The organism is Marinobacter sp. (assembly GCF_965229985.1).
Taxonomy (GTDB): Bacteria; Pseudomonadota; Gammaproteobacteria; order Pseudomonadales; family Oleiphilaceae; genus Marinobacter.
The window spans coordinates 2,927,703-3,043,045 of the sequence record NZ_OZ245935.1; the positions used below are offsets into that span (position 1 = coordinate 2,927,703).

The window sequence follows — 115,343 nt, forward strand, 5'->3', positions numbered from 1 at the left end:
CGGGCTGTCGGTCAATCTCGGCGGCGTGCCCCTGCCAGAGTGGCTGCTGGAAACCCTGAATATGCTCGGCGGTGTGTGCATCCCGCTGATGCTCTTCGCCCTTGGCGTGCGCATGCTGGATATCGATTTCAGTGATTGGAAACTGGGCATGCTGGGCGCCATTGCCTGCCCCGCCAGTGGCCTGATCCTGGCGTGGCCGATGATTGCGGTGCTCGATCTTCCCGGAATGCAGATAGCGGCGCTGTGGGTATTTGCAGCCTTACCTCCAGCCGTGCTCAATTACATGGTGGCGGAACAATATCGGCAGGAGCCACACAAGGTCGCCTCGCTGGTATTATTAAGCAATCTGGGCAGTCTTGTGGTTATGCCGGTTGTGCTCGGTCTGGTGTTTGCCGCCGGCTACGTCTGAGCATCTGCTCCAGTGCCCGCTCTGTTAGCCGAGGAAGGACCCGATGTCTGAAACCGTTGCGGTGGTGCGCGCCTCCCGACCCAATTTTCTGGTACTCGCACCACTGTGTGCCGGGCTTGGCGTGGCTGTCGCCTGGCACCAGGGCGAGCCTCCGGCCCTGCTCAATACCCTGCTCGTTCTGATCGGGGCCCTGCTCGCACACGCTGCCGTCAATCTGCTCAACGAATACGAGGACTTTGCCTCCGGGCTGGACCTGATTACCCACCGTACGCCGTTCTCCGGCGGCAGTGGCGCCTTGCCGGAGGTGCCCTCGGCCGCCCGGCAGGTTTTGCTGGCCGCCTTTGGCACCCTTGGACTGGTTGTCGCGATTGGCCTCTACTTTCTCTGGCTCCGGGGCCTGCCCATGTTGGTACTTGGCGCCGCCGGCGTGGTGCTGGTGGTCACCTACACCCGCTGGATTACCCGTTCGCCGCTGATTTGCCTGCTGGCTCCAGGGCTGGGGTTCGGACCGGTGATGATTCTGGGCAGCCTGATTGCCCTGGGGGCACGTCTGGATGCAACAGCCCTAACCGTTTCCACCATCGGCCTGCTGCTGGTCAGCGAATTGCTGCTGATCAATCAGATACCAGATGCCGAAGCAGACCGGAAAGTCGGGCGCCGACACCTGGTCATTACCCTGGGCCAGCCGGCCGCAGCCCGACTGGTAGGACTGCTGTTACTGGGCAGCTACGGCATTCTTGAGGTGGCGATCTGGATCGGCTGGTTGCCGTTGTGGACCGCTCTCGCGTTTGCGCCTCTGCCGGCAGCGATCTGGATAAGCGTCAAGCTGCCAGGCGCTCTCAACCGCCCCGAACAACTCAACACACTCCTCGGCATCAACGTCGCGGTGCTGCTGGCAACCCTGGCGCTATTGATCTGCGGACTCAGCCTTTAAACCGGAACACACTGACCCTGGAACGCAGCTGGCCGGCAAGTACGGCTAGATCACGGCTGGCCCCGGCCACCTGCTCGGAGCCGGCGGAGGTCTCCACCGTGGCGTCATGGATGCGGCTGATATTGCGGTTAACTTCTTCTGCAACGGAACTCTGCTCTTCCGAGGCGCTGGCGATCTGGGCATTCATGTCGTTGATGGCACCCACTTCATTCCGGATTCGGGCCAGGGCAGCCTCCGCCTCACTGGTCTTGTCCACCGTGGTGCGCGCCAGCTCCCGGCTGCTTTCCATGACCTCGGTCGCCTGCCCGGCGCCAGCCTGCAGGTTGCCAATCATCTCCTGAATTTCCCGGGTGGAGTCCTGGGTTCTTGATGCCAGAGAACGCACTTCGTCGGCCACCACGGCGAAGCCCCGGCCATGGGTGCCCGCGCGGGCTGCCTCGATCGCGGCATTCAGGGCCAGCAGGTTGGTCTGCTCGGCAATGGCATTGATCACCTCAATGATCTTTTCGATATTGGCGCTGTCCTCGGACACCCGGTGTACAGTCTGGGTTGCCTGTTCCAAGGTTTCCGCCAGCTCCCCGATGGAGGCCGCGGTTTCCTGGACCACGCGATTGCCGCTCTCCACTTCGGTGTCGGCTTTCTGGGTTGCAGTTGCGGCGCTGGCCGCAAAACCGGCCACTTCGTTCACCGTGGCAGCCATCTGGTTCACAGCGGTGGCCATTTGCTCCGCCTCGGTAGCCTGGAGACGTATCTGTCGGCTGTTATTGTCCGAGGTGCTTTCAAGCTCGGAAGAAGCATTGGAAAGCTCTTCAGCGGCAGACCCTACTTCCCGGATAATGCCGCCCAATCGCTCCACAGTATCCTGCAACGCCCCCATCACGCTGTCCGGATAGCGGGTGTGAATATCCTGGTCCAGCTCACCGTCGGCAAGTTGGCGAATGGCGCTGGCAACGTCTTCGGGCTCAGCGCCAAGAATCTTCTTCAACCGGCGAATGATGACCAGAGCCACCAGGGCACCCAGAATCACCGCCAGACCGGTGACAGCCAGGTTCAACGCATTGAATGTACTCGCCGCCTCGCGAACTTCATCCACGCCGCTTGTAACCACCTCTTCCTGGTAATCAATAAAGGCGTTTACCCGTTTCAACCACTCCGAATAGGCGCCGGAGACATCGCTGAGCAGAAATGCCCGGGCCTGATCTATCTCTCCCGCCAGGCGAAGCTCAAGGAGGTCGTCAGTCAACGTCAGGGCCCGGAGTTCTATCTCTTTTATGGCGGCCAACAGTTGCTTTTCCCGAGTGGTAGCGCCTTCTTTCCGGAACATCGCATCCATCGGGCCGGCGGAATCCCGGTAAAATTCCTTCAGACGCTCAATATCCGCGAGGTGTCGTTGCAGATCCCGGTCGTTTTCCACCAGCACCGCATCGCGAATGGCTATGGCACGATCGTGGACGCTGCCGCGGAAGTTAATGGCGTAGCGCTGCTTCACGGCGGCGCCGTCACCGACGTCGGTCAGTGTCCGGTCGATAAAACCGACGCGCTGGTTGCCAATCAGGCTGACCGCAATTACCAGGGACAGGATCAGACCAAAGCCGAGGGCTAGGCGTTTCGCAACGGTGAGCTGGCCAAACATGAGTACACTCCGGACACTTTTTATTGAATGAAGCTATGTGTTCTCTGAAATTGGCAGCCTGGATCAATCAATGGAGAGGAACTTGCGTGTTTTTGACAATGCTTTTCATTACTGCAATCAATCTTTACATCCAGCCCCCGCGGCCCTTGCAACTGGTCAGGCTTTGACCGATGGTAAAGGTCAGTTTCTCGCTGATTGCATTCACGATACGGAGGTCTCCCCATGAGTGTTCTATTTCTCCTGATCAGTGCCCTGGTACTGATCTATCTGGGTATTGGCGGCACCACGGCGGCTGCCATCATGTCCATTGCGACCGTTGTGGGCCTGTTCCAGGATGAATGGCACCTGATCAGCATCCTTTGTGGCGGTGTTCTGCTGGCGCTGGCGTTAATCCTTGTTATCCCCGGTGACTTGCGCCTCGACAAGCTCAGCCGCCCCCTGCTTGGCTGGGTGCGTAGCCGACTGCCCAAACTCTCTGACACCGAAGCGGAAGCCCTGAAATCCGGATCGGTTGACTGGGACGGTGAGCTATTTTCCGGCAAGCCAAAGTGGAGCAAGCTGCTGGACGCCAAGCCGGCGCACCTCACCAGCGAGGAACAGGCCTTCCTGGACGGCCCAGTGGAAGAGCTGTGCGCCATGCTCGACGACTGGAAGATCACCCACGAGCAGTACGACCTGCCGGACAAGGTCTGGAAGTTTATCCGTGAGAACGGCTTTTTCGGGCTGGTCATTCCCAAAGAGGACGGCGGCCTGGGCTTCTCCAACACCGCCCATTCCGAAATCGTGATGAAGATTTCCACCCGCAGCGTGTCGGCCGCCGTGACCGTGATGGTGCCCAACTCCCTCGGGCCCGGCGAGCTGCTGATGCACTACGGAACCGATGAGCAGAAACAGCACTATCTGCCCAGACTGGCCGGCGGCGACGAGATTCCCTGTTTTGCCCTCACCTCCCCCGTTGCCGGCTCGGACGCTGGCGCCATTCCGGATAAAGGTATCGTCTGCAAGGGCCAGTGGAACGGCAAGGAAGTGCTGGGCCTGAAAGTCACCTGGAACAAGCGTTACATCACGCTCGCACCGGTGGCGACACTGATCGGCCTGGCCATCAAGGTCTATGATCCGGACAAGCTGCTGGGCGATGCCGATGAGATCGGTGTGACCTGTGTGCTGGTACCGAAGGACACCGACGGCGTCAACGCCGGTGCCCGCCACCTGCCCATGAACACCGTCTTCATGAATGGCCCGACCTGGGGCAACGATGTCTTTATCCCCATGGAACAGGTCATTGGCGGCCAGGATATGCTCGGCAAGGGCTGGACCATGCTGCTGGAATGCCTGTCCATTGGCCGTTCCATCTCGCTGCCGGCTCTGGGCACCGGCGCCGGCAAGGTGGCCAGCCTGGCTACCGGCTCCTACGCCTACACGCGGGAACAGTTCGGCCGCACCATCAGCCAGTTTGAAGGCGTACAGGAAGCCCTGGAGCCCATCGCCGGCTACACCTACATGATGGACGCAGCCCGATTGCTCACCTCCGGCATGCTGGACCGGGGCGTGCGGCCCTCGGTGCCATCTGCCGTGCTGAAATACCGCAACACCGATCTGATGCGGGAAGTCATCAACCACGCCATGGACGTGGTGGCAGGCCGCGGCGTTATCACCGGTCCCCGCAACTTCCTGGCCCGGGCCTACCAGGCGGTGCCCATTGGGATTACCGTGGAAGGCGCCAACATCCTCACCCGGAGCCTGATGATCTTCGGCCAGGGTTCCATCCGCTGCCATCCGTTCATTGTTGAGGAAATCGAAGCCGCGGGCATGGAAGATGAAGACAAAGCCGCGAAAAAATTCGACGGCATCTTCTATCGCCATCTGGCCCACACTACCCGCAACGCGCTTCGGGCGCTTCTTCTGGGTTTGACCCGTGGCTGGATTGAATCTGTGCCACGGCAGGGCGATATCAAGCCCTGTTACCGTCAGCTGGCCCGCTTCTCCGCAGCTTTCGCCCTGATGACCGATGTCACCCTGCTAACGGTCGGTGGCGGCCTCAAGGCCCGCCAGCGGCTTTCCGGCCGGATGGCTGACTGCCTGGTGCAGCTTTACTACGCCACCGCCGTGATCAAGCAATGGCATGAAGAAGGTTACCCGGATGACCAGCGGCCGTTGGTGGAATGGTGCCTGAAAACCTGCCTCCGGGATCTCCAGAGCTCCATGCGCGAGGCAATCATCAACTTCCCGGTGCCGGCCCTGCGCTGGCCCTTGCGTCTGCTGGTGTTCCCGCTGGGTGCCACCGGTCTTAATGGTCCGGACGACAAGCTGGGCGCGAAGGTCGCGGAATCCATCGTCAAGGACACCCCGGTGCGCCAACGCATCAGTCGCGGTGCCTACACCACCATGGACCCGGAAGACCCACTCGGACGGGTCCTCAATGCCTACAAACTCGCCAACGAGACCGCGGACATGCGCAATCGGCTGCATGAGGCCATGCGTAACCGCGATGAAGACGAACTGGGCGGCATTGACCTGCTGATGGGTCATCAACGCAAGGAACTCGTGGACTGGGCCTGTGCCCAGGGCGTGGTCAAGGCAGACGAGTGCGACAAACTGCTGGAAGCACTTGAAGCGCTTTACGATGTGATTCGCGTGGATGCCTTCGATGCCGATGGCCTGAAAGCGCTGTCACGCTGCGCCAAAGGCAAGCGCAAGGTGGTCGAACGTCCGCCAAGAGAAGAAAAATAGGGCGCAGATGAACCTATGACCGACCCTGGCGATTTGCGCCCCAACGAGGAGGCCGTCGAACTCGAACCGGCTTCTGACGCCACGTTGCGTTTCATCGGTACCATCCGGACCCCCTGGCGCGATCGCAAGGATTGCCCGCGCCAGGGTGACCTGGACGGCCCGGAATGCCAACTCGCTCTGGATCCTGTCTGGCACGACGCGCTGAAGGGGCTCGAAGACTACGACACCATCGAGGTGCTCTACTGGCTGGACCAGAGCCGACGCGATCTGGTCCGGCAAAGCCCCAGAAGCGACGGCCAGACCTTCGGCACCTTTGCCCTGCGCTCCCCGGTTCGGCCCAATCCAATTGGCACTTCCATGGTCAAACTCGTTCGTATAGAAAACGGGATCCTGATCGTGCGCGGCCTGGACTGTCTCGACGGAACGCCATTGCTCGACATAAAACCAGACCGCTGCGCCTTCAGCCCGAAGGCGCCGCCAAAAGCCGGCTCCTGATGGCCTCATCCACCAGCCAGCGCCGAAGCGTCTGGATCCCCCGCTCCTGCCGCCGGCTGGTCTTCCAGGCAAAATAGAAGGTGTCACCGGTTGCCACCGAATGGGCCGGCAGACGCACAAAATCTTCCGAATCCCGTCGCGTACTCAGCATGTAATCGTTGGTCAGCGCCACCCCCTGATGGAAGCGCGCCGCCTCAAGCGCCAACAGCATATGACTGAAATGCTGCACCCGCGCGGCACCGGGTAGGCGCTCACCCACCGCCGCATACCACGCCTGCCAGTCTCCGCCCGCACGGTCGAAAATACTATGGGTCGACAACAACGGAAACCGCGCCAGCTCCTCCGGCGACAATGGCGGCTCATCCCGCTGCTCCGGCAGATCATCCCGCCCCAGCTCCCGCCGTATACGCTTCCAGTAATCCTGACTACACACCGGAAACAGCCGCTCCTCATAGAGCTTGTCATAGCTGAACGCCGACGCATCCGTGCGAATGGTAATAAAACAATCCGCCACCCGGTCCGACAACACCGGATTCCCACTGCTCATCTCAAGCGCCAGATCCAGCTGCGGATGCAGCCGCTGCAAGTAAGGCAACCGCGGCACCAGCCAGCGCACAGCAAACGAACTAAACACCGACAATCGAAGCCGGGCCTCCTCATGCCCCACTAACTGCTCACTGGCCCGCTCAATCTGCAACAACGCTGAGCTGACCGCATCCAGATACTGACGCCCCTGATCAGTCAACGACAGCGTCCGGCCACTGCGCCAGAACAGCTGCTCCCCCAGGTATTTTTCCAGCTGTTTGATCTGGTGGCTAACCGCACTCTGGCTCACCGCCAGCTCATCGGCAGCAAGGGAAAAGCTGTTGAGACGGGCAACAGCTTCGAAGACAGGCAGAGCTTTCAAGGGTGGCAGTTTCATTATCTAATTTTCTAATGGCTATCGAATAAAGATCATTTTATCGGATATTAAAACCCAAATAGAATTCCTGAGCCAGTTAGGGGAGTCCGGGCAGGTAATGGCTTCCGAAAATACTCGGAGCCAGGGAAGGCGGAGAGCAAGCGTACATGGATGTACTCGCAGCGGTTTTCGGAAGCCATTTGCTGACCGGGCTCATGCACCCAAAGTTGAAGAATTGAGGAGAAAAACATGTCAGGAAAAACCGTAAACAGCGCCATCCTGCTGCTGGTGATCGGCAACGCCATGGCGTTGATCTCTGACGTGTTCATCAAACTCCTCGAGCCCGGCGCGCCGGTTTTCCAGTTCGCCTTCCTGCGTTGCCTGATCACCCTGGCCTTTCTGCTGCCACTGGCAAAACAGCTGGACCGGAAAAACCTGTTCGCCGGCCTGAAAATCCACACCTTCCGGGCCCACATCCACCTGGCCGGCATCCTGTGCATGGTGATAGCCCTGGGTAACCTGCCGCTGGCGACCGCCAACGCCGTCTTCTATGCCGCGCCCATCCTGGTGATGGTGCTCTCGGTATTCCTGTTCCGGGAAAAACTGACACCACTAAGCGTAACCGCGGTCTTCAGCGGCTTTGCCGGCATTGTGCTCATTCTACGGCCGGTGGAATTCAACTGGGCGGCCGTGGCCGCGCTTGGCTCGGCGTTTGCCCTGGCCATCAACGCCGTCCTGGTCCGGAAACTGCCGAAACAGCAGAGCACCGTCCACAAACTGTTCCTGAATTACCTGCTGATTCTGCCAGCGGCCGGGGCCCTGGCCTGGTGGGAAGGCGCACAATGGGATTCGGGCATCCTGATCGGCGCCATGGGCTCGGCCCTGTTCATTCTGGGCTACAACATCACCGTACTGCTGGCCTACCGCCAGGTGGACGCCAACCAGGTCACCAGCGCCGAATACACCGGTCTGATCTGGGCCGTGGGGATTGGCTGGATATGGTTCGGAGAGGTGCCCGACCTGTGGTTCCTGGCCGGCAGCCTGATGATTGTCGTGCCCCTGCTACTCATCGGTTTGCAGCACCGGCGCAAGGAGCCTGCAAGAGGATTCAATCCCGCCCCGGAGCAACAGCAGCTCCGGAGCCAGGAAGCTTCACTCAGTGCCGGGAAGATTCAATTAGCACGTGAGTGTCGTGAATGATCCGACCAATCCTGGCCTCCGGCGGCAATCCGTCACCGTAGCCCAGTTTGATGCGGTAATGGCCTGAATGTTGGCGATGCCAGTCACGCCGGCGGTCGTGCCTGTCGCGGTAGACATCGCGCTTATGCTTCTTGCCCCAATGGCGCTTGTCGCCATGGTAGCGATGGCGATCGTGGTGTTTTCGATCCCATTTATGCTGCTTGTAGTGCCGGGGCTTGTGATGGTGTCGATTATAACGGTCGTCGCGGTAATGGGCCTGCAGGAACTTTTTCTGGTGGCCCGGAGGTACGGCTTTGCCGCGTTCATGGTGTTTTTGCCAACCCTGACCCCGGCGGTCATCATCGGCCATCACCGGAGCAGACGCCATCAGGAATGCCGTTATCAGGCTTCCGATCAACAATCGCTTCATGATGATTCTCCCGTTCTGTTCACAGACAGATCTCGCATCCGGACCCAGTGCCGGATGCCTCTGAACCCAGATTATCGAACCGGGAGGGAATGTCAGCGCCCCGAAGCGGGCTTTGCAGGATCTTTACGAAACGCCCGGTCTGCTTGACGTTCTATTGTCCCTGCGTGTCGTTTTTAGCGGCAGACTTCAGGTGGGATTCAATGGCAAAGGTGTGGGGGCAGTCAGCACCAAGCGCACGGAGGGATTCCGCCAGCCTCAGCAGATACTCGGCATTGGGACCGCTGGGGCCCGAGGCAGAGGCAATCTGGCGGGCAATATCGGCATCCGGCGCGTGGCCGAGGAAGGCTTCGTTGTCTTCGGTGGCAATGTATACCAGACCCTCGGCATGGCTGCCATCGTCAAAGGTAAGCGTGGTGCTCAGACGCAGATAACCGTTCTTTTCCCGGACATCCAGGTGTTCGAACACATTGGGCGACACCCGGAACGCCATGCCCTTGCAGACAGCATTCGGCTTTTCCACCAGGGTTACCACCCGGCCCGGCGACTCGGGGGTTCCCCGGTGATCATGGGACCCTTGCCAGAACCGCCGCTCCCATCCACGAATCGACGCCGGGCGCTGCTCCAGGAAGGGAAAATCGACCTTGTAGATCAGGGAGCCATAACCAAACAGCCAGACCGACTCGACGCCGGAGAAATCGTATCGTTGGCGATTGTACTCAATAGTATTGGCAGACATCAGACACCCTGCTGCGAGAACGGAACGGGGAATACTCTAGGTGGACGCAATAAAACCCGCAATGCCCGTCAGCACGATTTCAGCGGCCATGGCAGAAAGGATCAGACCACTGATCTTGGACATTATGTTCAGGCCAGTCTTGCCCAGCACCTTCTCAAGGTAGCCTGACAGATGCAGCAGCACAGCCAGGATCAACAGGCTCGATACCAGCCCCAGGAGCCCGCCGGCCACCTCAGATACCCGGTTGAGTTCGGCACCGTACACCATGATCGCACCAATGGTGGCCGGGCCAATCATCACCGGAATAGCCAGTGGCACAACGGCAATGTCATCCCGATCCTCATCGGGCAGTCCGGTGGCGTGATTGCGGGTGCCACTGGTTACCAGGCTGATGGCGGTCAGGAACAGCAGACTGCCGGCACCGATCCGGAAAGAGTTTAGGGTAATGCCGATGGCACTGAACAGCAGCGGGCCGGCAAAGAACAGAATCACGCCCATCAAAAATGCCGAAACGCAGGCACGGCGGATAATCGATGTCTTCTCGGTTGCCGGCAGGCCCCGGGTCAGCGCCAGGAACATGGTCACCACGAAAAACGGCGCCAGCAGGAACAGAAAGCGAATGGTGCTGCTGATGTAGGTGGAGAAAAAGGTTTCAAGCATTCCGGGTATTCCAGCGGTCAATGAAAGCGGGCAAGCATAGCTTGCTACCACGTTTTCTGCCGTAAGGAAGTGGACGTATGACGGCTGTTCGAATCACACGGCCATCGGTGTCACATAGCTGAAGCGCTTACGATACTGCTCCATGGTGCAGCCCACCGTTCGCTTGAATAAACGCCGGAACGAGCTGGCATCCTCATAGCCCACGCTCCAGATAATGCGGGCGGTCTGCTCACGACTGGATTCCAGCTTGTGTTTGGCGGCTTCAATTCGCAGATGCTGGAGATAGCCAATGGGCGTTTCCCCGGTCGCCTCCTTGAATCGGCGCTTGAAGGTGCGCGTACCCAATCCGGCGACATCGGCAACATCATCAATGCTGACAGGGTCGGAGTAATGATGCTCCAGCCAGGTTTGAGCCTTGCGGATGGCATCGTCCTGATGGGCCTTCCGGCTGTAGAAGGCCATATACGGTGTCTGTTCAACCCGGCGACCATCCAGAACCAGCATCTTGCTACAGGCCAGGGCGACTGAGGGAGAGGCAAAACGTTCCACCAGGTAGAGGCAAAGATCCACAAACGCCGTCGCACCGCCGGCACAGATAATCTGGCCGTTATCCACCAGCAGTTGATCTTCATCCAACCGAATATCCGGGTAACGGCCGCGAAAGAGCGGTGCTGCCCGCCAGTGTGTGGTGGCCACCTGATCGCCCAGCAAGCCGGCCTCCGCGAGTACAAAACTGCCCGTGCACACACTTGCCACCACAACACCCTGCTCAAAGGCCTCCCTCAGCCAGCCATAAAGGGGTATGGCTGGTGCCAGGGTTCGTTCCAGCAGCTCCGCGCTGACAGCAGCTTCAATAGACGAGCCAACAACAATCAGGTCTGGCCGGAAGCTTTCACGACACACCGTTGGTGTGACCAGAGCACCGCTGTAACCACGGACCGGCTGATTATCCACGGTCACCACCTGACAGTTGAACAGGGGATCACTGCGGACGCCTGGCACGCGGGCGCAATAGTTCGCCACAGTGAAGAAATCCATCACCCCGTGTACACCGGAAGCATGGCAGTTAGGCAAGGCAACGATAGCAATATTCATCATGGGAAAATGGCCCTTTCCGCACTTTATATGTCAAATATGACACTCCTGCTGACAGCCGGCAAGCCCTAACCTGAAACTGTCATCCACCACAGCACGAAGAAGGACTTTCTCCATGACCTCACAACTGAATACACAGACACAGATCCCACGCCACTCAAGCCAAGCCGGGAAACCCGCCACTGCGGGGCTTTCCGCGACTCGTCTGGCGCTGCAACTCTATGCCCGGGTATCGCCGCAAAAAGCCGGAAAACTGGTGAACCGTATGGCCTTCAGACCCTCCCGTCTGTCTCTGCCCGTTCGCTACGAGCACTGGCTGGATAACACCGACAGCTATACCCAGCTTCAACACGGCGCCCGAACCATTCCAGTCTATTCCTGGGGAGAAGGCCCGGTGATTCTGGGGGTCCATGGCTGGGGAGGTGCGGGCGTTCAGTTCGGCGCCTGGATTGAACCGCTGGTTGAAGCCGGTTATCGGGTGGTTCTCTTCGATGCCCCGGCCCATGGCCGGGCCCAGGGGGAGAGCACAGATCTGCTCGAAATGGCAGACGTGACAGCTCACGTGTCTGCCAGCGTGGGCGGTGTCCGAGGTGTACTGGCGCATTCCCTCGGATGTATCGCAGCAGCGCGGGCTATCACCAACGGGCTTCATACCGACTACCTGGCTATGCTAGCACCACCAGTCAGCCTGAAGGCCGCGATGGAGAACCTTGGCAGGCAGCTGGTCCTCAGCCCCGAAGTGCTGGCCGTTCACCTTGAACTCATGGAAGACCGGTTCGGCCCTTCCGTTTGGGAGAAGTTGAATCTTGAGGCGCTGTGCCGCGGGCTGAACCAGCCCGGCCTGGTTGTCATTGACGACACCGACACGTCCATTTCACCGGATGAGAGCCAACGCGTGGCTGAAACCTGGGCCAAGGCAGATCTTTTGCGCACCAGTGGTCTTGGCCATCATCGGATTCTCTCAAGTCCCATGGTCATGGAAACAGTGCTGAAAAGTCTGGGCCGGGGGTGATGCCGTGCCAGAAAGCCGCGGTCATCCTGGTGACAGTTCTTCCAGGTAGGTTTCGCCATCGGAGTACAGCGAGGCGAACTCCTCCTCGGGCACCACGGTGACCGCAATCTCCGGTTCATGGTCGCCACCGCCGAGCAGCACGCCCCGCATCGGCGTGATATCGGAAAAGTCCCGGCCCCAGCCCAGGGTGATGTGCTCCAGATCCGGCCTCAGGGCATTGGTGGGGTCCAGCTCCAGCCAGCCGAAATCCGGCACGAACACAGCCACCCAGGCATGGGTGGCATCGGCTCCGACCAGACGCTCCTTGCCCTCGGGCGGATGGGTGAGGATATAACCGCTCATGTAACGGGCCGCCAGGCCAACCGAGCGCAGGCAGGCAATCATGATGTGGGAAAAATCCTGACAGACCCCGCGACGGGCCTTGAACGCCTGCTCCACCGGGGTGAAGGTTTCCGTTGCCGTCGCATCGAAGCGAAAGTCGCGATGAATCATCCGCATCAAGGCCTCCGCCGCCTCCACCAGGGGCCGGCCCGGAAGAAACGCCTCGCGGGCGTAAGCGGCGTACTGGGAATCAATGGGCACATTGGTGGACACAAACCGGAAGGCCGTAGCCTGAAGATGGTCCGGCGGAAACTTCCTGTCGGCGCGATAACGCAAGCTATCGCGCACGGTTTCCCAGGGAACTTTTGCAGCGGATGCCGACGGTTTCGGCCGGTCGCGCAGCTCCACCCAGAACTCACTGATGATCTCCAGGTACTCGTGGTCGGCCGTGAAATGAATCTTGGTAATGCGGTTGCCAAAGCAGTCCAGGAAGGAACGCCTTGCGGAGGGTTCCGGTGAGATCGCCAGATGATGCTCCAGATTCCTCTGCCAGGGCAGCGCCCGTGGCGTAAGCCTCAGCAAATGGTGGGACTCCCCCACCACCTGATCGTACTGGTAGAGGGTCTCATGACGCACATGGTAACGGACAAATGTCATGACAGACGCCTCAATCCGGTGTCACAGGCCGGTCGGAATACCGGGTGTGAATAAAACACTGCCGCTGGATTTCATCCGATACACGATAGACCTCGGAACGGATATCGCACAACAGCTCTGCCAGGGCTTCGCAGGCTTTGTCCGGGCGCTTGCGCTCAAACGGGTGCAGATCAAGGGCCTGAAGCCGCTGCAGGGATTCGCCCAGATCCGGGGGAAACAGTTGCCCGGTTTTCCGGCCCATCTCCGGCAGATCCTTTTGCAGTTGCCGCAGCTGGAACATCACCGAATGGGGGTTGCTCGCGTCGATCACAAGGGTATGGACTACGCCCAGAAGCTCCGGTGTCCGGCGGTATCGGGTCCGGTAGGTGACTTCCGAGTTGGCCACTTCCAGCAGCCACTCAAGCATGGCGTGGCGGCTGAATCGGTCGCTGAACAGTGGCACGCAGATCAGGGTACAGAGATTTGCAAGTCGCTCCAGACGCCGACCGATGACCAGAAAAACCCAGCTGGCATCCCGGGTGATGTCATCCATGGCAAAGCCGGCCAGTGAGATGCAGTCCAACAACACCAGGTTCAACGCCCGGATCGACTGGTCCGGCGTGGTTGGCGCCGGGCTCAGGGGCTTGCCCACCCGATTGAGCGTGTGCCAGTTGTCGGAAGACAGCCGGTCCCGGACCTGACTGGCGTTGAACAACAAGGCCTGAAGAATGGACGCTATCGAGCCCGGAAACTTGAGATCGCTGACCGCCCTGAGCAACATTCCGGGAAGCGGCTCCGGCACCGCATCTTCTTCCAGTTCCGGAAGCGTCCCGAACTGCTCGGCGGCCTGTTGCAGCCCGAGCAGGGCTTCCTCACTGGCCTGATCGTGGCCCGACAGGCGGTTGAACGCCGCCCGCAATAACCGGGCGGTCCCCTCGGCCCGCTCCGAGTGCCGGCCCATCCAGAACAGGTTTTCCCCCACCCGGGAGGGCGTGTCCCGCTCGCCGTCGAGCAGGTCAGACACCTGCAGCCGTTTCTTGATCAGTGACTTGGAGGGAGCCGTGTAACGGGCCTGGACCCAGGTATCTTTCGACAAGCCACCGCGCTGCATGGAAATCACCTCCACGCCCTCGTCCATGGCGACCCGGGTCAGGCCACCGGGCATAACCCGCCAGCCGGAAGGCGTGGCCGCAGCGAACAGCCGCAGACCGATGGACCGCGTTGCCAGCGGCTGGTCCCGCTCGCCCTTCCAGACTGGCGCCTGGGAAAGGTGCACCAGCTCCTGCCCGACAAAGGCATGGGGGTGGGCATGCATCTTCTTAATCAGGGCGTCCCGCTCTGCGCCCCTCACCTGATAACCGAACACCGGCTCCATTCGCATGCTCGCGAACGCCGGCTTGATCACCAGCTCGTCCAGGTGCTCGATGACATAGTCCAGGGCCGGCTTCTCGCCACACCACCAGGACGCCACCGACGGCATGGCCAGAGGCGAGCCCAGCAACTTCTTGGAAATCTCCGGCAAAAAGCCGAATAACGCAGCACTTTCAAGAACACCTGAACCCAGGGCATTTGCCATGAGAACCTTGCCTGCCCGCACCGCCCCCAGCAGCCCGGGAATACCGAGCACGGAATCGGCGCGAAGCTCCAGCGGATCACAGAAGCCATCATCCAGCCGGCGATAAATGGCGTGTACCCGCCGCAGACCCTGGAGCGTTTTCAGGTACACCGTGTCATCACGCACGGTCAGATCCTGACCTTCAACCAGGGGCAAGCCCAGGTAGCGGGCAAGGAACACATGTTCGAAATAGGTTTCGTTGAAACGGCCGGGGGTCAGAAGCACACACAGCGGCGACTCGGTTCCCGCTGGCGACATGCCCGCCAGGCTGTTCTGGAAACCCTGGAAGAATTCCGAAAGGTTGGTCACCGGCAGGTTGTGGAATGGCGCCGGGAAGGCCCGGGAAATCACCAGCCGGTTCTGAAGGGCGTAACCGGCGCCGGACGGCGCCTGGGTACGGTCGGCCATCACCCACCAGCCGCCGTCCGGCGCCCGAGCCAGATCCACAGCGTACAGGTGCAGGAATCGGCCACCGGCGGGCTCAATCCCCTGACAGGGCCACTGGAAACCGGCCTGGCCATAAACCAGGGCCGGGGGCATGAAACCTTCTTTTAACAGCGACTGCTCGCCGTACAGATCGGCCAGAACGCTGTCCAGAAGCTCTGCGCGCTGGGCGACGGCTTTCGACAGCCACTGCCACTCATCAGCACCCAGGACCAGGGGCAGCAGATCCACTTCCCAGGGCCGGGTATCTCCGCGGGGATCTTCGTAGACGTTGTAGGTTACGCCGTCTTCGGCAATTGCATTGGAAACAGCCTGGGCCCGGATGTTGAGACTGTCGACCGACTCAAGGTTGAGCTGCTGCAGCAATGGCCGCCAGTGCGACTTCGGTCCGGAGCCCATGGAGCCAAGCTCATCGAACCGATCCGGCACCGGGTGGTACTGGCGGAGGATGTCAGTTACTGCGTGCTGCTTCGCCACCTTGAATACAGGCTCCGTTAGTCAGTGAGCTGGAAGCATAGCCGCTTTCTGCTCTCCGGAGCCAGCATCAAACCACACGTCCAGGCATCTTATTTGTGATATCGCAGATCCAGGGTAAACGGAAACTCCCGATGCTCCGGAACCGGCCGCAGGGGTTGTTGTCCTGAGCTGTGACCCATCCGGAAGAAACGCGCCATACGCCGGCCTTCGGCCTCGAACGAATTCACCGGCAGAGTCTCGAAATTCCGGCCACCGGGGTGGGTTACGTGGTACTCGCAACCCCCGAGGCTGCGTTCGTTCCAGGTATCCACGATATCGAACACCAGCGGGCCATCCACACCAATGGTTGGATGCATGCACTGGGACGGCTGCCAGGCCCGGTAGCGCACACCCGCAACGAATTCTCCCACCATGCCGGTGGCCTGCAGCGGCAATGGCACCTGATTGCAGGTGATCTGATAACGATCCGGCGCAGCGCCACGAACCTTCACCTGCAAGCGCTCCAACGAGGAGTCTACGTACCGGGCCGTGCCGCCAATAGCGCCATGCTCGCCCGTGACATGCCAGGGCTCCAGAGCCGAGCGCAGTTCAAGGGTAATGCCCTTGACCTTGTAGTCGCCGATCCGGGGGAACCGGAATTCGAAATGGGGCGCGAACCATTCGCTCTCAAGCGGGTAGCCCTGCGCTTTCATGTCGTCGATGACGTCCTCGAAATCCTGCCAGACATAGTGCGGCAGCAGGAACCGGTCGTGCAGCTCGGTGCCCCAGCGAACCAGTCCGGAAGGCTTGTAGGGTTGCTCCCAGAATCGGGCCACCAGCGCCCGCAACAGCAGTTGCTGGGTCAGGCTCATTCGGGCATGGGGCGGCATCTCGAAGGCCCGCAATTCCAGCAACCCGTGGCGCCCACCCGGGCCGTCCGGGGAATAGAGCTTGTCGATACAAAATTCCGCCCGATGGGTATTGCCGGTCACATCCGTGAGCAAATCACGGAGCAGACGGTCCACCACCCAGGGCGCGACTTTTTTGCCCATCGGGCATAACCGCTCCATCTCCCTGAAGGCCAGTTCCATTTCGAACACGTGATCATTGCGGGCTTCATCGATTCTCGGCGCCTGGGAGCTGGGACCGATAAACAAGCCGGAGAACAGGTAGGACAGGCTGGGGTGGTTATGCCAGTAACTGATGAGGCTGCGTAACAGGTCCGGACGTCGCAGGAAGGGCGAATCCTCTGCCTTCTGGGCGCCCAGGACGAAATGGTTGCCGCCACCGGTACCGGTATGACGGCCGTCCATCATGAATTTCTCGGAGGTGAGCCGGCACTGGTAGGCGTCGGCGTACAGAGATTCGGTCTGCTCCACCATTTCATCCCAGGTCCGGACCGGCTGCACATTCACTTCGATCACCCCCGGGTCCGGGGTGATCCGAAAATGGGTGATCCGGTGATCCGAGGGTGGCTCGTAGCCCTCCAGCAAGACCGGCTGCTTGAGAGTGGCAGCGGTTTTCTCGATGGCTGACACCAACGCCAGGTAGGGCTCAAGCTCCTCCAGCGGCGGCATGAAAATACGGAGAATGCCATCCCGGGGCTCCACACAAAGGGCAGTTCGGACAATCTCCGGCGCCGACTTGCCTTTTTTCGGCGGCTCCAGTTCCGGCGATGCCTGCCCGGTCTGTCCCCGGCTGTTCCATTGCCGGATCTCCTCGCTGGCAGGCAACGGACCACGGGGCGCAAAGGGGTCCTGCTCGTGTATCCAGGGGTAATCGGCTTCTTCCACCCAGGGCTGGCTATCCAGGGGCAGACGGTGGCCCATGGGAGAGCCGCCCGGAATCAGGTAACAGCGCTCGCTGCGCAGGAACCAGGGGCCCGTCTCCCACGCCTGTTCCTTTTCAGAGATGCGCAGAGGGAGCACGTAGCCAACGGGCTCATCCAGGCCCCGGCTGAAAATCTGCTGGAGCTGCTTCCGCTCCAGGGCATTCTCGAGTTTGGCGTCGAAAGGATCGACGTTGACCGGCAGCCGGCGTTCCCGCCACAAGTAATAAAAGGCATCCTCGAACCCTGGGAACAGCTGTTTTCCATCAACACCAAGCTCCTTCGCCAACGCCGACAAAAACCTGTGAGCATCTTCCGGGCTTGCGTTGCCTTCGATGCGTTCATCCGCCAGCCAGCGCTCATCGTGCCATATCGGCTCGCCATCCTTGCGCCAGAAACAGTTCAGGGACCAACGGGGCAGCGGCTCTCCCGGATACCACTTGCCCTGGCCGAAGTGCACCAGCCCGCCAGCACCATACCGTTCCCGCATCCGGTGATAGAGCTCAATGGCCTTCTTGCGCTTGGTGGGGCCCATCGCTTCGGTGTTCCACTCCGGCTCGTCGCGGTCGTGATTTGCCACAAAGGTGGGTTCACCGCCCTGGGTCAGACGCACATCCAGCTCTGTCAAACGCTGGTCCACGTCATGGCCCAGTCCAACGATGCGTTGCCACTGGTCCTCGGTGTAGGGTTTGGTCACCCTTGGTGCTTCCCAGATACGCTGGACGCTCATCTGGTGCTCGAACTCGACCCCACACTCCTCCACCATGCCGGTAATCGGGGCCGCGGAGGACGGATCGGGGCTGCAGGCCAGCGGAATGTGCCCTTCCCCGGCAAACAGGCCAGAGGTCGGATCCAGACCGACCCAACCCGCACCTGGTAGAAAGACTTCGCACCAGGCGTGCAGATCGGTAAAGTCCTCCTCCGCGCCAGACGGACCGTCCAGCGCCTTCTGATCCGCTTTCAGCTGAATCAGGTAACCGGATACGAACCGCGCCGCCAGCCCCAGATGCCGAAGCGTCTGCACCAGCAACCAGGTGGAATCGCGACAGGAGCCGGAGCCTTTTTTCAGGGTTTCTTCCGGGGTCTGTACACCCGGCTCCATCCGGATCAGGTAATCAATACGATCAGCAAGGCTCTGGTTCACAGCCACCAGGAAATCCACGCTGGGGGTTTCCTTGCGGTCTATGGTGGCCATCCACTTACGGAACTCCGGCGTCTCCGGCAGTTTCTGCAAATAGGGTGCAAGCTCTGCGGTCTGCCATTCCTCGTAATCAAAGGGAATAGTCTCCGCCCGGGGTTCCAGGAAGAAATCGAACGGGTTGATCACGGCCATCTCGGCAACCAGATCCACCGTGATCTTCAGCTCGCCCGTTTTTTCCGGGAACACCAGACGGGCCAGATAATTGGCCTGCGGGTCCTGTTGCCAGTTAAGGAAGTAACCTTCTGGTTCCACCTTCAGGGAGTAGGAGAGGATGCGGGTTCGCGCGTGCGGACAGGGGCGAAGACGAACTATCTGGGGCCCCAGGGTGATCGGGCGCTCATAGCGATAGTGGGTGGTATGGCTCAGGGCAACATGAATCGACATGGAACCTATCTCGCAGGCGTATGAAATGGGGAGTTTCAGGCTGTCTCGTAGACAGGAAACCAGGTCTCTGCAATGTCTTCGTGAAGCTCGCCGATCTCCAGTTGCAGGTTTTCCAGGAACAGGATCACGTCTTCCTTGCGGATCAGGGCATCCACGTCGCCCTCCCGGGTGTGACGGACTGCCTGCAATGCCGTGCGTAACGGGATCTCGTTCCTCGGTAAGCGGCCCAGTGCGCCGGCCACCTCGCTGAGGCTGTGCAGCACCGACCGCGGGAACGGCTCGTTCTGCAGCAGGAAGCGAATCACCAGAGGCCCGCTGACCTTGCGCCGGACATTGTGACGGTACATCTGGAACGCACTCTGGTAACGCAGCACGCTGGTCCACAAGAGCCCGCCATAGGTTTCGGTGCCATCCCAGCCATCCAGGAACTGCAACGCTCCTACTTCAATCTGCCGCGTGGCCATGTCCGCCCGCTCAAGGTTGCGTCCAACCCGGATAAAGTCATACCCCGTATCGTGACTCATACAGCCCGCCAGCAAGCCATTGAGCATCTGGCAGCGACCCACAATCTCGTTCAGAAATTCGTATCTCGCCCGTTTACCCACCCCCTGGTCTATATGCTCCTGAATATACCGGTAAAGCTCGTTGATCACCTCCCAGGCGTCGGTGGGAATCTGGTCCCGGGTGGTGCGCACGTTCTCCCGGGCGGCCTTGATACAGGAGGCGATGGAACTCGGGTTGTAACCATCAGCCATCAGAAACTTCACACAATTGCGTTCATCGGCCTTCTGATGGTGCTGATCAAACAACGCGCCCATGCCGGTAACCGCCACCAGTCCCTTCCAGGACAGCTGGGTTTCCCGGGGCATGTCCAGCGCCAGGGAATTAAAGGCCATGATCATCCGGGCGTTGTTCTCGGCCCGCTCAAGGTATCTGGCCATCCAGTAAAGTCGTTCCGCTACACGTGACAGCACATCAGTTCTCCTCGTCCACGATCCAGGTATCCTTGCTTCCACCGCCCTGGGAAGAATTCACCACCAGGGAACCTTTGCGCATCGCCACCCGTGTAAGCCCACCGGCTGTTACGTAGGTTCTGACGCCCTGCAGCACGAAGGGCCGCAGGTCCAGGTGACGGGGCGCCAGGCCCTCGTCGCACAGGGTGGGTGCCACGGACAGGTTCAGGGTCGGTTGGGCGATGTAGTTGCGCGGGTTCTTCTTGATCAAGCGGGCAAACTCGGTGCGCTGCTTCTTGGTGGAATGCGGCCCCACCAGCATGCCGTAGCCCCCGGACTCGTTCGCCGGTTTGACCACCAGTTCATCAAGGTGTTCGAGCACATACTCCTGGTCCTGCTTGTTCACACACATCCAGGTGGGCACGTTCGGGATGATGGGCTCTTCATCGAGGTAATAGCGAATCATGTCCGGAACGAACGCGTAGATGACCTTGTCGTCGGCCACGCCGGCACCGGGCGCATTGGCCAGGCCAACCTTGCCATTGCGCCAGGCCCGCATGAGGCCCGGCACGCCCAGGGTGGAATCGGAACGGAACTCCTCCGGGTCCAGGAAGTCGTCATCAATGCGCCGGTAGATCACATCCACCCGCTCAAGCCCTTCAACTGTGCGCATGTAGACACAGTCATCCTCGCCAACCACCAGGTCAGCCCCTTCCACCAGTTCCGCGCCCATGCGTTGGGCCAGGAAGGAATGCTCAAAATAGGCGGAGTTGAAAATACCCGGCGTCAGCACCGCAATCTTCGGGTGATCCTGGGGCCGGGGCGAGATTGACGCCAGCATGTCGAACAGCTGGTTGGTGTAGTCATCCACCGGCAGAATGCTGGTGTTGTCGAACAGCTCCGGGAACACTCGCTTGGTCAGCTGGCGGTTCTCCAGCATGTAGGAAACGCCCGAGGGAACCCGCAGATTGTCCTCCAGCACATACACGGTACCGTCCTTGTCCCGCACCAGGTCCGATCCGCAGATGTGCGCCCAGACCCCCAGTGGCGGCGTGAACCCCCGGCACTGCTCGCGGAAGTTCTTGGAGTTGGCGAACACGTACTTGGGAATGACCTTGTCCTTGACGATGTTCTGGTCGTTGTAGATGTCGTTGATAAACATGTTGAGAGCCGTCAGGCGCTGGGCCAGACCCTGCTCGATGGTTTCCCACTCCCGAAGCGAGATCACTCGGGGAATGATGTCGAAAGGCCAGGCCCGGTCGATGTTCTCGCCCTCGCTGTAGATGGTAAAGCTGATACCCATCTCCAGTATTGCCAGTTCAGCCGCCTGCTGGCGCGCCTGGATCTCCTCGGAATCAAGATTGCCAAGGTAGTCGGTAATCGCCGTGGCCGCAGGCCGGGGCTTGCCCTTGGCGGCAATCAGCTCATCGAAGAAGTCATTGGGATCGTAGTTTTTCCAGTCTATCGATTTGTTCTTTTTCATTTGGGGTCCTTTCGTTAACCACCGTGAGCTATTCGGTGTACCAGGCGGAGCTTCTCCACCACCGGAGCCGCCAGCACGAAGGGGTAGGCGTCCTCATGCCCCATGCTTCGGTTCAGGCTGTTGAGCGCAAGCGTCAGGGGTAACCAGTGCTTGATCAGTGCATCGAAATCGTCGGCCTGGTAGGGATCAAACGCAGGGTCTGGTTCGCTGTTCATCATCGGGCTCTGCAGAGCGTTGACTCGCATCCCGAACTGCCAGGCGGTTTCCAATGTATCCACCATATGCAGGTAATGTGCCCAGGTCTCAGCCCAGTCTTCCCAGGCATGGCTACTGGCATAGGCGCTGATGTACCAGCTCTGCCAGTCACCGGGCGGGCCGTACTGGTAATGCTGGTCCATCGCCTGCCTGTAGTCTCTGGTGTCGTCACCAAACATCTCCCGAACCGACCCAAGCCATGGCCCGGACCGCACCAGGAGATCCCAGTAATAATGACCGGATTCGTGACGGAAATGCCCCAAAACAGTGCGATAGGGCTCGGCCATCTGGCTGCGCATGCGCTCCCGTTCCACCGGGTCGGCCTCGGCAATATTCATGGTGATCACGCCATTTGCGTGGCCGGTTTTTACCTTCGACCGCTCGTCAAACATTGCCGGCTGGTCGGCGAGAAAATCGAAGTTCAGGCCATATTGGTCTTCCTGCCGGGGCTCGCAAGGCAGCTTCAGGCGCAGCAGTGAATAGACCAGGCGACGTTTCTCTTTTTCCAGCCGCACCCACAGATCGTGGTTCCGGAAGGTGCTCAGGTCGGGAATGGTGCGATTAAGACGGCAGGCAACGCAGAAGGCGTGGGAATCAGAGACAGGCACCAGCCAGTTGCAGGCACCCTGGTTCTGGTAGTTGCCACATAGACGGTATGGATCGCCGGCGGTGACCTCTTCCCAGGTATCGTTACCCTTCGGGTCGATCGCCACCAGATCCATCACATCCGGCGCGAAGCCAAGGCTTGCTCCGCACCTGGTACAGCAGCTGTTTTCGAAATAAAGCAGGTTGGCGCATCGGCCGCAGTGAAACAGCTTCATTGGGGGACATCCTTGGCCGATACCGGCAAGACCGTTGCTTCAAGTATTGGCCATCCGGGCCAAAACGCAACTTATCCACCGTTAAAACCCGGCTGAAATGCCCCCGCTGCTCCGATGCTAGATGGCCATGGCAGGATCAACCCCGGGAACGCTGTCACTGGTACCTTTACACAGGTACTGTTCTGCGTCGAAACGCCGCGTCTGGTTCCGGAACTGCCAGGTAAAACCCGGCCACAGGGTCGTGTTCCTGCCGTTTTCGTTGACGTACCAGCTCTTGCAACCGGTTTGCCATACCGAGTCACCCAGCTTCGCGTGAATGGCCGCGTTGTAGCGGCTCTGGGCGTCTGGCTTCACTTCCATGCTGCTCCATTGCTGCTGGCGCATCTGTTGGAGGGCATCCAGCACATACTGGATCTGACTCTCAATCATATACACCATGGAACTGTGGCCGAGACCGGTGTTCGGTCCCATCAGCATGAAGAAGTTCGGAAAGCCACTGACGGTGGTGCCTTTATAGGCCTCGGCGCCGTCCTTCCAGGCGTCCAGCAGGTCCTGGCCATTTCGCCCAAAGATCATGCCGGCAGGGATCGGGTCCTGGGCCCGGAAACCGGTGCCGTAGATGATGCAATCCACCTGCCGCTCGTTGCCCTGACCGTCGATCACGGTGTTGCCCTGCACCTCACGGATACCCTCAGTCACAACGTCCACATGATCCTGCGCCAGCGCCGGATAGTAGTTGTTGGAGATCAGTACCCGCTTGCAGCCAAAGTGGAAATCCGGGGTGACCTTCCTGCGCAGCGCCTTGTCCGGAATCTGGTTGCGAATATGCCGGCGGGCCTGCAGTTCGCCAAGCTTCAGAATGCGGGGGTTACCCACAAAGCCCAGTACCCGGGCCTCGAGTGACCAGTAAATACTCTGACGGAAGGCATTGAGTGTTTGCGGGAACACCCGGAACAGCCGCTTTTCCAGAGGCCTGATAGCCCGATCCGGCTTGGGCATGATCCAGGGTGGCGTGCGCTGGTAAAGGTCCACCCTCGCAGCCTGCTTCGCCACCTCCGGAACAAACTGGATGGCCGAAGCACCGGTGCCGATCACCGCCACGCGTTTGCCACGCAAATCGTAGTCGTGGTCCCAGTCCTGGGAATGAAAACGCTTGCCAGTAAAGGATTCGATCCCCTTTATCTCCGGATAGGCCGGGGTGCTCAGTCCCCCCATCCCGGAAACAAGGATATCCGCCCTCAACGTGCTGAATTCCGGCAGGCCCTTATCGGAGCGATCCAACCGGTCTCCCGGCTTCACGCCCTTGCCCTGCATGTATGCCCACAGCGCCGGACTATCACAGGTTTCCAGGGTCCACCGCTGGCGGTTCTCGTCAAATCGCGCCCCGGTCACATGGGTGTTCAGCCGGATATGCTTCATCAGCCCGTACTTCTCGACGCAATGCTTCAGGTAGGCCTTGATCTCATGCTGTTGGGCATACATCCGGCTCCAGTTCGGGTTCTGTTCGAAGGAAAAGGAATAGAGTGCAGACTGCACATCACAGGCACACCCCGGGTAGTGGTTCTGGTGCCAGGTGCCGCCGATGTCGTCACTCTGCTCCAGGATCACGAAGTCGTTGTAGCCGGCTTCCTTGAGTTTGATGGCCATGCCAAGGCCGGAGAAGCCGGTGCCGATAATGGCGATCTGTGTGTTCTGTGTCATTGCTGCACTCCTGCGTTGGCCTGCCTGGCCTTGTCTGTTGTTGTCCGGCGGGTCATCATGGCCGGTAGACACATGTATACACAGATTGGTATACAACCGTATACTCTTGGTTGGGTGATTGGCCTCAGGTGACTGATCGTTGGCCTCCGCGGCGGGCTCTGGCTGGGGGGCTGGTCATTTGTGGGAAGGGCTTCCAAAACACGCTCCTTGCGGCACATCCCTGTGACGCTTGGCTCTCGCCATCCATGGCGAGAGACAGTTTTGGAAGCCCTTCCCACAAACGACCGTCAGACTCATCCAGGCCCGCCCTTAAACATTGGTTTGGACTCTGGCAGGCCTATACCATTGCCCGGGGACCGTGTTGGCGGGCGTTCCGAAAATGCTCGGAGCCATGGATGGCGGAGAGCAAGCGTACAGGGACGTATTCACAGCGGTTTTCGGAACGCCCGCCAACGCGGCCCTTGCCCCGGAAATAGAGGACAACGTGAAAACAATAGCCGGCGGAAAACTCAAACTCATTCAGGCCGCGCTTCGGCTGATTACCGAAACCCGGGGCCTGACGTCGCTGGGACTGCGGGAGCTTGCCCGGGAAGCGGGGCTGAACCCGAATACCTTTTACCGACACTTCAAGAGCCTGGATGAATTCGGCCTGCAGGTACTGGGTTACATTGCCGAGGAAATGAAAGCCGGGGTCCGGGATCTGCGGCAGATGGCGGATTCTTCCGAACAGGCATCGCGGGACACGGTGGCGTTTGTGTACCACTATTTCCTGGCCAATCCGGCGGCCACCACCGTGGCCGTGCGGGAACTCCACGGCCCCTCCCCGATACTGCGCCGGGCCCTTGAATCACAGCTTGAAGCCAGCGCCCGGGAAATGGCCGAAGACATTATCGAGCGGCAACTGGTGAGCGCCGTGCCGCCCGAGACCATTCATGAAATCTCCCGCATGACCATCCGCTACATCCTTTTCCGGGCCATGGATTACATCGAGAAACCTGCCCAGCGGGAAACCATCCAGACCGAAACCGAACACTTCATCAATCGGCAGTTCCGGGGTGCGATGCTTGATCACCTGTCGCAAACGGAAGTCGAACGCCTCGCCCTGAGGCAGAGCTGATATACCTCCGATAACTCCGCTTTCCGGGCAGATCTGGCAACCTGCACTAGTATGTAGATAACCAGAACAAGTGATTGATCGGGAAATCCGGAGGCACGCCAATAATGAAAATCGGTATCCCCAAGGAAATCTTTGAGGACGAGCGACGAGTGGCCGCGACGCCACCCTCTGTTCACAAGTTAATCGGACTTGGTTACGACGTGATCGTGGAAGGCGGCGCCGGCGAGGCGGCGAACTACTCCGATGCCGCCTATGAAAAAGTGGGCGCAGCCATCGCAGCCGACACCAGCTCGCTGTGGAAAGAAGCGGACTTTATTCTGAAGGTCCGGGCGCCCATGGAGAATCCCGCTCTGGGCAAACACGAAGCGGATTTGATGAAGGAGGGGGCGTTTCTGGTCAGCTACATCTGGCCGGCCCAGAGTCCGGAATTGCTGGAAAAGCTGGCCGCCAGAAAGATCACGTCTTTCGCCATCGACAGCCTGCCCCGCATCAGCCGCGCCCAGAAGATGGACGCCCTCAGCGCCATGGCCAACATCGCCGGCTATCGGGCGGTGATCGAGGCGGCGAACCACTTCGGGCGTTTCTTTACCGGGCAGGTTACCGCTGCTGGCAAGGTGCCGCCCGCGAAAGTCATGGTCATCGGTGCAGGGGTGGCTGGCCTGGCAGCCATTGGCGCGGCCAACAGCATGGGCGCTATCGTTCGGGCCTTCGATACCCGCCTGGAAGTGAAGGAACAGGTCGAGAGCATGGGGGCCGAGTTCCTGGAACTGGATTTCGGTGACGAGGAAGGCAGCGGCAGCGGTGGTTACGCCAAGCAGATGAGTGACGAGTTCATCAAGGCTGAAATGGCGCTGTTCGCAGAGCAGGCGGAAGAGGTGGATATCATCATCACCACCGCCCTGATTCCCGGCAAGCCAGCGCCGAAACTGATCACCGCCGACATGGTGAAATCCATGAAGCCCGGCAGCGTGATCGTGGATCTGGCCTCCGAGCGGGGCGGTAACTGTGAGCTGACCGAACCGGGCAAAGTCGCCCATCAACACGGCGTTACCCTGATCGGCTACACCGACCTGCCCAGCCGCATGGCCAAGGTGGCCAGTGACCTGTACGCCACCAACCTGGTGCATCTGCTCACCGAGCTGACACCGGAAAAGGACGGTCAGCCACTGGTGAACATGGAGGACGAAGTCATCCGTGGCCTGACAGTGGTGCACGAGGACGACATCACCTGGCCACCCCCAAAACCGGAATCGCCGGTCAGCCCCAAACCCGCACCGGGCACCGAGGAGCCTTCAGCCGAAGCAAAAGCGGCCGCCAAGAAGGACGCAGACCGCCGCAGCCTGATCGGCAAGGGCGTTCTTCTGGTGGTAACGGCCCTGGCGCTCTACGGAGTGGGCGCCCACGCGCCGGAAAGCTTCCTGCAACACTTCACTGTGTTCGTACTGGCCTGCTTTATTGGCTGGCAGGTGATCTGGAACGTAACCCCTTCGCTGCATACCCCCCTGATGAGCGTTACCAACGCCATCAGCGGCATTATCGTGATCGGTGCGATTCTGCACTTGGCACAGGCGGAGAACGTTGCCGTCGGGATCATGGCCTTTGTGGCGGTGCTGATTGCCAGCATCAACGTGGGCGGTGGCTTCCGGGTCACCCATCGCATGCTCAAAATGTTCCGGAAGTAGGAGGCGCCCGATATGAGCACAGGACTGGTGAGCGTGGCCTACGTGGTCGCAAGTATCTTGTTTATTCTGAGCCTGGGTGGCCTCAGCCACCAGGAATCGGCCCGGCGCGGTAATCTCTACGGCGTCGCCGGCATTATCGTCGCGGTAGGGGCTACCCTGGCCAGCGTAGATGGAGGCATCACCGCCATCATCATTGCCGTGTTGCTCGGTGTCGGCATTGGCATTCCCATCGCCAACAAAGTGGAAATGACCCAGATGCCGCAGTTGGTGGCCCTGCTCCACAGTTTTGTGGGTCTGGCGGCGGTATTGGTGGGGTTTTCCGGTTATATCGAGCCGTTGATTACCACATCCGGTACCGAGCACACCATCAAACTGGTGGAGGTGTTTGTCGGCATCTTCATAGGCGCCATTACCTTCACCGGTTCACTGGTGGCCTGCGGCAAACTGGATGGCCGAATCGACAGCAAGGCGCTCACCCTGCCCGGCCGGCACCTGATGAATCTGGCAGCGATCATTGTCTGCGTCTTGCTGGGGGCCTGGTTCCTGGGTACTGAAAACATGGCCCTGGGTATTGTTGCCCTGATCCTGATGACCGCCATTGCCTCAGTCCTCGGCATTCACCTGATCATGGCCATCGGCGGCGCCGACATGCCGGTGGTGGTGTCGATGCTTAACAGTTACTCCGGGTGGGCAGCCGCTTCCATCGGTTTCATGCTAGGCAATGATCTGCTGATTGTTGTTGGTGCCCTGGTGGGCAGCAGCGGTGCCATTCTCAGCTACATCATGTGCAAGGCCATGAACCGCTCGTTCATCAGCGTGATTCTCGGTGGCTTCGGCCAGACCAGCAGCAGTTCGGCGGCCGCGGATGCTGACCAGACGGTGCACGAATCCAGTGTCGATGACGTCTGTGAAGAACTGCGCAACGCCCAGTCGGTGATCATCGTGCCCGGTTATGGCATGGCTGTCGCCCAGGCACAGAACGGCGTCAGCGAAATGACCAAGATCCTTCGGGACCGTGGCGTAAACGTGCGCTTTGGCATCCATCCGGTGGCCGGCCGTCTGCCAGGACACATGAACGTGCTATTGGCGGAAGCCCACGTACCTTATGACATCGTGCTGGAAATGGACGAGATTAACGACGACTTCCCGAATACTGACGTGGTGCTGGTCATCGGCGCCAACGACACCGTGAACCCGGCCGCCGCCGAGGATCCGGGCAGCCCGATTGCCGGCATGCCGGTGCTGGAGGTCTGGAAGGCCCACCAGGTGGTTATCCTCAAGCGGGGCATGGCCACCGGCTATTCCGGGGTGGAGAATCCGCTGTTCTTCAAGGACAACGCCCGTATGCTGTTCGGGGATGCCAAGGACAGCATCGATAAGCTGGTAGGAGGCTTGCGGGGCTGAGGGCAGCCCCGCGCCAGTTTACTTCGGGAGTTATTCGGTGGTGTTGTACACGTAGGACGACACGGTGCCGTCCTGGTTGAATCGCACCACCAGATCAGTGGTTTCCGCATCACCGAAGGCAGACCACTTGTACTTGCCATAGGTCCAGGTGCGTTTGCCGTCTTCGATCCCGGTGCGCCACGGCTCGCCGAACATCTCCTGAATATCGGCCCGGGTGGTTTCACCAATCTGGATCTGGTCCACATTGTGGGTGGCGAAGTCTTTGCCGACAGTCGCACAGCCCACCATGGCCGCCATCATCAAGGCCACGCCCAGCGTTTTAACCGAACCAATCATCGACATACCAATCCCTCATTTTCGGGTGAGTTTCACCCATCATAACGTGTCTCTGTTCAGACGCGATTACGAAGACGACAGGATTCGGGAGCAAAAAAAGCCGCAGGCCCGGAGGCGCTGCGGCAGGATTCGATCGTCCGATCGAAGGGGATAATCAATACAGCTTGGCGAGGGACTTCTTGGCGAAGGATTCCACTTCGTTCAGGCGGCCTTCTTTCACCTTGATCAGCCACTCGGGATCCTGCAGAAGTGCCCGACCAACCGCAATCAGCTCGAACTCGTGGTTGTTCATGCGCTCCACCAGTTCATCGATTCCGGCTTTCTCAACCGCTTCCTGCTTGCTGGCAAAGGTGCCGCTGATGAAATCTTCGGTCAGCCCGACACTGCCCACGGACATAGTCGGCTTGCCGGAGAGCTTCTGGGTCCAGCCTGCGAGATTCAGATCCGAGCCTTCAAATTCCGGCTCCCAGAAACGGCGGGTGGAGGCGTGGAAAATATCTACACCGGCTTCCACCAGTGGCTTCAGGAACCGTTCCAGTTCCTCAGGGCTATCAACCAGTTTGGCTTCGTAATCCTGCTGCTTCCACTGGGAGAACCGCAGCATGATCGGGAAATCAGGCCCGACGCGGTGGCGCACTGCCTCAACAATCTCGACAACAAAACGCAGGCGGTTTTCCATAGAGCCGCCGTATTCATCGTCCCGCTGGTTGGTGCCTTCCCACAGGAACTGGTCCAGCAGGTAGCCATGGGCACCGTGAATCTCGACACCATCAAAACCGAGGGCTTTGGCATCCTGGGCGGCATCGGCAAACGCGGTGATGACGTCCTCGATGTCCTCTTTGCTCATGGCCTTGCCGTTGGGCTTGCCTGGCGCAAACAGCCCAGACGGGCTGTAACCGGGAACAAAGGGATCCGGAGGCGTACCCTCCTTCCTGACGGCGCCCACGTGCCAAAGCTGCGGGAAAATCGTGCCACCGGCCTCGTGCACGGCGTCGACGACGTTCTTCCAGCCTTCAAGAGCGTCGGTGCCATGAAACGCCGGTACGTTCGGATACCCACTGGCAGCGGGGTGGTTCACCGTGGTGCCTTCGGTGATGACCAGGCCAACGCCGGCTTCGGCACGGCGACGGTAGTAGGCCACCACGTCCTTACCCGGAACACCGTTGGGCGAGAAGTTGCGGGTCATCGGGGCCATGGCCACACGGTTACGCAGCTTGAGGTTGTGGAGTTCAAACGGTTCGAAAAGCGGGCCAAGATTCATGGTCATGATAGTGTGCAACCTCACTAATTTGGTTTCGTAAAGCAACCCTATTAAATCTGGTTTTAAAATGCAACCCTATTCGGTACACTCCCGACATGGCCAGAAAACGTTTTGATGACTCCAGCTGTTCCGTCGCCCGCGCCCTCAATGAAGTGGGTGACTGGTGGTCCCTCCTGATTGTACTGCATGCCATGTATGGCACCCGCCGGTTTGTGGATTTCCAACAGGAACTCGGCATTGCCAAGAATATCCTCTGCGACCGCCTGGCGCGGCTGGTGGACAATGAAGTTCTGCGCAAGGTCGATGTGGGCGAACACGGATCACGCTTCGAATACCGCCTGACCGAAAAAGGCCGGGATCTTTTCCCGGTGGTGATCGCGCTTCGCCAGTGGGGAGATAAATGGAACCCCGCCCCGGATGAGGCTCCGCTGGACCTGCGCGACCGCGCCACCGGTCGCCCGATACACACGGTGGAAGTACAGGACGCCGATGGCCAGGCCCTGTCCATTCGCGATGTGTTTGTGCCGGAAGAAAGCCTGCCAGTCCGAAAAAAGAACTCGGCCTGACCATCCGCAAAAGCCGCAGTCGGCGCACCACCGTCCATTTTTTTGAGTTGTATCAATCCGCTGATCAAACTCACCCCCCTGCCCGGGCATTCTTGCGCTAAATCAAGTTTCCATTTCCCGATGTCATTAATCTGCAGTCATCAACGATTCAGGTTAAGGAGATGGATATGTCCCGTACATTCAAACTTGGTGTTCTGGCTGCAGCGGTTATGGCTGCTGCTCCCGCTGTTCAGGCGTACGAAGCTGGTGATTTCATTGGCCGCGTTGGTGTGGCAACGGTTGATCCGGATTCTTCCAGCAGCAACTTGAACTCCAACGCTCTCGGCGAAATTGATGGCGCCAAGGTCAGCGTCGATTCCAACAGCCAGCTGGGACTGACCGCCAGCTACATGCTGACCAACCAGTTCGCCGTTGGCGTACTCGCTGCAACCCCGTTCAAACACGACATCAATGGTGACGGAGCAGCCCTAGGTGGTACTGGCAAACTGGCAGAAACCAAGCACTTGCCGCCCACCATCACGCTGCAATACTTCCCGATGCCCAGTGGTAGCAAATTCCAGCCCTATGTTGGCGCCGGCGTAAACTACACCAACTTCTTTGAAGAGAAGACCACCCAGACACTAACCACTACCTATGATGCTGTGGCCGGCAACCCGGGTATTGATGGCACCGACATTGAGCTGGATGACAGCTTTGGTCTGGCCGCCGAAATTGGTCTTGATTACATGATTACCGAAAACGTTGGCATCAACGCAGCGGTCTGGTGGATCGACATCGACACCGAAGCCACCATCAATGCCTACGCGGGTAATGCAGTCGCCGATACCAGCACTATCGACGTGGATATCGACCCCTGGGTCTATATGGTAGGCGTGTCCTACAAGTTCTGATCCCCGTGCCTCCGCCGGTCGCCACGGTCTGTTGGCTGGCGGAAGGTGCGTTTTCCTATGCGGGGCTTCTCCGGCCCCGCCTTTTTTTGCCTACCTGAAAACAGAAAAACGGAGCCGAAGCTCCGTTTTTATTAACTGCCAATCAGCCCTCAGGCGCTCTGGCGCTGAGCCGGACGACTCCGCTGGCCACCGCCATTCTGGCTACGGCCACCGCTGCGACCACCTGGCTTGGCACCGAAGCTTTTGGGCTTTCCGCCGGGACGACCATTACCACCGCCGTTACCATTACGGTTACGGGCGCGGCTGGGATCGGCCTTCGCCTTGGGTTTCAGCGGCAGGTTGTTGGTCGGCTCAAAGCCTTCCACTTCCGTACGCGGCAGCTGCTTCTTGATCAGCCTTTCGATACCGGCAAGCATCTTGCCTTCATCGGCACTGACCAGCGACAGGGCGTGACCACTTTCACCGGCACGGCCAGTACGGCCGATACGGTGCACGTAATCTTCCGGCACGTTGGGCAGTTCAAAGTTCACCACCTGGGGCAGCTGCTTGATGTCCAGACCACGAGCAGCGATATCCGTTGCCACCAGCACGCGAATCTCACCAGCCTTGAAGTCCGCCAGCGCGCGGGTACGGGCACCCTGGGACTTGTTGCCATGGATGGCGGCGGCAGTGATGCCGTCCTTCTCCAGTTTCTGGGTCAGGCGGTTGGCACCATGCTTGGTGCGGGTAAACACCAGCACCTGATCCCAACTGTTGTCACGCACCAGCTTGCTCAGCAGGGCGGTTTTCTGGCTCTGATCCACCGGGTAGACAGACTGCTTGATGTTTTCGGCAGAGGTATTTCGGGCCGCGACTTCAACCTGAACCGGGTTATCCAGCAGACCTTCTGCCAGGGTACGAATCTCGTTCGAGAAGGTGGCGGAGAACAGCAGGTTCTGGCGCTTGGCCGGCAACAGCGAAAGGATCTTGCGGATGTCGCGGATAAAGCCCATGTCCAGCATGCGGTCGGCTTCGTCCAGAACCAGGATTTCCACCTCGTTGAAGCGCACAGCGTTCTGCTGATACAGGTCCATCAGACGGCCCGGTGTTGCTACCAGCACGTCCAGGCCTTTTCGCAGCTTCATCATCTGCGGATTGATTTTCACACCGCCGAAGACCACCGCGGCCTTGGTGGGAATGTATTTGCTGTAAAGATTCACGCTGTCATGAACCTGCGCCGCCAGTTCACGGGTGGGCGTCAGGATCAGGGCGCGGGGGCCTTTGCCGGTGCGCGGGTTTTCACCCAGACGCTGCAGCAAGGGCAAGGTAAAACCGGCGGTTTTGCCGGTACCGGTCTGGGCAGCAGCCATAACGTCCCGGCCAGAAAGCACGGCGGGAATGGCCTGGGCCTGAATGGGAGACGGGGTTTCATAACCCTGGTCAGACGTGGCACGAACCAGCTGCTCGGACAAACCGAGTGAAGAAAAACTCATATTGGATCAACTCTTGATTATTCTGCCTCCACGACCACCGTTCTCGGTGAATGCGGGCAGATGCCATGAACATTCATGGAATAAAAGACGACTACGGTCACGCGCCGTTATCGGGGTGACGTCCTCTGACAGGTCGTATGGAAAGGTCGCACGGGCCTAAAGCCTTAAACTGCGGAATCCCTAGAGGCAGGATGCAGGCACAGTAACAGAGGTCCGGGCAATTAGCCATAGGTGATTATAATAAGCATCCGAAGGAACCTGGCGGTAACCCTCCCGTATTCAAGCGGCTCAGGGGCAGCTGATATGTGCTTATCTATTGAGTGGCCGCTTTGGCAAAATTCCCCAATGCGCCACTCACTTTATCGAGCACCTCATCGCATCCTTCAATGCCATGGCGGCTCTTCAAGTATTGCGGATCGTTGTACCCCAGCCATACCTCACCGTTGGCATCCTCCCAGATCAGGGCTTTCTGGGGCAGGTCGATGGCAACACTCTGGGCGCACTGCATCAGTGGCGTACCGACTTTGGGATTGCCGAAAATAACCACTTCGGTCGGACGCAACGCCAGACCGGCTTTTTCGGCGCCCTGCTGATGATTAACTCGGGCCATGACCGTCATGCCCTTCTCCTTCAGCACAGACTCGAGTTTGTCCGCCGTCGCTTTGACATCGTGACTGCTTTTCACCGCGATCAGCCCATCTGCGGCATGAGTGAGCGTGGCGAACAACAGGGTTGATGCCACGAGAACCAGTCTGAGAATGCAGCGCATGGGATTCTCCTGAACATTTGCTGAAGTCTTGAGCATAGAACAGCGTAAAGCGTTACGCATAAAAGGTCTTCAGTAGATCGCTGCCGCACCTTCCGGCCTGCTCTTGAAGCGCTTGTGCAGCCAGAGGTACTGATCGGGCTGCTCACGAACGGTGGCTTCAATGAAACGGTTCCAGACTTTGGCGTCCTGTTCCGGATGTTCGCCGAAGGACTCCTGAATCGGAGAGAAAACCACCCGGTAACTGCCATCGGGCATTCGCAGATGACTCACGCAGATGACGGCGGCACCGGACTCCCTGGCAATGAAGCTTGGCGACGTGATGCAGCCGGCACTAACCCCGAAGAAGGGCACAAACACCTCCGACTTGTTGCCGAAATCCTGGTCACAGGCGAACCAGACCTGCCCCCCTTCTTTGAGGAAAGACAACATCGGTCTGATCTGGCGCTTGGTAAATGGCCGGATACCAAAATGGCGTCGGCGGCCGCGTTCGATCATACGGTCGATCACCGGGTTGTTGTTGGGGCGATACATGTAACCGGGCTTCTCGAGCTTGCAGGCAATCAAGGGCAGTGCGAAATCAAAAATACTGTAATGCCCACCAATCAGCAGCACCCCCTTGCCGCGTCGTTTCGCTTCTTCAAGGTGCTCGGTGCCATACACCGAGGCGCTCTCGCAATAGGGCGTCATGTTCCGCCACCAGGCATGAACGCTTTCAAGAACACCCCGTGCAGAGGCCACGAAGGCGTCCTCAACCAGTTGGCTGCGGGTTGCTTCATCCAGTTCCGGCATGCAAGCCGCCAGATTGGCGTCCGCAACCCTGGCACGGGATCGCATTTTTCTGGAAAGCAGCCTGCCCAGCCAGCGACCGAATCGCTGCTTCAGTCCCATTGGCAAAAATGACAACAGCCAGAGCAAGAAGACCAGAGCCCAGGCCCCCCAGAAAGTGGGATGCCAGAGAGAGCGTTTTCTACTTTTTCTACCGGAGGCCATACAACGGTCGCCTGTGATCTGTAGTAAAGAAGGGGTGTTCAGCCTGACACATTCTCTGCTGGCGGGATACTTGAGATCCTCATTGGTTCTGTTGGCCAAGAAGAGGATCCAATTCCGGAATCCAGGAGTATGGTCTAAAGGAGATACGTGTTAATACGTAGAAGCCATCCTACAAAAACAGGAAACTCCCCGCCATGCCCCGATGGAAGTTCGCCCCAGGCATTCTGATCCTGCCGCTCGTATTCGCCGGCTGCAGTGAAAATAACAGCCAACAGACGACAACACAGCCGACAGCAGAGCTCAGACCACCGTCGGAAACCGGGACACTCAAAGTCGCCACCCGCAACGGCTCCACCACCTATTATCTGGATCGCCACGAAAATCCCGTCGGTCCCGAGCATGCGCTGATCAGCGCCTATGCCGAACAGCGTGGCTGGCAGGTGGAATGGAACATGCTGGAATCCACCAGCGAGGTTCTGGCTGCGCTGGAGTCCGGCGACACCCATCTGGCGGCAGCCGGGCTGACTCACCTGGCCTCCCGGGATGAGCGTTTCGCCCGGGGCCCGGCCCACACCGAGATTACCGAGCAACTGGTCTGCCATCGCGATGCGCGCCCCATGCCCCGGAAACCCGAGGACATCCCGGGCACCGATATTGTGGTGACCGCCGGCTCCAGCTATGTTGAAACCCTGAACAAGCTCAATGAGCAACACCCGGGCATCGGCTTTCAGGAAGATGCAGACCGCACGACAGAAGTAATTCTCTCGGATGTTGCCGAGCAGGACGTCGGCTGTACCGTCGCCGATTCCAACATTGTTCAGGTGATGCGCCGGCACTTCCCGCATCTGGAAGTGGCAATGACGCTCACAGAGGGCCGCAATCTGGGCTGGTACCTGCCCAAGGGTTCAGAAGATCTGGGCTCGGATGCCCACGAGTGGATGAACAGCGTCGATGGCGATGAAGCCATAGGCCTGATGGAAAACCGCTACTATTCCTATATCGGTGATTTCGATTTTGTCGATCTGCGGGCACTGAACCGTCGGATTGAGGATCGGCTACCCGAATTCATTGATCAATTCCGGGAAGCCGAGGCCAAAACCGGGATGCCCGCAGACCTGCTGGCCGCCCTCGCTTACCAGGAGTCCCACTGGGACCCTGCAGCAAAATCCCCCACCGGAGTCCGTGGCATCATGATGCTGACCCGACGAACCGCCGAATCACTGGGTGTGACCAACCGGCTGGACCCAGATGCTGCCATTGATGGCGGAGCACGGTACCTGGCCGACCGGCACCGCCGCCTGCCCGAGACCATTCCGGAGCCGGACCGCACCTTTCTGGCGCTGGCCAGCTACAACATCGGCCGGGGCCATCTTCTGGATGCCCGGGAACTGGCTCGAACCCTGAACAAAAACCCGGACTCCTGGCAGGAAATGACCGAGGTTTTACCCCTCAAGGCTGACAAGCGATACTACCCCAGCACCCGTTACGGATACGCCCGTGGCTACGAGCCCGTGCACTACGTGCAGCGTATCCGCAACTACCGGGACGTTATACGTTCGGCCTTTGAGTGATCAGGTTCCGAACAGGGCCGAGCGCAGGGGCCGCAGGAAACCACCGGACTCTTTCTGACTGGCGTGGGTCCGCTTGCCGTCGAGTTCCAGATAGCCATCCTCGATAGGCTCAAAGCGCAGGATTTTCACATCTTCCAGGTAATTCTGGGAGGACTTCCAGGGCCCGTGGGTACCCTGGCGGGGGAGACGATCAGCGGCGCGGTTGATGTAGCCGGCATTGAGGGACCCCAGGACCGTGTCGTCGCCGCGACTGTTTTCGGTATCCCGGGCCACCACGCTTCGATAGCCACGCTTGTCCATCAGGTTCATCAGCCGGCACAGGTACTCGGCGGCAATGTCCACCTTCAGGGTCCAGGAGATGTTGGTGTACCCGAAGATCATGCCGGCATTGGGTACGCCCTCCACCATCACATTCTTGTAGATGACCTTGTCTTTCATCACCACCTCTTCACCATCCACGGTCGGCCGGATACCTCCCAGCATCTGGATATCCAGGCCGGTGGCCGGAATGATGATGTCAGCCGCCAGTTCCTCGCCCGATTTCAGGCGGATGCCGGTTTCTGTGAAGCGGTCAATATGATCGGTGGCGATGGAGGCCTTGCCCGCTTTCATGGCATGGAAAAGATCCCCGTCTTTCACCACACACAGGCGCTGGTCCCAGGGATTGTAATCCGGGGTGAAATGCCGCATGTCAGCAGTGTTGCCCACCTTGCGTTTGATAATGCTCAGGAACAGCCGACGCATGAACTGCGGGCTCTTTCTGGAACGCTGGTATAAAAAACGGGAGATGGAAATATTCCGGGCCCGGGTCAGCCGGTAGGCGGTTTTCTCGGGCAGAATTTTCTGCAGGGCCAGAGTCAGCTTGTCGGTGGAGGGCAACGGCATCAGATAGGTGGGTGAGCGCTGAAGCATGGTTACGTGCGCGGCCGTCTCCGCCATGGTCGGCACCAGGGTGATCGCGGTTGCGCCGCTGCCAATGACCACCACCTTCTTGCCTGTGTAGTCGAGACCCTCCGGCCAGTGCTGCGGGTGCACAATCTGGCCACGGAAATCACTTTCGCCGGGGAAGTCCGGTTTGTAGCCCTGATCATAATTGTAGTAGCCGGTACACCCGACCATAAAGCTGGCGGTGTAGTGCTCGGTTTCGCCGGTTTCTTCGTTCAGGGCCGTGAGCTTCCAGCATTTGTCGACGCCCGACCAGTCCGCCGTTTTGACCGCCAGGCCAAAGCGGATGTGGCGCTCAACGTCGTGTTCCCTCGCGGTCTCCGCCACATAATTCTTGATCGACGCACCATCGGCCAGCACCTTGCCACCGGTCCAGGGGCGGAAATTGTAGCCAAAGGTGAACATGTCCGAGTCCGACCGGATACCCGGGTAACGGAACAGGTCCCAGGTGCCACCCAGGGACTGACGGCGCTCAAGGATGGCAAATGATTTCCCGGGGCATTCATGTTTCAGGTGACACGCCATGCCAATGCCGGAAACGCCGGCGCCGATGATCAGTACATCGAAATGCTGGTTACTCATTGCCTGTCCTCTCGGATTCCAGTCCGCTTTTTATAATCAATGGCCTGCAGTCAAGATAGCTCAGGCCGGGCTGCCGGGAAATTGGCCAAATTGGTCCCGGCCCCCGGTTGTTTCAGTCAGTCGCTAACCGGGGGCGTAGTCAGAGGGAGGATTTGCGGAATCGAAACCCTGCCTACAATGACGTTTCCTCCTGGATTGTGGACGAGACCACCATGACAAAACCGATCCTTATTCTTGGCGGCGCTTCGCTGGACACCATCATTCACCTGCCCGAACTGCCGACACCGCAGCCCCAGACCATCTGGCCCACCGAAAGCTACCGGGCCCTCGGCAGCACCGGCGCTGGCAAAAGCCTGAACCTGGCGGCCCTCGGGCAACCGGTGGTCTTTCACACATTGCTGGGCAGGGATACGGAAGGCCAGCAAATTCAGGCAGCGCTCGGCCACTCCAGGATCCGGCTTCTGACCGAAAAGACTGCCGCCCCGACCGAACAGCATGTCAACCTGATGTCCTCGGACGGCAACCGCATTTCACTGTTCATCCAGCCGCCCCCGGAGCCTGAACACGTCGACTGGACGCAGGCGCAACAGGTACTGTCAGAGTGCTCACTGGCGGTGGTGAACATCCTCGGTTACACCCGATCTGCCCTGCCGTGGCTGAAGGCTGCGGGCACGCCCATCTGGACCGACCTGCACGACTACGACGGACACAACACCTACCATGAACCCTTTGTAGAGGCCGCCCGGGTAATCTTCCTGTCCAGCGACAATCTTCCGGACTACCGCACCACCATGGAAAGGTTGATCCAGCGGGGCAAGGAGTTCGTGGTATGCACTCACGGCTCGGCGGGGGCGACACTGCTGACCAGCGAAAGGCAATGGCTGGAGCAGCCAGCGGTTGCAGTCTCCGGGGTGATCGATACCAACGGCGCCGGCGATGCCTTTTTCAGCGGTTTCCTGCACCGCTACCTGCAGGGTGCAGAACTGACCGACTGCCTCAGGGCCGGAGCCATTGCCGGGGCGCTGTGTGTCACCTCACGGGAACTGGCCTCTCCGGAGCTGAATCCACAGCGGGTGGCCTGAAACCCGAATCAGCTACCCGGGTTAAAATCGGGGTATTTCTTCTGCAGCCGATAGAGCCGGATGATGGTGATGATGTTGGTGACCAGCACCATACCCTCGGCCAGGGTACCACCCACGGAGCCGATCACGATGTTGTTGAGCATCCAGGCCAGGGCCGCAAACCCAAGCACGATTCGCAGGGGAATACCCCGGAGCATGAACATGCCCACGGTGCCGAAAACCGCGGCAGCCAGCGGGAACACGTCAGTGATCGATTTCCAGGTCGCCCAGGCGACCACCAGATTGACCGCCAGCATAGCCAACATGATCTGCCAGTTGCCCTGGTATTTGCGGGCCAGGGTAATGCGCAGGATCACCAGTACCGTCAGTGCCGACGCCGTCCAGCTCTCGAAGAATGCAAACATCAGAGCGAAGGCAACGTTGGCCGAGATCAGCAGCACCATCAGCCGGTCGTCATTCTTGTTGGCGAAGCCGGCAATGCAGAACCCCAGGGCCACCAGGCCACAAAGCTGACCCAGTCCCTCGGCGAGGGTCATATCTGCTATAAACTCAGTCATAGTCCAACGGTGTATCTGTTTGTTGCCATAACGGAAATCCCTTCTCCCCGGAAAAGGCTTCAGCCTGACATAATTACCGGAATTGAGCCACGGAGCACCGTGTGCCACAGTAATTCGCACCTTTGAGCCAGGACTGTCCCCGACCATGAAAACCGTTTTCTCGCCACTGCACAGCCGCCGCCATGTCAAAACCGAACTGGATGGCGGCCTGCTGATCGAGCCCCACGAAAAACCCTCGCGGGCGGAAACCATCCTGGCACGGGTGAAGGATCAGGCCCTTGGAGAGATTCTGGAACCGGAAGAATTTGGTCTGGAACCCGTCAAACGGGTGCACACGGCCGATTATGTGGCTTTCCTGGAGACCTGCTGGCAGGAATGGCTGGCGGCCGGCAAACCGGGGGAAGCCATCCCGGCGGTCTGGGCCGGGCGCGGCATGCGCCATCGGCTGCCCAGGGACATCGACGGCCGGCTGGGCTACTACAGCTTTGCGGCGGAGACCTCGATTTCAGACGGCACCTGGGAAGCCGCCCGGGCTTCCGCCAATGTGGCCCTGACCGCCCAGAAACTGGTGGCCGAAGGCGAGCGCGCCGCCTTTGCCCTGTGCCGTCCGCCCGGACACCATGCCCACGCCGATCTGTTCGGCGGTTACTGTTTCTTCAACAATGCCGCCATCGTGGCCCAGGCCTTTCGTGACCAGGGCTATGGCAAGGTCGCCGTGCTGGATGTGGACTTCCACCACGGCAACGGCACCCAGGCGATTTTCTACAATCGCCGCGACGTGCTGACCATCAGCCTGCACGGCGACCCGGACCTGGTATTCCCCCACTTCCTGGGATTCGAGGATGAGACCGGTGAAGGCGATGGCGAGGGCTACAACCTGAACATCGTGTACCCACCCAACACGCCCTACAGCGTCTGGAGCCAGGGTCTGGAGAAAGCCTGTGAGCGAATTCAGGCGTTTGCCCCCGAGGCCGTGGTGGTTGCGTTAGGGGTGGATACCTTCGAGGACGACCCGATTTCGTTCTTCAAGCTGAAATCCGGTGATTACCTGACCCTGGGCGAGCGACTTGCCCGGCTTGGACTACCAACCGTCTTTACCATGGAAGGCGGTTACGATGTCGATGCCATCGGCGTCAATGCGGTCAACGTCATGCAAGGGTTCGACAGGGCTGCAGACTGAATCAGCCCTTGAAGCCCTTGCCGAGGATGTAGACTTCCCGGGAACGTGAGCGGGAGGAATCCGGTTTGCGCACCACAACCTTGTCGAAGACGGCACGTACGGATTTCAGGTACTCGTCGTACCCTTCGCCCTGAAACACCTTGGCCAGGAAGCTGCCTTTGGGCTTGAGTACCTGGCTTGCCATGTCCAGGGCCAGTTCCACCAGGTACATGGAGGCGGCTTGGTCGGCAACGGTCACGCCGCTGATGTTCGGCGCCATGTCGGAAATCACCACGTCCACCGGGTCATCGCCCAGGGTGGCCATGATTGACTCGAACACATCGTTCTCGGTGAAATCACCCTGGATAAAATCCACGCCGGCAATGGCATCCATGGGCAGGATGTCGGAGGCAATCACGCGGCCCTTGTGGCCCACCAGTTTGGCCGCCACCTGGGACCAGCCACCGGGGGCGGAACCCAGATCCACCACCACCATGTTGGGGTGGATCAGCCGGTCCTTCTTGTTGATTTCAAGAAGCTTGTAACTGGCACGTGAGCGGTAGCCGTCCACCTGCGCCTGTTTCACGAAGGGGTCGTTTACGTGCTCTTCAAGCCAGCGGTTACTGCTTTTGGATCGGGCCATGGGGTCTCTTCAAAACGGGAAAGCCAGGCGCTAATTGTACGTGCCGCGCCGGGCGGCGGCAAAATCCTGACAACCGGGCCGGCCACACGTACAATCCGGCCAGCAATCTGTGATTTTCAGAACCCACCCAGCCTACCTGACGGGAGACCGCCCTAGTGAATCTGGCCGACATCAAAAAGCTGCACCAGAAAAAGTACCGGCAGTCGTTTGGCCACTACCTCGTTGAGGGCGAGCACCTGATTCTTGAACTGCAGAAAACCGCCGCCCGCCAACCTGCTCTGGAAGCCTCGCAGCTCTACGTCACCGGTGCCTATGAGCACTGGCAGAGCCCGTTCAGGACTCAGGTCATCAGCGATCGCCAGATGGCACAGCTCGCCGACACCCGGACACCCCAGGGGATTCTGGCGGTGGTGCCCATGCCGGAGCGCCCGGCTGAACCGGTGCCCGGGGAAAAAGCGATTTACCTGCATGAGGTTCAGGACCCCGGCAACCTGGGTACGATTCTGCGCACCCTCGCCTGGTTCGGCGGTTTCCGGTGTCTGTTGAGCCCCGGCAGTGTGGACCCCTTCAATCCGAAGGTGGTGCGAGCCAGCATGGGCGCGCTCTTTCACGTCCCGCTTGAAACCGACGTTGATCTGGCCAGCCTTCCCGACCGATACCAGAGCCTTGCCTGCCTCGACCTCAATGGCGGTTCGATGGCATCCCGGGGCTTCAGGGAACACGACTGTTATCTGTTTGGCAACGAGGCCCGGGGTGTGCCGCGGGAGGCCCTCGATCAATTGAAGGCGGTGCGGTACAGCATTCGCGGCCAGGGACAGATCGAATCCCTGAACCTGGCCTCAGCGGTCAATATGTGCACCTACGAATTAATGCGAGACCTCTAGACTGCAAACCCCATGCTGTGAGCACTTTCCCCAATCGTTCTGGCGGATACCGCCATTGCCTGTCGGCCGCCAATTGAGCACGATCAGGGTCTGATCCCGAGACCGGACTGATGCCTATGGAACGCTATCTCCAGCCCACCGCCTTTTTTGACTATGACCATCCCCGGCTGAAAGCCTGGATCGAGTCACAGCTGGAGGGTGTTCCTGATGAGCCGGTGGAACAGATCAAGGCGCTCTATCTCGCTGTTCGTGACAGCATCAGCTACAACCCCTACGTGTTCCGGACCGATGCCAACACGTTCAGTGCCAGCTACGCCCTGGAAAGCGGCGAGACCTACTGCATCCCGAAGGCGGTTCTGCTGGGCGCCGCCGCGCGATCCATTGGCGTACCCAGCCGGCTGGGGCTGGCCGATGTGCGCAACCATCTCTCAAGCCCGAAACTGATCGAATGGCTGCAGTCGGACATTTTCCGTATGCACGGGTACATCGAACTCTTCCTGAACGGACAATGGGTCAAGGCGACGCCGGCGTTCAATCGGCAACTGTGCGAGCTGATGAAGGTGGAGCCGCTGGAATTCGATGGGGTGCACGATTCCATGTTCCAGGAGTACACGGAGGACGGCCATGCGCATATGGAGTATGTGAACGACCATGGCCTGTTCGACGATGTGCCCCATGAATTCATCGTCTCCGGTGTGCGGGCGGCCTACGGCCATCTCTTTGCCGGCGAGGAGGAACCTGCAATTCCCGAAGGGAGTCTCGTGCAGGACGTATCGAAGTCCTAGAGCCTCCTCTGATCGAGGCAACGCCGCACCTCTACCGTGCCAGCGCCCCCGTCATCGCATCCAACAGGGCATCAGGGCCAGGCACTGACTTCGCCGTCCCCATCTGACCAACGCGGCTGAACTGCCGGAAATCAACGGCGCTCCAATTCTCCGGGTCCATAATACGCTGCACCTGGTCAATATTGTCCCGGGTTGCAGGTTCCAGCTCGTAGCGGAATACGTAGTCCGGTGACATATCACCGAAATCCCGGCCATGGTGATAGTCATGCAGCAGGAGCAAGGCAAGTCCACCGCCCATGAAATGTTGGCCCATACTGGCCAGCAACTCCCCCTGCCGGATTTTTTCCAGGGCCTCGGGTTCCCAGTCTATGCCGCCCACCAACAGGTCTTTGCCCGGAGCCCGACCGGCATTTTGGGCGGCTTCAATGGCGCCAAGTGCCATTCCATCGCTCGCGCTCCAGATGGAGGCGGTATTCGGATAACGTTTCAGCAGGACTTCGGTTTTTTCCCGGGCCAGGTCACGGCTCCAGTTCGCATATACCAGTTGCAGGAGTTCACTGCGCTGCTGGACGGCAGCCGCCAGCAACCCCCGGTTCCTATCCTTGGCAGCAGAGGAATCCAGAGTTCCCGACAGGGCTACCATGGGAATGCTGGGTTCGGAGGCGAGCCCCAACTGTTCGGCCTGTTTGCCCAGCAGCGTCACCAGGACACGGCCGGCGGCAATATTGTCCGGAGAAAGGTGGCCGAGCCAGCCCGGCAAGACGGTTCGGGGCATACCAATGCTGGCCCGGGCGGCGTCTGGTACATCAGTATTGAAGGTAAACGCCTTTACGCCTGCCCCATCCGTGAGCCTGAGCATGGATTCGGTGACATGCTCCTTGCACATGAACAACAGGTAGTCGGGCTTCTCTTCGCGGCTCAGGACGTCCTTCGCCATGCGAAGATAGCTGAATCGATGACTCTCCCGATCGTATTGAACCTCCAGGTCAACCTCAAGATCCTCCGCCACCGCCTCCATGAATCCGGCCACCATTTGCCAGAACCGGGAGTCATCCGGCGACAGGAAAACAACACTGGGCCTGGGGCCGGCATGAGCAAAAGAGCCTGTCAGCAGGAGCAGGAAACCGATCAGCAAGCGGGCTGGATAGGACCTCATGAAACGAATCACCCTCTGGACGATCTGGCGGTGTTGGTTTTAAGGGGCCTAAACTACCGAGCTGTCGTGTAACAGACAAGCGCGGATCGGTAACCAATGTCTCAGTTCGGAGCGAATGCTCGGCAAATAAAAAAGCACCGGATCGCTCCGGTGCTTCTCTCTCATCAGGCGACTGTTTTCTGGTTTACGCCGCTTCTTCTTCGCTTTCATCCACGGAGTTGCGAATCAGGAAGTCAAAGGCACTCAACGCTGCCTTGGAACCTTCACCCATGGAGATCACGATCTGCTTGTAAGGCACGGTCGTCGCATCACCCGCGGCAAACACACCCGGGATGGACGTTTCATTGCGATCGTTAACGATAATCTCGCCGTGCTGACTCAGTTCGATGTCACCCTTGAGCCATTCGGTGTTGGGTACGAGGCCAATCTGCACGAACACACCTTCAAGGGAGATGTGATGCTGCTCTCCGGAGGTACGATCGGTGTAGTTCAGGCCATTAACCTTGCCGTTTTCGCCGGTGATCTCCGTGGTCTGTCCGGAGGTGATGATTTCCACGTTCTTCAGGCTGCGCAGTTTCTTCTGCAACACTTCATCAGCGCGCATCTCGGCACCGAATTCGATCAGGGTCACATGACCCACGATGCCGGCGAGGTCGATGGCCGCTTCCACACCTGAGTTACCTCCGCCAATGACGGCAACACGCTTGCCCTTGAACAGAGGACCGTCACAGTGCGGGCAGTAGGCCACACCCTTGTTGCGATACTCTTCCTCTCCCGGCACGCCCATCTGGCGCCAGCGCGCGCCGGTGGACAGCACCAGGCTGCGTGCCTTGAGAGTTGCACCGTTTTCCAACCGTACTTCGTGGGGCATGCCCGGGCGTGAGGCCGGAATCAGCTTCTCGGCACGCTGCATGTTCATGATATCCACGTCGTACTCCTTGACGTGCTGCTCCATGGCCGCAACCAGCTTCGGGCCTTCGGTATAAGGCACGGAGATCAGGTTCTCGATGCCCATGGTGTCCGCCACCTGGCCACCAAAACGCTCCGCCGCGATACCGGTGGAGATTCCCTTCCGGGCCGCGTAGATGGCAGCAGAGGCGCCGGCCGGGCCACCACCAATCACCAGAACCTCGAAGGCGTCTTTCTGGTTGATCTTTTCTGCGTCTTTCTCGCTGGAGCTGGTGTCCAGTTTGGCGACAATCTCTTCCAGGGTCATACGGCCCTGGCCCCAGGGCTCGCCGTTCATGTAAACGCTGGGAACCGCCATCACTTCACGCTGTTCCACTTCATCCTGGAACAGGGCACCGTCAATGGAGGTGTTTTTGACGTTCGGGTTCAACACGCTCATCAGGTTCAGGGCCTGAACCACATCCGGGCAGTTCTGGCAGGAGAGCGAGAAATAGGTTTCGAACTCGAAGCGGCCTTCCAGCGACTGGATCTGCTCGATCACATCCTGGGACGCCTTGGAGGGATGACCGCCCACCTGCAACAGCGCCAGCACCAGCGAGGTGAACTCATGGCCCATGGGAATGCCGGCAAAGCGAACGCCAATATCGGTACCTACACGGTTGATGGCGAAGGAGGGACGACGCACATCATTGGACTCTTCGGTGCGCAGGCTGATCTTGGAAGACATCGGTTCCAGTTCTTCCAGCAGCTCCCGGAGTTCCTGGGACTTCTTGCTGTCGTCATAGGCTGCGACCAGCTCGATCGGCTGCTGCAGCTTGTCCATGTAGGCTTTAAGCTGTTCCTTGATATTGGCATCCAACATGTTCTGACTTCTCCTTTAAATCTCGAAACTAAGTATTTGAAAAAATACGGTGGTCAATTGAAGTTGGTGCAAAGATACGGTCCGGCAGTCCAATGCTCAAATTAATTGACCCAAACTGTTTGATAGAACTTTGCTATACCTTACGGCCCGCCGCCAACAGAGCTTGACCAATAGCGCATATCCAGCGGTATGCCTGCCGCAGTATGATGTTGTAACAACGTCGCAACATCATTCTCTGGTACCCAGAATAGGCAACGCATGTTTCTAGACCGTTTCCACTCCGTCCAGGACGGACACGTCGTAATTTCCGCCCTGCAAGCCAGCCAGTTCGCCAAGGAAATCGCCGGGGATTTCAATCCCATCCATGATCCGGATGCCCGCCGTTTCTGTGTTCCCGGCGACCTGCTTTTTGCCATCGTGCTGGCGCGCTTCGGGCTTTCGGAAAACATGACTTTCCGGTTCCGCAGCCTGCTCGGAGAGAATGTACCGCTCAAGTTCGTTGAAACCGCGGACACAATAGAAGTCTGCGACGATGCCGGAAAAGTCTATATCGAGGTGGCTCGCAGCGGCGCCACCACCAACGATGAACAGCTGATCGAGACCATTACCCGTGCCTACGTGGCGGCCTCCGGGAAAAACTTCCCCCATACTCTCAAACCGTTAATGGAGTCGAACGGGGTGATGTTCAATCCCGACCGCCCCATGGTGATGTACGAGAGCATGAGCCTGGCCCTGGATAACCTGGATCTGCCCTCCCCCGGCCTGGAGTTGCACAACGCGACGCTCGAGGCGGCCGGCAAGCGCGGGAACGTTCTTCTGGAATACCGCCTGACCGCCGACAAAAAGCCGGTGGGCGAAGTGACCAAACGGCTCGTATTAAGTGGTCTTCGGCCCTACTGTCCTGAGGCGATGGCGGGTGTGATTGAAGAGTTCTATCGCCTGAAGGCCCGTGGCGCCGACTATTTCAACAAGGACAACAGTGGAGACAACAGCAATGCCAATTCAGCCGGGTGATGCCCTTCCAGATATCGAACTTCAGGTAATGGGCGAAAAAGGTCCGGAGAAAGTCCGCACCGGCGAGCTCTTTGCCGGCAAGAAAGCCGTCCTTTTCGCGGTACCGGGTGCGTTCACCCCCACCTGTTCAGCCGCCCATTTGCCCGGTTTTGTGGTAAATGCCGACAAACTGCGCGCCAAAGGCGTAGACACCATCGTCTGCACATCGGTCAACGATGCCTTCGTAATGGACGCCTGGGGTAAGGCCCACAATGCCGATGAGATCGTGATGCTGGCCGATGGCCTGGCAGAGTTCGCCAAGGCTCTGGACCTGACCCAGGACCGCACCGCCAATGGCATGGGCATTCGCAGCCAGCGCTATGCCATGATCGTCAACGACGGCAAGGTGGAGCTGCTTCACGTAGATCCTCAGGGGCTCGACCTCACCAGCGCCGAAACCATTCTAGAGTCGCTCTGAGCGATAGCTTTTCTCCAGACACAAAAAACCCCGGAAAATCCGGGGTTTTTCGTTCATAAGCTTTCCCGAAGGGTAGCTTAGATCTTGCCAACCAGGTCCAGAGACGGAGCCAGTGTTTCTTCGCCTTCTTTCCATTTGGCCGGGCATACTTCGCCGGGATGGTTGCGAACGTACTGGGCCGCTTTAACCTTGCGCATCAGGTCGTCTGCATCACGGCCAATACCTTCAGCGGTGATTTCCATCGCCTGAATAACACCATCCGGATCGATCAGGAAGGTAGCGCGGTCTGCCAGGCCCTGGCCTTCACGCATAACACCGAAGTTGTTGGTGATGGTGCCCGTCTGGTCGCCTACCATGTAGTACTGGATCTTGCCGATGGTTTCAGAGCTGTCGTGCCATGCCTTATGGGTGAAGTGAGTGTCGGTAGACACGGAGAACACTTCAACGCCGAGCTTCTGCAGCTCTTCGTACTTGTCTGCAACGTCGCCCAGCTCGGTCGGGCAAACGAAGGTGAAGTCGGCCGGGTAGAAGAAAAAGACCGCCCACTTGCCTTGTACGTCGGCTTCGCTGATCTCAACGAACTCGCCGTTTTTGAAAGCGGTGGCGTTGAACGGTTTGATTTCGCTGTTAATGATGCCCATTAAAAAACTCCTTGTTGATGGATTCATAAGTTAGTGAATTGATGGCGCATAAGGTACGGATATCGAGGATGCGGATAAAATTGATAATTCCCAAACCAGAGATAGGTTTTACCTATCTCTGGTTTCCGGCCAGGAATCTCCTTCCGCCACTCCGTTTATGGGGCCTTAACCCGCCAGTTCAATCTTTCCGAAGTCCAGAATATTCTCTTTCGGTGACGCTTTAATGGCAGCGACTTCTGCCCGTTTCTTCGCCAGGATGTAGACGAAACAGCCGAAATACAGGGCAATCACCAGGGCGCCAACCCACTGAATCCGCAAAAAATCCAGCTGGAACAGCATGGTCAGGCCAACCATGGCCAGGAAATTGAACACCACATAGTTCGCCCTTCCCAGGCGCTGAGCGGTGAGATTCAGGTTGTCGGTGTACAGCCGGATAAGTGAATCCAGCGAGTTCACCACCATCAACACACCCACTGAGATCATGGCAAGGTTGGTGAACGCCGCAATCTGCAGGCCTTCCGCGTGGTAGTGGTAAAGCACGGTAAACCACACACCGATGGCGATGGACGGTACCACCAGCATGGCGATCAACAGCTGCCAGGTGCGGATACCACTCACGAAGCGGGCCGTAAACTGGCCGATCATGATGCTCCAGGCAAACCACCAGAACAGGTAGAACTCGTGGTAGTCATTGATGGGCAGGGCAAACTGATGAATGTTGGCGAAGTACTCACCGATCAGTCCGGCTGTGCCAAAGAAATCCGCCGGCGAGCCGGCACCCATTACAAACGCCCGGAACCACATGCCCACAATCAGGGCAATGAACAACAGGCTCGAACCCAGGCTGAGAATGCGCACATACTTGATCTTGGAGCTGGAGTAGACCGCCAGCGCAATCGCAGCAAACACGATGAAGTAGAACGCCGGCACCACGGACTCGCCATCACCCAACATGGGCAGATACCAGGGCAGATTCACCAGCAACAGATAGGCGGTGAAAGCGCAGGTGCCGATGATCACCACGTTATTCACAATCTTCACCAGTGGGATTTCAAAGAACTGCACCCGCGGCTCGATGATCGCGAAGTAAAAACAGGTCAGGAAATAGAAGCCCCAGATCAGGAACGCCCAGAACCCGAATTCGATAGCCAGCGGATTGGCAAAGCCGTACTCCGGGCTGGCAGAGAGATCGCCATAGCCACCGAACTCGGTCAGCGGGAACATGATCAGCCCCACATCCAGACCGGAGGTGAACAGGATGGCAATAAAGGTGAAAGTTCTGACCGGCGTTACGCCGATGCACTGGATGTCCCACCATTTGTACAGAATCAGCACAATGGCGGCGAAGGTGAAGATCAGACCTGCGGATAACCAGAGTGTCATGCGCTGCACCTCCAGTTATTTGTCATCATTATAGTGAACAGCATGGGTGTTCCTCCTCTACTTGGTTCGAATCGGACACAAACCCAGGACTTGCCTATCGGGCGCCCGAAAACGGCAGAACACCGTCGCGCTGATAGGGAAATCCTGAGGGCTTGCAAAACCCCGGGCGCGTTGCACGCCCGGGTGGGATGACGACGCGCTAAGCCAGCGCGCGCTTTGCCTGTCCCGGTCGCTGACGTGCCTGCCACTGGTCGTCCATCACCACAGGCGCGTCAGAAGGGTGCAGGGGCTCCCTGCCCCGGATCAGATCGGCTGCCCGCTCGGCCACCATGATGGTGGGCGAATTCAGGTTGCCGTTGGGTATGGTCGGGAAGATGGACGAATCCACCACCCTGAGATTTCGGATGCCGCGGACCCTTGTGTCCGGGTCCACCACCGCCAGCTCGTCGGTGCCCATCTTGCAGGAGCACGACGGGTGATAGGCGCTCTCCACGGCCTGGCGGACGAAGGCATCGATTTCCTCGTCGGTCTGGACCTCGGCCCCGGGCTGAATTTCCGCGCCCCGGTACTCGTCCATGGCCGGCTGACTGATGATTTCCCGTGTCAGACGCACACAGTCCCGGAAGCCTTCCCGATCTGCCTCATGCTGCAGGTAGTTGAAGCGGATAGTCGGCGCCTGTTTCGGGTCGGCCGATTGCACATGCACAAAGCCCCGACTTTTCGGCTTGTTGTGACCAATGTGCAGCTGGAATCCGTCTCCGTTGAAGGCTTCTTTACCGTCGTAGCGCATGGCTGCCGGCAAAAAGTGATATTGCAGGTCGGGCCACTCGACGCCGGCCTTGGACCGGATAAAGCCACAGGACTCGAAGTGATTGGTGGCGCCCAGACCGTCCTTGCGGAGAATCCAGCGAACACCGATCTTCAGCTTGTTCCACCAGTCCAGCTTGCCGTTGAGCGAAACCGGCTGCTTGCAGCGGTACTGGAAGTAAAACTCCAGGTGGTCCTGCAGGTTTTCCCCCACGCCGGGTAGCTCGTGCTTTACCTCGATACCAGCCTTTTCCAGTACCTCACGCTTGCCAATTCCGGACAGCTGAAGCAGGTGGGGTGAACCGATAGAGCCCGCTGACAGGATGACTTCCTCGGCGGCTTTCGCCTCGTGCACCTTACCGCCCTGCTCGTAACGGACACCGGTGGCGGTTTTGCCATCCTGTCCGTCCAAAAGCACCTTGTGCACCAGGGCATGGGTGACCACAGTCAGGTTATCGCGCTCCATGGCCGGGCGCAGATAGGCATTGGCGGTGGACCAGCGACGACCGTTCTTGACGGTCATGTGCATGGCGCCAAAGCCTTCCTGCTGGGAGCCGTTGTAGTCATCGGTTTCAAAGTAACCGGCATCGGAACCCGCGCTGATAAAGGCCTTGTAGAGAGGGTTCTGCATGTTGTTGCCGTTATTCACACCGAGCGGGCCCTTATCGCCCCGGTAGTCGTTGCCGCCAAAGGCCCAGTTTTCGGCCTTTTTGAAATAAGGCAGGACATTCCGGTAATGCCAGCCACTGGCGCCCTCGGAATCCCATTCGTCGAAATCCCGGGCGTGGCCACGGACGTAAACCATCCCGTTAATGGAGGAAGAACCGCCCAGAACCTTGCCCCGGGGACAGTGCATGCGGCGGTTATCCAGATACGGCTCCGGCTCGGTCTCGAACTGCCAGGCGTATTTCTTGGTGTTCATGGGAATGGACAGGGCGGTGGGCATCTGGATGAAGATGCTCTTGTCGCTGCCGCCGGTTTCCAGCAGCAGCACCCGGTGGCGCGCGTCCTCGGTCAGGCGGTTGGCCAGCACGCAACCGGCGGAACCCGCACCCACAATGATGTAGTCGTATCGATTTTCTGTCATACGCGTTCTCCTCTGTGGCCTGCGGGGTTAAAACGGAGCGTCGAGATCTTCCATTCCCACGTACACCGACTTGATCTGGGTGTAGTGAGCGATGGTCTCGCGTCCGTTTTCCCGGCCGATGCCGGAGAGTTTGTAGCCGCCCACCGGCATTTCCGCCGGGGAAGCGCCGTAGCTGTTGATCCAGCAGATACCGGCCTGGATCTGATGAATGACCCGGTGGGCACGACGGATATCGTTGGTGAACACCCCGGCCGCCAGCCCGGTGTCGGTGTTGTTGGCCCGGGCAATCACCTCGTCCTCATCGCGGAAGGTGAGCACCGACATCACCGGCCCGAAGATCTCTTCTTTCACAATGGTCATATCATCGGTGCAGTCGGTGAAAATGGTGGGCTCCACAAAATAGCCGCCTTTGGAATCTTCCGGCTCAAAGGCCCGACCGCCGTGGCTGAGGGTCGCCCCTTCGGACAAGCCTTTGGCGATGTAATCGAGCACCAGATCCCGGTGTTTTGCGGAGATGAGCGCGCCGAAATTGGTGTCCGGATTCATCGGGTCGCCGGGTTTGATGTTCTTGCGGGTACGCTCCAGCAGGCGTTCCATAAAGCGCGGGTACAAGTCTTCGTGAACAAACACCCGGGTGCCGTTGGTGCAGATCTCGCCCTGAGTGTAAAAGTTGCCCACCATGGCGGCGGAGATGGCGTTCTCGAGATCCGCATCGTCAAAGATGATTAGCGGTGACTTCCCGCCCAGCTCCATGGTGACGTCCTTCAGGGTGGAGGATGCCGCTGCCATCACCTTCTTGCCGGTGGCAACTTCGCCAGTGAAAGATACCTTGGCAATCTCGGGATGATGGGTCAGCCACTGGCCCACTTCGGCGGCGCCCTGCACCACGTTGAACACGCCCGCCGGTACGCCCGCTTCGGTAAAGATTTCCGCCAGCTTCACCGCACCCATGGGGGTTTCCTCGGAGGGCTTGAAGATCATGGCGTTGCCACAGGCCAGGGCCGGCGCGGATTTCCAGCAGGCAATCTGGATCGGGTAGTTCCAGGCACCAATACCGGCGCAGATGCCCAGGGGCTCCCGGCGGGTGTAATAAAAATCACCCCCCAGGTCCTGCTGGTTGCCTTCAATGGACGGCGCCAGACCACCAAAGAACTCAATCGCATCGGCGCCGGTGACTACATCCACGGCTTCCGCTTCCTGCCAGGGCTTGCCGGTATCGCGCACTTCTGCGGCGGCCAGCTCATCATTGCGCTCTCTCAACAGCGCAACCGCCCGCAGCAGAACCCGGCTGCGTTCAATGGCCGTCATTGCGGACCATTCGGCAAAGCCGGCCCGGGCACTTTCAATGGCGGCCTGCTGCACGGATTCATCCGCCACTTCCACTTCGTAGATAACCTGGCCTGTGGCCGGATTCACCACGGGAAAGGTTTCGCCGGTGCTGTTGGCCAGGAAACGGCCATGAACGAAATTCTGAACAACAGGAAGAGATGCAGACATAGTAATCAGATAACCTCGGTTCGGTGTCTTCAGGCCTTGTGAGCCGTTTGAATCTATCGCGGCTCAGGCGGTGGCCTGAGCCAGTGTCTCGTGGACAAATTTCTTGCAGAGCCGCTCGCCGGCCTCAAAACTTTCCACCGGGTCCAGGCTCAGGGCACTGCGCAGCCAGAAGCCGTCAATCATTGCCGCGGTTTGGCGGGCCGCCTCGGTCGCCGCACTCGGTTCGAGCACCTGCGCAAACGAATAGCGCAGATTGCTGTACAGCCGGGCGTTATTGATCTGCTGCAGCCGCTTTAGCCCCGGCTCATGCATCGACCGGGCCCAGAAGCTCAGCCAGGTCTTGGCTGCCAGCGCCGAGCGCTGGAACTCGGAAAAATTCGATTCAATGATGCAATTCAGCCGCTGCTCCGGGGAGCGGTCGGTCTTCGCCATGCGCTCCCGCAGTTCCTTGCCCAGTTGATCCAGCAGGTACCGCAGGGCCGCTTCAATCAAACCCTGCTTGCCACCGAAGTAATGGCTGATGATCCCGGAGGACATGCCCGCCCGCTTGCTGATGCTGACAATGGTGGTGTTCTGCATGCCCAGCTCGGCGATGGACGCCATGGTGGCTTCAATCAACTGCTGTTTGCGTGTGTCTTTTACTCCAACAATCGGCATGGCGGCTTCGGTTACTCGTCTTGATTCCGGGGTTGAAAAGCAGCGCGAATCAGCCCCGCTTTTTATTAATTGAACGTTCAATTAATAAAAAGCTTACAGAAGCCAGATGAAGAATTCAAACCGGTTTAAAAAACGGACAACTTCAGGGCCACGCCATTATGGCCCTGAGGTGGGTGCGAGAAGGATAAGCAAGTATCAGCTATGGCGGCGGTAGTCGGGGTCTGTCCAGCACACGGGAAGCGCTTCGCCGGAGGGAAAAGCCAGTTCGGACTTTGCATAATATTCAGGATCCTGCGCCTCCTCCCCATAATGGAGGCTGCCGCGCACTTGCTCGATATGGGGATCAAACAATGCCTGGGTGTCCAGTACCTCAATCAGGTGCCCGGTTGTTTTTTCAGCGACAAACATAAAGGCCTCCGTGGGAAAGGATTTATCCTTTCAACGTAGCAGATGTGCCGCCATCCAGACAGGCGCTTACAGGCTGAGGGAGGCGCCAGAGAGCTGGAGCTCAAAATCGGGAAAATCGAAATATGAGACATTTCGCTACATTAATTATCGGTTGTCGGCTTTTCAGAAGCAGAAAGATTGTTAAGCTGAACTATACGATAAAAAGAAAGGCCTACTGGCCATACAACGGGGTCTTCTGTTGGTGATCCTCAGCAATGCTCTGCGTATCCTTGTTCTGATCCTGGTCTCGTGCGTGTTCCAGTTTGTCCACGCGGATGCCGGCCCGATTACACTCGCCTCTGACGCACCAATTGAAAGCCATTTCCAGTACTGGGAAGACACCGGTGCCGACGCAACACTGGCCGATGTTCGCGCCCTTCCCCCATCCGCCTGGCAAGCCAGACCGTCCGGCAAGGCCACCTTCGGAATCACCGACTCCGCCTACTGGTTGCGCGTTCAGGTGCGAAACCAGACTGACCATGACCAGCTGCTGATCGCCGAGCTGGCCTACTCCCAGCTCGATGACGTGGTGTTCCACGAGCTCTCTGGAGTCACCCTGCTTCGCGAATTCCGCACCGGGGATACCCGGCCGTTCTACCCGAGAGATGTGGATCATCCCAATATGCTGTTCCGATTCCAGTTGGCCCCGGACGCCCTGAAGACACTCTATATTCGGGTCGCCACCCAGGGCACGATGGTGGTGCCGTTGCGGATATGGCACCAGAATGATTTTTACGAGGCCGCCGCCAACGAGCAGAAACTGCACTTCTTCTACTACGGCAGCCTGGCGGTCATCATCCTGATCAACCTGGCCGTTTTCCTGACCCTGCGCGAGAAGCTGTACCTCTACTACGCCCTGGCCATATTCGGGTATTTCCTGTTCTTCGCCACAGTTCGGGGCTATACGCTTCAACATGTCTACCCGGGGTCGCCGTTCCTGCATGCCCATGTGCTGATGCTCACGATTCCCTTTCTGGCGATGTTTTCCATTCTGTTCTGCATGGAGTTCCTGAAGGTTCGCTCACACAGTCCGCGGCTCTACCGCGCCCTGCAGGCCATGCTGGCATTCGAAATCCTGTATTTCCTGAGCGCTCCGTTCTTGAGCTACGACACCGGCATCCGGGTGGCGGCAATCTCCGCATTCGGATTCTTTTCGCTGCTCCTGGTGGCAGGCCCGGTTGCCTGGGCTGCCGGTGTTCGCGCCGGGGTATTTTTCACCATCGCCTGGACACCGCTTACGGTGGGGGTATCGGCAACGGCAGGCCGGGCGCTCGGTCTGCTGCCGGAGAACTTCTTTACCGAATACGCCATGCAGATTGGCTCCGGACTGGAGGCTTTCATTCTCACGCTCGCCCTTGCAGACCGCCTGTATCGGGAGCGGGAGCAGAAAATTCAGGCCCAGGCGGACATTCTCGAGCAACAAAACGCCCGTAACGAGGCCCAGAACAAACTGAATGAAGCGCTGACCCACGACCCGGTCACCGGTCTTCCCAATCGCAACCGGTTCGAGTGGATGGTGGACGAACAACTGAAACAGGACCCGAACGGACGCTATATGGTCGGCGTGGCCCGGGTAACACGACTCAAGGAGATCAACCGCACGCTGGGGCTTGAACGAAGTGAGCGCTTGCTGAAACGTATGGCCCAGCAAATGACCGAACTGGCTCAGAGACTGCCCATGGTTCACGCGACTGCGGATGCCTACGGGCGCGAAGAACGGGTATATCAACTGTCCGGGGACAGCTTCGGGGTACTGGTAGACGTCAGCAAGACCGGGGATAACTTCCAGGTTCTGGATAATGCCCTCAAACGACTGGCGGAACCGGTCCTGATCGACCACCTGGCCATCGAACCCGGCCCTCGTTTCGGCGTCGCGAGCTACCCAGAGCATGGCAAAAAAGCGGCCCTGCTGATCCGAAATGCCCACGTGGGCATGGAAATGGCACCCCATGGCCCTTACGAGAGCGGCTTTTATTCCCGCCGGAACGACATCTACAACGAAAGCCGGCTTACGCTGATGGCTGATCTTCGTGAAGCCCTGCACCTGAATCAGCCGGAATTGCACTATCAGCCAAAAGTCAGTCTGACCACAGGCCGGGTAGAGGGAGTGGAGGCCCTGATTCGATGGCACCATCCGGAGCGAGGATGGGTACCCCCCGCAGAGTTCATTCCGCTGGCCGAGAAAACCGGCGTGATCAAACACCTGACCCGCTGGGTCATCGACCAGGCACTGAACGATCTGAAAAGCCTGCACACCATCGATCCAGCACTGACGGTATCGGTGAACGTTTCCGCTCGGGACCTGGTTTCCACGGAATTGAAAGGCCTTTTCGAAACCCGGATGAAACGATACCAGCTGCATCCGGATCAGATCATCGTGGAACTCACCGAAACCGCCGCCATGGACGACCCGGATAAAGGTCTCGAAGCCCTGGAAGCGCTGGCACAGATTGGTCTGAAAATTTCGATAGATGACTTCGGCGCCGGTTACTCCTCACTCTCCTACCTGAAGAAATTGCCGGCCAGCGAAATCAAACTGGACCGAGCCCTGCTGCAGGATATCCATACCAGCGAAAGCGCCAGGATGATCGTGGAGACGGCCATCAGCATGGGTCATGGTCTGGGATTTCGGGTGGTGGCAGAAGGCGTGGAAACAGAGCAGGCGGCCAGTCTGCTGGGTAGTATGGGGGCCGACCTTCTTCAAGGCTATTGGGTCTGCCGACCTAAGTCGCTGAACGATCTCAAGACATGGCTGGAAACTGACAGAAAGGCTGCCAGCCTGGAATGACTGCCTTAGTTCGGCAGGCCAAGCGCACTACCACTGACAATACCGCTCAAAGCCAGCGGCGAACGCCAGTGCAGTATCTTGTGAAGGCGTCACCGAACTTTTCCCGCATGAACCGCTCCTCAGGTGCTATCTGGAAGCGGTTTATGTAGAGGACAAAGGCCGGCAGGAAAAGCAGGGCCGGCACGTTGCCAAGCCAAAACCCCCAGGCGCACAGCACCATCAGAAACCCCAGATACATGGGGTTTCTGCTGTATCGATAGATACCAGAAACCACGAGACTTTCGGACTGATCCGGCACCCTGGGGTCTACCGTTGTCCCCGCCGTTCTGAAAGCCAAGACACCAAGAATCGCGATCGCCATACCCACCAGAGCAATGCCCAACGCCACCCAGCCTGCCGCTGGAATTGCGATCGAAAAGTCTGGCGAAATCCGGGATAGAGCCCACATCCCAACCGCTACAAAAGCGACGAGAACCACCGGCGGTACTTTCAGCTCAAGTGCTGTCACAAGCCATTACTCCTCTGCCAGCCGGAGTGCCCGGCCAAGGGCCGTATAGTAACTGTAGAATGCGCTGTTGACTCGTTCCCGCTCCGCGCCAACCGGATAGAGCCCCAGTTTTGCCTCTTCCGTTTCCCGGGTTCCGCTCACCAGGAAGGCATTCTTCAGGTCTGCATCCTGCACAAACGCTTCAAACGCGCGGGCGCAAAGCTCTTCGGGGAGGCTGAAATACTGGACGCCTGCCGCCTTGTCGGCCTTCACCGAGCATCGAAACAGCTCGCTCGGCTCTGCGCCTTTTTCATCCAGGATAATCGCCTTGAAACAGGCCTGCAGACGATCGTTCAACGGATGCCTGATCGCGTCGTCGCGGCCAAGCCAGAGTTTCGAAGCAAACTGGCCTCTCTGGGTTTCACCGAAAAGCTTCTCACCAATGTAATGGTCGAAAGCGTGAAACCACTCATGGGCAATACTGCCGGGGCCGGCGTTCTTGGCCAGCGAGAAACAGCGGGTGGCCGGCGTGTAATGGGCCGATACACCGGGTCGGCCGCCAATGCCGTACTGCAAAGCCAGGGTGCCGCGCAGGGAAACCAGCGACTCGGTGCCGCCAAGAATGGTCATCAGGTCGCACAGGGCATCGTAGAACAGCGACGCACTGCGCTGTTTCTCCGGCTCTGTGACCCAGCGGCCAATCTCGATGGAACGGAACTGGAAACGACGGCGGACGTCGAGAAATGTTACCGGCGCTCCGGCACGATGGTCCGGGCCCCGGCGGTAAAAGGATCTGGTCATGGCGCTATTGTACGATGAAAAACCGGGCTGTCTTTCCGCCACGGGCAGAAACATCATTTGGCGGGATTGACCGGTTTTATGTGAATTATGACCGTCTGATTTTCCGCCGGCTTGTGCCACACTGCCAGAACCAATAACGACAATATCCGGACCGAGTGTTTGCCATGACCGACACCCAGACCCATTACCGCACCTGCAACATCTGTGAAGCCATGTGTGGCCTCGAAATCCAGCATCGGGGTAGCGAGATCCTGTCCATCAAGGGCGACAACAACGACCCGTTCAGCCACGGCCATATCTGCCCGAAAGCCGTTGCACTGCAGGATTTCTACAATGACAAGGACCGCCTGAAAGCACCCATGAAGCGCACCGCGGACGGCTGGCAGGAGATCAGCTGGGAAGCTGCCTTCGAGGAAATCGCCTCGCGGTTTCGCGGCATCCAGCAGGAACACGGGCAGGATGCGGTCGGGGTTTATCTGGGTAATCCAAACGCCCATAACTTCGGCAACGCCATCATGCTGCCGCGGTTCTTCAAGGCGCTGGACACCAATAACCGCTACAGCTCCGCCTCAGCCGACCAGATACCACATCACGTGGCCTCCAATTACATGCTGGGTGCCGGCATGCTGATTCCGGTGCCGGACATCGACCATACGGATTTCATGCTGATCATTGGTGCCAACCCGATTGTTTCCAACGGCAGCCTGATGACCGCCCCCGGCGTCGGCAAACGCCTGAAGGCCATTCAGCAACGGGGCGGCAAGGTGGTGGTGGTTGATCCACGGCGCACCGAGACTGCGAGAAAGGCCGACCAGCACCTGTTTATCCGCCCGGAAACCGATGCCCTGTTCATGCTGGCCATGGTTCACACCCTGTTTGAGGAACAATTGGTTACCCTTGGTCATCTGGAAGACCGGATCGACGGACTGGAGCAACTGGCCGAGGCCGTCAAATCCTATTCCCCGGAAACCGTGGCGGACGCCTGCGGTATGAGCGCTAACGCCATCCGCGAGCTGGCACGGGAGATGGCGGCCGCCAAAAGCGCCGTTTGCTACAGCCGTATGGGCGCCTCGACTCAGTCCTTCGGCGGCCTCTGCCAGTGGCTCACCAATGTATTGAACATTCTCACGGGCAACTTTGATAGCCGCGGCGGCGCCATGTTCCCCCAGCCGGCCTTTGATCTTGTCAGAGACAAAAAGGGCAAGCCGAGTTCCTATGGCCGTTACGAGTCCCGGGTGCGAAAACTGCCCTATTTCAACAACGAATTCCCCGTGGCCACCCTGGCCGATGAGATCCTGACCCCGGGCGAGGGCCAGATCCGCGCGATGATCACCATCGCCGGCAATCCGGTGCTTTCGGCGCCCGGCGGAGCCCGATTGGAAGATGCCTTCGATGCCCTGGATTTCATGGTGTCGGTGGATATCTACCTGAACGAAACCACCCGTCACGCCGATATCATCCTGCCGGCCACGACCGGGCTGGAAGTGCCCCACTTCGATGTCTTCTTCAACTCTTTCGCCGTTCGCAATACCGCCAAGTTCTCGGAACCAATGTTCGAAAAAGCGCCGAACCAGAAACACGACTGGGAGATTCTGCGGGATCTGGCCCTGCAGTTAACGGGCCTGGAAGACGATGGCGTAACGCCGGAGGCCATGCTGGATCTGGGCCTGAAACACGGCGCCTACGGAAAAGAGGGCATGAGCCTGAAGACCCTGAAAGCCAACCCCCATGGTGTGGATCTGGGACCGCTTCAGCCCTGCCTGGCTCAGCGCATCCAGACCGAGGACGGCAAGATCCGCATTGCCCCCGAGCTATACCTGAGGGATCTGGAACGCCTGGATGCCTCGGGCCTGTTGCAGGCAGATCAGAACAGCGACTATCCGTTCACGCTGATCAGCCGCCGCCTGCCTCGCAGCCACAACACCTGGACCCAGAATTCCCACCGCCTGGTCAAGGGCAAGAACCCGTGCACGTTACAGATGAACGCTTCAGATGCCCTCAAAATCGGGCTTGAAGACGGACAACTGGCCACGGTTACTTCGGCTTCCGGGAGCATCAACCTGCCGGTGGAAATCGACGACGATATGTTCGATGGTGTGATCAGCATGCCCCAGGGCTGGGGCCACAACCGGCCGGACACCGCCATGTCGATCGCCGAGGGACAACCCGGCGTGAGCATGAACGACGTCACTGATTCCGGGCGCATTGACGCACTGACCGGGAATGCGGCGTTTAATGGTACGAGGGTAGCAGTACGCGCAGCCTGATGTGAGACATGACATGGAGAAGGTTGCGCTTCTTGCTGAATAGGGGAAGGTTGTCAGGCAGTCTTGGTTGGGACTACGGGAGACTGGTCGGCAAAACGGCAACAAACATTCATTTCCTCTCTGAGTGCTAACGCGAAGCTTTGCGGCAATTTTGGAGCCGCGAAGCGGTGGAAAAATTGTTCGGCAACAGCGGCTGGTTATGCATTATTCGTAGTGGCTCCAGAGCCTGAGGACTTTCACCACTTGCTCCTCCTCCAGCACTTGGTAGACAAGACGATGCTGAATATTGATGCGGCGTGAATAGGCCCCCGCAAGATCACCAATGAGCTTCTCAAACGGAGGCGGCTTGCGGTATGGATCTTCCGCTATCAGCGCTAATAGTTCCTCGGCTTTTGGTTTGAGGCCGCTGGAGGCCACCTTCTTTGCATCTTTCTGGGCTTGCTTGGTGTAAACCAACTTCCATGTCACCAGTCCAGCTCCTCATCGCATTCATCCACGGGGGTATCCATCCCCTCACGAATAGACTCCCGCATACCCGGTACGGAGAGCAGGTAAAGTGTTTCCTGAATTGCAGACCAGTCTTCCTCGGAAACCAGGACGGCTTTGTTCCGCTTACCCATGATGACGATTGGTTGGTGGGACTCGGCGGTCTCGTCGATCAACCGATATAGGTTGCTGCGCGCCTCAGTTGCTGTGATTCCGGTCATGACGCACCTCTTGCGTGTTCAACTTTTCACCAAGTGTACGCCTTTGGATACGTACGTCAAGACGAACGTCACCTATTACGCCCGGCTCACGCGGCGGTTTGGAGCCGCGAAGCGGCGGAAAATCGGTCGCTGTGCAGCCGATTGTTAAATCTATTTCTGTACGGTATCCTGATCATGATCAATATCCTGTACAGGAGCAACCCTATGGATGCCATTAGCTACACAGCCGCTAGAACCAATCTAGCAAAAACCATGGAGCAGGTCTGTGAAGACCATTCCCCTGTGATCATCACCCGGAGCAAGTCGCAATCAGTGGTAATGATCTCCCTCGAGGACTACGAGGCGCTGCAAGAAACTGCATACCTTCTGCGCGCACCAAAAAACGCACGGCGTTTGCTGGAATCCGTTGCCGAGCTGGAGCAAGGCGGTGGTCAAGAAAAGGAACTTCTTGAATGAAACTCATCTTCTCCGAGAACGCCTGGGAAGACTATCTGTACTGGCAGAAAACCGACAAGAAGATTCTTAACCGAATCAACAAGCTGATCAAAGAGACCAAGCGAGAACCGTTCGAAGGTGTTGGCAAACCAGAGCCGCTAAAACACAGCCTCGCCGGGTACTGGTCCCGCCGGATCAACGAAGAACACCGAATAGTTTACAAAGTCACGGATGACGCTTTGCTTATCGCCCAGCTTCGGTATCACTACTGATTTAACAGCAATTAGACAGAGCGCTTCATGATTGCAGAAATTTGAACGCTTCGTTTTTACAGCTTCTGGATCACAGAACACAGTGCCGATAAATTTATAAAACAACAGGTTAGCCCACTACACACTGCCTTTCCATGTAATCATTTGACGTCTGTAATCCACGCCACCAATAACACTGTACAAATAAACAGTATTGGCGGGGAGCCGGGACGAATGAAAGGAAAACAGCCTCGCTTACGGGACCAGGTTCGTGCGGTTATTCGCGTGAATCATTACAGCATCCGTACCGAAAAAACCTACTGGTACTGGATCCGTTACTTCATTCGTTTTCAGCAAATGAAGCACCCTCGCGATATGGGGCCCCGAGAGGTCAATGAGTTTCTGACCTGGCTCGCTGTACATCGTTATGCCGCTGCAGCCATGTGGATCTGCGCACCACCCAGATTTACACCCACGTCCTCGGCCAAGGTTTCGCAGGGGTGCGCAGTCCGCTCGGCTACCGGTCAGTAAGCCCTCACCACTCCAACTGAGCCCCGGTCTGATACTCAATCACCCTGGTTTCGAAGAAGTTCTTCTCCTTGCGCAAGGTGGCCTGTTCGTCCAGCCAGGGCGAGACGTTCTTTGCTCCGGGGAACGGCTCTTCGAGACCTACCGTTCTGGCACGGCGGTTGGCCACAAAGCGGAACTGTTCGCTGTGGTACTCGGCGGAGTAACCGAGTATCGGATCCCGCAGGATGTAGTCCGCATAGGCCTTCTCGGCGGCTTCGGATTCGTCCCACATCTCACGCACGGCCTTCGGATCGAACGTGATGTTCTCCTCTTCCACGATCTGGTTGACCACTTTCAGGCCGAATGAGAAGTGCATGGCCTCGTCCCGCAGGATGTACTGCAGCTGCTCGCCAGTGCCGCGCATCAGACCCCGGCGCTGCAGGGCGAAAATGGGGCTGAAGCCGTTGTAGAACCAGGTGCCTTCGAACACCGCCGCAAAGAACAGGTAGGACATGATGAATTCCTGCAGGTCGTCCTTGTTACGCAGGTTCATATCCGGGCGCATGGCCGCATCCAGCCGGCGATTGGCAATCTGGATCTTGCCGTTGATCGCCGGTACCACCCGGTAGCGGTTGTAGATCTCGCTCTGGTCCAGGTTGAGGGTTTCGATGCAGTGCTGGTAGGCCCAGGTGTGCATGGCCTCTTCGTACACCTGGCGGGCCTGGTAGATCTGCAGCTCCGGCGCGCTCATCTTTTCCATCACCGCCAGGCCGATGTTGCGCATGGCAAGGATGTCCGACGTGGTGAGGTAAGCCAGCACGTTCTCGTACACGTGCTTTTCTGGCGCTGTCAGCCGGTGATGATAGTCATGAACATCCTGGGCCATGTTCACGTCCAGGGGGGTCCAGTGGTTTTTGTTGGCGTTCATGAAGTACTCCCAGGCCCAGGGGTACTTGAACGGCGCCAGCTGGTTGATGTCGGTCTCGCCGTTGATGACGCGTTTGTCGTCCACATTCACCGGGGCCGGGGCGCCGGGATGCGCCGCCTTGGATTCAGTTTTTGGTTCGTCGTCCCAATCAAGCATGGTTTTTGCCTCGAAATCGTTAAGTGAGCAGTTACTGACAGGCTTCGCAGTCCGGATCGTCGATGCTGCATACCTGTGGCTGGGGAGCGGCAACCGGGGCGGTTTTTTCAGCGCCGGTGGCACCCAGAGAGCGCAGGTAGTAGGTAGTTTTCAGCCCACGTTCCCAGGCCAGCTGGTACAGGGCATCCAGCTTTTTGCCACTGGGCTCGGCCATGTACAGGTTGAGGCTCTGGGCCTGGTCGAGCCATTTCTGGCGGCGGGCAGCGGCTTCCACCAACCACCTCGCATCGATCTCGAAGGCAGTGGCGTAGCGGGCTTTCAGTACCGCCGGGATGCGGTCGATCTGTTGCACGGAACCGTCGAAGTATTTGAGGTCGTTCACCATCACGTTGTCCCATAGGCCTTCTGCCTTGAGATCCCTTACCAGCGAGGGATTGACCACGGTGAACTCGCCGGAGAGGTTCGATTTCACGAACAGGTTCTGGTATGCCGGTTCGATGGACTGGGACACGCCCACGATGTTGGAGATGGTGGCCGTGGGCGCGATGGCCATCACGTTGCTGTTGCGCATGCCGTTTTTTGCGATCAGTTCGCGTACGGGAGACCAGTCCAGTCGGGCGTTGGTGTTCACAGACAGGTCCCCTTCCCTGCGGTTTTCCTTCAACAGTTGGATGGAGTCGATCGGCAAGGTGCCCTGCTGCCAGAGTGAGCCCTCATAGCTCTCATAGGCGCCTCGCTCACCCGCCAGCGAAGCCGAGGCGCGGATGGCGAAGTAGCTGAGTTGCTCCATGGCAACGTCGGCAAACTCAACCGCTTCCGGGCTGGAATACGGCAGGCCCAATTGATAGAGCGCGTCCTGGAAACCCATGAGGCCGAGACCTACCGGGCGATGCTTCAGGTTGGAATTGCGGGCCTGGGGCACGGCGTAGTAGTTGATGTCGATAACGTTATCGAGCATGCGCACGGCGGTGTTCACCGTTTTTTCCAGGCGCTGCACGTCCAGCTCGCCGTTGGCAATGTGGGCCGCCAGGTTCACGGAACCGAGGTTGCATACAGCGATCTCGTCGGCACTGGTGTTCAGGGTGATTTCCGTGCACAGGTTGGAGCTGTGCACAACGCCCCGGTGCTGCTGGGGAGAACGCAGGTTGCACGGGTCCTTGAAGGTGATCCAGGGGTGGCCGGTTTCGAACAGCACGGTGAGCATCTTGCGCCAGAGCTGCTTGGCCGGGATTTTCTTGAACAGCTTGATTTTGCCCTGCTCTGCGAGGGCTTCGTAATGCTCGTAGCGTTCACGGAAGGCGTTGCCGTACAGGTCGTGCAGATCCGGCGCATCGCTGGGGGAGAACAGGGTCCAGTCCCGGTCTTCGCGCATGCGTTCGATCAGCAGGTCGGGCACCCAATTGGCGGTGTTCATGTCGTGGGTGCGTCGGCGTTCGTCACCGGTGTTCTTGCGCAGTTCCAGGAATTCCTCAATATCCAGGTGCCAGCTTTCCAGGTAGGCACACACCGCGCCCTTACGCTTGCCGCCTTGGTTCACGGCCACGGCGGTGTCGTTCACCACTTTCAGGAACGGCACCACGCCCTGGCTCTGGCCGTTGGTGCCCTTGATGTGGGAGCCGAGTGCCCGTACCGGGGTCCAGTCGTTGCCCAGGCCGCCAGCCCATTTCGACAGCATGGCGTTATCGCGGATGGCGCCGTAGATGTCTTCCAGATCGTCGCCAACGGTGGTCAGGTAACAGGAGGACAACTGGGAATGCCGGGTACCGCTGTTAAACAACGTAGGTGTGGAGGCCATGTAGTCAAACGACGACAGCAGATTGTAGAACTCGATGGCGCGGGCATTCGGGTCGTCTTCGCGCAGGGCCAGGCCCATGGCGACGCGCATGAAGAATACCTGGGGCAGCTCAAGGCGGGCCTTGTTCCAGTGCAGGAAGTACCGGTCGTAAAGGGTTTGCAGGCCCAGGAAGCCGAATTGCAGGTCACGCTCTGGCTTCAGCGCAGCCCCAAGACGCTCAAGATCGAAAGCGGCAAGGGCCTCGTCCAGCAGTTCATAACGAATACCTGCCTCGATAAAGGCACTCAAGGCCTGTGGATAAATCTCCGCCAAGGGCAGACTGATGGGCAGGCCAAGGGCAGCGGCATTCTCCAGGCGAAGCTGCTCCAGGAGCAGGCGTGCAGTGACCGCGCTGTAGTCCGGCTCCCGCTCAATCCGGCTGCGGGCCGTCATGATCAAGGCCGACAGCACGTCTTCCTCGGCGATGCCGTCGTAAAGGTTGGTCAGGGCATCGTCCACCAGGGAATCACCGTCGATGCCCTCCAGCCCTGTGGCGGCCTGCTCCACCTGCAGTTTCATCAGGCCCAGATCCAGCGGAGCAATCTCGCCACTGGTCTTTTTCACCGTCAGATGGGGGTGCGCCTCAACCGGGGCATGGCGGGCGCGCTCGCGGGCATGCTCTTCCCGATACAAAACGTAAGCGCGGGCCACCTTCTGTTCTTCGGCCCGCATCAGGGCCAGTTCCACCTGATCCTGGATGTCTTCGATATGCACCTTGCCGCCGGCCTTCAGGCGACGGCCAATCGCCTGGATAACCTGGTCGGTCACCCGGTGTACCGCGTCATTGATACGGGCGGAGCCGGCGGAGGTGTCGCCCTCAACAGCGAGGAACGCTTTGGTTACGGCGATGCTGATCTTCGAGGGGTCGAAGCCCACGAGAGTGCCGTTGCGTTTGATGACCTGAAGGGATTCGGTATCGGTGTGCGAGGTTGGCCGGGGTTCGGCCAGGGCTGAGGCGGACATGCTGTGTTCTCCTGAATACGCGTTGAAATCCTTTCACCATCGCGTAGGCAGAGAATCGGAGTGCCACCGTAGGTCGGATTAGCGCATGCGTAATCCGACAAAAGCGGCCTGGCGCAGACAGGGGTGTCGGATTACGCTTCGCTAATCCGACCTACACGTCTGGCCTGAATCCGGTCTGCTCACCTTAAAACGCGAAGGTGCAGTTGTCTCCCTGGCAGGTCTTCGGACTCAGGGGCGTGAATCGATAGATTCGGCCTCGTGTGGCGACTTCCCGGCTTTCACCAGTGTCTTGATGCCACGCTCGTTCCCCAATACCGCTGCGCGTCAGTTCCGGATTCTCACCGGATTCCCGATACCAGAATGACTGAGATGATCACACGTTGACCGAGTTGGTTACGCACTGATCACTACATCTGGTATTTGACCAAGGATAGAAACACTATATACACGATATTCGGAAGGGACAACCTGAAGCAATAAAAAAGGCCCCGGAGAGGGGGCCAAACACGTGACAGTTTCAAGTCAGCCAATCAGTGGCTGATCATCCAGGGCCGCATGGAGGGAAACATCTTCTTCCCGTCAGCGGTGTAGAACAGCATGGACTTTCCAGGTTTCGGGGAACCACAGCCGCAGGCGCGACTGTGCTCCTTATCATTCGCCCTTCGGTCTGCGGTGGAAAACACCGGCTCATGCCGGGATCGCTCGTTCCGGTCCTCAGCCGCCCTTTTGGCCGGGTCCATGGCGGCAATGTGGGATGGCAATACGATCACCCGCGGCGACATGGCCTTGCAGGTGGGGCATTGCGCCGGCTTGGCCGCATCCTCCATGGTGGCCAGTGTGTGAAAGAGGCCATGTTCACGGCACTTGTAGTCATACACGGGCATGGCGATTACTCCTTATCTTTCGACAGCGGTACGTCCATGCCCCCGCTGACTTTCTTCTGCGGACCATCGGCGGACGGGTTAATGTCGAAGTCGAAGATGCCCGTCGGCAACCAGAGCGTGGCGCAGGCGTTCGGGATATCCACCACGCCGCTAATGTGGCCTTCCACCGGCGCACAACCCAGAATCGCGTAGGCCTGAGCCTTGGTGTAACCGAACTTGGTCATGTATTCGATGGCGTTCAGACACGCCTGACGATAGGCCACATGAACGTCCAGGTAATGCTGGCCGCCGTCCTCGTCTACGGAGATGCCTTCGAAGATCACATAGTCGTCGTAACGGGGCTTGATCGGGCTGGGCTTGAACACCGGATTCTTGATGCCGTACTTCTTCACGCCGTCCTTGATCAGGTTTACCCGCAGGTGAATCCAGCCGGCCATTTCGATGGCGCCACAGAACGTGATTTCGCCGTCGCCCTGGCTGAAGTGAAGGTCGCCTACAGAGAGGCCGGCCCCGTCCACGTACACCGGGAAATACACCTTGGAGCCACGGGAAAGATCCTTGATGTCACAGTTGCCACCGTGTTCCCGTGGCGGCACGGTACGGGCGGCTTCGGCGCCGGCAGCTTTGGCCGCGTCGCCGGTCATCTGGCCCATGTGGGCGGTCTCACCGTTGGGCAGTGTTGCCAGTTCCGGCAAACGCTCCGGATCGGTCGCGACCAGTCCAGCCTCACGCTTGTTCCAGGTGTCCAGCAATTCTTTGGAGGGCAGGCAGCCGATCAGGCCCGGGTGAATCAGGCCGGCAAATTCCACGTTGGGAATATGGCGGGATTTGGTGAACATGCCATTGAAGTCCCAGATGGATTTCTGGGCCTCCGGGAAGTGTTCGGTCAGGAAGCCACCGCCGTTCTGCTTGGAGAAGAACCCGTTAAAGCCCCACTGGCTCTCTTCGAAGGTGCCGATGTCGAGGATGTCGACTTCCAGCAGGTCGCCCGGCTCAGCGCCCTCGACCCCGATCGGTCCCGACAGGAAGTGAACCTGGCTGAGATCAACATCGCGCACGTCGTCGGCGCTGTCGTCGTTCTTGATCTGGCCGCCGGTCCAGTCATAGCACTCAACGATGAAATCGTCGCCCGGCTTGACGGTAGCCACCAGCGGAATATCCGGGTGCCAGCGGTTGTGGATTTTGTCGTTCTCATAGGCCGACTTGTTCAGATCGATCTTGATAATGGTTTCAGCCATAACGGGCGCTCCTTGGTGTTGGCTTGCACGATTAGGTAACGGCTTTACTATCCGAAATCCCGTCCCTGTGAGGTATTCGCGAAATGCCCCCGGTGCCTACGTCATTCGACGTATTGGTGCACCGTGACCTTCCTGCCCTGCAGGCTAGCTTCAAACCGGCGACAGTCCGGATACGCCAGCAACGCCCGGGCAACGGCGGGTTCCAGCCGCTGGCGAAAAGCCCGCAGCAGTTCCCGGGCCCCATAGCGAGCGTCGTAGCCACGGCACAGTTCCTCTCGCAGCTCAGGCGACAGCGACAGCTCGGCGTGCTTTCTGGACAACCGGCGATTGAGGCCCGCCAGCTCAATGTCCAGCAGGGCGTCCAGCCAGTTGTCGGTAAGTCGGTTGAAGGTGAGGATCTGATCAATCCGGTTGAGGAATTCCGGGTCAAAGTGCCGGCGCAGAGCGGTATCGCGAATGGCCTCGCCGTTGCCGGGTGATAAACCGAGCCAGCGACGCCAGCCCCGCTGGTAGCTCTGCTCATACGTCTCCGCCTCCAGCGCACCGGCGTTGCTGGTCATGAAGATCAGGGTGTTGCGGAAGTCGATCTCCCGGTTGCCGGAGGGAAACACCAGCCGACCGGTGTCCAGCACGTTCAGCAGCGTGCGCACCACTTCCTTGCTGGCTTTCTCGATTTCATCAAACAACACAATGCCGGGTTTGCTGAACGAGCCCTGTACCTTGTCCAGATCGAACAGGCTGTGGCCTTCCTTACTGCCCACGTAGCCCGGCGGTGCACCGGTCAGGGCTGCGGCGTAATGCTCCTGGGCCAGGGTGTTCATGTCGATACGGCACAGGCCATCGCGATTACCGTGGATGACTTCGGCAATCAGGCGAACGGTTTCCGTTTTTCCTACGCCGGTTGGTCCCAGGAAAAGATGCACCGCCAACGGCCGGTTTTCCTCGCCGATGTCAGCTTTTATCCGCACCAGCACGGATTCCATGGCGGCCAGGGCCTCATCCTGGCCGACGATATTTTCCCGCAGTCTGGCCATCACGGCCTCGGGCTCGAAGCGGAACCGGGAAGCACGAACCGGGCCTGAGGCGGCCCGGTTCTTTTCAATGGTTTCCCGATTGGCTTCCAGCCGTTCGTTGATAAACGGCATGAACGCCTCCCGGGCTTAGGCCCCTGCGGATTTTTCCTTGCCGTCGAACGGGAGCTCGCCCACCGGGCACTCAGCGGTACCTACCGTCTTCCGGGTCATGGCCTCCACGTTTTCCTGCGCCTTCTGGGCGTCCATCACCCAGGTACGGTAGAACTCGAACGGACAGTCGGCCACGCCCTTGTCGCCGTCCCCGGAGGCATGCACACCGGTGTAGCCCCGGTGCAACAGCTTGAACAGGTGATTCTGGGACTGGTCGTTCGCACGGGCATCACGGATCTGGCTCACGGACAGCTGGGCATACTGAATGCCCATGTCTTCCTCACCGCATTCCCCGAGGGTACGGCCATCGAAGCCAATGATCGCGGAGTGGCCGAAGTAGGAATACACGCCGTCAAATCCGGCGGCGTTGGCCACAGCAACGTAACAGTTGTTGGCCCAGGCCATGCTCTTGGCCATCATCACCTGCTGTTCCTTGGCCGGGTACATGTAGCCCTGACAGCGAACAATCAACTCCGCCCCCTTCATGGCGCAATCGCGCCAGATCTCGGGATAGTTGCCGTCGTCGCAGATGATCAGGCTGATCTTCATGCCCTTTGGACCCTCGGTGACGTAGGTAGTGTCTCCCGGATACCATCCCTCGATCGGACACCAGGGGATACACTTGCGGTATTTCTGGACGACCTCACCCTCGTTGTTGATCAGAACCAGGGTGTTGTACGGCGCCTTGTTGGGGTGATCCTCGTGTCGCTCTCCCGTGAGCGAAAACACGCCCCAGGTGTTCGCCTCACGACAGGCGGCGGAGAAGATGGCCGTTTCGTCACCGGGCACGGTGGCCGCGGTTTCCATCATTTCCTCGTTGTCGTACATGATGCCCATGGTGCTGTATTCCGGGAACACCACCAGGTCCATGCCCGGCAGGCCGACTTTCATACCCTTGATCATGTCAGCAATGTTGCGGGCGTTGTCCAACACCTCGGCTTTGGTATGCAGCCGCGGCATCTTGTAGTTCACCACCGCCACGCCGACGGTATCGTTGCTGCTGGAAATATCACCGTGTCTCATCGTTCTGCTCCTCGTTAAACCGCCAGATAGCTCGCAATCTTGTCCTGATCCGCTTCTTCCCGGCTCTCTTCGTGCACAATCGCGCCTTTTTCAATCACCAGGATCCGGTCTGCCGCATCCATCACGAAGCTCAGAACCTGCTCCGACACCACAATCGACAGGCCCCGCTCATCCCGGATGCGCCGAAGGGTCTGCGCGATTTCCTTGATAATGTTGGGCTGGATACCTTCGGTGGGTTCGTCAAGCAGCAGCACCTTGGGCCGGGTGGCCAGTGCCCGGGCAATAGCCAACTGTTGTTGCTGGCCGCCGGAGAGGTTGCCACCACGCCGGTTCTGCATTTCCTTCAGTACCGGGAACATCTCGTAGAGGTCCTCGGGTACCTTCTTCTCACCCACGGCGGCCAGGCCGGTCTCGATATTCTCCCGTACCGTCAGTGTCGGAAAGATCATCCGCCCCTGCGGCACGAAACCGATTCCGGCGCGCACACGCTGGAAGCTCTTCAGGCCGGAAAGGTCGTTCCCATCCAGGCTGACTTCACCGCCTCGCGTGGGGGTCATGCCCACCAGGGATTTCATCAGCGTGGTCTTGCCCATGCCGTTTCGCCCCACCACGGCGACAATTTCGTTCTTTGCCACGTCGAGGTTGAGGTCATCGATGATGGTGCTTTGGCCGTAGGCCACCGAATGATGTTTGATGCTCAGCATGATCAGTGCCCCAGGTAGACTTCGATGACTTTCGGGTCCGATTTCACGTGCTCGATGGACCCTTCGGAAAGGACTTTGCCCTGATGCATGACCGTGACCCGGTCAGCGATATCACCAACAAACTGCATGTCGTGCTCGATCACCAGCACCGTATGGTCCCTGGTAATCACCCTCAGCAGCTCGGCGGTTTTCTTGCGCTCGGTGACGGACATCCCGGCCACCGGCTCATCCAGCATCAGCAGGTCCGGTTTCTGGATCAGCAGCATGCCGATCTCCAGCCACTGCTTCTGGCCATGGCTCAACGAAGCAGCCGGCTCATTCAGGGCCTCGGTCAGGAAGATGGTTTCAGCCACCTCCTCCACAGCCTTGATCACCTCGGCGTCGCGCTTGAACCCCAGGGCGCCCATCACGCTGTGTCCCTTTGGGTAGGACACTTCAAGGTTTTCAAAGACGGTCAGGTCCTCGAACACCGACGGGGTCTGGAACTTCCGGCCCACACCCGAGTGAACAATCTGGTGCTCCTTGAGCTTGGTAAGCTCCTTACCGTCAAACTTGATGGAGCCAGACGTGGCCTTGGTCTTGCCGCAGATCAGGTCCAGAACCGTGGTTTTACCGGCACCGTTGGGGCCGATGATGACCCGGATTTCCTTGGGATCCAGGTAGAAGGACAGGTCATCCACGGCCTTGAAGCCATCGAATGACACGGTCAGGCCTTCGACCGCCAGCAGGAAATCCCCACTTTTGCTTTTGGCTGCACTCATCACGATTTCTCCGGGCTGTAGGAATCGATCATCGGATCGTAATCAGGAGTCTTCTCAGCGGTCGGCTTTGGCTCTGCGACTTTTTCCGCGGGCTTGGCCTCCAGCTGTGCACCTTTGTTGCGCTTGAAGATCTTGTCTTCCAGGGGCATGACGTAGGTCTGATACAGGCCCGCCAGACCGTTCGGGAAGGCCAGTACGACACCGATAAACAACGCACCCATGGCAAACGGCCAGAGTTCCGGGAAGGATTCCGAGAAGCCACTCTTGGCGGCATTCACCAGCAAGGCACCATAGACCGCGCCGAGGATGGACAACCGCCCACCCAGGGCACAGAAAATGACCATCTCGATGGAGGCGACGATGCCGATGAACGACGGCGACATGAAACCGACAATCAGGGTGAACATGGCACCACCGACGCCGGCAAAAGCCGCTGCCAGGCAGAACACGAAGATCTTGAAGGCGGCAACGTCATAGCCGGAAAAACGCACCCGGTTTTCCTGGGCGTTCATGGCCACCAGGATGCGGCCCAGCTTCCGGTTCTGGACAAGGCGCGCCACAAACAGGCAGAGGAACAGCATGCCAACACAGACAAAGTAGAGGATGGTCCGGGCTTCATCAGTTCGGATGTCCCAACCGTTCAGCGTCTGCAGATCGGTAATGCCGTTCACACCGCCGGTATAGCCCTGCTGTCCGATAATCAGAATCGTCAGGATTGCGGCGATGGCCTGGGTGATGATGGCGAAGTACACGCCCCCCACCCGCCGGGTAAACATGGCGAAGCCGATAACGAACGCCAGCAGAACCGGCACACCGATCACCGCAAGCAGGGTGAAGGAGAAGCTGTGGAACGGTTCCCAGAACCAGGGCAGCTCGGTGAGCTGGTTCCAGTCCATGAAATCCGGGATGCCGGGGGTGGACTGGATGGCGGTGGCCTCCGGAGTGGAGGCCTCCAGCTTGAGGAACATGGCCATGCAATAGCCACCAAGACCAAAGAACACACCCTGGCCCAGGCTGAGAATGCCGGCCTTGCCCCAGCACATAACCAGGCCAATGGCGACAAAGGCGTAGGTCAGGTACTTGCCCACCATGTTCAGGCGGAATGGGTCCAGCGCCAGTGGCAAAAGCACCACCAGCAACACGGCCAGTGCGAAGTAATACAGTCCCTCGCGGGTGGCAAACCATTTCAATGGGGATGAACTCTTCATGACAATCTCCTAGCGACGGACCTTGAGGGCCATGAGTCCTTCTGGACGCAGCATCAGGATGCCGACGACGACCAGCAGGGTGAGCACCTTGGCCATGGAACCACTGAGGAAGAACTCCATTGTGGACTGGGCCTGGGATATACCGAAGGCGGACACAATGGTGCCGATCAGGCTCTGGGCACCGCCAAACACCACCACCAGGAAGGTGTCTACGATATAAGCCTGGCCAGAGGACGGACCGGTGGAACCGATCATGGTGAAGGCAGCACCAGCGACGCCAGCGATGCCACACCCGAGGGAAAAGGTGGCTCGGTCGATACCGGCACTGTTGATACCAACGGCTTCAGCCATGGGTCGATTCTGAACCACCGCCCGCACTTTCTTGCCATAGCCGGATCGGTACATCAGGAAATACACGCCCACGGCAATGGACAGCGCGATGATCATCACGAACAAACCGTTGATGGGCAGCTCCACCAGGTCAGTCACCTGGATCGCCCCCATCATCCACTCGGGCAGGTCCACACCCACTTCCCGGGCGCCAAAGATGGATCGGTAAGCCTGCTGCATGATCAGGCTCAGACCCCAGGTGGCCAGAAGGGTATCCAGTGGTCGGTGATAGAGTCGCCGTATCATGAGCCATTCAACGAATGCCCCCAGGGCAGCACAAATCAGGAAAGCCAGAACCATGGCGACGAAGAAGTAGCCGCCGAACAGGCTCGGCAGATAGGACTGGAAAAAACCGGATGTCAGGTAGGTGGTGTAGGCGCCGAGGATCATGAACTCCCCGTGTGCCATATTGATCACCCCCATCTGACCAAAGATGATGGCCAGGCCCAATGCCATCAGTACGAACACTGAAAACAGGGAGAGCCCGGCAAACCCCTGCATGGCAAATATCGACATCAATTCACTGCTGGTGTAGCCATCAAACATGACCCTTACTCCCCTTTAGACCAACTTACCCTTCAAACCCTTAATCTCGTGTTCAGAGGCAACGGATGCTGGCGCCCGGGGGCGCCAGGAGTCCGGGCTTATTGGTAGCCTTCCGGGAACGGGTCCGGTTCCATCAGTTCTTCGGTCTCGTAGACAACCTTGTACTGGCCGTCAGGTTGAGCCTGGCCGATGCGGGTCTTGGACCACAGGTGATGGTTTTCGTGGATGCGCACGTAACCCTCTGGCGCTTTCGTGAACTCGATGCCTGCGAACTCTTCACGGATCTTGTCGATGTCGAATGAGCCGGCTTTTTCAACCGCAGCTTTCCACAGCCATGGGCCGAGATACGCCGCCTGGGTCACGTCACCGATGACCATGTCATCGCCGTAGGCTTCCTTAAAGGCCGCAACAAATTCCTTGTTGTTGGGGTTATCGAGGCTCTGGAAATACTTCATGGAGGCGTAGATGCCGTCCACGTTCTCACCGCCGATACCGCGGATTTCGTCTTCGGTCACGGAGATGGTCAGCAGAAGGGGCTTCTCATCGGTGAAATCGATACCGGCCGCTTTCATCTGCTTGTAGAAGGCCACGTTGGAGCCACCGACAACCGAGGCAAAGATCACGTCCGGCTTGCGCAGCTTGATCTTGTTGATAACGGAGTTGAACTGGGTGTGGCCCAGCGGATAATACTCTTCGCCAGAGACCTTGAGGCCCAGCTTGTCCTCGATGTGCTTGCGGGCGATCTTGTTCGAAGTACGGGGCCAGATGTAGTCCGATCCGAGCAGATAGAAGCTTTTGGCACCCTTGGTTTCTGCGGCCCAGTCGATACTGGCAAGAATCTGTTGCGTCGCTTCCTGGCCGGTGTAGACCACGTTGGGCGACTGCTCAAGACCCTCGTAGAAGGTGGGGTAATAGAGCATGCCGTTGTATTGCTCGATGACCGGGAGAACGGCCTTGCGGGAAGCCGAGGTCCAGGCGCCGAAGATCGCAGCAACGTTGTCCTGGCGCAGTAGCTTCCGGGATTTTTCAGCGAAGGTCGGCCAGTCACTGGCGCCGTCTTCCTGAACGAATTCAATCTGGCGGCCCAGGACACCACCGGAGGCGTTGATCTGGTCAATGGCCAGCTTTTCCGCCTGAACCGAGCCAATCTCACTGATCGCCATTGTGCCGGTGATGGAGTGCAGAATGCCGACCGTAACAGTGTCATCCGTCACCGCCAGACCGGTCGTGTTGACCTCTGCTGTGGCCGGCACTGCCGCCTGTGCCGACGTCGCAAGCATGACGGAAGCCGCCAGCGTCATCAGGCTCTTTTTCAGCCCCAGTCCCTTACCGAACGACCGCCCGTTGGCGGCTTGATCTGTCGTATCCATGGTGATTCCTCGCAGTTTTTGAAGTCCGGATCCGCGCTTCCCTTCGAAAGCACAGTGCCCACGAGAATCATTCTGCTCGGCACCCGTACAGGTGCCCATTCGGCAATCGCCCCAGCGCGCTACGTCATTTGACGCATTCCTGTAACCAACAGGACAGGCTAAAAACGCAGGCATGCAGAAGAAGAACATCCCTGCACCGGTCTATGGCACGGATATTGTTCCGGCTTTCTCATCCTGTGCATTTCAGCTTGAAGCTGCACTAACGCGGGGCACTCAAACACCAAAGGCAAGGCAGTCATGGCGGCAAGACAGAATATTTTTCGGGTTCGGCGCAGCTACAACCAGTGGGTAGCCAACCAGACCCTGGAAGACTATGCGCTTCGCTTTACCGCCAAGAGTGCCCGGCGCTGGTCCGCGGCCCGGGTAAGCAACACAGCCCTGGGCGCCATCTCCTTTCTGGCACTGGAAGCCATCGGCGGCTCCATTACCCTCCACTACGGATTCGACAATGCGGTCGCCGCGATACTGGCCGTCAGTCTGGTGATTTTCCTCACCGCCATCCCGATCAGTTACTACGCGGCCCGTTACGGCGTCGACATTGACCTGCTGACTCGCGGTGCCGGCTTTGGCTATATAGGCTCCACCATCACCTCGCTGATCTACGCCTCGTTCACGTTTATCTTTTTCGCCATCGAGGCCGCCATCATGGCCATGGCGCTGGAAATGCTGTTCGGGATTCCACTGGTCCTGGGCTACCTGATTTGCTCCGTGGTGATCATTCCCTTTGTAATCCACGGGATCACCACGATCAGCCGGTTCCAGGTCTGGACCCAGCCAGCCTTCATCTTTCTCCAACTGGTGCCCTTTGTTTTCATTGTTTACGCGGATGCCTCTTCAGTCAGCGACTGGACACAGTTCGAGGGACTTAACCCGGTTGATTCCGGTGGCTTCAGCATCGTTATGTTCGGGGCTGCGGCGGCTGTGGTTTTCTCATTGATTGCCCAGATCGGCGAGCAGGTGGATTTCCTGCGCTTCATTCCAGAACCCCGCAATGCCCGGGAAAAACGACGGTGGTGGGCCGCCGTTATGGCAGGCGGACCTGGCTGGATTGTGATCGGCATGTTGAAAATCCTGGCGGGCTCCTTTCTTGCGGTTCTTGCCCTGAAACAGGGCGTTACCGCCTCGGAGGCGGCTGATCCCACCCAGATGTATCTGATCGCCTTCAATTACATTACCCATTCGCCCGAGATCTCCCTGGCGATGGCGGGCATATTCGTCATTCTTTGCCAGCTCAAAATCAACGTTACCAATGCCTATGCCGGCTCCATCGCCTGGTCCAACTTCTTCTCGCGACTCACCCACAGCCACCCCGGACGAGTTGTCTGGCTGTTCTTCAACGTCGCCATTGCCCTTCTGGTGATGGAACTGGGTGTTTACCGGGCGCTTGAGGAAACCCTGGGTTTCTACGGCATCGTCGCCATTGCCTGGGTTGGTTCGCTGGTGGCGGATCTGGTGATCAACAAACCACTGGGGCTCAGTCCCGCACACATTGAGTTCAAACGTGCCCACCTGTACGACATCAACCCGGTCGGGGTTGGTGCCATGCTGACGGCCTCTGTAGTAGGCATCATCTGCCACACCGGCATACTGGGCGTCTATCCGGAGGCTCTTTCCCATTTTATCGCCATGGGAGTCGCGCTGATCATGGCGCCTCTGATCGCCTGGAAAACCGGTGGCCGTTTCTACACAGCACGGCCATTTGTCCCCATCGCTACTGACCATCAGCTCGTGCAATGCACGATTTGTGAACATCACTTCGAACCGGAAGATCTCACCCATTGTCCCGCGTATGACGGCACCATCTGTTCACTGTGCTGTTCACTCGATGCCCGTTGCGCAGACGCCTGCAAACCGGGGGCCGGATATCAGGAACAGCTTAATCATTTTCTCGGGAGCCTGATGCCAAAACCGGTGTTGGCCGTTCTGCGCTCAAGGCTCGGGCATTTTCTGAGCCTGCTGGTGCTCATCAACGGCCTTTCCGGCCTGCTGCTGTCCCTGATCTATTTCAAGACGCCGGTCGCTTCACCCGCTGAAGGCATTCTTTTGTCGGTGACCCTGTGGAAAGTGTTCTTCATTCTGGTGATCGTAACCGGCGTGATCTGCTGGCTGTTCGTGCTCGCCCACGAAAGCCGGGTGGTGGCCGAGGAAGAGTCCCGACGCCAGAATCGCCTCCTGATGGAAGAGATCGTCGCCCACGAACGGACCGACCAGGCTCTTCAGCAGGCAAAGGAACAGGCGGAGGCCGCCAACGGGGCAAAAAGTCGTTACTTGACGGGGATCAGTCACGAACTCCGTTCCCCACTCAATGCCATCCTCGGTTATGCCCAGTTGATGGAAAACGACGAGACCATCCCTTCCCACCGCAAGGAAGCCCTCGGCGTGATACGCCGAAGCGGTGAGTACCTCGCCGATCTGATTGAGGGGCTGCTGGATATTTCCAAAATTGAAGCCGGCCGGCTGGACCTGCACCGCGATCAGGTCAGGATTGGGCTGCTGATGGAGCAACTGGTGACCATGTTCCGCCTGCAGGCGGAAGATAAAGGCCTGGCCTTCGATTACCACTGCCCCAACCCGCTTCCGGAAATGGTCACCACCGATGAGAAGCGGCTGCGCCAGATTCTGATCAACCTTCTCTCCAACGCCATTAAATACACGGATCGGGGCGGCGTCTCCCTGACCCTGCGTTATCGCAGTCAGGTCGCCGAGTTCACCGTACGCGATACCGGGGAAGGCATAGCCCCTGAGAATGTGGAACGCATCTTCCGACCCTTCGAACGTATCCGGACACCGGGGCAAAGCCGGGCCGGCACAGGCCTGGGTCTGACCATTACCCGCCTGCTCACGGAAATCATGGGTGGCGATATCTCGCTGGAGAGCGTACCGGGTCAAGGTAGTGTCTTCCGGGTCAGTCTGATGCTATCAAGCCTGCATTCTTCGACACCCCGCTCGATATCAATGCCGGCCAAGCGCATCTACGGTTACCACGGTTCGCGGCGAAAGGTACTGCTGGTGGATGACGATGTGTCCCACCGCCAGGTCATGCGGGCCATGCTCTCGCCCCTGGGCTTTGAAATCGTCGATCTTGGCAATGCTCTGCAGGTTTTGGCAACCGTTGAGGCCGAACGCCCTGACCTTCTGCTTCTCGACGTGTCCATGCCGGGCCAAAGCGGCTGGGAAGTCCTGGCAATGCTACGACAGCACAAGCACACCATGCCTGTCGTGATGGTCTCTGCCGACGCTAACGAAGGCCACCACGCCGCAGACTCACCGCGTCTGCACGATGGCTACATCATCAAACCGGTTCGGCTGAACCTGTTGCTCGACACCATTGCCAGCGTGCTGGATCTCAATTGGCGATTCGATAAGAGCCCGGATCCCATGGCGGCTATTCCAGCACCCGACCATGGCGTTTTGCCTTTACCCAAAATGGAGCATCGCCTGGCTCTGGCCACTCTGGCCCGGATCGGACACCGGAAAGGCCTGCTTGAGGCATTGCATGACCTGAAACACAGCGGCGAGGCGGCCGAACCCTTTGCGATTGAGCTCACCAGACTCACCAACGATTTCCAGTTTGAGAAAATTCTTGAACTACTCGAGGTAGCCGAACATGAAGCTTCATAATGACCGGAAGACTGTCGTGATGGTCGTAGATGACGCAGTCGACTCCATTCGAATGATCAACGATGCCATGGAAGAGGCAGGTATGACGGTGCTCGTTGCTCTGGAAGGAAACCAGGCGCTTACGATCAGCCAGAATATAACCCCAGATGTGGTGTTGATGGACGCTTTGATGCCCCATATGGACGGCTTCGAAACCTGTCGTCGATTGAAAGAGAACCCCGCGTTCGCCGATATTCCCATCATCTTCATGACCGGTCTGAGCGATACCGAGCACGTTGTTATGGGGCTCAACGCCGGTGGGGTGGATTACGTAACCAAACCGATTAACACCACCGAACTTCTGGCCAGAATGGATGTACACCTGACGAACGCCCGCATGACCCGCAGTGCTCGTAGCGCCCTGGATACGGCCGGTCAGAACCTGTTTGCGGTGGACCGCGAGGCGAATTTGCTCTGGGGCACGCCACAGGTTTGCCAGTACCTGCCCGACGCAGCGCATCCCGAATTTCCCGAGGTACGTGCCAGATTGGAGCAATGGCTGGGCCACCGTCCCGAGCCGGGCCACAGCATGCCAGTCGAAATCATGGGTATCGACAGAACGGTAGAGTTTCTTGCCCTTGTGGATAACAGAGAATACCTGCTGCGGCTGAAAACACCACAGAACCAGAACAGCGCAACAGCAGCCTTGCGGCAACGGTTCGAGCTGACACTGAGAGAATCCGACGTGTTACTCTGGATCGCGAACGGTAAGACCAACCGGGAGATAGGCCAGATCCTGGATATGAGTCCCCGAACCGTTAACAAACACCTGGAGCAGGTATTCCGGAAACTGGGCGTAGAGAACCGGACGGCGGCCGCAGCCAGTGCAATCCGCTTGCTGGCAATCCAGTAATGGCCTCGGGCACTTTTGCTCATAGCGTCTGTCCATCGGGGTACTGTAAACCTGAAAGCGAGAAGCGCGATGAGAAAGACTGCCACATTTTTATCAGTGCTGGTTCTGATGGGCCTGTCAGGGCTCTTGTTGGCACAGGCACCATCCCCGCTCACACCTTTCTCGGAAATGCAGTCCCTGAATGATGGCTGGGAGCCTCTGGAATTCCCCAAGATAGATCAGCTCAGCCGCTATGAACTGACAACCGAAGACGGTCAGCAGGTCGTGCGGGCGACCACGGACGGCGGTGCGTCAGGACTGATCGCACGGGTCAGACTGGAGCCAACTGATTCGCTGATTCTGCAATGGCGCTGGAAGGTCTCGAACGTTTTCGAAAAGGGGAATGCCCGGGAAAAGTCCGGAGACGATTACCCTGCCAGAATCTACGTTGCCTTTGAGTTCCAGCCCGACAAGGCCGGCTTTTTCGAGCGCGCAAAGCGCAAGACGGTTGAGGTGTTATTTGGTGAGTCCCTTCCGGGTAATGCGCTCAACTACATCTGGGCCAATACCCTGCCCGAGGGTGAGATTGTCCCCAATCCCTACACCGAGAAAACCATGATGATCGCCGTGAATTCCGGATCTGATAAGGTCGGGGAATGGGTCACGGTGGAGCGGGATATCATGGCCGACTACCGGGAAGCGTTTGGCGAGGAACCGCCACCGGTGGTGGGTATTGCCATCATGTCGGATTCGGACAACACCGGGGAAAAAGCGACCGCCTGGTATGGGGATATCCGGTTAAACCCCTGAACATCAGTACTCTGTGTGCAAAACCGATCAGCGCAGCTGTTCGGGATAACCCGGGATCGTATAGCCCTCGGTAATTTCTCGTACCGGCGGCACCTCACCTTTCTCTACAAGGCGCAGATAGGCATCGTCGAATTCATCCCGCAACAGAGCAGCCCGGGGATGGGCAAGCGAGAAAACCCAGGCCAGGTTGCGAGTACGGACTTCCGACTCCCGGAGCATGCGATCCGCCCCTTCGATAAGAATTTCCCGGACCGGTTGGCGATAATCCAGCAGGTAATCACCACGTCCACGCTTCAGCATATCAACCGCAGAACGATGATTGGGCGATTCGGTAACCCGGATTTCACTGTCGGCTTCAAGCCAGGAAAGCAGGCCGGCGTATGTATAGCCGCCGATTACAATCACACGTTTGCCCCGCAACTGCTCGAGGTTGGTCAAGGGCGGTTTTCCATCAAGATACCAGGCACTCAGGTGCACCGGGGATGGGCTGACCCAACTTTCCAGAACATTCCCCTGTAGATTGGGGACCTCAGTAACGCCGGGCCAGACATCAATCGCGCCATTGCTCAGATAAAGATAGACCCTACTGACCGGTAAATAGAGAAACTCAGGCTCATAGCCAGCCTCAGCGGCAACTTTCCGGGTCAGCTCGATGAAGCTGCCAGCCGCTGTTCCATCGGCAGCCTGGTAGGTAACCGGCGGAAACTCCAGGTAGGCCACACGCAATGTTTTTTTATTCGCTCCTTCCTGGGCTGATGCCGCCATGGCCGCAAGGGTGAGCATCAGAAAGATGACGAACCGGTTAGTCAGCGACTGCCGGCTCGTCAGTGCAGAGACAAAACAAGGGCGTTGGCAACTGTGCATGGAATCCGTTTAGTGAGGTCTGTTTAGGCAAAGATTAACAGACCCGGGCAAATCTGCACTGACACTGCCCGCAAAAATCCGAACAGAATGTCAAATATGGTTAATAACCATGTACAGACCTACCCCCCCCATTACCAACATATAGGGAAACGCCATAATCACCATCTTGCCGTATGACAGTCGAACCAGTGGCGCGATGGCAGACGTCAGCAGGAACAGGAAAGCCGCCTGGCCATTCGGGGTCGCCACACTGGGAAGATTGGTGCCGGTGTTGATGGCAACCGCCAGCTTCTGGAAATGGTCATAGCTGATAGCACCCGCATCCAGAGCCTGTTTCACCTCACTGATATACACGGTGGCCACGAACACGTTATCGCTGATCATCGAGAGCACGCCGTTGGCGATAAAGAACATGCCCGGCTGACGGGCTTCGGGAAGCGACAGAACGTAGTCAATGATCGGCTTGAACAGGTGCTGTTCGTGGATCACGGCAACCACCGCGAAAAACACCACCAGCAGGGAGGTAAACGGCAAGGATTCCTGGAACGCTTTACCAATCTGGTGCTCATCGGTGACACCGGTAAATGAGGTAATCAGGATGATCACCAACAGGCCAATCAAGCCGACCTCAGCCAGGTGAAAAGCCAGGCCCACCACCAGAATTGCAGCCGCAAAAGCCTGCACCCAGAGTGCGGCCTGATCAGCCTTGGTTCGCTTCGCCCGCTCGTTCTCTGCAAACTCTTCCAGCACCCGGCGCACGGGTTTGGGCAGGCGCCCGCCGTAGCCGAACCAGCGCAACTTTTCCAGAGCCCAGCAGGTAAACAACCCGGCCGCCAGCACCGGCACGCTCACCGGCGCCATATGCAGGAAGAAGCCGGCAAAATCCCAACCCACCACCTTGGCAATCAGCAGGTTCTGCGGCTCGCCCACCATGGTGGCTACCCCGCCGAGAGCGGTACCGATAGCACCGTGCATTAATAGGCTGCGCAAAAAGGCACGGAAGTTCTCCAGGTCTTCCCGGTGCAGCTCGATCACCTCGTCATCGCTACCGGCGTTATGATCCTTGTGCTGATAGCCCTTACCGGAGGCAACCTTGTGGTAAACCGAGTAGAAACCCACCGCGACGCTGATGATCACCGCGGTAACAGTCAGGGCATCCAGGAAGGCCGAAAGAATCGCTGCCGCGCAGCAGAACAGAAGAGACAAAGCCGACTTGGAACGCACACCCACCAGAATCTGGGTGAAGGTCACCAGCAGCAGTTCCTTCATGAAGTAGATACCGGCCACCATGAACATCAACAACAGGATAACGGGGAAGTTGGTGAGCACTTCCAGATAGACCGCATCCGGCGTGGTCAGGCCGATCAGCAGCGCCTCCACCGCCAGCAGGCCACCCGGCAGAAGCGGGTAACACTTCAGGGCCATGGCCAGGGTAAAAATAAACTCGGCAATCAGAAGCCAGCCGGCCGTTCCCGGACCGAGCGTCCACATGACAATCGGGTTGGCGACCAGAAACAGCAGAATTACCTGCTTGTACCAGACGGGCGCTTTGCCAAGGAAATTGTGGGTAAAGCCGGAAATAACGGTAGTGGGCATTACAGAAATCTTCTGAGAAAACGGGTTATTGGTATTGTGTGGCAGAAGGCCCGAATCTTCCTTGATATTTGCGTACCGGGGTATGGTCCAAAGGTACGAGTTTCAGACCTTATTTGGTCGTAATAACAACAAGAGAGGAAGGTAAGCCCAGCCACGCCGGAATTTTTTAGTAATATTACTTAATTCAAACGGTGCAAGCGACCGCATTTTAACCGATTTCTGGCTCAATGCGGTGGTTTTATGAAAAAAAGCCCCCCTCAAGACCACGAACAGGCACTGGATAGAACTGACCTGGATGTGAATCTCAACGGTGAAGGACAGTTTCTGGCGGGGGAACTGCTTTCAGGATAGGTTCTTAGAGAATTTTGGGAACCGGCGCGTCCGTGCGCCGGGAGAGCAATGTACTCAGAACCGGTAAATAACCGAACCTGTGATTTCACGGCGGGTGCCGTAGGTGCCCGAGCTGTCGAAGGCCGTTGCCACGTATTTCTCATCCAGCAGGTTCTGTGCATGCAGGCCCAGCGACACCTGGCCAATGTCGTAGGTAACAGCGGCATCCACCAGGGTTACATCCGGTACTTCCAGGGCAGAATTATCCGCGTTGAATGCCGCGCCAAAACTCTCGCCGATGTAACGCACACCGGCGCCCAGACCCAGGCCATGCAGCATACCGCCCCGGAAGTTATATTTGCCCCACAGCGCCGCTTCATGTTCGGGTGTGTATTCCAGCGGCTCGCCCTCTTCCACCGGGTTGCTGGCTTTGGTGATCTCGGCATCGGTGTAGGTATAGCTGGCAACCACATCCAGCGCCTGGAACACACGCGTGCGGGCTTCCATCTCAAGGCCCCGCGAGTTGGCCTCGCCCTTCTGCTCACTGGCAAAACTGGTGGGGTTGGTGGTCAGGTAGTCTTCCCGGGTCAGGTCGAACCAGGCCAGTGTGACCAACGTGTCCGTGTTGGGCTGGTACTTCACGCCCACCTCGTACTGATGTGCGGTTTCCGGCTCGAACGGATTGCCTGCCGCATCGGTACCTGTGGTGGGGAGAAACGACTCCATGTAGCTCACATAGGGTGCAAGGCCATTCGCGAGCTGGTAACTGACACCGGCACGCCCGGTGAAGGCTTCGTCTTCCCGGCTAGCTGTGGCGCCGGTGAGATTATTGAGTGTCTCGGAACGGGCCACGTCATACCGGCCGCCAAGGGAAACCGTCCAACGGTCTACCCGGATCTGATCCTGCAGGTAAACGCCGGTCTGCTTGAGTTGGCCGTTCTCGTCTTTAAACAAAGGGGCATCAGGGATAGGCGCGCCATAGACGGGATCATAGATGTCCAGGTTACTGGCGGGCCCGAAGAACTGCCGGGATGACACGTCAATATCCTGATGATCCAGGCCGACCAATACCGTGTGTTCGGCCGCCCCCGTCTGAGCGGTCAACTGCAGCTGGTTATCCATGACCAGGCCGTCAATGCGACCGAAACTGTCAAAGCGTGACCGGGTAATGGTTCTCTGATCCGCCAGCAAGCCGGTGGTGTAGATGGTCTGGTCGTCGACATCGTTGCGGTAGTCCCGGACATTCTGACGCAGCACCACCTGGTCATTGATGTGGTGTTCAAACTCGTATCCAAAGGCGCTCTCGCGACGCTCGTAAGCGTCGTACCCCGGCTCGCCGGTAAACCGGTTGTCAGGAATCGGACCATTCGGGTTTGGCTCAAGAGTCCCCTGCAACGGGTAGCGCTGGGAGGGCTGGGTGTCGTCATACTGCCAGTGCGCCAGTACCGTCAGTCGGGTGGCGTCCGTGGGTTGCCAGGTCAGGCTGGGGGCGAGGTACTTTCGGTCGTCATTGACAAAATCCACCTGGGTTTCGCTGTCGCGAACCAGGCCCACCAGGCGAACCGCAAGGGTATCACTGTCATTCACCGCCCCACTGATATCAAACTGGCCCTGGACCAGATCGTTGGTGCCCGCCTCAACGCGCACTTCTCGACGAGTGTCGAATGTAGGTCGCTTGGACACATAGTTCACCAACCCGCCCGGGCCCGCCTGTCCGTAGAGCACGGACGAGGGTCCCTTCAGCACATCAATGCGCTCGGCACCATAGGGCTCCAGGCTGTAACCGGCCGCAAAGCCGGGATTCGCCAGTTTCAGGTTGTCACGAAACAAGCCACTGGTGGCCACATCGAAGCCACGTATTCTCAGAAAGGTGGTGCGCGGTTCAAAACCGAAAGTCTCACCACGGGCACCGGCTGTATAGCGCAGAACTTCGCCCAGGTTGGCCGCGTTCTGATCCTGGATCTGATCCGCTGTGACCGTCGAAATGGACTGGGGTGTTTCAACCACGCTGGTGGTTGTTTTCGTGCCAGTGACGGTAGCCTCTGCGGTATAACCATCACTCGGTGCAGTGCCGCTCGGTTCGGCGCCATCTGCAGATACCTCAATTGCATCCAGCTCGGTAACGTTCGCTTCCTGCGCGTACAACATCGGGCTTGCCAGAACCCCGGCTATGGCCAACGCGAGGCCTGACGGGAGAAAGGACTGGCGGTTATCACGGGACGAATTCATTAATCAGCTCCAAACAACGCGCTTTACAAAATAAACTGTAATGCGAATTATTGTCGTTTAGATCCGATGTTTGGTATTCAAGAAAACAAAAAATCTATGCGGAGTGCTAATTTTTCTGGTCAACGTTGCGTTGTCGGGGAGAAAACCCGAATTCCCGGCGATACGCCGTCGAAAAATTGGTCGCGTGTGTGTACCCCACCTTGTTCGCACTCTGCTCAACGCTGAAGCCTTGCTCCAGATAGTGTTTTGCCAACTGAAGCCGGCATTTTCTCAGATAGTCGAAGACCGGAACGCCATACATCGCCCGGAACTTCGCTCGCAGGCCGCTAGGACTCATTGCAGCCATTTGCGCAAGGTCCTTCAGGCTGTGGTCATGGTCCGGGGTAAACTCCAGATGCTGCCTCACCAACTCAAGTCGTTGACGTTGCTGGACCGGAACCACGGGAACCTCCGGAGATTCATGCTCTTGGCCTCCCAGACCCAATCCGGCAAGCTGCAGCGCGAGCCCCTCCAACACCAGATTTTTCTGGGTGCCGGTCATCGTGAGGCCTGCATAGGTCCGTAACAGCTCCTGGAGCGCCTGTGGCACCTTCCATTGGCGCAGGGGCATTCCAGGAAGAACGGTCAGTCCATGCAAGCTGGGAGAGACATGGCCCAATTTGGCGCCCCGGGGATCGAACGCCAACGCAACAATTTCCAGATGCTGGTGCTCTGGCTGGTGGGCCTGCAATGGGTAGTCCGGATGCAGCTGCATGCTGACAGCGGTACCCGGCGTCAGTGCGTGTTCGACAGAGCCGAGGGTAAGCTCAACGATGCCATCAAGGACTACCAGCACCAGCAATGGTGCGTGACCACAGGAAACCGATTCGTAGCCCTCCAGCACTTCAAGTGAGGAAAAGGTAAAGCGAAAACCCGATGCGAGGCTGTGCTCGGTAATCTCCCCGCGGGCAACAATCCGGTCATCAGTGCTGGTGTCGCCCGCTATCACCGGGAACCGAAATTCAATGTCGTAAAGCTGCCCGAAACGTTCGAAATCTGCCCGACTGAATGTGTGCAACCTACCCTCTCCGCGCCTCGTCAACCTGGTCTGCAGGCTATGCCTCTATTCTCCAAATATGAGATCAGTGAAGCGTCCTCACCATGGTTACCCGTTTGCGTGGAACAAATGGCAAAGAGGGCCAGTTCAGGTAGTCAGCAAAGAAGTCTGCGTGCCGCGAAGGGTCGATAAGCACGGCGACGCATTCGTGGACGTTGCAACATCCCTCGATGGAGGCGTGATAGTCGGGTTGCTGCAAACAATCCAGTGCCCGAAGGATTACTGCGTCCATACCGGCCCGGTCGCCGCGGTCGGACAGCGCCCGGGATACCAGAATGGCTGAGAGGGTCAGCTCGATGTGCATGCAGGATTCTTCTCTGGGGCCGTGAAGGCAGGCCAGGTCAAAGGCGCTGCCTGACAGGGAAATAACGTCCCGCCACTGCCCCTGCTCACTGCAGGCCTGGGCATTCTCCATCCAGAAAAGCCAGAGGTCTTTGCGTTCTTCCAGCGGAAGCTCGGCGAATTGCTGACGGTGATTGGGGCATAGAAATTCCATGGGGCTCTCCTCGCTCGTTCCTTGAATGATAATAGTTATCATTATTATCGGAATCAAGAGAAACATTGTGTGTAGCCCGCAAGTTTCATAATTTGCATTTATTAATCGTAATTATTATCGTTTGCGTTTTCTGGGAGCCCAACATCTGCTGCCTGCGGCTTCAAATACATCAAAAACGAGTTAACCTTCATGCCTAAAACCTTTTCCGCCCGCACTGTGGTTCTGGCCGGGCTGGCCACACTTCCAGCAGTCAGCCCGGGTCAGACGCAAACCACGCCTGCCGTACCCACCGCAAACCTGAATGAACTGGTGGTCACCGCAACACGTAACCGGACCACCGCGGACCAGATGCCGCAAAAGACCACCATCATTTCCAGGGAACAAATCGAGCAGCAACTTGCCATTAGCAATGACCCGGGACAGGTTCTGGCCAACCTGATCCCCTCCTACTCGCCAAGTCGTCAAAAACTGTCCAATGCCGGTGAAACTTTTCGTGGCCGGTCGCCCCTGTTTCTGATTGACGGGGTGCCGCAGAGTAACCCGCTGCGCGATAGCGCCCGCGACAGCTATACAATCGATCTGTCGATGGTTGAGCGTATTGAGGTTATCCACGGTGCCAGTGCTGAACATGGCCTGGGCGCCACCGGGGGCATTATTAACTTTGTCACGAGAAAGCCCGCCAGTGGCCAGGTGAATCAGTCGGTTTCCGCTAGCGCGACCTCGGACGACGACGTTGATTCAGACGGCCAGGGCTACAAGCTGAACTACCGTGTGAGTGGCCAATCCGGTAACTGGGAGTACCTGGGTGGCGCCACTTACCAACAACGCGGTGTGTTCTACGATGGCAAAGACGACATCGTCGGGATCGCCTACCCCGGTGAGATACAGAATTCCGACAGCCATGACGTTCTGGGCAAGATCGGCTACTGGCTGGACGACGATCAGAATATTGAATTCTTCGTCAATCGGTTCAGGCTCGAAGGCAATGGCGATTACGAACCGGTACCGGGTGATCGGGCCAACGGTGTCCCAACAACAGCCCGGCCTGGCAACCCGGATGGCGAGCCGGAATACAACGAAGTAACAACAGCGCGTCTTTCCTATACTCACGACGACTGGATGGGCAACCGCGTTGATACCCAGCTATATCGTCAGTCTTTCCGCGCGCAATTTGCGACCACGCCTTTTTTCCCCTACCTGGACGGCAGTGGCGATACCCAGTTTGACCAGACCCGAAACGAATCCGACAAATTAGGGGGTAAGTTCACCCTGACTCGCGAGGGCCTGTTCGATGATCACCTGACGCTGACCACCGGCCTGGATCTGCTGCAGGATGAAACCACCCAGGTTCTGGTCGAAACGGATCGGACCTACGTGCCCGAATCCCGCTTCCGGAACCTCGCGGCATTCCTGCAGGCCAATCTGAGCGTTACAGACCGCCTGTCAGTCCATGGCGGCGCCCGCCACGAAAGAGCCAAACTCAAGGTGGATACCTACACCACCATTGATCGCAGCAATGTGACCCAGGACAACGTGGTTGTCGACGGTGGCAACCCGGACTTCAATGAGACGCTGTACAACGCTGGCGTGGTGTTTCAGGTGAACGACTGGGCACAGGTTTACGGGAACTACTCGGAAGGTTTCGGGATGCCGGATGTTGGCCGGGTTCTTCGTGGTATCAGCACGCCCAATCAGGACGTTGACAGCCTCCTGCAGTTACAGCCCATCGTGACAGATAACCGTGAAATCGGCACTCGCATGGACTGGGAAGCCTATCGGCTGGAGGTGAGCTACTATCAGTCCAATTCGGATTTCGGCGAGCGCCTGACCGAGCGTAACGGCGTCTGGGTCGGCAGCCGCGAGAAAACCGAGATAGAAGGGTGGGAAGTCACCGCAGAGGCAGACATTCATCCTCGTCATCAGCTTGGGTTCTCGTACAGTTACGTGAAAGGTAAATCGGACACGGACGGTGATGGACAGGTTGATCGGGAGCTGACGGGCATTAACGTTCCGCCCGAAACGTTCCGTGCCACCTGGTCGGCCGGGTGGACTCAGGCCCTGTCCAGCCATCTCCAGTACAGCCACTTCCTGGACCGGGATGTGGAAGGCGACACACTGGATTTTGACGGTTACGGCCTGTTCGACGCCTCACTCGCCTATCAGACCAGCGCGGGCAAAATCTCCCTGGGTATCGAAAACCTGCTGGACGAAACCTACATCACCTATTACTCCCAGGCGGCCCGAGCCAGCGACGACTACTACTTCCGGGGCCGTGGCCGAACCATCACGCTCGGTTATCAGCACGATTTCTGACCCTCGTTGTGGTCTCCTTGCCGGGGCGTTCCCCGGCTTTTTTGTGCCGGCACCTGACCGTTCAGGACTTGCGCCTCAGGCGGTATAGTAGATAAACGAAAAACGGCGCCCCGACACCAGCCACGAACAAGCCTGCCGGCAGATCCCTGGGTATAAACAAAACCCGGCCGGCAAGGTCCGCCCAGACCAGTATCAGGCCTCCGAGCATCGGACTGATGAGGGTAAGGCCCATATGCCCGGTGCGGATAATCCGACGTGCCATATGTGGAGCCAGCAATCCGATAAAACCCAGAGCGCCGGCATAGGCCACTGCGCCGCCGGCCAGTACAACCGCCAGCAACAGATGCACAAGACGCTGGCGATTGAGATTGCTGCCAAGGGCCAGGGCCAGATCGCTACCCAGGGCATGAAGATCCAGGTCGCGGGCCACGGCAATGGCCACAGCGAGGCCGCCTATTACCACCGGTGCCAGCCCGAAAATATCACTCCACCGAGCGGCATACAGGCTTCCGGTCAGCCAGATATAGGCGGACATGGCAGTGGCATCAGGGCTGACTACCAGAATCAGGGTAGTGACCGCAGAAAGGCCGGCTGCCAGCCCAACACCAATCAATACCAACCTGGTGGGGCTGACACCTCCGCGCCACGACAGCATCACCAGTAAAACCGTCACAGCTAACGCCCCGGCGATGGCGGCAGGTACCAGCAGTGGCGTGCCCCCGGCGCTGTCGGTTACCCACAGAGTGAACACCGCCGCAGCCGATGCGCCGCTGGTAATCCCGACCACATCCGGTGACGCCAGCGGATTCTGGACAAGGCCCTGCAGCAACAACCCGGCAAGCCCCAGAGCGCCGCCGGCCAGGATGGCCATCAGGATCCTGGGCAGACGTATTTCCAGCAGAATGAGTCTGATCCCGTGCAGATTCTCCGCACCCGACAAGGCCTGGAATATCTGAGGCATGGTGGTCGGGTAACTGCCCAGGGACAGCGAAACCAGAGCACTCAGGCAAAGCAGGGCAGCCAGGGCCAGACAAATCCTGAGGACCGCCGGTTGTATCCGCACCGACCATTGATCTGCTGCCCCACGTACAACCAGTGTTTTACTCATGATTTCTGCCCAACGCGACGAGCAAGGTGCAGGAACAGAGGCGTCCCAATCAGGGCCGTCACGACACCAATGGGCACCTCCCTTGGTGGAATCAACAGCCGGGCGAGGGTGTCAGATCCCATCAACAACGCTCCGCCGATCACGGCGGCACCCGGGATAAGCCAGCGGTGATCAGTACCAAGCAACCCCCGGGTAATATGGGGCACGATCAGCCCCACAAAGCCGATCATACCGGCAATGGCCACTGAAGTTCCGGCCAGCACGATCACCATCAGGCCGATAAGCAAACGGATCTGTGCGACGTTCAGGCCCAGCCCCTGGGTAACCTCGTCATCAAGACCGAGCAGATTGAGCTGACGGCCCAGCAACAAACTGAATACCAGCCCCCCCGCTATGAGGGGCAATAAGGGGGCCACCGCCTCTAGATTGCGGCCGGAAACCGACCCGGCTATCCAGAACAGCATGCTTTCGAACCGTTCCTGATTGAGAATCAGCAGGCCTTGGGAAAACGACACAAACAGGGCCGTCAAGGCGACACCGGCCAACACCGTCCGGATCGGCGAAATCCCCCGGCCGGGTTCATGACCGAGGAAATACACCAGCATCGCCGCAAGGCCGGACCCGGCGAAGGCCAGCCAGATCAGTTGGGTGGGCGCCGTCAGGCTAAACAAGCTCGCCCCGACAACGACCAGGAAAAGAGCGCCGGCATTGATGCCCAGAATACCCGGCGACGCCAGCGGATTTCGGGTCAGTGCCTGCATCAGCACACCCGCGACCGCGAGTCCGGCCCCTACTGCCAGGGCGATGAGTGTTCGGGGCAGGCGTTCAGAGCGTATGACAAGCTGCTCCAGGTCGCCGGGGTTGTACGCCACAACACTGCCGTAGAGAGCTTCGAAGGAGACCGGGATGTGCCCAAACATCAGGCTGGCAACCAGAGCTGCACCGGCCAAAGCAATTCCGGTGAGCAGGCCCGCGGCCCGGGTGGCCGTGGTCGTCAGCATGCGTCCAATACCTCTGGCAAAGGATCTCGTAGTCGGTAATGGCGGTAGAGGTCATCCAGCATCAGATTGGCCGCCAATATTCCGGCCCCCATGTTCCAGGTTATCGGGTCCACCGGATAAACCTCACCCGCCTGGACAGCCTTGAGATTCTGCCACAAGGGGTGTGCAGACCAGCGCCGATAGGTACGCTGAACGGCCGGATCATCCTCCATGAACAGGAAGATTGTTTCGGCATCCATAGCAGGAATGCTCTCTTCACTGGTCAGCTTAATACCCCAGCCTTTCTGACGATGGGGCGCTGGGGCCAGGAACCCCAGTTCTTCCAGGACACTTCGGGCAAAACCGCCATAGTAGATTCTTGCATGGTCGGCACGAAAACTCAGAATGGCTACCTCGGTGGGCCAGGCAGAACCCAGTTTTTTCCGGATCCGCGACTGGAAATCGAGGGTTCGGGCCTGCCAGTGCTCCAGTAGACAAAGCCCCTGTTCCTTTTTGCCAGTGGCCTTGGCCATCAACGATAGCAGGGGCTTGAACTCATAGACATCGTCGATCACTACCGTCGGGGCGATCTGATCGAGTAACGGAAAGATCGCCAGATGACGATTGCGGGCAGCAACGATCAGATCGGGATCCAGCAAGGCAATCCCTTCCAGGTCAGGCTGGGTTTCAAGACCAAGCATCCGAACGTCGGACAGGTAGGCTCGCAGGTACTGATACATGGGTTTTTCGGTCCAGGACTCCACCATACCCACCGGTTTAATGCCCAGGGCGACAGCCGTATCGGTCGCTCCCTGGTATAGCGAAACTACACGCTCAGGCTGGGTTTCTAATGTCGCAACCCCAAGGGCGTGATCAACGGTTACGATACCTGCCACACCGGCCGGCATGAAACCAAGAAAAGTAATTCCCAAGACAAACAACAGAGCCATCGGGCTCGTCTGCCCGGGCGGACGGGTTGGGTGGATCATAATTGGCTGCTTGTGGTTTGCTAATGAGAATGCGTAATACTATCATCTGCGTCAGATTCAACGCGACTATCCCATGACTGATCAGACACAGCATTCTCTAACCTGTAACACCGACCATGGCCCCCTCAAGGGTGAGCGCCTGTCGGTGGGCTACGGAGAGACCGTTATCCTTGATGACGTTGATTTTCATCTTGAACCGGGAAAGCTCACCGTCCTGCTGGGCCCCAATGGCTGTGGTAAATCAACACTACTGAAAACATTGGCCCGGACGCTTTCGCCCCGTACCGGCCGGGTTCTGCTCGACGGCCAGGATATCCATCGGCAGCCAACCCGTGCCGTGGCCCGTCGGCTGGGCGTTCTTCCACAAAGCCCCAATGCGCCCGATGGCCTGAGCGTCCGCGAGCTGGTGGGGCTTGGGCGATTTCCTTACCAAACGTTGGTCCGGCAATGGTCCCGGCGCGACGAGTCAGCGGTTACCAGGGCCATGGAGGCCGCCGATGTCAGCCAGTTCGCAGATCGCCCGGTTGATTCTCTTAGCGGGGGGCAACGTCAGCGTTGCTGGATCGCCATGGTATTGGCTCAGGAAACCCAGTGGTTGCTCCTGGACGAACCAACTACCTTCCTCGATCTGAAAGTCCAGGTGGATCTGATGGAGCTGCTGGAATCGCTGTGCCACCAACATGGCCGAACCCTACTCGTGGTTCTCCACGATCTGAATCTTGCAGCCGCCTACGCCGATGAACTGGTTCTGATGCGTGCAGGCCGGATTCGATACCGGGGCGCGCCTGTGGATGTGTTCAACGAGCCGGCACTGGCAGATGTGTTTGGATTGCGGGCCCAGGTTTTGGTCGACCCAGCAAACGGGAGGCCATTCTGTGTACCTGTCAAAGGCCAGGGTCAGCAAGCCTCCGGGTATGCCGGGCGACCGACCGGGGCCACACTTACCCTATGACCAGGCAGCGATTTTGTGCCATGGAGAGCCTGGACGTGGGCGATCCTCTGCCCGGGACCGGCGCCCATCCGCAATGCAACCTGCTTATCAGTTGGCCTCGCCGAGCCTGGTCTAAAAGCCTTCGGATCGCCAATGACATGGAGCCCGCCCTGGTAGACCGGATTGAAACCCTCGTGGCCGGGGGACGACGGGTCAACCTTATCCATCGCAGGCATTGGCCAGAAGACCGCCATCGGTTGTATCTGTTCCCCGAGAATCTCTGGCTGGATGTAGAGCGCGAGTCCCTTCCGGCGTTGCTGGACGCAGTGGCAAACCGTCAGCCCTTGAGCCACTGGTCACCGGAATCCCTCACCCGAAACCTGATTCTGTGCTGCACTCACGGAAAGAAAGACAAGTGCTGTGCCAAGTTCGGATACCGCACCTACCAGGCGCTGGCCAGAGAATCACAAAAACAGCAGGGACAGTTCGAGGTCTGGGAGAGTTCGCATCTGGGCGGGTGCCGGTTGGCTGCGAGCGTGATCGTATTTCCAGCGCTTCGGAAATACGGCCGGATTTCAGACCCGGATGTGGCCCCTCTGATCGCTCACGAAACAGCTGGCCGGCCCTATCTGCCGTGCTATCGGGGCTCTAGCAGGCTGACACCGCCCCAGCAATGCGCCGAAATTGCGGTGCTGGAGTGGCTAGAAGTACAGGGATTAAGCGCCGATCTTGAAATCGATGATGCAGTGCCTCAGAAGGATGGCGCCGTCGCTGTACCGGTATCGTGGCACGCCGGGCAAGAGGTCACGGGGCGTCTGGATGCCAGGTGTGAGTCCTTCGAGATCAGCCGGGTAGATACCTGCGCTGACCTCGACGAGGGCCCATCCGCTTCGGAATGCTGGTTCGTAAGCCGGCTTATCCCGCATTAGCGTTGGACAAACCGGCCTATTGTCCCTTACCAATCCAGTCCGTAGGTCAGCATGACTGAGCGGCCCGTTCGCTGGGTGTACTGAGTGTCAAAGTTGTAGATCTGCGAAATGACGGGGAAGTAGTCTTCATTAAGCAGATTGTTGACAGCCAACGTGAGATCGCCCTGCGGCAGCTGCTAGCGGCAAGTCAGGTCCAGAATTGCATAGGATTCCACTGGGCCGCGGACAAAGCCCGTGCCGTCAAAACGATCCCTGTCTCCCACTACCATGGCCTGAAGACGATTGGTCCATCGACTCGTCGTGTCATGCTCAACGTAAGCGGTGAGCTTCAGGGGCGAAACCCGGTTACCTGCGAGGTAGGTTTCGTAGCCGCATTTATAGTCCGAGTGGGTCTTGCCCTCCAGTCAGGTGGAGGTACCGCAAGCCCTAAGATCGTCCATTCGGTAGGCGTTAAACTCGGCCTCGAAGCCACAGATCCGTTCCGGGGTCGCATACAGCAGTTTCAATTACTCTACGGTAACGCTTTTCGCCAAATTCCTCGGCTGGTCCACATCAGTCCCTTTGAGCACCGCCACATGATAGGACAGAAGCTGCAGTGGCACGGTGTAGACAATCGGAGCCGTAATCGGATGCACGGATGGAATCTGCATCACGTGAATGCCGTCTTCGGCTTTCACGTCGGCCTTTCTATCAGCGAAGACAAATAGCTCGCCGCCACGGGCCCGGACTTCTTCCAGGTTGGATTTGAGCTTCTCAACCAGATCGTTGTTGGGCGCTACGGTGACCACCGGCATTTCGCTGTCGACCAGGGCCAGGGGGCCATGCTTGAGCTCGCCGGCCGGGTACGCTTCGGCGTGGATGTAGGAGATTTCCTTGAGCTTGAGGGCACCCTCGAGGGCGACCGGGAACTGGGAACCGCGGCCCAGAAACAGGCTGTGGTTCTTATCTATGAATGCCTTGGACATCTCGGCGATCTCGCCATCCAGGGCCAGCACATCGCTGACCTGGCCGGGCACGAGGTGGAGGGCCTCGACGATTTCAGCTTCCTGCTCCTCGGGCAGCCCATTATGACGGGCCAGAGCCAGGGTAAAGATCAGCAATGCCGTGAGCTGGGTGGTGAATGCCTTGGTGGAGGCCACGCCGATTTCCGGTCCAGCCTGGGTCATGATCACCAAGTCGGATTCCCGCACGAGGGAACTACCCGGCACGTTACAGATGGCCAATGCTGCCCGGAAACCTGCTCTTTTCGCCTGACGCAGGGCCGCCAGGGTATCGGCGGTTTCGCCGGACTGGGAGATACAGAGGAACAGGGTATCCTGCTGAATCACGTGTTTGCGGTAGCGGAACTCGGAAGCCACCTCCACCGAGCAGGCGACACCGGCCAGCTCCTCAATCCAGTAACGGGCCACCATACCGGCGTGGTAACTGGTGCCGCAGGCAATGATCTGGACATGACGAACATTCTCGAGGAGGTTTGCAGCCTCGGTACCCAGGGCCTGTTCCAGCACCCGGGTTTTGGTGACCCGGCCTTCCATGGTGGCCTTGATCACTTTGGGCTGCTCGTAGATTTCCTTGAGCATGAAGTGGCGGTACTCGCCCTTGTCGGCAGAATCGGCGCCGTGTTCGAAGCGGGCCACTTCCCGCTCCACCGAATGGCCCTCGCGATCAAGAATGGTGATGCCATCCTTCTTGATGTCGGCAATGTCGCCTTCTTCCAGGAACATAAAGCGATCGGTTACCGGCAGCAGGGCCAGCTGATCGGAGGCGATAAAGTTCTCGCCGATACCCACGCCGATCACCAGGGGGCTGCCTTCACGACAGACCACCATGTGGTCCGGTTCATCGGCATGGACAACAGCCAGGGCGTAGGCACCGCGAAGACGGGCAATGGAGGCCCGAACGGACTCGTGAAGGTTGCCAAGGGCACGGTAGTTCTTCTCAATCAGGTGGGCAACGACTTCGGTATCGGTCTGCGAGGTGAACTCGAAACCGTCGGCCCGGAGCTCTTCACGCAGCTCCTGATAGTTCTCGATAATACCGTTATGGACGATGGCCAGATGCTCACCGGACATGTGCGGATGGGCGTTGATCTGGGATGGCTCGCCATGGGTGGCCCAGCGGGTGTGAGCGATGCCCAGATGACCCGCGAGTGGGTTTGCTGCCATGGCATCCCCGAGAGCGGCAACCTTGCCTACTTCCCGTGCACGCTGGACGCTATGATCGCCACCGATCACGGCCATGCCCGCGGAGTCATACCCCCGATATTCCAGACGGCGCAGCCCCTCAAGAAGGATGCCCTGAACGTCCCTTTCCGAAACCGCGCCTACAATTCCACACATGCTGTTCTACCTGTCTGTTGATCGTTTGTATCAGTGTTTCTTCGGCTTTTCCCAACCGGCGATATTGCGCTGCCGGCCCCGTGCGACAGCCAGTTCGTGGTCGGCTACATCACGGGTGATGGTGGACCCGGCACCGATGGTGGCATCGGCCGCAACGGTAACCGGCGCAACCAGGGCTGTATTGGAGCCGACAAAGACCCCGTCGCCGAGCACCGTCCGGTACTTGTTCACACCATCATAATTACAGGTGATGGTTCCTGCACCCACATTCACATTACGGCCCAGTGAGGCATCACCCACATAACTCAGATGATTGATCTTGCTGCCCTCGCCGACGATAGCCTTTTTGGTTTCCACAAAGTTACCGACTTTGGTATTCGCCGCCAGTTCGGTGCCCGGACGGATGCGGGCAAACGGGCCGATCTGGGCACTGGCGCCAATCACCGCGCCCTCAATCACACTGTGTGCCTTGATCTCGGCTCCATCTGCAATGGTCGCATCCTTGATGACACAACCGGGGCCAATGGACACATTGCTACCGAGGCTGACCTTACCCTCGAATACCACGTTTACATCGATCCACAGATCATTGCCAATACTGAGCTCGCCGCGGACATCCACCCGGGCAGGATCCGCGAGCGTCGCGCCCTCTGTCATCAGTCGGTCTGCCTGCCGACGCTGGAACCAGCGTTCCAGTTCCGCCAACTGCAGGCGATTGTTGACCCCCTGCACTTCAAAAGGATTCTCCGGCTGGGACACCGAAACACGAAGGCCCTGGTCCACCGCCATGGCAATAATGTCGGTAAGGTAGTATTCGCCCTGGGCATTGCTGTTGGAGAGCGTAGGCAACCAGGATTTCAAGTGTTTCGCGGATACCGCCAGGATGCCCGTATTCACTTCGCGGATCTGTTGTTGCTCGGCAGACGCATCTTTCTGCTCGACGATTGACTGCACGTCGCCATTGGCATCCCGGACGATCCGGCCATAGCCCTGGGGTTTGTCCATGGTCACCGTCAAAAGACCCAGGGTGTTGTCATCCAGGGTGCCAACCAGCCCCTCGAGGGTTTCATGGCGGGTCAGCGGCACATCGCCGTAGAGAACGAGAACCCGCGCGTCATCGGGCAAATCCGGCAGGGCCTGAGCGACAGCGTGGCCGGTACCCAACTGCTCGCTCTGGGTGACCCAGTTTACCGAGGCTTCAGTCGTAGCTTCCCGGACCTTGTCAGCGCCATGGCCGATCACCGTATGGATCTTTTCGGCACCAAGCTGTTTAGCCGTTTCGATAACATGATGGAGCATCGGGCGGCCGGCAATAGGATGCAGTACCTTGGGCAATGCGGATTTCATTCTGGAACCCTGGCCGGCGGCCAGAATGACGACGTGTAGCGGGCTCATGGAAAAGTCAGGCTCCCGGAGTGTTTACTCTCTGAATGCTGAAAATAAAAAACCGCACCCTTCAAGGCCGGATGGCCAACGTAACACGTTGGTCTTCCAGCCGCTCAGGATGCGGCTTCGGTGTTCGGCAAACCCGAAACGAAAATGCTTAGCGCATTTTGTTACGCAGCTGCTGGATGGTACGAAGCTGCGCAACAGCCTCGGCCAGCTCTGCAGCGGCACGGGAGTACTCGAATTCACCAGTCTTGTTGGCAAGTGCTTTCTCGGCTTCTTTCTGAGCTTCGAGCGCGGCTGCTTCGTCCACATCCTTTGCACGAACAGCGGTATCCGCCAACAAAGTCACCAGATTGGGCTGGACTTCCAGATACCCGCCTGACACGTAAAGAATTTCTTCTTCACCGCCCTGCTTGATAATCCGAATAGGGCCCGGCTTCAGCTGGGTCAGCAGCGGGGTGTGACCCGGGGCAATACCCAGGTCACCTTCAGAGCCCGCTGCGATCAGCATTTCCACCAATCCGGAATAGATCTTTGTTTCGGCACTTACCACATCACAATGCACGGTCATACCCATGTCAGTTGCCTCTTTGATCGATCCGGAAACAAGTGCTCAGGCGCAAATTACTTCTTGGCCTTAGCCTTCATTTCCTTCGCTTTCTCGACCGCTTCCTCAATGGTACCAACCATGTAGAACGCCTGCTCGGGCAGTTCGTCATAGTCGCCATTCAGGATGCCCTTAAAGCTGCTGATGGTTTCCTTGAGGGAAACGTACTTACCGGGGGAACCGGTGAAGACCTCAGCAACGTGGAACGGCTGGGACAGAAAACGCTCGATCTTACGGGCACGGGCTACGGTCAGCTTGTCTTCTTCTGACAGTTCATCCATACCCAGGATGGCGATGATGTCTTTCAGCTCCTTGTAGCGCTGCAGGTTAGTCTGCACGCCACGGGCCACTTCGTAATGCTCCTGACCGATGATCAGCGGATCCAGCTGACGAGAGGTGGAATCCAGCGGATCGATCGCCGGGTAAATACCCTTGGAAGCGATGTCACGGCTCAGTACAACGGTAGCATCCAGGTGCGAGAAGGTGGTTGCAGGCGACGGGTCAGTCAAGTCATCCGCCGGTACGTATACCGCCTGGATGGACGTGATGGAACCGTTCTTGGTGGAGGTAATACGCTCCTGCAGCTGACCCATCTCTTCGGCCAGAGTCGGCTGGTAACCTACCGCAGACGGCATACGGCCGAGCAGTGCGGATACTTCGGTACCGGCCAGGGTGTAACGGTAGATGTTGTCAACGAACAACAGTACGTCACGGCCTTCGTCCCGGAACTTCTCAGCCATGGTGAGACCGGTCAGGGCCACACGCAGACGGTTTCCAGGGGGCTCGTTCATCTGGCCGTAAACCATAGCAACCTTATCGAGAACGTTGGACTCCTTCATTTCATAGTAGAAGTCGTTACCTTCCCGGGTCCGCTCACCAACACCCGCGAATACGGAGAGACCGGAGTGCTCTTTCGCGATGTTGTTGATCAGCTCCATCATGTTTACGGTTTTACCAACACCGGCACCACCGAACAGGCCAACTTTACCACCCTTGGCGAACGGGCAGATCAGGTCGATAACCTTGATGCCGGTTTCCAGCAGGTCCGCAGACGCTGCCTGATCGGCATAGCCCGGTGCCTTGCGGTGAATCGCCCAACGCTCTTCTTCGCCGATCTCGCCGGCTTCGTCGATGGGACGACCCAGAACGTCCATGATACGGCCCAGAGTCTGGGTACCAACCGGTACCGAAATCGGGTTGCCGGTGTTTTCTGCTTTCAGGCCACGCTTCAGGCCTTCAGTGCTGCCCATGGCGATGGTACGAACAATGCCGTCACCCAGCTGCTGCTGGACTTCCAGAGTTGTTTCGCCACCTTCAAGCAGCAGTGCGTCATATACTTTGGGTACGGAGTCACGTGGGAATTCCACGTCGATAACCGCGCCAATGATCTGAACGATTTGTCCGCTACTCATGCTCGGTTCCTCGTTATCTTGATAGTCAATAAAACCAGTTGGATTGTGGGTCGGATCAGACCGAAGCGGCGCCGCTCACAATCTCCGATATCTCTTGGGTAATGGCTGCCTGACGCGCCTTGTTATAAGCCAGCTGAAGCTCGTCGATAATGCTACCGGCGTTATCAGTTGCGCTCTTCATGGCGATCATCCGGGCTGCCTGTTCACATGCCAGATTTTCTACCACACCCTGGTACACCTGGGATTCAATAAAACGTGGCAGAAGGCCATCGAGGATCTGCCTGGCATCGGGCTCGTAGAGATAATCCCACTGGTTCTTGATCTCTTCTTCGTCTTCGCTCTCAGGCAGGGGCAGAAGCTGCTCCACCTTCGGGCTTTGGGTCATGGTGTTGACGAACTCGTTGCTGACCACATAAAGACGGTCGATCTTGCCTTCCGAGAACGCATCCAGCATAACCTTGACGTTGCCGATGAGTTTTTCAGAGCTCGGGCTGTCCCCCAGATGGGTCAGCGCCGCGACGACATTGCCGCCGTAGCTCCGGAAAAAGGAAGCCCCTTTCTGCCCGATGGCGCACAGATCGGTTTCCACTCCTTTTTCTTTCCACGCTTTCATTTCACGGACAAGCGCTTTGAACAGGTTGATGTTCAGACCACCACAGAGGCCACGATCAGTTGACACCACGATATAGCCCACGCGCTTGACCTCGCGCTCGACCATGAACGGGTGCTTGTACTGAGCATTCGCCTTGGCAATGTGCCCGATCACCTGACGCATCTTGTCGGCATACGGGCGAGTTGCCTGCATGCGTTCCTGAGCCTTACGCATTTTACTCGCAGCCACCATTTCCATGGCGCTGGTGATTTTCTGCGTGCTCTTGATGCTTGAAATCTGGTTACGTATTTCTTTGCCGACGGCCATAACTCACTGCCTTCTCAAGTTAGACACTCGTTGCTACGAAAAGCGGCCCGCGACAATTGCCGCAGGCCCATTTTCTTACCAGCTCTGAGTGGTCTTGAATTTCTCAAGTGCAGCTTTGAGGCCGGCAGCGATTTCGTCGTTGTAATCGCCTTTCTCGTTGATCTTGTCGAGGAGGTCTTTCTGCTCGGAGCGCATCCAGTCGAGCATCTGCGCTTCAAACTTCACTACCTTGTCGACATCAACGTCGTCCAGGAAGCCTTCGTTGGCTGCGAACAGAACCGTACCCATTTCAGCCACAGACATCGGGCTGTACTGGTTCTGCTTCATGAGTTCCGTTACACGCTGACCGTGCTCAAGCTGCTGACGGGTTGCTTCGTCGAGGTCGGAAGCAAACTGTGCGAAAGCGGCCAGTTCACGATACTGGGCCAGAGCCAGACGGATGTTACCGCCAAGCTTCTTCATGATCTTGGTCTGGGCCGAACCACCTACCCGGGATACGGAGATACCGGCGTTCATCGCCGGACGGATACCGGAGTTGAACAGGTTGGTTTCCAGGAAGATCTGACCGTCGGTAATGGAGATTACGTTGGTCGGTACGAACGCGGACACGTCACCAGCCTGGGTTTCGATGATCGGCAGGGCGGTCAGGGAACCGGTCTGGCCTTTCACTTCACCGTTGGTCAGCTGCTCAACGTAATCAGCGTTTACACGGGACGCGCGCTCCAGCAGACGTGAGTGCAGGTAGAATACGTCACCCGGGTATGCTTCACGGCCCGGCGGACGACGCAGCAGCAGGGAGATCTGGCGGTAAGCCACAGCCTGCTTGGACAGATCATCATAGATGATCAGGGCGTCTTCACCACGGTCACGGAAGTATTCACCCATGGAGGTACCGGAGTACGGAGCCAGGAACTGCATCGCTGCAGGATCGGCGGCACCGGCGGCAACCACGATGGTGTGATCCATGGCACCGTGCTCTTCCAGCTTGCGCACAACGGCGGCAATGGAAGACTGCTTCTGACCGACGGCAACGTAGATACACTTGATGCCGGTGTCTTTCTGGTTAATGATCGCGTCGATGGCGACAGCGGTCTTACCGATCTGACGGTCACCGATGATCAGCTCACGCTGGCCGCGACCGATCGGCACCATGGTGTCGATTGCCTTCAGACCAGTCTGAACCGGCTCATCAACGGACTGACGAGCGATAACGCCCGGTGCAACCTTTTCGACCGGAGAGGTCAGGTCGGTACCGAGGTCGCCCTTGCCGTCGATGGGGTTACCCAGAGCGTCGACCACACGGCCCATCAGTTCCGGACCAACCGGTACTTCCAGGATGCGGCCGGTGCAACGAACTTTCTGGCCTTCGGCCAGATCTTCGTAGTCACCCAGCACAACCGCACCAACGGAATCACGCTCCAGGTTCAGAGCCATGCCGAAAGTGCCGTTGGCAAATTCAATCATCTCGCCGTACATAACGTCGGCCAGACCGTGGATCAGCACGATACCGTCGGATACCGACAGGATCGTACCTTCGTTCTTTGCTTCGGAAGAGATGTCGAGTTTCTCGATTCTCTTCTTGATGATGTCACTGATCTCGGATGGATTCAGTTGCTGCATGCCAATATCCTCAAACCTTGTGCTGAAATCAGGAGCCCAGAGCGTCGGCCAGCTTGGTCAGCTTTCCGCGTACAGATGCGTCAATGACCATATCGCCGGTGCGAATAATCACGCCGCCAATAAGAGACTTGTCCAATGACGCTGCGAGTGACACTTGCCGCTCGAGTTTCTTCGAAAGTGCCTGGGCGAGCTTCTGTTGCTGTTCGTCCGTCAGCTCGAAAGCCGCGGTGACTTCGATATCAACAGTGCGCTCCAGATCAGCCCGGTACGTGTTGAAGAGCGCTGCAATCTCAGGAAGAAGAGTCAGCCGGCGGTTTTCAGCCAGTACAGCGAAAAAGTTGCGGACCTGATCGGTGACGCCATCTTCAGCGACCTCCAGAATCAGTTCTGCCTTCTTCTGCTCTTCCAGACCCGGATTCGCGAGAAGCTGTCGAATGTCTTTGTTCGCGGTGACCTGCCCGGCAACTGTCAGCACCTGGGACCACTCAGCCAGCTGTTCATGCTCCTGAGCGGCACTAAATGCTGCCTTTGCGTAGGGACGGGCCAGCGTTCTCAGTTCTGCCATGATGAACCTCGTCGTTTAAAGTTCTGCCGCCAGTTTTTCCAACATCTCGTTGTGCTTGGAGGCATCGACAGAGGTTTCCAGGATCTTCTCAGCACCGGCAACAGCAATGGTGGCAATTTCTGCACGCAAAGCGTCACGGGCCTGATTGCGCTCCTGTTCAATTTCGGCCTTGGCCTGCTCAATCAGCTTCTGGCCTTCCTTGCGGGCGTCATCCTTGGATGCTTCCACAATCTGGGCCGCGCGCTTGTTGGCCTGTTCAATCAGACCAGCAGCTTGCTGCTTGGCTTCACGCAGTTCCTGAGCTGACTTTTCCTGAGCCAGTTCCAGATCGCGCGCAGCGCGGTCTGAGGCAGCCAGTCCGTCAGCGATCTTCTTTTGACGCTCCTGCAGTGCGGCCATGATTGGCGGCCACACGTACTTCATGCAGAAGACGACAAAGATAAAGAACGCGATGGCTTGACCAATCATCGTCAAATTAATGTTCACGTCTTCACCTCTCGCCTGTTTTGTTAAGAATCATCTGACCGGGGTAAAACCCCGGCTCTGGCGACTCGATTAACCGGCGATCTGGCCGACAAACGGGTTGGCGAAAGTGAAGAACAGAGCGATACCAACACCGATCATGGTTACGGCGTCCAGCAGACCTGCAACGATGAACATTTTAACCTGCAGCATCGGGGTCATTTCCGGCTGACGCGCAGCGCCTTCCAGGAACTTGCCACCGAGGATACCAAAGCCAATCGCAGTACCCAGGGCACCCAGGCCAATCAGCAGTGCAACGGCAATAGCGGTCATTCCAACTACAGTTTCCATGATAACTCCCAGTTTTCAGTTAGGTTTTTCAGTTTAAGGGTTTAGAACTACGGCTTAATGGTGTCCGATCAGTGACTGTCTTCGTGAGCCATGCTCAGGTACACGATCGTCAACATCATAAAGATGAATGCCTGCAGGGTGATAACCAGAATGTGGAAAATCGCCCAGGGTACAGACAGTGCCCACTGTGCCCAAAACGGCAGCAGTGCAATCAGGATAAAGATCAGCTCGCCTGCGTACAGGTTACCGAACAGACGCAGCGCCAGTGAGATCGGCTTGGCGATCAGGCTCACGCCTTCCAGCAGGAAGTTGATCGGGACGAGCAAAATCTTCAGGAACAGATTGTCTGAAGAGAAGGGGTGCAGGGTCAGCTCACCAACGAAGCCACCCACGCCCTTCACTTTCAGGCTGTAATAGATGATCAGAGCGAATACGGACAGGGACATGCCCAGAGTAACGTTTACATCCGTAGTCGGAACGACCTTCATGTATTCCAGACCCATCAGGTGGAACAGCTGGGGCAGGAAGTCCACCGGCACCAGGTCCATCAGGTTCATCAGGAATACCCAGCAGAAAATGGTCAGCGACAGCGGCGCAATCACCTTGTTCTTGCCGTGGAAGGTTTCCTTCACACTCTGGTCGACGAACTCAACCATCACTTCAACGAAATTCTGCAGCCCGCCGGGCTGATCCGAGGTGGCACGCTTCGCGGCCAGACGGAAAATAAACAGGAACAGGGCACCGAGCGCGACCGCCCAGCCCAGAGAATCTATGTGCAGAGCCCAGAAGCCCATGTCGGATGCTTCCTTGCCGGTATGAGCCAGCGTCCAGGTTGCATCTTGAAGTACGGTTCCGTCGGCACGCTCATAGCCTGCCGGCAGCTTACCGTAGGTGAGGTTCTGGAGGTGATGCTGGATATATTCGGATGCACTTCCTGCCATAACGGTTTCCCAGGTCCAGTTAGCTTTGCTGCGTATTGCTGCCCGCCAGAAGCGGCGTCAACCAATTGGTGACCAGCATGATCGCAAATGTTAAAAAAAGTGCCGCTATATCAAGCGGCTGAATCCATTTAAACACCATCGTGAAAAGGATGGCGCACAGGATGAGCTTGCCGGCCTCACCCTGGTAAAAAGAAGTCATGATCTTCCTGGCAGACCGCGCGCCGGCGTAGCGGAATGCCTTGAGCGCAAAATAACCATGGGGGATCAAAAAAATAAGTCCACCCAGCAGCGCTGAATAACCGGAAACCTGGCCTCGCAAGAGAAACGCCAGGCTGACAAAGACAAGTACCACACTCTCTATTACAAACCATCGTGCGATGGGCGGGCGGCCAATACCGCCTGAAGCTGCCTTCGTCATGTTCGTCCCGGAAGTACGGTGCTTTTCGGTCGATGTCGTCTAAAAAGTAAGCAAATACACCGATACGAGCGCCGCAGATTATATGTGTTCAATGTGCACGAATCAACAAAACCGGGCAGCGGCCGGTCCGTCAAAAGCGGCGTAATAACTGGGTTTTGGCAATTTTAGTCACAAATAGACGGCCGTTCAGTTTTTCACCACTACATGTTGTGTACACAGCCAGGTACGAACTTTCGTAGGGGGCCCGGAAGGCCGATAAAACCCCGACCTTTTATTTGATATGGCCAAGAATGCCGTCAAGTTCATCCAGGGAGCTGTATTCAATCACCAGCTTGCCTTTGCCACGCTGACCATGATCAATCGACACCCGTGCGCCCAGTCGCTCGGCCAGATCATCCTGCAGGGCGCGAATGTTGGGGTCCACAGTTCCCTTTTTTCTGGATTTGCTGTCCGGGGTTTCCTGCTGCACCCGCCTTACCAGAGCTTCGGTCTGGCGAACCGACAGGGATTTGGCCACCACCTGTTTGGCCACCTGCATCTGCAGTTCCGGAGCCAGGGTCAGCATCGCTCGGCCGTGGCCCATTTCCAGATCGCCATGCTCGAGCATGATACGAACGTCTTCAGACAAACCGATCAATCGTAGCAGGTTGGTAATGGTGGTGCGGGATTTACCAACGGCTTCGGCCACCTGGGCCTGGGTCAGGCCAAACTCGTCCTGCAGACGCTGAAGGGCGAAGGCTTCTTCAATGGGATTGAGGTTCTCGCGCTGGATGTTCTCGATCAGCGCCATGGCGATGGCGGCTTCATCGGGAACATCCCGGATGATGGCAGGAATGCTATCCAGGCCGGCCATCTGGGTAGCACGCCAGCGGCGCTCACCCGCAATCAGCTCATAGCGGCCTTCGGCGATGGGACGAACCACCACTGGCTGCATTACGCCCTGCTGACGAATGGAATCCGCCAGTTCCTGCAGGGCCGCGGGGTCCATGTCGCGCCGGGGCTGGTACCGGCCGCGTTGGATCAGATCAATGGGAACTTCGCGGAGTTCCCCATCGTGGTCTTTCAGCTCCTGGTCAAGATTGACCTTGGAGCCCGCCAGCAGGGCGCCCAGTCCACGTTCACCCAATCCTCGTTTCTTCGCCGCCATGGTGTCAGTCATTCTTCCCGTTGAAAATCGTTGTGCTTAAGTGAGTGACAGGGCGGTATGTTACACCGCAACCGGCGCGGATGTCTTTTTTGAACCATGGCGACGCACCATCTCGCCGGCCAGGGCGAGGTAGGCAATGGCGCCCTTGGAGGCCCGGTCGTACTTCAGGGCGGGTACGCCATAGCTTGGCGCCTCGGCCAGGCGGACATTGCGGGGAATCACCGCACGATACACCTTGTCGCCGAAGTACTCACTCAGCTGACCGGAAACATCCAGGGTCAGACTGTTCCGCGGGTCGTACATGGTGCGAAGGATGCCTTCAACCTGCAGATTCGGGTTAACCGTTTCCTGGATCTGCTCAACGGTGTTCATCAGCGCCGCCAGACCCTCCAGTGCGTAGTACTCGCACTGCATGGGAATCAGTACAGAGTCGGCCGCCGACAGGGCGTTCACCGTCAGCAGGCTGAGTGATGGAGGGCAATCAATGAGGATGTAATCGTAGTTGTCGCGAACGGTATTCAAGGCCAGGCGCAGGCGATGCTCACGACCGATTTCGTTCATCAGCTCGACTTCAGCGGCGGTCAGGTCGCCGTTGGCCGGCAGGATATCGAAACCGGAGGCCTCGGCGGGAATGATCACCTCGGCAGCGCTGGCGCGCTTGGTCAACATGTCGTAGCCGGACAGTTCCAGGGCATTTTTATCCACACCGCTGCCCATGGTGGCGTTGCCCTGGGGATCCATATCCACCAGCAACACCCGGCGTTTGGTCGCGGCCAGGGAGGCGGCCAGGTTGACGCAGGTGGTGGTTTTGCCCACACCGCCTTTCTGATTGGTCACTGCAATCACGCGCGCCATGTCCTGCCTCCTTGTTTATGGGTTTGCGGTAGAGAAATTCGACTGCCGAACTACCGGGAATTCGCGGCCCGGGCGACCACCAGAAGATGGCGCTCGCCATCGGCACCGGGAACGTCCAGGGAATGGCTGGATTTTACCTGCCAGCCAGCCGGGAGGGCAGCTACTTCATCATCCGGAAACTGACCTTTCATGGCAAGGAACTCACCCTCATTTGCCAACAGATCGCCACACCAGTTCACCAGATTCTCCAACGCGGTAAAGGCGCGACTGCTGATCTGGGCGAAGGGTTCTTCGGGGCTGCAATCCTCCGCACGGCCATGAATAACCTCCACGTTACCCAACCCCAGCTCCAACACACACTGGTTGAGAAAGCGGGTTTTCTTGCCGTTACTGTCGAGCAGGGTAAATCGCTTTTCCGGCAGTGCAATCGCCAGGGGAATACCCGGCAATCCGCCGCCGGCACCCACATCCAGAAGATGATCCGTAGTTACCCAGGGCAAAATGCTCAGGCTGTCGAGCAGCTGCCGGGACACCATCACACGCTCATCACGCACAGCCGTGAGGTTGTAAGCCCGGTTCCACTTGTTAAGCAGGCCCAGAAAAGCCAGCAGCTTTTCCTGCCGATCCTCATCCAGGGACAGGCCCATTGTGGCCAGTCCATCCCGGAGCTGGCCGTGCCAGAGTGACTTGGTCATGGGCGCAGATCAGGCCGACTGTTTGCGCAGCAGGTCGCGCTTTTTCAGGTGCACCAGGATCTGGCTCACCGCCGCCGGGGTCACACCCTGGATACGTGAGGCCTGAGCTACGGTTTCCGGCCGAACGGTCTTGAGCTTCTGCTTGATCTCGTTGGACAGGCCGCCGATGACGTCATAATCCAGATCCACCGGCAGGGCGGTGTTCTCGTTCTTACGGAGCCGCTCGATCTCGTCGGTCTGACGGGAAATATAACCCTCGTACTTGATCTCGATTTCCACCTGATCCGCGACCACCGGATCTTCCGCTTTCTCGGCACCGATCTCGGCAATGTGGCTGTAGACAATCTCGGGCCGGCGCAGCAGCTCGGCCAGAGACTGATCACGGGTCATCGGCTGCTTGAGAAAGCCGTTGGCGCGCTCACCGGCCTCGGTATTCGGATGAATCCGGGTGGCCTCGAGGCGGCTACGCTCGGTGGCGATCGCATCGCGCTTGTCATTGAACTTCTGCCAGCGCTCATCATTCACCAGGCCGAGCTTGCGACCGGTTTCGGTCAGACGCAGATCGGCATTGTCCTCGCGCAGAATCAGGCGATACTCGGCGCGGCTGGTAAACATGCGATAGGGCTCGGACGTGCCCATGGTGATCAGGTCATCCACCAGCACACCCAGGTAGGCCTCGTCCCGGCGCGGGTACCATTCGTCTTTTTCCTGGGCGCGCAGGGCAGCATTGATCCCCGCCAGCAGACCCTGGGCCCCGGCTTCTTCATAGCCGGTGGTGCCGTTGATCTGGCCGGCGAAATACAGACCGTGGATGAACTTGGTTTCCAGGGTGTGACGCAGGTCCTGCGGATTCAGGTAATCGTATTCAATGGCATAACCGGGCCGCGTGATATGGGCATTTTCAAAGCCGGGAATCGAACGGACCGCCGCCAGCTGGATATCAAAGGGCAGGCTTGTGGAAATGCCGTTCGGGTAGAGCTCGTTGGTGGTCAGTCCTTCCGGCTCCACAAAGATCTGGTGGGAGTCCTTGTCGGCAAACCGGTTCACCTTGTCTTCGATCGACGGGCAATAGCGGGGGCCCACGCCCTCGATGCTGCCGGCAAACATCGGCGAGCGGTCGAAACCGCTGCGAATAATATCGTGGGTCTGTTCAGTGGTCCGGGTCACGTAGCAGCAGACCTGTTCCGGGTGCTGGCTACGATTGCCGATAAAGGACATCACCGGGGTAGGGTCATCACCCCACTGCTCCTGCATCACTGAGAAATCCACAGACCGTGCATCGATGCGCGGCGGCGTGCCGGTTTTCAGACGTCCGACATTGAACGGCAGTTCCCGCAACCGCTGGGCCAGGGCGTTGGCCGGCGCATCACCGGCGCGGCCGCCGGCATGGTGTTGCATACCGATGTGGATAACTCCGCCGAGGAAGGTACCGGTGGTGAGCACCACGGTCTTGGCGTTGAAGCGGATGCCGGTCTGGGTAACGACACCGGTGACCTGGTCGTTTTCCACAATCAGGTCGTCCGCCGCCTGCTGGAACAGGGTCAGGTTCGGCTGGCTTTCCAGGGTATGGCGAATGGCCGCCTTGTAGAGAACGCGATCAGCCTGGGCACGGGTGGCGCGCACGGCCGGACCCTTGCGGCTGTTCAGTACCCGGAACTGGATACCGGCCTTGTCGGTGGCTTCGGCCATGGCGCCACCCAGGGCATCAATTTCTTTAACCAGATGGCTTTTGCCAATACCGCCGATGGCCGGGTTGCAGGACATCTGGCCCAGGGTCTCAATGTTGTGGGTCAGCAGCAGGGTCTGGGAACCCATGCGTGCAGCCGCCAGCGCGGCCTCGGTACCGGCATGGCCACCACCAATGACAATGACATCGAAACGGGTCGGAAAATCCACAGCTCACCTCGGAAATCGGGGGATAAAATAGGGCGGCGAGTATAACGCCTCACCCAGGAAATTGCAGTCAGAATGTGCAAATTTTAACCAGAGAAAGCTGGGGTTAAAAGCTGATTGCCCCCGTGCACCGTACCCGAGGGCTTCCCTGGCGAAGTTCAGTGGATAGTGGAAAACCGAAATTCATGGCTTTTCAGACGCTTGGATCACTCTTCTCAGAAAAGTTTTCAAGAAAGTTATCCACATGCAAGACTACTTGTTAAACACCCTAAAAAATGATTTAAAATTTTGTTTTTTATCGAATTTCTATAATTCATCCGGAGTGTTTCCGCAGGTTTTCCAACTAATTATCCACAGAGTGTGAGGCGGTTTTTCGCCGAAGCCGCCAGACCACCAGTAACACCAGCCCGTTCAGGAGTGAAAGCAGCAGGAAAAACCCCGGAATGCTGATTCCCAGAAATCCCAGCACCACGATGCCGGCCAGGGCACTCACCACCATGAACAACGCGTTGATGACATTCAGTGCGGCGATGATACGGGCACGTTTGGCCCGTGGTGTTTCGTGCTGGATAAAGGCGTACAGGGGCACGATGAAAAGACCACCGCAGATACCGATACCCACCAGATCCATTAACACCCTCAGGTAAACGGGATCGGTGACCAGTGTCCACCAGGTCGAGGCCTCCGGATCGTCCGGCACCGCAAAATACAGATCAATCCCGAACAGACTAAGCCCCAGGGCCCCCCAGGGCACGGGTGCCAGGGTAATGCGGTGCTTGGTAAGCCGCTCACACATCATGGAGCCGATCGAAATGCCGATGGTGAACATGGCCAGCAGCAGGGTGACAACAGTTTCATCGCCCAGCAGATTGGTGCGGGCAAAATTGGGAAACTGGGTCAGGTACGCCGCGCCAAGAAACCAGAACCAGGAGATGGTCAACACCGCCAGCAACACCTGGCGACGCTCGGCCGCCAGAGCCATCAGCCTCCAGGTTTCCACCACCGGCCGGAAGCGTACATTAACTCCCGAACCGTCGGGTTCGGTCGCCGGTACCTGGCGTGCCGCCAGATAACCAAGCACCGCCATAACCACAACCGCAATCGCCGTCAGCCGGGCGGCGGCCTCAAAGCCCATCAACAGGCCCGCGGCAATGGTGCCCAGGAGAATTGCCACAAAGGTGCCCATGCCCACCAGACCGTTGCCACCCACCAGTTCATCGTCCGCCAGCACCTGGGGCAGGATGGCGTATTTCACCGGGCCGAAGAAGGTGGACTGGGTGCCCATCAGGAACAGCAGTACCAACAACAACTCGTACCAGCCGAACCATAGCCCAACCGCGGCAACGGACATGATCACGATCTCTGCCAGCTTCACATTCCGGATGATCCGGGACTTCTCATAGCGGTCGGCCATTTCGCCGGCAATGCCAGAGAACAGGAAGAACGGCAGGATGAACAGGAAGGCCGCCAGGTTAACCACCACATTCACGGACAGCCCCATCAAGCTGCCGGCGCTGTAGGTGATCAACAGCAACAGCGCGTTCTTGAACAGGTTATCGTTAAAGGCGCCGGAGAACTGGGTCAGGTAAAACGGCAGGAAACGGCGTTGGCCCAGCAAACGGAACTGACTTTTTGATGGCATCAAGGAATCCTGTTTTGGTGCATTGCCAACCTTGCCGTTCAGAATCTGCCCGCATCTGGTGCAATTGTTCTAAAACCGATAGCGAAGTTCATTTATCTGACGGGTTTAAGCAAAGTTAACTGCTTGTTTTTTGGCTCTCTGGTACGGAATTCGCTTTAGCTGCCTGTTCAGACATTCTTTTATCATCAGGCCAGGATGGCCAGACCATTGGCAGTATAAAGGTTCCTGACCATGAGCAGCGTAGTCCGACTTCCCCGACGCATCTATCGCGGAGCCGAAATAACCCGGGCTCCAGACATGATCAACGACTATGATTTCAGTTCTGTTTACCAGCCGATCCTGAGCCCGACCCATCGGAAACTGGTGGGCTATGAGGCCCTGGTGAGGGTCAGGAAGAACAACGCCAGCATCTCCCCCTTCGAGCTTTTCCAGCAGGCGGAAGCAGAGAACCAGACTGCCGAACTGGACAGACACCTGTTGCAGATTCACCTCGATAATTTCGCCGCAAGCTCACAGCCTGTCTGGCTGTTCCTGAATATTAATCCGGGTACCTGCATTCATCCAGAAGCCTCTCTGGAAAAGCTCGCCCTACAGTGCCAGAGCAGCGGAATCGACCCGGAGAAAGTGGTTCTGGAGCTGGTGGAGACGGCCTCCGAGAATCCGACAGCACTTCTGGAATTCATTCTCAAGGCCAAGGCCCATGGTTTCCAGATTGCCATTGACGATTTTGGTATGGGCGATTCCAATTTCGAGCGTCTGTGGCGCATCAATCCGCTCATCGTGAAGCTCGACCGCAGCCTGTTGGTCAATGCGGAGAACCACAGTCGCGCCCGAATGCTGCTGGAAAGTCTGGTGAAGATGATTCGCGAGAGCGGCAGCCTCGTGCTTCTGGAAGGCATCGAGAACAGCACTCAGGCCCATATCGCCCTGCAAACCGAGGCGGATCTGCTGCAGGGTTTCCTGTTTGCCCGGCCAACAAGCCTGCACGATCATGAGCCGGAACTGACAGAACTGGCCCTGAAGGGAATTATTGCCGATTCCAGTGAATCTTCGGCCCAGGATATCCGGGACCAGGAGAGCTACTTTCGACTGCTTCGCTTCGAAATTCTGGAAGCCTGCCACTCCCTGAGCCGGGAGTTACCGTTCGACGTCGCGTGCAATAAGCTGTTGGACGTGGACGGTGTGCAACGCTGTTTCCTGCTTAATGCCCAGGGCATACAGCAGGGCAATCTTGCCCGGGCCAATCCGGACATCCATCGCGGAAAATTCAACCCCCTATATCACTCGGCCGGCGCCCGATGGACGCACCGGGAATACTTCCGCAATGCCCTGGAACGGCCCCAGCACATCAGTAGCTGTCGGCCCTATGTCGGTTTGCCGGACGCCAAACGCACGGTAACCCTCTCAACCATGCTGTCAGGACAGCAGGTATTCTGCATTGATATCCACCCGGATGAAATATTCGGTGGCCAGCTCGAGTTCCCGGCCACCCTGTGATCGTGTCACTGATCAGAAGTCATCCGCGCGTTTCTGAGGCGCTGCCGCCAGCCCTGTGCCACCGGCCTGGCCCGAAGCCTGGCGTTCCAGTTCCTTCTCCACTGCATTGGAGGATTTGGCAAACCGGGCCAACAGGTTATACAGCACCGGTATGATGAAAAGGGTCAGCGTGGTGGCGAAGATCAGCCCGCCCAGAATCACCATGCCAATGGCCGCACGGCTTTCCGCGCCTGCGCCGGTGGCGATTACCAGGGGAACCGCACCAAAAATCGTCGATATGGTGGTCATCAGTACCGGCCGGAACCGCAGGCAGGCGCCTTCGAGTATGGCATCCCGCACCTCATAGCCTTTGTCCCGGAGCTGATTGGCGAACTCCACGATCAATATCCCGTTCTTGGCCATCAACCCCAGCAACATGATGATGCCTATCTGGCTGTAAATGTTGAGACTGATTCCGGTCCACCAGAGCGCCAGCAGGGCACCGGTCACCGCCAGTGGCACCGACAGCATGATGATCAGCGGATGGATCCAGCTTTCAAACTGGGCCGCCAGCACCAGGAACACGATGACGAAGGCCAGCGCAAAGGTAACGTAGATGGCGGCCGAGGATTCCTGGAATTCCCGGCTCAAACCCTTGTAACTGACCCGCGCTTCCGGCGGCAGGTTATCCACAGCCAGGTTGTTCAGGTAGGTCAAGGCCGACCCCAGGTCATAACCATCGGCGAGGGAGGCACTGATGACCACGGCGGGAAGCCGGTCGATGCGACGGAGGTCCGGGTTGGCGCCAATTTCCTGCACCGAGACCAGCGCCTGCAAAGGGATCAGGTTGCCGCCCTCCCGGGGCCGCAGGAAAATCTGGCCCAGGTCTTCCGGGGTTGCCCGGTTGGCATCTTCAGCCTGGATAATCACATCGTATTCCCGGCCCCGATCAATGTAGGTCGTCACCTGGCGTGATGCCAGCATGGTCTGCAAGGTGAGCCCGACGTCCTCAATGGTGATGTCCAGGTCCGCCGCCCGCTCCCGGTCGATATTGACCCGAAGCTCTGGTCGGGTCAGCTCGAAGTCAGTATCCAGGTTCTGCAGATTGGGATTCTCCTTGGCCCGCTCCACGATCTCCTGGCTCCAGGCCTGTACCGACTCATAGTCCGGTCCGGCCACCACGAACTCCACCGCCTGACTGAACCCGCGCTGGCCCAGACCCGGCGGGTTTACGGCCACGGTTCGGATGCCGGACACATCCGCCAGTTTCTTGCGGATTTCGCTGGTCACTTCCTGCTGCTTGATATCCCGTTCTTCCCAGGGCACCAGGCCCATGATCAGGAACGCATTGTCTTCCTCATCGCGGAATCCGACGATGGAGAGCAGGCGATTGGCTATGCCCTCATCCAGATACGGCAGCAAAGACTCTTCCACCTGGCGGACGTAGTGATCGGTGTATTCCACCGTTGAACCACGAGGCGCGCTGGTGGGCATGATGATCACGGCGCGGTCCTCGGTTGGCGCCAGTTCCTGGGGCAATTTGGGGTACACCACGGCGGCAATAACCAGCCCCACCAGACCCAGGCCGAGTAACAGCCCCGGCTGCCTCAGGGAAAACTGCAACAGCCTGCGGTAACCATTGGTCAGGCCATTCAGAACCTTCTCGCTGGCCGCCCACAGACGATGGCCCTCCGCCGATTCCGGGCTGTGTCTGAGCCACTTGGAACACAGCATCGGTGCCAGCGTCAGGGCAACGAGGCTGGAAAAAACCACCGCCGCAGCCAGGGTAAATCCGAATTCGGCGAACAGCCGTCCGATATTGCCACCCATGAAAGAAATGGGGACAAACACCGCCACCAGGGTCAGGGTGGTGGCAATCACCGCAAACGCGACCTGTTTTGCGCCCCGGTAGGCGGCAAGCAATGGCGGTTCACCCTCGTCAATCCGGCGCTGGATGTTTTCCAGCATCACGATGGCGTCGTCCACCACCAGGCCGATGGCCAGAATGACCGCCAGCAGGGTCAGCACGT

The 115,343-nt window shown here is 58.4% G+C and carries 99 protein-coding genes and 1 riboswitch (2 of these 100 cut by a window edge); of the genes, 30 read left to right on the top strand and 69 right to left on the bottom strand.

Features of this window, described 5'->3' with window-relative positions; translation table 11 throughout:
• Positions 1-409: the end of an AEC family transporter gene (locus ACO06L_RS13410; protein ID WP_202346175.1), read on the top strand. The gene continues 479 nt to the left of window position 1, outside the view; the window shows 409 of its 888 coding nt (coding positions 480-888); its start codon lies beyond the left edge, outside the window; the stop codon is at positions 407-409.
• A 43-nt stretch (positions 410-452) separates the two neighbouring features.
• The gene (locus ACO06L_RS13415) at positions 453-1,343 is read left to right on the top strand and encodes a prenyltransferase (RefSeq protein ID WP_202346176.1); all 891 of its coding nucleotides are present in this window, start codon (positions 453-455) and stop codon (positions 1,341-1,343) included.
• Here the strand turns inward: ACO06L_RS13415 and ACO06L_RS13420 are convergent.
• Positions 1,333-2,976, bottom strand: coding sequence for a methyl-accepting chemotaxis protein (locus ACO06L_RS13420; protein WP_202346177.1), 1,644 nt, complete (start codon positions 2,974-2,976; stop codon positions 1,333-1,335). The genes ACO06L_RS13415 and ACO06L_RS13420 overlap by 11 nt on opposite strands.
• Positions 2,977-3,198: 222 nt before the next feature.
• Between ACO06L_RS13420 and ACO06L_RS13425 the strand changes: the two genes are divergently transcribed.
• Together ACO06L_RS13425 and tsaA are read left to right on the top strand one after the other, a co-directional pair.
• The gene (locus tag ACO06L_RS13425) at positions 3,199-5,706 is read left to right on the top strand and encodes an acyl-CoA dehydrogenase (RefSeq protein WP_202346178.1); all 2,508 of its coding nucleotides are present in this window, start codon (positions 3,199-3,201) and stop codon (positions 5,704-5,706) included.
• A gap of 15 nt (positions 5,707-5,721) precedes the next feature.
• Positions 5,722-6,201: a tRNA (N6-threonylcarbamoyladenosine(37)-N6)-methyltransferase TrmO gene (tsaA, locus tag ACO06L_RS13430; RefSeq protein ID WP_202346179.1), complete on the top strand. Its 480-nt coding sequence runs from the start codon at positions 5,722-5,724 to the stop codon at positions 6,199-6,201.
• Here tsaA and ACO06L_RS13435 read toward each other — a convergent pair.
• Entirely contained in the window at positions 6,167-7,123 is a 957-nt protein-coding gene (locus ACO06L_RS13435; protein ID WP_202346180.1) for a LysR substrate-binding domain-containing protein, read from the bottom strand. The genes tsaA and ACO06L_RS13435 overlap by 35 nt on opposite strands.
• Before the next feature lie 228 nt (positions 7,124-7,351).
• Here ACO06L_RS13435 and ACO06L_RS13440 point away from each other — a divergent pair, with 228 nt between their 5' ends.
• Positions 7,352-8,302, top strand: coding sequence for a DMT family transporter (locus tag ACO06L_RS13440; protein ID WP_202346181.1), 951 nt, complete (start codon positions 7,352-7,354; stop codon positions 8,300-8,302).
• Here ACO06L_RS13440 and ACO06L_RS13445 read toward each other — a convergent pair.
• The 4 genes from ACO06L_RS13445 to ACO06L_RS13460 form a co-directional block, all read right to left on the bottom strand.
• The gene (locus ACO06L_RS13445) at positions 8,259-8,711 is read right to left on the bottom strand and encodes a hypothetical protein (RefSeq protein ID WP_202346182.1); all 453 of its coding nucleotides are present in this window, start codon (positions 8,709-8,711) and stop codon (positions 8,259-8,261) included. The two genes, ACO06L_RS13440 and ACO06L_RS13445, sit on opposite strands and share 44 nt — an antisense overlap.
• Positions 8,712-8,862: 151 nt before the next feature.
• Entirely contained in the window at positions 8,863-9,447 is a 585-nt protein-coding gene (locus tag ACO06L_RS13450; protein WP_202346183.1) for a gamma-glutamylcyclotransferase, read from the bottom strand.
• Between the two features lie 36 nt (positions 9,448-9,483).
• Entirely contained in the window at positions 9,484-10,107 is a 624-nt protein-coding gene (locus ACO06L_RS13455) for a MarC family protein (RefSeq protein ID WP_202346184.1), read from the bottom strand.
• Between the two features lie 93 nt (positions 10,108-10,200).
• Positions 10,201-11,205, bottom strand: coding sequence for a GlxA family transcriptional regulator (locus ACO06L_RS13460; protein ID WP_202346185.1), 1,005 nt, complete (start codon positions 11,203-11,205; stop codon positions 10,201-10,203).
• Between the two features lie 112 nt (positions 11,206-11,317).
• Between ACO06L_RS13460 and ACO06L_RS13465 the strand changes: the two genes are divergently transcribed.
• Positions 11,318-12,214, top strand: coding sequence for an alpha/beta hydrolase (locus tag ACO06L_RS13465; RefSeq protein WP_202346186.1), 897 nt, complete (start codon positions 11,318-11,320; stop codon positions 12,212-12,214).
• Positions 12,215-12,235: 21 nt separating this feature from the next.
• Here ACO06L_RS13465 and ACO06L_RS13470 read toward each other — a convergent pair whose 3' ends face one another.
• From ACO06L_RS13470 to ACO06L_RS13500, 7 genes are all read right to left on the bottom strand, one after another.
• Positions 12,236-13,192, bottom strand: a complete 957-nt coding sequence (locus ACO06L_RS13470) for a transglutaminase family protein (protein ID WP_202346187.1) — start codon at positions 13,190-13,192, stop codon at positions 12,236-12,238.
• 10 nt (positions 13,193-13,202) lie between these two features.
• Positions 13,203-15,707, bottom strand: a complete 2,505-nt coding sequence (locus tag ACO06L_RS13475; protein ID WP_202346188.1) for a circularly permuted type 2 ATP-grasp protein — start codon at positions 15,705-15,707, stop codon at positions 13,203-13,205.
• Between the two features lie 89 nt (positions 15,708-15,796).
• Complete coding sequence (locus ACO06L_RS13480) at positions 15,797-19,099, bottom strand: DUF2126 domain-containing protein (RefSeq protein ID WP_202346189.1); 3,303 nt, start codon at positions 19,097-19,099, stop codon at positions 15,797-15,799.
• Positions 19,100-19,134: 35 nt separating this feature from the next.
• Positions 19,135-20,073, bottom strand: coding sequence for an alpha-E domain-containing protein (locus ACO06L_RS13485; protein WP_202346190.1), 939 nt, complete (start codon positions 20,071-20,073; stop codon positions 19,135-19,137).
• A gap of 1 nt (position 20,074) precedes the next feature.
• Positions 20,075-21,535: a circularly permuted type 2 ATP-grasp protein gene (locus ACO06L_RS13490; protein ID WP_202346191.1), complete on the bottom strand. Its 1,461-nt coding sequence runs from the start codon at positions 21,533-21,535 to the stop codon at positions 20,075-20,077.
• 14 nt (positions 21,536-21,549) lie between these two features.
• A complete protein-coding gene (locus ACO06L_RS13495) occupies positions 21,550-22,611 on the bottom strand; it encodes a zinc-binding metallopeptidase family protein (RefSeq protein WP_202346192.1) in 1,062 nt (353 codons plus the stop codon).
• 117 nt (positions 22,612-22,728) lie between these two features.
• A complete protein-coding gene (locus ACO06L_RS13500) occupies positions 22,729-24,312 on the bottom strand; it encodes a flavin-containing monooxygenase (protein WP_202346193.1) in 1,584 nt (527 codons plus the stop codon).
• Positions 24,313-24,796: 484 nt separating this feature from the next.
• Here ACO06L_RS13500 and ACO06L_RS13505 point away from each other — a divergent pair, with 484 nt between their 5' ends.
• The 3 genes from ACO06L_RS13505 to pntB all read left to right on the top strand — a co-directional run bounded on the left by ACO06L_RS13505 (position 24,797) and on the right by pntB (position 28,515).
• The gene (locus ACO06L_RS13505; protein WP_202346555.1) at positions 24,797-25,429 is read left to right on the top strand and encodes a TetR family transcriptional regulator; all 633 of its coding nucleotides are present in this window, start codon (positions 24,797-24,799) and stop codon (positions 25,427-25,429) included.
• A 104-nt stretch (positions 25,430-25,533) separates the two neighbouring features.
• Positions 25,534-27,111: a Re/Si-specific NAD(P)(+) transhydrogenase subunit alpha gene (locus ACO06L_RS13510; RefSeq protein WP_202346194.1), complete on the top strand. Its 1,578-nt coding sequence runs from the start codon at positions 25,534-25,536 to the stop codon at positions 27,109-27,111.
• Positions 27,112-27,123: 12 nt separating this feature from the next.
• Complete coding sequence (gene pntB / locus ACO06L_RS13515) at positions 27,124-28,515, top strand: Re/Si-specific NAD(P)(+) transhydrogenase subunit beta (protein ID WP_202346195.1); 1,392 nt, start codon at positions 27,124-27,126, stop codon at positions 28,513-28,515.
• A 30-nt stretch (positions 28,516-28,545) separates the two neighbouring features.
• On the opposite strand, the gene bamE is transcribed toward pntB, so the two are convergent.
• Together bamE and ACO06L_RS13525 are read right to left on the bottom strand one after the other, a co-directional pair.
• Positions 28,546-28,851 carry an outer membrane protein assembly factor BamE domain-containing protein gene (bamE, locus tag ACO06L_RS13520; RefSeq protein WP_202346556.1) on the bottom strand — a complete coding sequence of 102 codons (306 nt, stop codon included), beginning with the start codon at positions 28,849-28,851 and terminating at the stop codon, positions 28,546-28,548.
• Positions 28,852-29,005: 154 nt separating this feature from the next.
• Complete coding sequence (locus tag ACO06L_RS13525) at positions 29,006-30,118, bottom strand: NADH:flavin oxidoreductase (protein ID WP_202346196.1); 1,113 nt, start codon at positions 30,116-30,118, stop codon at positions 29,006-29,008.
• Positions 30,119-30,207: 89 nt separating this feature from the next.
• Between ACO06L_RS13525 and ACO06L_RS13530 the strand changes: the two genes are divergently transcribed.
• Both ACO06L_RS13530 and ACO06L_RS13535 read left to right on the top strand, forming a co-directional pair.
• Positions 30,208-30,678 carry a winged helix-turn-helix transcriptional regulator gene (locus tag ACO06L_RS13530; protein WP_064229538.1) on the top strand — a complete coding sequence of 157 codons (471 nt, stop codon included), beginning with the start codon at positions 30,208-30,210 and terminating at the stop codon, positions 30,676-30,678.
• Positions 30,679-30,845: 167 nt separating this feature from the next.
• Positions 30,846-31,568, top strand: coding sequence for an OmpW/AlkL family protein (locus ACO06L_RS13535; protein ID WP_202346197.1), 723 nt, complete (start codon positions 30,846-30,848; stop codon positions 31,566-31,568).
• A 149-nt stretch (positions 31,569-31,717) separates the two neighbouring features.
• Here the strand turns inward: ACO06L_RS13535 and ACO06L_RS13540 are convergent, their stop codons facing one another.
• The 3 genes from ACO06L_RS13540 to ACO06L_RS13550 form a co-directional block, all read right to left on the bottom strand.
• Positions 31,718-33,040 carry a DEAD/DEAH box helicase gene (locus ACO06L_RS13540; protein WP_064229536.1) on the bottom strand — a complete coding sequence of 441 codons (1,323 nt, stop codon included), beginning with the start codon at positions 33,038-33,040 and terminating at the stop codon, positions 31,718-31,720.
• A 313-nt stretch (positions 33,041-33,353) separates the two neighbouring features.
• Positions 33,354-33,809, bottom strand: a complete 456-nt coding sequence (locus ACO06L_RS13545) for a DUF302 domain-containing protein (RefSeq protein ID WP_202346198.1) — start codon at positions 33,807-33,809, stop codon at positions 33,354-33,356.
• 69 nt (positions 33,810-33,878) lie between these two features.
• Complete coding sequence (locus ACO06L_RS13550; protein ID WP_202346199.1) at positions 33,879-34,799, bottom strand: lysophospholipid acyltransferase family protein; 921 nt, start codon at positions 34,797-34,799, stop codon at positions 33,879-33,881.
• Between the two features lie 194 nt (positions 34,800-34,993).
• Here ACO06L_RS13550 and mltF point away from each other — a divergent pair, with 194 nt between their 5' ends.
• Complete coding sequence (gene mltF / locus ACO06L_RS13555) at positions 34,994-36,370, top strand: membrane-bound lytic murein transglycosylase MltF (RefSeq protein ID WP_064229532.1); 1,377 nt, start codon at positions 34,994-34,996, stop codon at positions 36,368-36,370.
• Here the strand turns inward: mltF and ACO06L_RS13560 are convergent, their stop codons facing one another.
• Positions 36,371-37,897 carry a flavin-containing monooxygenase gene (locus tag ACO06L_RS13560; protein WP_202346200.1) on the bottom strand — a complete coding sequence of 509 codons (1,527 nt, stop codon included), beginning with the start codon at positions 37,895-37,897 and terminating at the stop codon, positions 36,371-36,373. It lies immediately after the preceding gene.
• A 212-nt stretch (positions 37,898-38,109) separates the two neighbouring features.
• Here ACO06L_RS13560 and ACO06L_RS13565 point away from each other — a divergent pair, with 212 nt between their 5' ends.
• Positions 38,110-38,979 (top strand): carbohydrate kinase family protein, encoded by an 870-nt coding sequence (locus ACO06L_RS13565; RefSeq protein ID WP_202346201.1) that lies wholly within the window; start codon positions 38,110-38,112, stop codon positions 38,977-38,979.
• Positions 38,980-38,987: 8 nt separating this feature from the next.
• Here ACO06L_RS13565 and ACO06L_RS13570 read toward each other — a convergent pair whose 3' ends face one another.
• A complete protein-coding gene (locus ACO06L_RS13570) occupies positions 38,988-39,536 on the bottom strand; it encodes a YgjV family protein (RefSeq protein WP_064229530.1) in 549 nt (182 codons plus the stop codon).
• 145 nt (positions 39,537-39,681) lie between these two features.
• Here ACO06L_RS13570 and ACO06L_RS13575 point away from each other — a divergent pair, with 145 nt between their 5' ends.
• Positions 39,682-40,716 carry a histone deacetylase family protein gene (locus ACO06L_RS13575; RefSeq protein WP_202346202.1) on the top strand — a complete coding sequence of 345 codons (1,035 nt, stop codon included), beginning with the start codon at positions 39,682-39,684 and terminating at the stop codon, positions 40,714-40,716.
• A gap of 1 nt (position 40,717) precedes the next feature.
• Here the strand turns inward: ACO06L_RS13575 and rlmE are convergent, their stop codons facing one another.
• On the bottom strand, positions 40,718-41,338 hold the full coding sequence (gene rlmE / locus ACO06L_RS13580; protein ID WP_053113324.1) for a 23S rRNA (uridine(2552)-2'-O)-methyltransferase RlmE: 621 nt from the start codon (positions 41,336-41,338) through the stop codon (positions 40,718-40,720).
• Positions 41,339-41,493: 155 nt separating this feature from the next.
• On the opposite strand from rlmE, the gene ACO06L_RS13585 reads away from it, so the two are divergent.
• Together ACO06L_RS13585 and ACO06L_RS13590 are read left to right on the top strand one after the other, a co-directional pair.
• The gene (locus ACO06L_RS13585) at positions 41,494-42,222 is read left to right on the top strand and encodes a TrmH family RNA methyltransferase (protein ID WP_202346204.1); all 729 of its coding nucleotides are present in this window, start codon (positions 41,494-41,496) and stop codon (positions 42,220-42,222) included.
• 116 nt (positions 42,223-42,338) lie between these two features.
• Positions 42,339-43,007 carry a transglutaminase-like domain-containing protein gene (locus ACO06L_RS13590; protein WP_064229526.1) on the top strand — a complete coding sequence of 223 codons (669 nt, stop codon included), beginning with the start codon at positions 42,339-42,341 and terminating at the stop codon, positions 43,005-43,007.
• Positions 43,008-43,038: 31 nt separating this feature from the next.
• Here ACO06L_RS13590 and ACO06L_RS13595 read toward each other — a convergent pair whose 3' ends face one another.
• The gene (locus ACO06L_RS13595) at positions 43,039-44,163 is read right to left on the bottom strand and encodes an ABC transporter substrate-binding protein (protein ID WP_064229525.1); all 1,125 of its coding nucleotides are present in this window, start codon (positions 44,161-44,163) and stop codon (positions 43,039-43,041) included.
• Between the two features lie 184 nt (positions 44,164-44,347).
• Positions 44,348-45,934, bottom strand: coding sequence for an alkyl hydroperoxide reductase subunit F (gene ahpF / locus ACO06L_RS13600; RefSeq protein WP_202346205.1), 1,587 nt, complete (start codon positions 45,932-45,934; stop codon positions 44,348-44,350).
• Positions 45,935-46,192: 258 nt separating this feature from the next.
• Here ahpF and ACO06L_RS13605 point away from each other — a divergent pair, with 258 nt between their 5' ends.
• Together ACO06L_RS13605 and ACO06L_RS13610 are read left to right on the top strand one after the other, a co-directional pair.
• Positions 46,193-46,948: a DUF3581 domain-containing protein gene (locus tag ACO06L_RS13605; RefSeq protein WP_202346206.1), complete on the top strand. Its 756-nt coding sequence runs from the start codon at positions 46,193-46,195 to the stop codon at positions 46,946-46,948.
• Positions 46,929-47,405 carry a peroxiredoxin gene (locus ACO06L_RS13610; protein WP_202346207.1) on the top strand — a complete coding sequence of 159 codons (477 nt, stop codon included), beginning with the start codon at positions 46,929-46,931 and terminating at the stop codon, positions 47,403-47,405. Before ACO06L_RS13605 ends, ACO06L_RS13610 begins: the two co-directional genes overlap by 20 nt.
• 77 nt (positions 47,406-47,482) lie before the next feature.
• Here the strand turns inward: ACO06L_RS13610 and ahpC are convergent, their stop codons facing one another.
• The 6 genes from ahpC to ACO06L_RS13640 all read right to left on the bottom strand — a co-directional run bounded on the left by ahpC (position 47,483) and on the right by ACO06L_RS13640 (position 53,885).
• On the bottom strand, positions 47,483-48,046 hold the full coding sequence (gene ahpC, locus ACO06L_RS13615) for an alkyl hydroperoxide reductase subunit C (protein WP_202346208.1): 564 nt from the start codon (positions 48,044-48,046) through the stop codon (positions 47,483-47,485).
• Between the two features lie 165 nt (positions 48,047-48,211).
• Positions 48,212-49,429: a BCCT family transporter gene (locus ACO06L_RS13620; RefSeq protein ID WP_202346209.1), complete on the bottom strand. Its 1,218-nt coding sequence runs from the start codon at positions 49,427-49,429 to the stop codon at positions 48,212-48,214.
• 199 nt (positions 49,430-49,628) lie between these two features.
• Positions 49,629-51,323: a choline dehydrogenase gene (gene betA, locus ACO06L_RS13625; protein ID WP_202346210.1), complete on the bottom strand. Its 1,695-nt coding sequence runs from the start codon at positions 51,321-51,323 to the stop codon at positions 49,629-49,631.
• Between the two features lie 27 nt (positions 51,324-51,350).
• Entirely contained in the window at positions 51,351-52,820 is a 1,470-nt protein-coding gene (betB, locus tag ACO06L_RS13630) for a betaine-aldehyde dehydrogenase (protein WP_202346211.1), read from the bottom strand.
• 63 nt (positions 52,821-52,883) lie between these two features.
• Positions 52,884-53,477, bottom strand: a complete 594-nt coding sequence (gene betI, locus ACO06L_RS13635) for a transcriptional regulator BetI (protein WP_202346212.1) — start codon at positions 53,475-53,477, stop codon at positions 52,884-52,886.
• Positions 53,478-53,672: 195 nt separating this feature from the next.
• Positions 53,673-53,885 (bottom strand): hypothetical protein, encoded by a 213-nt coding sequence (locus ACO06L_RS13640; protein ID WP_064229517.1) that lies wholly within the window; start codon positions 53,883-53,885, stop codon positions 53,673-53,675.
• Positions 53,886-54,126: 241 nt separating this feature from the next.
• Here ACO06L_RS13640 and ACO06L_RS13645 point away from each other — a divergent pair, with 241 nt between their 5' ends.
• Positions 54,127-56,712 carry an EAL domain-containing protein gene (locus tag ACO06L_RS13645; RefSeq protein ID WP_064230094.1) on the top strand — a complete coding sequence of 862 codons (2,586 nt, stop codon included), beginning with the start codon at positions 54,127-54,129 and terminating at the stop codon, positions 56,710-56,712.
• Positions 56,713-56,758: 46 nt separating this feature from the next.
• On the opposite strand, the gene ACO06L_RS13650 is transcribed toward ACO06L_RS13645, so the two are convergent.
• Both ACO06L_RS13650 and ACO06L_RS13655 read right to left on the bottom strand, forming a co-directional pair.
• Positions 56,759-57,220 carry an isoprenylcysteine carboxylmethyltransferase family protein gene (locus ACO06L_RS13650; protein ID WP_320407616.1) on the bottom strand — a complete coding sequence of 154 codons (462 nt, stop codon included), beginning with the start codon at positions 57,218-57,220 and terminating at the stop codon, positions 56,759-56,761.
• Between the two features lie 6 nt (positions 57,221-57,226).
• The gene (locus tag ACO06L_RS13655; protein WP_202346213.1) at positions 57,227-58,000 is read right to left on the bottom strand and encodes a CLCA_X family protein; all 774 of its coding nucleotides are present in this window, start codon (positions 57,998-58,000) and stop codon (positions 57,227-57,229) included.
• A 164-nt stretch (positions 58,001-58,164) separates the two neighbouring features.
• On the opposite strand from ACO06L_RS13655, the gene ACO06L_RS13660 reads away from it, so the two are divergent.
• The gene (locus ACO06L_RS13660; protein WP_202346214.1) at positions 58,165-60,267 is read left to right on the top strand and encodes a molybdopterin-dependent oxidoreductase; all 2,103 of its coding nucleotides are present in this window, start codon (positions 58,165-58,167) and stop codon (positions 60,265-60,267) included.
• Between the two features lie 204 nt (positions 60,268-60,471).
• Here the strand turns inward: ACO06L_RS13660 and ACO06L_RS13665 are convergent, their stop codons facing one another.
• Both ACO06L_RS13665 and ACO06L_RS13670 read right to left on the bottom strand, forming a co-directional pair.
• Entirely contained in the window at positions 60,472-60,735 is a 264-nt protein-coding gene (locus ACO06L_RS13665; protein ID WP_202346215.1) for a Txe/YoeB family addiction module toxin, read from the bottom strand.
• Entirely contained in the window at positions 60,732-60,974 is a 243-nt protein-coding gene (locus ACO06L_RS13670) for a type II toxin-antitoxin system Phd/YefM family antitoxin (protein WP_058092928.1), read from the bottom strand. Before ACO06L_RS13670 ends, ACO06L_RS13665 begins: the two co-directional genes overlap by 4 nt.
• 204 nt (positions 60,975-61,178) lie before the next feature.
• Here ACO06L_RS13670 and ACO06L_RS13675 point away from each other — a divergent pair, with 204 nt between their 5' ends.
• From ACO06L_RS13675 to ACO06L_RS13685, 3 genes are all read left to right on the top strand, one after another.
• Positions 61,179-61,430 carry a type II toxin-antitoxin system Phd/YefM family antitoxin gene (locus ACO06L_RS13675; protein ID WP_012137510.1) on the top strand — a complete coding sequence of 84 codons (252 nt, stop codon included), beginning with the start codon at positions 61,179-61,181 and terminating at the stop codon, positions 61,428-61,430.
• Positions 61,427-61,681: a Txe/YoeB family addiction module toxin gene (locus ACO06L_RS13680; protein WP_008938367.1), complete on the top strand. Its 255-nt coding sequence runs from the start codon at positions 61,427-61,429 to the stop codon at positions 61,679-61,681. Before ACO06L_RS13675 ends, ACO06L_RS13680 begins: the two co-directional genes overlap by 4 nt.
• A gap of 213 nt (positions 61,682-61,894) precedes the next feature.
• Positions 61,895-62,191, top strand: coding sequence for a site-specific integrase (locus tag ACO06L_RS13685; protein WP_227715680.1), 297 nt, complete (start codon positions 61,895-61,897; stop codon positions 62,189-62,191).
• A 4-nt stretch (positions 62,192-62,195) separates the two neighbouring features.
• On the opposite strand, the gene ACO06L_RS13690 is transcribed toward ACO06L_RS13685, so the two are convergent.
• From ACO06L_RS13690 to urtA, 11 genes are all read right to left on the bottom strand, one after another.
• Complete coding sequence (locus tag ACO06L_RS13690) at positions 62,196-63,254, bottom strand: ribonucleotide-diphosphate reductase subunit beta (RefSeq protein WP_202346216.1); 1,059 nt, start codon at positions 63,252-63,254, stop codon at positions 62,196-62,198.
• A 31-nt stretch (positions 63,255-63,285) separates the two neighbouring features.
• Positions 63,286-66,051 (bottom strand): ribonucleoside-diphosphate reductase subunit alpha, encoded by a 2,766-nt coding sequence (locus tag ACO06L_RS13695; RefSeq protein WP_064229510.1) that lies wholly within the window; start codon positions 66,049-66,051, stop codon positions 63,286-63,288.
• Positions 66,052-66,247: 196 nt separating this feature from the next.
• A riboswitch (cobalamin riboswitch) is annotated at positions 66,248-66,426 on the bottom strand.
• Between the two features lie 155 nt (positions 66,427-66,581).
• Positions 66,582-66,935, bottom strand: coding sequence for an FmdB family zinc ribbon protein (locus ACO06L_RS13700; RefSeq protein WP_041645822.1), 354 nt, complete (start codon positions 66,933-66,935; stop codon positions 66,582-66,584).
• A 5-nt stretch (positions 66,936-66,940) separates the two neighbouring features.
• A complete protein-coding gene (gene fmdA, locus ACO06L_RS13705; RefSeq protein ID WP_202346217.1) occupies positions 66,941-68,173 on the bottom strand; it encodes a formamidase in 1,233 nt (410 codons plus the stop codon).
• A 101-nt stretch (positions 68,174-68,274) separates the two neighbouring features.
• Entirely contained in the window at positions 68,275-69,318 is a 1,044-nt protein-coding gene (locus ACO06L_RS13710; RefSeq protein ID WP_202346218.1) for an AAA family ATPase, read from the bottom strand.
• 15 nt (positions 69,319-69,333) lie between these two features.
• On the bottom strand, positions 69,334-70,380 hold the full coding sequence (locus ACO06L_RS13715) for an aliphatic amidase (protein ID WP_014578802.1): 1,047 nt from the start codon (positions 70,378-70,380) through the stop codon (positions 69,334-69,336).
• A gap of 14 nt (positions 70,381-70,394) precedes the next feature.
• A complete protein-coding gene (gene urtE, locus ACO06L_RS13720; RefSeq protein ID WP_014578803.1) occupies positions 70,395-71,084 on the bottom strand; it encodes an urea ABC transporter ATP-binding subunit UrtE in 690 nt (229 codons plus the stop codon).
• A 2-nt stretch (positions 71,085-71,086) separates the two neighbouring features.
• Positions 71,087-71,845 carry an urea ABC transporter ATP-binding protein UrtD gene (gene urtD, locus ACO06L_RS13725; RefSeq protein ID WP_162851866.1) on the bottom strand — a complete coding sequence of 253 codons (759 nt, stop codon included), beginning with the start codon at positions 71,843-71,845 and terminating at the stop codon, positions 71,087-71,089.
• Positions 71,845-73,053, bottom strand: coding sequence for an urea ABC transporter permease subunit UrtC (gene urtC, locus ACO06L_RS13730; RefSeq protein WP_202346219.1), 1,209 nt, complete (start codon positions 73,051-73,053; stop codon positions 71,845-71,847). Before urtC ends, urtD begins: the two co-directional genes overlap by 1 nt.
• A gap of 9 nt (positions 73,054-73,062) precedes the next feature.
• The gene (urtB, locus tag ACO06L_RS13735; RefSeq protein WP_202346220.1) at positions 73,063-73,989 is read right to left on the bottom strand and encodes an urea ABC transporter permease subunit UrtB; all 927 of its coding nucleotides are present in this window, start codon (positions 73,987-73,989) and stop codon (positions 73,063-73,065) included.
• 98 nt (positions 73,990-74,087) lie between these two features.
• Positions 74,088-75,359: an urea ABC transporter substrate-binding protein gene (gene urtA / locus ACO06L_RS13740; RefSeq protein WP_014578807.1), complete on the bottom strand. Its 1,272-nt coding sequence runs from the start codon at positions 75,357-75,359 to the stop codon at positions 74,088-74,090.
• A 297-nt stretch (positions 75,360-75,656) separates the two neighbouring features.
• Here urtA and ACO06L_RS13745 point away from each other — a divergent pair, with 297 nt between their 5' ends.
• The 3 genes from ACO06L_RS13745 (at position 75,657) to ACO06L_RS13755 (ending at position 80,721) form a co-directional block, all read left to right on the top strand.
• On the top strand, positions 75,657-79,040 hold the full coding sequence (locus ACO06L_RS13745) for an ATP-binding protein (protein ID WP_202346221.1): 3,384 nt from the start codon (positions 75,657-75,659) through the stop codon (positions 79,038-79,040).
• A complete protein-coding gene (locus tag ACO06L_RS13750; protein WP_064229504.1) occupies positions 79,027-79,932 on the top strand; it encodes a DNA-binding response regulator in 906 nt (301 codons plus the stop codon). The genes ACO06L_RS13745 and ACO06L_RS13750 overlap by 14 nt, the downstream gene beginning before the upstream one ends.
• A 108-nt stretch (positions 79,933-80,040) precedes the next feature.
• On the top strand, positions 80,041-80,721 hold the full coding sequence (locus ACO06L_RS13755; RefSeq protein ID WP_202346558.1) for a DUF3047 domain-containing protein: 681 nt from the start codon (positions 80,041-80,043) through the stop codon (positions 80,719-80,721).
• Positions 80,722-80,748: 27 nt separating this feature from the next.
• On the opposite strand, the gene ACO06L_RS13760 is transcribed toward ACO06L_RS13755, so the two are convergent.
• The 5 genes from ACO06L_RS13760 to ACO06L_RS13780 all read right to left on the bottom strand — a co-directional run bounded on the left by ACO06L_RS13760 (position 80,749) and on the right by ACO06L_RS13780 (position 87,332).
• A complete protein-coding gene (locus ACO06L_RS13760; protein ID WP_201257899.1) occupies positions 80,749-81,504 on the bottom strand; it encodes a transporter substrate-binding domain-containing protein in 756 nt (251 codons plus the stop codon).
• Between the two features lie 171 nt (positions 81,505-81,675).
• On the bottom strand, positions 81,676-83,181 hold the full coding sequence (gene nhaB / locus ACO06L_RS13765) for a sodium/proton antiporter NhaB (protein ID WP_064229501.1): 1,506 nt from the start codon (positions 83,179-83,181) through the stop codon (positions 81,676-81,678).
• Between the two features lie 405 nt (positions 83,182-83,586).
• A complete protein-coding gene (locus tag ACO06L_RS13770; protein ID WP_064229500.1) occupies positions 83,587-85,740 on the bottom strand; it encodes a TonB-dependent siderophore receptor in 2,154 nt (717 codons plus the stop codon).
• Positions 85,741-85,846: 106 nt separating this feature from the next.
• The gene (locus ACO06L_RS13775; RefSeq protein WP_202346222.1) at positions 85,847-86,797 is read right to left on the bottom strand and encodes a helix-turn-helix transcriptional regulator; all 951 of its coding nucleotides are present in this window, start codon (positions 86,795-86,797) and stop codon (positions 85,847-85,849) included.
• A 64-nt stretch (positions 86,798-86,861) separates the two neighbouring features.
• On the bottom strand, positions 86,862-87,332 hold the full coding sequence (locus tag ACO06L_RS13780) for a hypothetical protein (protein WP_064229498.1): 471 nt from the start codon (positions 87,330-87,332) through the stop codon (positions 86,862-86,864).
• A gap of 189 nt (positions 87,333-87,521) precedes the next feature.
• Between ACO06L_RS13780 and ACO06L_RS13785 the strand changes: the two genes are divergently transcribed.
• The gene (locus tag ACO06L_RS13785; RefSeq protein WP_064229497.1) at positions 87,522-89,645 is read left to right on the top strand and encodes a TonB-dependent receptor; all 2,124 of its coding nucleotides are present in this window, start codon (positions 87,522-87,524) and stop codon (positions 89,643-89,645) included.
• 61 nt (positions 89,646-89,706) lie between these two features.
• Here the strand turns inward: ACO06L_RS13785 and ACO06L_RS13790 are convergent, their stop codons facing one another.
• Genes ACO06L_RS13790 through ACO06L_RS13800 form a run of 3 tightly spaced genes read right to left on the bottom strand, consistent with a single transcriptional unit; the run spans position 89,707 to position 92,722 of the window.
• Entirely contained in the window at positions 89,707-90,753 is a 1,047-nt protein-coding gene (locus ACO06L_RS13790; RefSeq protein WP_064229496.1) for a FecCD family ABC transporter permease, read from the bottom strand.
• Entirely contained in the window at positions 90,750-91,754 is a 1,005-nt protein-coding gene (locus ACO06L_RS13795) for a FecCD family ABC transporter permease (RefSeq protein WP_064229495.1), read from the bottom strand. The genes ACO06L_RS13790 and ACO06L_RS13795 overlap by 4 nt, the downstream gene beginning before the upstream one ends.
• The gene (locus tag ACO06L_RS13800; RefSeq protein WP_227512814.1) at positions 91,748-92,722 is read right to left on the bottom strand and encodes an ABC transporter substrate-binding protein; all 975 of its coding nucleotides are present in this window, start codon (positions 92,720-92,722) and stop codon (positions 91,748-91,750) included. The genes ACO06L_RS13795 and ACO06L_RS13800 overlap by 7 nt, the downstream gene beginning before the upstream one ends.
• A 73-nt stretch (positions 92,723-92,795) precedes the next feature.
• Between ACO06L_RS13800 and ACO06L_RS13805 the strand changes: the two genes are divergently transcribed.
• Together ACO06L_RS13805 and ACO06L_RS13810 are read left to right on the top strand one after the other, a co-directional pair.
• The gene (locus ACO06L_RS13805) at positions 92,796-93,674 is read left to right on the top strand and encodes an ABC transporter ATP-binding protein (protein ID WP_064229493.1); all 879 of its coding nucleotides are present in this window, start codon (positions 92,796-92,798) and stop codon (positions 93,672-93,674) included.
• Complete coding sequence (locus ACO06L_RS13810; protein ID WP_064229492.1) at positions 93,671-94,582, top strand: sucrase ferredoxin; 912 nt, start codon at positions 93,671-93,673, stop codon at positions 94,580-94,582. Before ACO06L_RS13805 ends, ACO06L_RS13810 begins: the two co-directional genes overlap by 4 nt.
• Before the next feature lie 506 nt (positions 94,583-95,088).
• On the opposite strand, the gene glmS is transcribed toward ACO06L_RS13810, so the two are convergent.
• From glmS to ACO06L_RS13890, 16 genes are all read right to left on the bottom strand, one after another.
• Positions 95,089-96,921 (bottom strand): glutamine--fructose-6-phosphate transaminase (isomerizing), encoded by a 1,833-nt coding sequence (gene glmS, locus ACO06L_RS13815; RefSeq protein ID WP_064229491.1) that lies wholly within the window; start codon positions 96,919-96,921, stop codon positions 95,089-95,091.
• Between the two features lie 30 nt (positions 96,922-96,951).
• Complete coding sequence (glmU, locus tag ACO06L_RS13820) at positions 96,952-98,316, bottom strand: bifunctional UDP-N-acetylglucosamine diphosphorylase/glucosamine-1-phosphate N-acetyltransferase GlmU (protein WP_064229490.1); 1,365 nt, start codon at positions 98,314-98,316, stop codon at positions 96,952-96,954.
• A 148-nt stretch (positions 98,317-98,464) separates the two neighbouring features.
• Positions 98,465-98,887, bottom strand: coding sequence for a F0F1 ATP synthase subunit epsilon (locus ACO06L_RS13825; RefSeq protein ID WP_008172596.1), 423 nt, complete (start codon positions 98,885-98,887; stop codon positions 98,465-98,467).
• Positions 98,888-98,934: 47 nt separating this feature from the next.
• Positions 98,935-100,329 (bottom strand): F0F1 ATP synthase subunit beta, encoded by a 1,395-nt coding sequence (gene atpD, locus ACO06L_RS13830; protein ID WP_064229489.1) that lies wholly within the window; start codon positions 100,327-100,329, stop codon positions 98,935-98,937.
• A 55-nt stretch (positions 100,330-100,384) separates the two neighbouring features.
• Positions 100,385-101,248, bottom strand: a complete 864-nt coding sequence (atpG, locus tag ACO06L_RS13835; RefSeq protein WP_008172593.1) for a F0F1 ATP synthase subunit gamma — start codon at positions 101,246-101,248, stop codon at positions 100,385-100,387.
• Positions 101,249-101,323: 75 nt separating this feature from the next.
• Positions 101,324-102,868 carry a F0F1 ATP synthase subunit alpha gene (atpA, locus tag ACO06L_RS13840; RefSeq protein ID WP_008172590.1) on the bottom strand — a complete coding sequence of 515 codons (1,545 nt, stop codon included), beginning with the start codon at positions 102,866-102,868 and terminating at the stop codon, positions 101,324-101,326.
• A 28-nt stretch (positions 102,869-102,896) separates the two neighbouring features.
• A complete protein-coding gene (locus tag ACO06L_RS13845) occupies positions 102,897-103,433 on the bottom strand; it encodes a F0F1 ATP synthase subunit delta (protein ID WP_064229488.1) in 537 nt (178 codons plus the stop codon).
• A 15-nt stretch (positions 103,434-103,448) separates the two neighbouring features.
• Positions 103,449-103,919, bottom strand: coding sequence for a F0F1 ATP synthase subunit B (locus ACO06L_RS13850; protein ID WP_174805021.1), 471 nt, complete (start codon positions 103,917-103,919; stop codon positions 103,449-103,451).
• 69 nt (positions 103,920-103,988) lie between these two features.
• Positions 103,989-104,246: a F0F1 ATP synthase subunit C gene (gene atpE, locus ACO06L_RS13855; protein ID WP_012138088.1), complete on the bottom strand. Its 258-nt coding sequence runs from the start codon at positions 104,244-104,246 to the stop codon at positions 103,989-103,991.
• Positions 104,247-104,314: 68 nt separating this feature from the next.
• A complete protein-coding gene (atpB, locus tag ACO06L_RS13860; protein WP_064229486.1) occupies positions 104,315-105,187 on the bottom strand; it encodes a F0F1 ATP synthase subunit A in 873 nt (290 codons plus the stop codon).
• Between the two features lie 19 nt (positions 105,188-105,206).
• Positions 105,207-105,605, bottom strand: a complete 399-nt coding sequence (locus ACO06L_RS13865) for a F0F1 ATP synthase subunit I (protein ID WP_064229485.1) — start codon at positions 105,603-105,605, stop codon at positions 105,207-105,209.
• 271 nt (positions 105,606-105,876) lie between these two features.
• Positions 105,877-106,752 (bottom strand): ParB/RepB/Spo0J family partition protein, encoded by an 876-nt coding sequence (locus tag ACO06L_RS13870; protein ID WP_064230093.1) that lies wholly within the window; start codon positions 106,750-106,752, stop codon positions 105,877-105,879.
• Positions 106,753-106,812: 60 nt separating this feature from the next.
• Positions 106,813-107,607 carry a ParA family protein gene (locus ACO06L_RS13875; protein WP_008172572.1) on the bottom strand — a complete coding sequence of 265 codons (795 nt, stop codon included), beginning with the start codon at positions 107,605-107,607 and terminating at the stop codon, positions 106,813-106,815.
• 50 nt (positions 107,608-107,657) lie between these two features.
• Complete coding sequence (gene rsmG / locus ACO06L_RS13880) at positions 107,658-108,302, bottom strand: 16S rRNA (guanine(527)-N(7))-methyltransferase RsmG (protein WP_064229484.1); 645 nt, start codon at positions 108,300-108,302, stop codon at positions 107,658-107,660.
• A 9-nt stretch (positions 108,303-108,311) separates the two neighbouring features.
• A complete protein-coding gene (mnmG, locus tag ACO06L_RS13885; protein WP_064229483.1) occupies positions 108,312-110,198 on the bottom strand; it encodes a tRNA uridine-5-carboxymethylaminomethyl(34) synthesis enzyme MnmG in 1,887 nt (628 codons plus the stop codon).
• Positions 110,199-110,538: 340 nt separating this feature from the next.
• Positions 110,539-111,837: an MFS transporter gene (locus tag ACO06L_RS13890; protein ID WP_064229482.1), complete on the bottom strand. Its 1,299-nt coding sequence runs from the start codon at positions 111,835-111,837 to the stop codon at positions 110,539-110,541.
• Positions 111,838-112,068: 231 nt separating this feature from the next.
• Here ACO06L_RS13890 and ACO06L_RS13895 point away from each other — a divergent pair, with 231 nt between their 5' ends.
• Entirely contained in the window at positions 112,069-113,334 is a 1,266-nt protein-coding gene (locus ACO06L_RS13895) for an EAL domain-containing protein (RefSeq protein ID WP_064229481.1), read from the top strand.
• Between the two features lie 12 nt (positions 113,335-113,346).
• On the opposite strand, the gene ACO06L_RS13900 is transcribed toward ACO06L_RS13895, so the two are convergent.
• Positions 113,347-115,343, bottom strand: partial view of an efflux RND transporter permease subunit gene (locus tag ACO06L_RS13900; protein ID WP_064229480.1) — the 3' portion only. 1,150 nt of this gene lie beyond the right edge of the window; only the last 1,997 of its 3,147 coding nucleotides appear in the window; its start codon lies beyond the right edge, outside the window; its stop codon occupies positions 113,347-113,349.

Excerpts from the sequence above, each read along its gene's own strand:
- ACO06L_RS13415 (WP_202346176.1), top strand. The coding sequence starts at position 453 with ATGTCTGAAACCGTTGCGGTGGTGCGCGCCTCCCGACCCAATTTTCTG.
- ACO06L_RS13420 (WP_202346177.1), bottom strand. The coding sequence starts at position 2,976 with ATGTTTGGCCAGCTCACCGTTGCGAAACGCCTAGCCCTCGGCTTTGGT.
- ACO06L_RS13425 (WP_202346178.1), top strand. The coding sequence starts at position 3,199 with ATGAGTGTTCTATTTCTCCTGATCAGTGCCCTGGTACTGATCTATCTG.
- tsaA (WP_202346179.1), top strand. The coding sequence starts at position 5,722 with ATGACCGACCCTGGCGATTTGCGCCCCAACGAGGAGGCCGTCGAACTC.
- ACO06L_RS13435 (WP_202346180.1), bottom strand. The coding sequence starts at position 7,123 with ATGAAACTGCCACCCTTGAAAGCTCTGCCTGTCTTCGAAGCTGTTGCC.
- ACO06L_RS13440 (WP_202346181.1), top strand. The coding sequence starts at position 7,352 with ATGTCAGGAAAAACCGTAAACAGCGCCATCCTGCTGCTGGTGATCGGC.
- ACO06L_RS13445 (WP_202346182.1), bottom strand. The coding sequence starts at position 8,711 with ATGAAGCGATTGTTGATCGGAAGCCTGATAACGGCATTCCTGATGGCG.
- ACO06L_RS13450 (WP_202346183.1), bottom strand. The coding sequence starts at position 9,447 with ATGTCTGCCAATACTATTGAGTACAATCGCCAACGATACGATTTCTCC.
- ACO06L_RS13455 (WP_202346184.1), bottom strand. The coding sequence starts at position 10,107 with ATGCTTGAAACCTTTTTCTCCACCTACATCAGCAGCACCATTCGCTTT.
- ACO06L_RS13460 (WP_202346185.1), bottom strand. The coding sequence starts at position 11,205 with ATGATGAATATTGCTATCGTTGCCTTGCCTAACTGCCATGCTTCCGGT.
- ACO06L_RS13465 (WP_202346186.1), top strand. The coding sequence starts at position 11,318 with ATGACCTCACAACTGAATACACAGACACAGATCCCACGCCACTCAAGC.
- ACO06L_RS13470 (WP_202346187.1), bottom strand. The coding sequence starts at position 13,192 with ATGACATTTGTCCGTTACCATGTGCGTCATGAGACCCTCTACCAGTAC.
- ACO06L_RS13480 (WP_202346189.1), bottom strand. The coding sequence starts at position 19,099 with ATGTCGATTCATGTTGCCCTGAGCCATACCACCCACTATCGCTATGAG.
- ACO06L_RS13490 (WP_202346191.1), bottom strand. The coding sequence starts at position 21,535 with ATGAAAAAGAACAAATCGATAGACTGGAAAAACTACGATCCCAATGAC.
- ACO06L_RS13495 (WP_202346192.1), bottom strand. The coding sequence starts at position 22,611 with ATGAAGCTGTTTCACTGCGGCCGATGCGCCAACCTGCTTTATTTCGAA.
- ACO06L_RS13500 (WP_202346193.1), bottom strand. The coding sequence starts at position 24,312 with ATGACACAGAACACACAGATCGCCATTATCGGCACCGGCTTCTCCGGC.
- ACO06L_RS13510 (WP_202346194.1), top strand. The coding sequence starts at position 25,534 with ATGAAAATCGGTATCCCCAAGGAAATCTTTGAGGACGAGCGACGAGTG.
- pntB (WP_202346195.1), top strand. The coding sequence starts at position 27,124 with ATGAGCACAGGACTGGTGAGCGTGGCCTACGTGGTCGCAAGTATCTTG.
- bamE (WP_202346556.1), bottom strand. The coding sequence starts at position 28,851 with ATGATTGGTTCGGTTAAAACGCTGGGCGTGGCCTTGATGATGGCGGCC.
- ACO06L_RS13525 (WP_202346196.1), bottom strand. The coding sequence starts at position 30,118 with ATGACCATGAATCTTGGCCCGCTTTTCGAACCGTTTGAACTCCACAAC.
- ACO06L_RS13530 (WP_064229538.1), top strand. The coding sequence starts at position 30,208 with ATGGCCAGAAAACGTTTTGATGACTCCAGCTGTTCCGTCGCCCGCGCC.
- ACO06L_RS13535 (WP_202346197.1), top strand. The coding sequence starts at position 30,846 with ATGTCCCGTACATTCAAACTTGGTGTTCTGGCTGCAGCGGTTATGGCT.
- ACO06L_RS13540 (WP_064229536.1), bottom strand. The coding sequence starts at position 33,040 with ATGAGTTTTTCTTCACTCGGTTTGTCCGAGCAGCTGGTTCGTGCCACG.
- ACO06L_RS13545 (WP_202346198.1), bottom strand. The coding sequence starts at position 33,809 with ATGCGCTGCATTCTCAGACTGGTTCTCGTGGCATCAACCCTGTTGTTC.
- ACO06L_RS13550 (WP_202346199.1), bottom strand. The coding sequence starts at position 34,799 with ATGGCCTCCGGTAGAAAAAGTAGAAAACGCTCTCTCTGGCATCCCACT.
- mltF (WP_064229532.1), top strand. The coding sequence starts at position 34,994 with ATGCCCCGATGGAAGTTCGCCCCAGGCATTCTGATCCTGCCGCTCGTA.
- ACO06L_RS13560 (WP_202346200.1), bottom strand. The coding sequence starts at position 37,897 with ATGAGTAACCAGCATTTCGATGTACTGATCATCGGCGCCGGCGTTTCC.
- ACO06L_RS13565 (WP_202346201.1), top strand. The coding sequence starts at position 38,110 with ATGACAAAACCGATCCTTATTCTTGGCGGCGCTTCGCTGGACACCATC.
- ACO06L_RS13570 (WP_064229530.1), bottom strand. The coding sequence starts at position 39,536 with ATGACTGAGTTTATAGCAGATATGACCCTCGCCGAGGGACTGGGTCAG.
- ACO06L_RS13575 (WP_202346202.1), top strand. The coding sequence starts at position 39,682 with ATGAAAACCGTTTTCTCGCCACTGCACAGCCGCCGCCATGTCAAAACC.
- rlmE (WP_053113324.1), bottom strand. The coding sequence starts at position 41,338 with ATGGCCCGATCCAAAAGCAGTAACCGCTGGCTTGAAGAGCACGTAAAC.
- ACO06L_RS13590 (WP_064229526.1), top strand. The coding sequence starts at position 42,339 with ATGGAACGCTATCTCCAGCCCACCGCCTTTTTTGACTATGACCATCCC.
- ACO06L_RS13595 (WP_064229525.1), bottom strand. The coding sequence starts at position 44,163 with ATGAGGTCCTATCCAGCCCGCTTGCTGATCGGTTTCCTGCTCCTGCTG.
- ahpF (WP_202346205.1), bottom strand. The coding sequence starts at position 45,934 with ATGTTGGATGCCAATATCAAGGAACAGCTTAAAGCCTACATGGACAAG.
- ACO06L_RS13605 (WP_202346206.1), top strand. The coding sequence starts at position 46,193 with ATGTTTCTAGACCGTTTCCACTCCGTCCAGGACGGACACGTCGTAATT.
- ACO06L_RS13610 (WP_202346207.1), top strand. The coding sequence starts at position 46,929 with ATGCCAATTCAGCCGGGTGATGCCCTTCCAGATATCGAACTTCAGGTA.
- ahpC (WP_202346208.1), bottom strand. The coding sequence starts at position 48,046 with ATGGGCATCATTAACAGCGAAATCAAACCGTTCAACGCCACCGCTTTC.
- ACO06L_RS13620 (WP_202346209.1), bottom strand. The coding sequence starts at position 49,429 with ATGACACTCTGGTTATCCGCAGGTCTGATCTTCACCTTCGCCGCCATT.
- betA (WP_202346210.1), bottom strand. The coding sequence starts at position 51,323 with ATGACAGAAAATCGATACGACTACATCATTGTGGGTGCGGGTTCCGCC.
- betB (WP_202346211.1), bottom strand. The coding sequence starts at position 52,820 with ATGTCTGCATCTCTTCCTGTTGTTCAGAATTTCGTTCATGGCCGTTTC.
- betI (WP_202346212.1), bottom strand. The coding sequence starts at position 53,477 with ATGCCGATTGTTGGAGTAAAAGACACACGCAAACAGCAGTTGATTGAA.
- ACO06L_RS13640 (WP_064229517.1), bottom strand. The coding sequence starts at position 53,885 with ATGTTTGTCGCTGAAAAAACAACCGGGCACCTGATTGAGGTACTGGAC.
- ACO06L_RS13655 (WP_202346213.1), bottom strand. The coding sequence starts at position 58,000 with ATGACCAGATCCTTTTACCGCCGGGGCCCGGACCATCGTGCCGGAGCG.
- ACO06L_RS13660 (WP_202346214.1), top strand. The coding sequence starts at position 58,165 with ATGACCGACACCCAGACCCATTACCGCACCTGCAACATCTGTGAAGCC.
- ACO06L_RS13670 (WP_058092928.1), bottom strand. The coding sequence starts at position 60,974 with ATGACCGGAATCACAGCAACTGAGGCGCGCAGCAACCTATATCGGTTG.
- ACO06L_RS13675 (WP_012137510.1), top strand. The coding sequence starts at position 61,179 with ATGGATGCCATTAGCTACACAGCCGCTAGAACCAATCTAGCAAAAACC.
- ACO06L_RS13680 (WP_008938367.1), top strand. The coding sequence starts at position 61,427 with ATGAAACTCATCTTCTCCGAGAACGCCTGGGAAGACTATCTGTACTGG.
- ACO06L_RS13685 (WP_227715680.1), top strand. The coding sequence starts at position 61,895 with ATGAAAGGAAAACAGCCTCGCTTACGGGACCAGGTTCGTGCGGTTATT.
- ACO06L_RS13690 (WP_202346216.1), bottom strand. The coding sequence starts at position 63,254 with ATGCTTGATTGGGACGACGAACCAAAAACTGAATCCAAGGCGGCGCAT.
- ACO06L_RS13695 (WP_064229510.1), bottom strand. The coding sequence starts at position 66,051 with ATGTCCGCCTCAGCCCTGGCCGAACCCCGGCCAACCTCGCACACCGAT.
- ACO06L_RS13700 (WP_041645822.1), bottom strand. The coding sequence starts at position 66,935 with ATGCCCGTGTATGACTACAAGTGCCGTGAACATGGCCTCTTTCACACA.
- fmdA (WP_202346217.1), bottom strand. The coding sequence starts at position 68,173 with ATGGCTGAAACCATTATCAAGATCGATCTGAACAAGTCGGCCTATGAG.
- ACO06L_RS13710 (WP_202346218.1), bottom strand. The coding sequence starts at position 69,318 with ATGCCGTTTATCAACGAACGGCTGGAAGCCAATCGGGAAACCATTGAA.
- ACO06L_RS13715 (WP_014578802.1), bottom strand. The coding sequence starts at position 70,380 with ATGAGACACGGTGATATTTCCAGCAGCAACGATACCGTCGGCGTGGCG.
- urtE (WP_014578803.1), bottom strand. The coding sequence starts at position 71,084 with ATGCTGAGCATCAAACATCATTCGGTGGCCTACGGCCAAAGCACCATC.
- urtD (WP_162851866.1), bottom strand. The coding sequence starts at position 71,845 with ATGAGTGCAGCCAAAAGCAAAAGTGGGGATTTCCTGCTGGCGGTCGAA.
- urtC (WP_202346219.1), bottom strand. The coding sequence starts at position 73,053 with ATGAAGAGTTCATCCCCATTGAAATGGTTTGCCACCCGCGAGGGACTG.
- urtB (WP_202346220.1), bottom strand. The coding sequence starts at position 73,989 with ATGTTTGATGGCTACACCAGCAGTGAATTGATGTCGATATTTGCCATG.
- urtA (WP_014578807.1), bottom strand. The coding sequence starts at position 75,359 with ATGGATACGACAGATCAAGCCGCCAACGGGCGGTCGTTCGGTAAGGGA.
- ACO06L_RS13745 (WP_202346221.1), top strand. The coding sequence starts at position 75,657 with ATGGCGGCAAGACAGAATATTTTTCGGGTTCGGCGCAGCTACAACCAG.
- ACO06L_RS13750 (WP_064229504.1), top strand. The coding sequence starts at position 79,027 with ATGAAGCTTCATAATGACCGGAAGACTGTCGTGATGGTCGTAGATGAC.
- ACO06L_RS13755 (WP_202346558.1), top strand. The coding sequence starts at position 80,041 with ATGGGCCTGTCAGGGCTCTTGTTGGCACAGGCACCATCCCCGCTCACA.
- ACO06L_RS13760 (WP_201257899.1), bottom strand. The coding sequence starts at position 81,504 with ATGCTCACCCTTGCGGCCATGGCGGCATCAGCCCAGGAAGGAGCGAAT.
- nhaB (WP_064229501.1), bottom strand. The coding sequence starts at position 83,181 with ATGCCCACTACCGTTATTTCCGGCTTTACCCACAATTTCCTTGGCAAA.
- ACO06L_RS13770 (WP_064229500.1), bottom strand. The coding sequence starts at position 85,740 with ATGAATTCGTCCCGTGATAACCGCCAGTCCTTTCTCCCGTCAGGCCTC.
- ACO06L_RS13780 (WP_064229498.1), bottom strand. The coding sequence starts at position 87,332 with ATGGAATTTCTATGCCCCAATCACCGTCAGCAATTCGCCGAGCTTCCG.
- ACO06L_RS13785 (WP_064229497.1), top strand. The coding sequence starts at position 87,522 with ATGCCTAAAACCTTTTCCGCCCGCACTGTGGTTCTGGCCGGGCTGGCC.
- ACO06L_RS13790 (WP_064229496.1), bottom strand. The coding sequence starts at position 90,753 with ATGAGTAAAACACTGGTTGTACGTGGGGCAGCAGATCAATGGTCGGTG.
- ACO06L_RS13795 (WP_064229495.1), bottom strand. The coding sequence starts at position 91,754 with ATGCTGACGACCACGGCCACCCGGGCCGCGGGCCTGCTCACCGGAATT.
- ACO06L_RS13800 (WP_227512814.1), bottom strand. The coding sequence starts at position 92,722 with ATGATCCACCCAACCCGTCCGCCCGGGCAGACGAGCCCGATGGCTCTG.
- ACO06L_RS13805 (WP_064229493.1), top strand. The coding sequence starts at position 92,796 with ATGACTGATCAGACACAGCATTCTCTAACCTGTAACACCGACCATGGC.
- ACO06L_RS13810 (WP_064229492.1), top strand. The coding sequence starts at position 93,671 with ATGACCAGGCAGCGATTTTGTGCCATGGAGAGCCTGGACGTGGGCGAT.
- glmS (WP_064229491.1), bottom strand. The coding sequence starts at position 96,921 with ATGTGTGGAATTGTAGGCGCGGTTTCGGAAAGGGACGTTCAGGGCATC.
- glmU (WP_064229490.1), bottom strand. The coding sequence starts at position 98,316 with ATGAGCCCGCTACACGTCGTCATTCTGGCCGCCGGCCAGGGTTCCAGA.
- ACO06L_RS13825 (WP_008172596.1), bottom strand. The coding sequence starts at position 98,887 with ATGGGTATGACCGTGCATTGTGATGTGGTAAGTGCCGAAACAAAGATC.
- atpD (WP_064229489.1), bottom strand. The coding sequence starts at position 100,329 with ATGAGTAGCGGACAAATCGTTCAGATCATTGGCGCGGTTATCGACGTG.
- atpG (WP_008172593.1), bottom strand. The coding sequence starts at position 101,248 with ATGGCCGTCGGCAAAGAAATACGTAACCAGATTTCAAGCATCAAGAGC.
- atpA (WP_008172590.1), bottom strand. The coding sequence starts at position 102,868 with ATGCAGCAACTGAATCCATCCGAGATCAGTGACATCATCAAGAAGAGA.
- ACO06L_RS13845 (WP_064229488.1), bottom strand. The coding sequence starts at position 103,433 with ATGGCAGAACTGAGAACGCTGGCCCGTCCCTACGCAAAGGCAGCATTT.
- atpE (WP_012138088.1), bottom strand. The coding sequence starts at position 104,246 with ATGGAAACTGTAGTTGGAATGACCGCTATTGCCGTTGCACTGCTGATT.
- atpB (WP_064229486.1), bottom strand. The coding sequence starts at position 105,187 with ATGGCAGGAAGTGCATCCGAATATATCCAGCATCACCTCCAGAACCTC.
- ACO06L_RS13865 (WP_064229485.1), bottom strand. The coding sequence starts at position 105,605 with ATGACGAAGGCAGCTTCAGGCGGTATTGGCCGCCCGCCCATCGCACGA.
- ACO06L_RS13870 (WP_064230093.1), bottom strand. The coding sequence starts at position 106,752 with ATGGCGGCGAAGAAACGAGGATTGGGTGAACGTGGACTGGGCGCCCTG.
- ACO06L_RS13875 (WP_008172572.1), bottom strand. The coding sequence starts at position 107,607 with ATGGCGCGCGTGATTGCAGTGACCAATCAGAAAGGCGGTGTGGGCAAA.
- rsmG (WP_064229484.1), bottom strand. The coding sequence starts at position 108,302 with ATGACCAAGTCACTCTGGCACGGCCAGCTCCGGGATGGACTGGCCACA.
- ACO06L_RS13890 (WP_064229482.1), bottom strand. The coding sequence starts at position 111,837 with ATGCCATCAAAAAGTCAGTTCCGTTTGCTGGGCCAACGCCGTTTCCTG.
- ACO06L_RS13895 (WP_064229481.1), top strand. The coding sequence starts at position 112,069 with ATGAGCAGCGTAGTCCGACTTCCCCGACGCATCTATCGCGGAGCCGAA.